Origin of the sequence: Roseivirga sp. E12, from assembly GCF_017592825.1 — a bacterium.
In the GTDB taxonomy this organism is placed as follows: Bacteria; Bacteroidota; Bacteroidia; order Cytophagales; family Cyclobacteriaceae; genus Roseivirga.
Map to the genome: position 1 here is coordinate 1 of NZ_JAGFMD010000011.1, position 111,478 is coordinate 111,478.

At 40.5% G+C, this 111,478-nt stretch carries 92 protein-coding genes; 33 read left to right on the top strand and 59 right to left on the bottom strand.

What is annotated here, in order from left to right; translation table 11 throughout:
• Nucleotides 1–885: T9SS type A sorting domain-containing protein (locus tag J4E76_RS19150; RefSeq protein ID WP_208506411.1), on the top strand; the 885-nt coding region annotated here is incomplete at its 5' end.
• 5 nt (nucleotides 886–890) lie between these two features.
• Nucleotides 891–1,319, top strand: coding sequence for a hypothetical protein (locus tag J4E76_RS19155; RefSeq protein WP_208506412.1), 429 nt, complete (start codon nucleotides 891–893; stop codon nucleotides 1,317–1,319).
• A gap of 33 nt (nucleotides 1,320–1,352) precedes the next feature.
• Here the strand turns inward: J4E76_RS19155 and J4E76_RS19160 are convergent, their stop codons facing one another.
• Nucleotides 1,353–2,897, bottom strand: coding sequence for a hypothetical protein (locus J4E76_RS19160; RefSeq protein ID WP_208506413.1), 1,545 nt, complete (start codon nucleotides 2,895–2,897; stop codon nucleotides 1,353–1,355).
• A 313-nt stretch (nucleotides 2,898–3,210) separates the two neighbouring features.
• On the opposite strand from J4E76_RS19160, the gene J4E76_RS19165 reads away from it, so the two are divergent.
• Both J4E76_RS19165 and J4E76_RS19170 read left to right on the top strand, forming a co-directional pair.
• Entirely contained in the window at nucleotides 3,211–3,798 is a 588-nt protein-coding gene (locus J4E76_RS19165; protein ID WP_208506414.1) for a hypothetical protein, read from the top strand.
• A gap of 276 nt (nucleotides 3,799–4,074) precedes the next feature.
• On the top strand, nucleotides 4,075–4,473 hold the full coding sequence (locus J4E76_RS19170) for a hypothetical protein (protein WP_208506415.1): 399 nt from the start codon (nucleotides 4,075–4,077) through the stop codon (nucleotides 4,471–4,473).
• 373 nt (nucleotides 4,474–4,846) lie between these two features.
• Here J4E76_RS19170 and J4E76_RS19175 read toward each other — a convergent pair whose 3' ends face one another.
• The 8 genes from J4E76_RS19175 to J4E76_RS19210 all read right to left on the bottom strand — a co-directional run bounded on the left by J4E76_RS19175 (nucleotide 4,847) and on the right by J4E76_RS19210 (nucleotide 11,447).
• A complete protein-coding gene (locus J4E76_RS19175; protein WP_208506416.1) occupies nucleotides 4,847–5,263 on the bottom strand; it encodes a BrxA/BrxB family bacilliredoxin in 417 nt (138 codons plus the stop codon).
• A gap of 24 nt (nucleotides 5,264–5,287) precedes the next feature.
• Nucleotides 5,288–5,608, bottom strand: a complete 321-nt coding sequence (locus J4E76_RS19180; protein WP_208506417.1) for an SUF system Fe-S cluster assembly protein — start codon at nucleotides 5,606–5,608, stop codon at nucleotides 5,288–5,290.
• 1 nt (nucleotide 5,609) lies between these two features.
• A complete protein-coding gene (locus J4E76_RS19185; RefSeq protein WP_208506418.1) occupies nucleotides 5,610–6,047 on the bottom strand; it encodes a SufE family protein in 438 nt (145 codons plus the stop codon).
• Nucleotides 6,047–7,288 carry an aminotransferase class V-fold PLP-dependent enzyme gene (locus J4E76_RS19190; RefSeq protein ID WP_370592825.1) on the bottom strand — a complete coding sequence of 414 codons (1,242 nt, stop codon included), beginning with the start codon at nucleotides 7,286–7,288 and terminating at the stop codon, nucleotides 6,047–6,049. Before J4E76_RS19190 ends, J4E76_RS19185 begins: the two co-directional genes overlap by 1 nt.
• A 2-nt stretch (nucleotides 7,289–7,290) precedes the next feature.
• On the bottom strand, nucleotides 7,291–8,616 hold the full coding sequence (sufD, locus tag J4E76_RS19195) for a Fe-S cluster assembly protein SufD (RefSeq protein WP_208506419.1): 1,326 nt from the start codon (nucleotides 8,614–8,616) through the stop codon (nucleotides 7,291–7,293).
• Between the two features lie 3 nt (nucleotides 8,617–8,619).
• Nucleotides 8,620–9,378, bottom strand: a complete 759-nt coding sequence (sufC, locus tag J4E76_RS19200; protein WP_208506420.1) for a Fe-S cluster assembly ATPase SufC — start codon at nucleotides 9,376–9,378, stop codon at nucleotides 8,620–8,622.
• Nucleotides 9,379–9,413: 35 nt separating this feature from the next.
• On the bottom strand, nucleotides 9,414–10,859 hold the full coding sequence (gene sufB, locus J4E76_RS19205; protein ID WP_208506421.1) for a Fe-S cluster assembly protein SufB: 1,446 nt from the start codon (nucleotides 10,857–10,859) through the stop codon (nucleotides 9,414–9,416).
• A gap of 120 nt (nucleotides 10,860–10,979) precedes the next feature.
• Nucleotides 10,980–11,447 carry an Lrp/AsnC ligand binding domain-containing protein gene (locus J4E76_RS19210; RefSeq protein ID WP_208506422.1) on the bottom strand — a complete coding sequence of 156 codons (468 nt, stop codon included), beginning with the start codon at nucleotides 11,445–11,447 and terminating at the stop codon, nucleotides 10,980–10,982.
• A 692-nt stretch (nucleotides 11,448–12,139) separates the two neighbouring features.
• Here J4E76_RS19210 and J4E76_RS19215 point away from each other — a divergent pair.
• Nucleotides 12,140–13,819, top strand: a complete 1,680-nt coding sequence (locus tag J4E76_RS19215; protein WP_208506423.1) for an AMP-binding protein — start codon at nucleotides 12,140–12,142, stop codon at nucleotides 13,817–13,819.
• 47 nt (nucleotides 13,820–13,866) lie between these two features.
• Here J4E76_RS19215 and J4E76_RS19220 read toward each other — a convergent pair whose 3' ends face one another.
• The 3 genes from J4E76_RS19220 to J4E76_RS19230 all read right to left on the bottom strand — a co-directional run bounded on the left by J4E76_RS19220 (nucleotide 13,867) and on the right by J4E76_RS19230 (nucleotide 15,961).
• Nucleotides 13,867–14,388, bottom strand: coding sequence for an energy transducer TonB (locus J4E76_RS19220; protein ID WP_208506424.1), 522 nt, complete (start codon nucleotides 14,386–14,388; stop codon nucleotides 13,867–13,869).
• Between the two features lie 92 nt (nucleotides 14,389–14,480).
• Entirely contained in the window at nucleotides 14,481–14,687 is a 207-nt protein-coding gene (locus J4E76_RS19225; protein ID WP_208506425.1) for a DUF2892 domain-containing protein, read from the bottom strand.
• Nucleotides 14,688–14,881: 194 nt separating this feature from the next.
• On the bottom strand, nucleotides 14,882–15,961 hold the full coding sequence (locus J4E76_RS19230; RefSeq protein WP_208506426.1) for a serine hydrolase: 1,080 nt from the start codon (nucleotides 15,959–15,961) through the stop codon (nucleotides 14,882–14,884).
• An 85-nt stretch (nucleotides 15,962–16,046) separates the two neighbouring features.
• Between J4E76_RS19230 and J4E76_RS19235 the strand changes: the two genes are divergently transcribed.
• On the top strand, nucleotides 16,047–16,466 hold the full coding sequence (locus J4E76_RS19235) for a hypothetical protein (protein ID WP_208506427.1): 420 nt from the start codon (nucleotides 16,047–16,049) through the stop codon (nucleotides 16,464–16,466).
• Here J4E76_RS19235 and J4E76_RS19240 read toward each other — a convergent pair whose 3' ends face one another.
• The 4 genes from J4E76_RS19240 to J4E76_RS19255 form a co-directional block, all read right to left on the bottom strand.
• On the bottom strand, nucleotides 16,467–18,047 hold the full coding sequence (locus tag J4E76_RS19240) for an amidohydrolase family protein (RefSeq protein WP_236017555.1): 1,581 nt from the start codon (nucleotides 18,045–18,047) through the stop codon (nucleotides 16,467–16,469). It abuts the gene before it with no gap.
• Nucleotides 18,048–18,087: 40 nt separating this feature from the next.
• Nucleotides 18,088–19,665: an FMN-binding glutamate synthase family protein gene (locus J4E76_RS19245; RefSeq protein WP_208506428.1), complete on the bottom strand. Its 1,578-nt coding sequence runs from the start codon at nucleotides 19,663–19,665 to the stop codon at nucleotides 18,088–18,090.
• A gap of 137 nt (nucleotides 19,666–19,802) precedes the next feature.
• The gene (locus tag J4E76_RS19250) at nucleotides 19,803–20,321 is read right to left on the bottom strand and encodes a paraquat-inducible protein A (RefSeq protein WP_208506429.1); all 519 of its coding nucleotides are present in this window, start codon (nucleotides 20,319–20,321) and stop codon (nucleotides 19,803–19,805) included.
• Nucleotides 20,322–20,533: 212 nt separating this feature from the next.
• A complete protein-coding gene (locus J4E76_RS19255) occupies nucleotides 20,534–22,972 on the bottom strand; it encodes a zinc-dependent metalloprotease (RefSeq protein WP_208506430.1) in 2,439 nt (812 codons plus the stop codon).
• A gap of 105 nt (nucleotides 22,973–23,077) precedes the next feature.
• Here J4E76_RS19255 and J4E76_RS19260 point away from each other — a divergent pair, with 105 nt between their 5' ends.
• The 4 genes from J4E76_RS19260 (at nucleotide 23,078) to J4E76_RS19275 (ending at nucleotide 29,946) form a co-directional block, all read left to right on the top strand.
• Nucleotides 23,078–26,056, top strand: coding sequence for a prolyl oligopeptidase family serine peptidase (locus J4E76_RS19260; protein ID WP_208506431.1), 2,979 nt, complete (start codon nucleotides 23,078–23,080; stop codon nucleotides 26,054–26,056).
• 377 nt (nucleotides 26,057–26,433) lie between these two features.
• Entirely contained in the window at nucleotides 26,434–26,730 is a 297-nt protein-coding gene (locus J4E76_RS19265) for an ATP-binding cassette domain-containing protein (protein ID WP_208506432.1), read from the top strand.
• 52 nt (nucleotides 26,731–26,782) lie between these two features.
• Nucleotides 26,783–28,987, top strand: a complete 2,205-nt coding sequence (locus J4E76_RS19270) for a DUF5916 domain-containing protein (protein WP_208506433.1) — start codon at nucleotides 26,783–26,785, stop codon at nucleotides 28,985–28,987.
• Between the two features lie 221 nt (nucleotides 28,988–29,208).
• Nucleotides 29,209–29,946 (top strand): DUF6503 family protein, encoded by a 738-nt coding sequence (locus J4E76_RS19275; protein ID WP_208506434.1) that lies wholly within the window; start codon nucleotides 29,209–29,211, stop codon nucleotides 29,944–29,946.
• Here the strand turns inward: J4E76_RS19275 and J4E76_RS19280 are convergent.
• The 18 genes from J4E76_RS19280 to J4E76_RS19365 all read right to left on the bottom strand — a co-directional run bounded on the left by J4E76_RS19280 (nucleotide 29,943) and on the right by J4E76_RS19365 (nucleotide 43,739).
• Nucleotides 29,943–30,182, bottom strand: coding sequence for a hypothetical protein (locus J4E76_RS19280; protein ID WP_208506435.1), 240 nt, complete (start codon nucleotides 30,180–30,182; stop codon nucleotides 29,943–29,945). The genes J4E76_RS19275 and J4E76_RS19280 overlap by 4 nt on opposite strands.
• Complete coding sequence (locus tag J4E76_RS19285; RefSeq protein WP_208506436.1) at nucleotides 30,179–30,649, bottom strand: nucleoside deaminase; 471 nt, start codon at nucleotides 30,647–30,649, stop codon at nucleotides 30,179–30,181. Before J4E76_RS19285 ends, J4E76_RS19280 begins: the two co-directional genes overlap by 4 nt.
• Nucleotides 30,649–31,233 carry a pyridoxamine 5'-phosphate oxidase family protein gene (locus J4E76_RS19290; protein WP_208506437.1) on the bottom strand — a complete coding sequence of 195 codons (585 nt, stop codon included), beginning with the start codon at nucleotides 31,231–31,233 and terminating at the stop codon, nucleotides 30,649–30,651. Before J4E76_RS19290 ends, J4E76_RS19285 begins: the two co-directional genes overlap by 1 nt.
• A gap of 55 nt (nucleotides 31,234–31,288) precedes the next feature.
• Nucleotides 31,289–32,281, bottom strand: a complete 993-nt coding sequence (locus J4E76_RS19295) for an alpha/beta fold hydrolase (protein ID WP_208506438.1) — start codon at nucleotides 32,279–32,281, stop codon at nucleotides 31,289–31,291.
• 48 nt (nucleotides 32,282–32,329) lie between these two features.
• On the bottom strand, nucleotides 32,330–32,887 hold the full coding sequence (locus tag J4E76_RS19300; RefSeq protein ID WP_208506439.1) for a TetR/AcrR family transcriptional regulator: 558 nt from the start codon (nucleotides 32,885–32,887) through the stop codon (nucleotides 32,330–32,332).
• Nucleotides 32,888–32,948: 61 nt separating this feature from the next.
• Nucleotides 32,949–33,518, bottom strand: coding sequence for a pentapeptide repeat-containing protein (locus J4E76_RS19305; RefSeq protein ID WP_208506440.1), 570 nt, complete (start codon nucleotides 33,516–33,518; stop codon nucleotides 32,949–32,951).
• A complete protein-coding gene (locus tag J4E76_RS19310) occupies nucleotides 33,515–34,399 on the bottom strand; it encodes a GyrI-like domain-containing protein (RefSeq protein WP_208506441.1) in 885 nt (294 codons plus the stop codon). The genes J4E76_RS19305 and J4E76_RS19310 overlap by 4 nt, the downstream gene beginning before the upstream one ends.
• Before the next feature lie 78 nt (nucleotides 34,400–34,477).
• Nucleotides 34,478–34,651, bottom strand: a complete 174-nt coding sequence (locus J4E76_RS19315; RefSeq protein ID WP_208506442.1) for a hypothetical protein — start codon at nucleotides 34,649–34,651, stop codon at nucleotides 34,478–34,480.
• 10 nt (nucleotides 34,652–34,661) lie between these two features.
• On the bottom strand, nucleotides 34,662–35,543 hold the full coding sequence (locus J4E76_RS19320) for a TolB family protein (RefSeq protein WP_208506443.1): 882 nt from the start codon (nucleotides 35,541–35,543) through the stop codon (nucleotides 34,662–34,664).
• Between the two features lie 210 nt (nucleotides 35,544–35,753).
• Entirely contained in the window at nucleotides 35,754–36,281 is a 528-nt protein-coding gene (locus tag J4E76_RS19325; protein WP_208506444.1) for a hypothetical protein, read from the bottom strand.
• Between the two features lie 247 nt (nucleotides 36,282–36,528).
• Nucleotides 36,529–37,050: a hypothetical protein gene (locus J4E76_RS19330; protein ID WP_208506445.1), complete on the bottom strand. Its 522-nt coding sequence runs from the start codon at nucleotides 37,048–37,050 to the stop codon at nucleotides 36,529–36,531.
• 101 nt (nucleotides 37,051–37,151) lie between these two features.
• The gene (locus J4E76_RS19335) at nucleotides 37,152–39,323 is read right to left on the bottom strand and encodes a M56 family metallopeptidase (RefSeq protein WP_208506446.1); all 2,172 of its coding nucleotides are present in this window, start codon (nucleotides 39,321–39,323) and stop codon (nucleotides 37,152–37,154) included.
• Nucleotides 39,320–39,691 carry a BlaI/MecI/CopY family transcriptional regulator gene (locus J4E76_RS19340; protein WP_208506447.1) on the bottom strand — a complete coding sequence of 124 codons (372 nt, stop codon included), beginning with the start codon at nucleotides 39,689–39,691 and terminating at the stop codon, nucleotides 39,320–39,322. The genes J4E76_RS19335 and J4E76_RS19340 overlap by 4 nt, the downstream gene beginning before the upstream one ends.
• Nucleotides 39,692–39,832: 141 nt before the next feature.
• Nucleotides 39,833–40,315 (bottom strand): heme-binding domain-containing protein, encoded by a 483-nt coding sequence (locus J4E76_RS19345; RefSeq protein ID WP_208506448.1) that lies wholly within the window; start codon nucleotides 40,313–40,315, stop codon nucleotides 39,833–39,835.
• 88 nt (nucleotides 40,316–40,403) lie between these two features.
• Nucleotides 40,404–41,735 carry a hypothetical protein gene (locus J4E76_RS19350; RefSeq protein WP_208506449.1) on the bottom strand — a complete coding sequence of 444 codons (1,332 nt, stop codon included), beginning with the start codon at nucleotides 41,733–41,735 and terminating at the stop codon, nucleotides 40,404–40,406.
• 18 nt (nucleotides 41,736–41,753) lie between these two features.
• Complete coding sequence (locus J4E76_RS19355) at nucleotides 41,754–42,350, bottom strand: hypothetical protein (RefSeq protein WP_208506450.1); 597 nt, start codon at nucleotides 42,348–42,350, stop codon at nucleotides 41,754–41,756.
• A 2-nt stretch (nucleotides 42,351–42,352) separates the two neighbouring features.
• The gene (locus J4E76_RS19360) at nucleotides 42,353–43,129 is read right to left on the bottom strand and encodes an anti-sigma factor (RefSeq protein WP_208506451.1); all 777 of its coding nucleotides are present in this window, start codon (nucleotides 43,127–43,129) and stop codon (nucleotides 42,353–42,355) included.
• Complete coding sequence (locus J4E76_RS19365) at nucleotides 43,119–43,739, bottom strand: RNA polymerase sigma factor (protein ID WP_236017556.1); 621 nt, start codon at nucleotides 43,737–43,739, stop codon at nucleotides 43,119–43,121. The genes J4E76_RS19360 and J4E76_RS19365 overlap by 11 nt, the downstream gene beginning before the upstream one ends.
• A gap of 196 nt (nucleotides 43,740–43,935) precedes the next feature.
• Here J4E76_RS19365 and J4E76_RS19370 point away from each other — a divergent pair, with 196 nt between their 5' ends.
• Nucleotides 43,936–45,333, top strand: a complete 1,398-nt coding sequence (locus J4E76_RS19370; protein WP_208506452.1) for a serine hydrolase — start codon at nucleotides 43,936–43,938, stop codon at nucleotides 45,331–45,333.
• Between the two features lie 2 nt (nucleotides 45,334–45,335).
• On the opposite strand, the gene J4E76_RS19375 is transcribed toward J4E76_RS19370, so the two are convergent.
• The 3 genes from J4E76_RS19375 to smc are packed head-to-tail and all read right to left on the bottom strand — an operon-like array spanning nucleotide 45,336 to nucleotide 50,409.
• Nucleotides 45,336–46,187 carry a cyanophycinase gene (locus tag J4E76_RS19375; RefSeq protein WP_208506453.1) on the bottom strand — a complete coding sequence of 284 codons (852 nt, stop codon included), beginning with the start codon at nucleotides 46,185–46,187 and terminating at the stop codon, nucleotides 45,336–45,338.
• Nucleotides 46,184–46,852 (bottom strand): SGNH/GDSL hydrolase family protein, encoded by a 669-nt coding sequence (locus J4E76_RS19380; protein WP_236017557.1) that lies wholly within the window; start codon nucleotides 46,850–46,852, stop codon nucleotides 46,184–46,186. Before J4E76_RS19380 ends, J4E76_RS19375 begins: the two co-directional genes overlap by 4 nt.
• A 23-nt stretch (nucleotides 46,853–46,875) precedes the next feature.
• Complete coding sequence (smc, locus tag J4E76_RS19385; RefSeq protein WP_208506454.1) at nucleotides 46,876–50,409, bottom strand: chromosome segregation protein SMC; 3,534 nt, start codon at nucleotides 50,407–50,409, stop codon at nucleotides 46,876–46,878.
• Nucleotides 50,410–50,477: 68 nt separating this feature from the next.
• Between smc and J4E76_RS19390 the strand changes: the two genes are divergently transcribed.
• A complete protein-coding gene (locus tag J4E76_RS19390; RefSeq protein ID WP_208506455.1) occupies nucleotides 50,478–50,924 on the top strand; it encodes a hypothetical protein in 447 nt (148 codons plus the stop codon).
• On the opposite strand, the gene J4E76_RS19395 is transcribed toward J4E76_RS19390, so the two are convergent.
• From J4E76_RS19395 to J4E76_RS19405, 3 genes are all read right to left on the bottom strand, one after another.
• Nucleotides 50,921–52,222, bottom strand: a complete 1,302-nt coding sequence (locus J4E76_RS19395) for a M56 family metallopeptidase (RefSeq protein ID WP_208506456.1) — start codon at nucleotides 52,220–52,222, stop codon at nucleotides 50,921–50,923. The genes J4E76_RS19390 and J4E76_RS19395 overlap by 4 nt on opposite strands.
• A 6-nt stretch (nucleotides 52,223–52,228) precedes the next feature.
• Nucleotides 52,229–52,603, bottom strand: a complete 375-nt coding sequence (locus J4E76_RS19400; RefSeq protein ID WP_208506457.1) for a BlaI/MecI/CopY family transcriptional regulator — start codon at nucleotides 52,601–52,603, stop codon at nucleotides 52,229–52,231.
• An 88-nt stretch (nucleotides 52,604–52,691) separates the two neighbouring features.
• Nucleotides 52,692–53,354 (bottom strand): DUF4159 domain-containing protein, encoded by a 663-nt coding sequence (locus tag J4E76_RS19405; RefSeq protein ID WP_208506458.1) that lies wholly within the window; start codon nucleotides 53,352–53,354, stop codon nucleotides 52,692–52,694.
• Nucleotides 53,355–53,446: 92 nt separating this feature from the next.
• Here J4E76_RS19405 and J4E76_RS19410 point away from each other — a divergent pair, with 92 nt between their 5' ends.
• Complete coding sequence (locus tag J4E76_RS19410) at nucleotides 53,447–54,088, top strand: CoA pyrophosphatase (RefSeq protein ID WP_208506459.1); 642 nt, start codon at nucleotides 53,447–53,449, stop codon at nucleotides 54,086–54,088.
• Here the strand turns inward: J4E76_RS19410 and J4E76_RS19415 are convergent.
• From J4E76_RS19415 to J4E76_RS19425, 3 genes are all read right to left on the bottom strand, one after another.
• Nucleotides 54,082–54,471 (bottom strand): RidA family protein, encoded by a 390-nt coding sequence (locus tag J4E76_RS19415; protein ID WP_208506460.1) that lies wholly within the window; start codon nucleotides 54,469–54,471, stop codon nucleotides 54,082–54,084. The two genes, J4E76_RS19410 and J4E76_RS19415, sit on opposite strands and share 7 nt — an antisense overlap.
• Nucleotides 54,464–56,935 (bottom strand): hybrid sensor histidine kinase/response regulator, encoded by a 2,472-nt coding sequence (locus tag J4E76_RS19420; RefSeq protein WP_208506461.1) that lies wholly within the window; start codon nucleotides 56,933–56,935, stop codon nucleotides 54,464–54,466. Before J4E76_RS19420 ends, J4E76_RS19415 begins: the two co-directional genes overlap by 8 nt.
• 91 nt (nucleotides 56,936–57,026) lie before the next feature.
• Complete coding sequence (locus tag J4E76_RS19425) at nucleotides 57,027–57,614, bottom strand: TIGR00730 family Rossman fold protein (protein ID WP_208506462.1); 588 nt, start codon at nucleotides 57,612–57,614, stop codon at nucleotides 57,027–57,029.
• A gap of 283 nt (nucleotides 57,615–57,897) precedes the next feature.
• On the opposite strand from J4E76_RS19425, the gene J4E76_RS19430 reads away from it, so the two are divergent.
• Nucleotides 57,898–61,800, top strand: a complete 3,903-nt coding sequence (locus J4E76_RS19430) for a response regulator (RefSeq protein ID WP_208506463.1) — start codon at nucleotides 57,898–57,900, stop codon at nucleotides 61,798–61,800.
• 575 nt (nucleotides 61,801–62,375) lie between these two features.
• Nucleotides 62,376–62,819 (top strand): hypothetical protein, encoded by a 444-nt coding sequence (locus J4E76_RS19435; RefSeq protein WP_208506464.1) that lies wholly within the window; start codon nucleotides 62,376–62,378, stop codon nucleotides 62,817–62,819.
• Here the strand turns inward: J4E76_RS19435 and J4E76_RS19440 are convergent.
• From J4E76_RS19440 to J4E76_RS19465, 6 genes are all read right to left on the bottom strand, one after another.
• Nucleotides 62,816–63,460: an SCO family protein gene (locus tag J4E76_RS19440; protein WP_208506465.1), complete on the bottom strand. Its 645-nt coding sequence runs from the start codon at nucleotides 63,458–63,460 to the stop codon at nucleotides 62,816–62,818. The genes J4E76_RS19435 and J4E76_RS19440 overlap by 4 nt on opposite strands.
• Nucleotides 63,426–64,025, bottom strand: a complete 600-nt coding sequence (locus J4E76_RS19445) for a toxin-antitoxin system YwqK family antitoxin (RefSeq protein ID WP_208506466.1) — start codon at nucleotides 64,023–64,025, stop codon at nucleotides 63,426–63,428. The genes J4E76_RS19440 and J4E76_RS19445 overlap by 35 nt, the downstream gene beginning before the upstream one ends.
• 1 nt (nucleotide 64,026) lies before the next feature.
• Entirely contained in the window at nucleotides 64,027–64,773 is a 747-nt protein-coding gene (locus tag J4E76_RS19450) for a YHYH protein (RefSeq protein WP_208506467.1), read from the bottom strand.
• 62 nt (nucleotides 64,774–64,835) lie between these two features.
• A complete protein-coding gene (locus J4E76_RS19455; RefSeq protein WP_208506468.1) occupies nucleotides 64,836–66,074 on the bottom strand; it encodes a sodium:proton antiporter in 1,239 nt (412 codons plus the stop codon).
• 63 nt (nucleotides 66,075–66,137) lie between these two features.
• Nucleotides 66,138–67,490, bottom strand: coding sequence for a PAS domain-containing sensor histidine kinase (locus J4E76_RS19460; protein ID WP_208506469.1), 1,353 nt, complete (start codon nucleotides 67,488–67,490; stop codon nucleotides 66,138–66,140).
• 14 nt (nucleotides 67,491–67,504) lie between these two features.
• A complete protein-coding gene (locus J4E76_RS19465; protein WP_208506470.1) occupies nucleotides 67,505–68,878 on the bottom strand; it encodes a sigma-54 dependent transcriptional regulator in 1,374 nt (457 codons plus the stop codon).
• A 152-nt stretch (nucleotides 68,879–69,030) separates the two neighbouring features.
• On the opposite strand from J4E76_RS19465, the gene J4E76_RS19470 reads away from it, so the two are divergent.
• The 8 genes from J4E76_RS19470 to J4E76_RS19505 all read left to right on the top strand — a co-directional run bounded on the left by J4E76_RS19470 (nucleotide 69,031) and on the right by J4E76_RS19505 (nucleotide 88,492).
• Nucleotides 69,031–71,466, top strand: a complete 2,436-nt coding sequence (locus J4E76_RS19470) for an ABC transporter permease (protein ID WP_208506471.1) — start codon at nucleotides 69,031–69,033, stop codon at nucleotides 71,464–71,466.
• A gap of 14 nt (nucleotides 71,467–71,480) precedes the next feature.
• A complete protein-coding gene (locus J4E76_RS19475) occupies nucleotides 71,481–73,904 on the top strand; it encodes an FtsX-like permease family protein (RefSeq protein WP_208506472.1) in 2,424 nt (807 codons plus the stop codon).
• Between the two features lies 1 nt (nucleotide 73,905).
• The gene (locus tag J4E76_RS19480; protein ID WP_208506473.1) at nucleotides 73,906–76,284 is read left to right on the top strand and encodes an ABC transporter permease; all 2,379 of its coding nucleotides are present in this window, start codon (nucleotides 73,906–73,908) and stop codon (nucleotides 76,282–76,284) included.
• 10 nt (nucleotides 76,285–76,294) lie between these two features.
• Entirely contained in the window at nucleotides 76,295–78,697 is a 2,403-nt protein-coding gene (locus J4E76_RS19485) for an ABC transporter permease (RefSeq protein ID WP_208506474.1), read from the top strand.
• A gap of 172 nt (nucleotides 78,698–78,869) precedes the next feature.
• Nucleotides 78,870–81,263: an ABC transporter permease gene (locus J4E76_RS19490; protein WP_208506475.1), complete on the top strand. Its 2,394-nt coding sequence runs from the start codon at nucleotides 78,870–78,872 to the stop codon at nucleotides 81,261–81,263.
• Nucleotides 81,264–81,266: 3 nt separating this feature from the next.
• Entirely contained in the window at nucleotides 81,267–83,666 is a 2,400-nt protein-coding gene (locus J4E76_RS19495) for an ABC transporter permease (protein WP_208506476.1), read from the top strand.
• On the top strand, nucleotides 83,659–86,109 hold the full coding sequence (locus J4E76_RS19500) for an ABC transporter permease (protein ID WP_208506477.1): 2,451 nt from the start codon (nucleotides 83,659–83,661) through the stop codon (nucleotides 86,107–86,109). The genes J4E76_RS19495 and J4E76_RS19500 overlap by 8 nt, the downstream gene beginning before the upstream one ends.
• 1 nt (nucleotide 86,110) lies before the next feature.
• A complete protein-coding gene (locus J4E76_RS19505; protein ID WP_208506478.1) occupies nucleotides 86,111–88,492 on the top strand; it encodes an ABC transporter permease in 2,382 nt (793 codons plus the stop codon).
• A gap of 2 nt (nucleotides 88,493–88,494) precedes the next feature.
• On the opposite strand, the gene J4E76_RS19510 is transcribed toward J4E76_RS19505, so the two are convergent.
• The 6 genes from J4E76_RS19510 to ade all read right to left on the bottom strand — a co-directional run bounded on the left by J4E76_RS19510 (nucleotide 88,495) and on the right by ade (nucleotide 94,814).
• Nucleotides 88,495–89,385, bottom strand: a complete 891-nt coding sequence (locus J4E76_RS19510; protein ID WP_208506479.1) for a lipopolysaccharide assembly protein LapB — start codon at nucleotides 89,383–89,385, stop codon at nucleotides 88,495–88,497.
• 99 nt (nucleotides 89,386–89,484) lie between these two features.
• Nucleotides 89,485–89,943: a hypothetical protein gene (locus J4E76_RS19515; protein ID WP_208506480.1), complete on the bottom strand. Its 459-nt coding sequence runs from the start codon at nucleotides 89,941–89,943 to the stop codon at nucleotides 89,485–89,487.
• Between the two features lie 86 nt (nucleotides 89,944–90,029).
• Nucleotides 90,030–90,308: a hypothetical protein gene (locus J4E76_RS19520; protein ID WP_208506481.1), complete on the bottom strand. Its 279-nt coding sequence runs from the start codon at nucleotides 90,306–90,308 to the stop codon at nucleotides 90,030–90,032.
• On the bottom strand, nucleotides 90,308–91,624 hold the full coding sequence (locus J4E76_RS19525; RefSeq protein WP_208506482.1) for a hypothetical protein: 1,317 nt from the start codon (nucleotides 91,622–91,624) through the stop codon (nucleotides 90,308–90,310). Before J4E76_RS19525 ends, J4E76_RS19520 begins: the two co-directional genes overlap by 1 nt.
• 197 nt (nucleotides 91,625–91,821) lie before the next feature.
• Complete coding sequence (locus J4E76_RS19530; protein ID WP_208506483.1) at nucleotides 91,822–93,111, bottom strand: hypothetical protein; 1,290 nt, start codon at nucleotides 93,109–93,111, stop codon at nucleotides 91,822–91,824.
• A gap of 71 nt (nucleotides 93,112–93,182) precedes the next feature.
• Entirely contained in the window at nucleotides 93,183–94,814 is a 1,632-nt protein-coding gene (gene ade, locus J4E76_RS19535; protein WP_208506484.1) for an adenine deaminase, read from the bottom strand.
• A gap of 82 nt (nucleotides 94,815–94,896) precedes the next feature.
• On the opposite strand from ade, the gene cmk reads away from it, so the two are divergent.
• The 8 genes from cmk to J4E76_RS19575 all read left to right on the top strand — a co-directional run bounded on the left by cmk (nucleotide 94,897) and on the right by J4E76_RS19575 (nucleotide 102,730).
• On the top strand, nucleotides 94,897–95,583 hold the full coding sequence (gene cmk / locus J4E76_RS19540) for a (d)CMP kinase (RefSeq protein WP_208506485.1): 687 nt from the start codon (nucleotides 94,897–94,899) through the stop codon (nucleotides 95,581–95,583).
• A gap of 9 nt (nucleotides 95,584–95,592) precedes the next feature.
• Nucleotides 95,593–96,486, top strand: coding sequence for a 4-hydroxy-3-methylbut-2-enyl diphosphate reductase (locus J4E76_RS19545; protein WP_208506486.1), 894 nt, complete (start codon nucleotides 95,593–95,595; stop codon nucleotides 96,484–96,486).
• A gap of 143 nt (nucleotides 96,487–96,629) precedes the next feature.
• Nucleotides 96,630–97,997, top strand: coding sequence for a Na(+)-translocating NADH-quinone reductase subunit A (locus tag J4E76_RS19550; RefSeq protein ID WP_208506487.1), 1,368 nt, complete (start codon nucleotides 96,630–96,632; stop codon nucleotides 97,995–97,997).
• 5 nt (nucleotides 97,998–98,002) lie between these two features.
• Complete coding sequence (locus J4E76_RS19555; RefSeq protein WP_208506488.1) at nucleotides 98,003–99,220, top strand: NADH:ubiquinone reductase (Na(+)-transporting) subunit B; 1,218 nt, start codon at nucleotides 98,003–98,005, stop codon at nucleotides 99,218–99,220.
• Nucleotides 99,210–99,974 carry an NADH:ubiquinone reductase (Na(+)-transporting) subunit C gene (gene nqrC, locus J4E76_RS19560; protein WP_208506489.1) on the top strand — a complete coding sequence of 255 codons (765 nt, stop codon included), beginning with the start codon at nucleotides 99,210–99,212 and terminating at the stop codon, nucleotides 99,972–99,974. Before J4E76_RS19555 ends, nqrC begins: the two co-directional genes overlap by 11 nt.
• A gap of 4 nt (nucleotides 99,975–99,978) precedes the next feature.
• Nucleotides 99,979–100,644: an NADH:ubiquinone reductase (Na(+)-transporting) subunit D gene (locus J4E76_RS19565; protein ID WP_208506490.1), complete on the top strand. Its 666-nt coding sequence runs from the start codon at nucleotides 99,979–99,981 to the stop codon at nucleotides 100,642–100,644.
• A 12-nt stretch (nucleotides 100,645–100,656) separates the two neighbouring features.
• A complete protein-coding gene (gene nqrE / locus J4E76_RS19570; protein ID WP_208506491.1) occupies nucleotides 100,657–101,268 on the top strand; it encodes an NADH:ubiquinone reductase (Na(+)-transporting) subunit E in 612 nt (203 codons plus the stop codon).
• A gap of 94 nt (nucleotides 101,269–101,362) precedes the next feature.
• Nucleotides 101,363–102,730, top strand: coding sequence for a S41 family peptidase (locus J4E76_RS19575; RefSeq protein ID WP_208506492.1), 1,368 nt, complete (start codon nucleotides 101,363–101,365; stop codon nucleotides 102,728–102,730).
• Between the two features lie 3 nt (nucleotides 102,731–102,733).
• Here the strand turns inward: J4E76_RS19575 and J4E76_RS19580 are convergent, their stop codons facing one another.
• The 3 genes from J4E76_RS19580 to J4E76_RS19590 all read right to left on the bottom strand — a co-directional run bounded on the left by J4E76_RS19580 (nucleotide 102,734) and on the right by J4E76_RS19590 (nucleotide 106,992).
• Nucleotides 102,734–105,580: a pitrilysin family protein gene (locus J4E76_RS19580; protein ID WP_208506493.1), complete on the bottom strand. Its 2,847-nt coding sequence runs from the start codon at nucleotides 105,578–105,580 to the stop codon at nucleotides 102,734–102,736.
• 97 nt (nucleotides 105,581–105,677) lie between these two features.
• Nucleotides 105,678–106,295, bottom strand: coding sequence for a hypothetical protein (locus J4E76_RS19585; RefSeq protein WP_208506494.1), 618 nt, complete (start codon nucleotides 106,293–106,295; stop codon nucleotides 105,678–105,680).
• A gap of 154 nt (nucleotides 106,296–106,449) precedes the next feature.
• Nucleotides 106,450–106,992, bottom strand: a complete 543-nt coding sequence (locus J4E76_RS19590; protein ID WP_208506495.1) for a pyridoxamine 5'-phosphate oxidase family protein — start codon at nucleotides 106,990–106,992, stop codon at nucleotides 106,450–106,452.
• A gap of 146 nt (nucleotides 106,993–107,138) precedes the next feature.
• Here J4E76_RS19590 and J4E76_RS19595 point away from each other — a divergent pair, with 146 nt between their 5' ends.
• Nucleotides 107,139–109,379: a Tex family protein gene (locus J4E76_RS19595; RefSeq protein ID WP_208506496.1), complete on the top strand. Its 2,241-nt coding sequence runs from the start codon at nucleotides 107,139–107,141 to the stop codon at nucleotides 109,377–109,379.
• A gap of 80 nt (nucleotides 109,380–109,459) precedes the next feature.
• On the top strand, nucleotides 109,460–110,794 hold the full coding sequence (locus tag J4E76_RS19600) for a Xaa-Pro peptidase family protein (RefSeq protein ID WP_208506497.1): 1,335 nt from the start codon (nucleotides 109,460–109,462) through the stop codon (nucleotides 110,792–110,794).
• An 8-nt stretch (nucleotides 110,795–110,802) separates the two neighbouring features.
• Here the strand turns inward: J4E76_RS19600 and J4E76_RS19605 are convergent, their stop codons facing one another.
• On the bottom strand, nucleotides 110,803–111,153 hold the full coding sequence (locus J4E76_RS19605) for a hypothetical protein (RefSeq protein WP_208506498.1): 351 nt from the start codon (nucleotides 111,151–111,153) through the stop codon (nucleotides 110,803–110,805).
• Nucleotides 111,154–111,478 lie beyond the last annotated feature (325 nt).

Sequence of the window (111,478 nt, forward strand, 5' to 3'; positions counted from 1 at the left end):
ACCGTAACAGATGTTGATGACACTGATCCAGTCTTTACTTCGGCCACTACAGCCAGCTTTGTAGAGAATGGAACGGGTACGGCCTACACTGCTGTAGCTACAGATGCTAATGCGATTACTTATAGTCTTGGTACCAGTAATGACGAAAGCTTATTCGATATTGATGGATCTACAGGAGCAGTGACCTTCAAAAGTTCACCAGACTTTGAGAGTCCAGCTGATGCTGATGCCGATAATGCCTATGTGCTAGAAGTCAAAGCAAACGATGGTATCAATACAGCCTCTCAAACAGTGACTATAACTGTTACCAATGATCCTGAGGCATTATTAAGAGTGACTGGAGATCTTACCGTACCAAACACCGCTCTAGGTCTCGAATCGACTTTTGATGTCACTATTCATAACGATGGTGACGCTGAGTTATCAATAACCTCTATCAGTTTTCCGACAGCATTTATTGGAAGTAACCTGCTTACTGTAGCTGCAATGAGCAGTGAAACATTGACTATTACTTTTTCACCAACAGAAGCTATTGTCTATAGTGGAGATATTGTTATAACCACTAACGGAGGAGTAGCGACACTGTCTGTGACTGCTGCTGGGGAGATAATTACTTCTATCGCTGATGACAAGCTAGATGAAAAATCAATCGTTTTATATCCTAATCCAGCAAGTGATGTACTCTATGTTGATTTGAGCGAAGTGTTGCTACCTATTAAGACTGTAGAACTGGTTAACTCAAGTGGACTTAAATCGCACTTGATTACTAATCCAACTGAAAAGATTATCCGGATTGATATAAGGCCGTTCACCAGTGGGGTTTATCTACTAAGAGTCTCTGATGGTAATTCAGTAGTGATAAAGAAAGTGATTATTAAAAGATAGAATGAATGAATTTTTTAAAGCGTTTTAAATCCTCTTTACTGGGTTTAATAATTACCGTTTCAATTGTTGGCTGTGGGTCTGGAACAACTGACCCAAGTTTGCAAGACTTGGCTTTTGAAAAGTTGGCTGGTAGTTGGTCCATGCCGGCTAATGGTGGTGTCTTGCTGGATGGTCAAGATGTAAGCCTAAACTATCCAGGTTTCTCACTATCCTTTACCGATGGAGGATATCAAACCACAAATGGGGGCGATCTGTTTAGAGCAAGTGGTACATGGACATGGACGAATGAAAATGCCCAAACGCTGACACTTGACACAGGGGAAGAGGTTACTATACAGAATCTAACCGAGACGCAGTTTCGCTTCACTTTCTTCCATCAGGGGAGTGTAGCTGCAGGTATTAGGGGCAACTACACTATTAATGTAAATAAGTAACGGTCAAATGATTTAGGAGGAGGGGTAAATGAATCAATTCGACCTCCATAAATCTGTAAGAATACCGTTGTTGTTACTTCCGCCACTTACCCATAGATTACTGTTGAACAGGAATGTTGCCATGTTGTCCCGCACATCAAAGATGGGTGAGGAGTTATGCTGGGTCCAGGAAAGCCCATCGGGTGAAGTCCATACATCATTGAACCTGTTACCTCCTGTATCCTCTCCACCAATTACCCAAAGCAAGTCGTTATAGGCTTCTGCCGAGTGAATCCAGCGTGCAGAGAATGTACTTCCTGAAAGAGTTATTTGAGACCAACTGATTCCATCAGAACTTGTCCAAATATCATTGTGAGGACTTAATTGTGAACCATCCAATGAGGCTCCACCTATTAGCACCATATTCCCATTGAAGCTAGTTACAGTATGTCCTTGCCTAGCAGAGAAGATAGTTCCTGTGGTATTGACCTGAGTCCAGTTGATGCCATCAGTACTATTCCAAACTTCATTTTTAAATGTTCCGTCACTTCCACCAATCACCCAGACTTTACTATCGAAAACCAAGGCGGCATGATCTGCCCGTATTCCAAAAATCCCTTGTGTATTTTCTTGTGCCCAGGTCGATCCATCTGTGCTTGACCAAATTTCATTGGTTCTACCATTGTCAGTGAACCCACCAATTACCCAGATTTTATTGTTAAACACTACTGCCTGGTGTGCGTTTCTTGGGGTAAAGATATTTCCAGTTGGTGTTACCTGTGTCCAGGTTATTCCATCTGCACTTGACCAAACTTCATTGATTCTATCCGTTCCTCTAATACCTCCAATGGACCACATCTTACCATTAAAGTCTACGATTTGATGATCGTAAACACCTCCAAAGGCTACGCTGGCACTCACCTGTGTCCAGGAGACCTCGAAAATATCATTGAGGTTTACTGTGATGATTGACGTTTGCTCGAGAGGACTGTTGCTTACGTTGACCGTTGCTGTGAGAGTAGGATTAGTTTCAAAATCAAATATTGAAGCGTCTGCCACAGTCAGGGCTCCGGTTGATGCATCTATCGCAAATGCTCCTGAGACACTCTCGTTGACAATAGCGAATGACGCTGTACCCAAATCGGTAGTGGCACTGACCGTAACGACAGCATCTCCATTGGTTGGATTCTCATCCATACCTACAGTTTCATCCTGAGTAGTCAAAGTCTCTAAAAGGTTGTTAAGCGATACGGCTATCGTTGCATTATCATTGATATCTCCAATTGTTGCGGTAGCTACCATGTTCATTGTTGGGTTTACCTCAAAATCAAAAAGAGAAGCATTGGCTACTGTGATTTGACCAGTAGAAGCATTGATTTCAAAAGCTCCGCTAGGTGTTTGCGATGTGATAGAAAATACCGGATTGCCTCCAGTGGCAGTTGGGTCTAAGCTGGCAACAGTTTGTCCAGCACTTGGGTTTTCATCGATTGAGATGTTTATATCCGCTATCGAGATAGTAGGATCTGGATCCTTATTGTCACAGCTGACGAGTACGATTGACAATATGAATAGGAGAAAAACTGCCTTTAATAGTTTCATCTTCAGAATAGATTAAAAAGTTTGAACCTATAATTTAAATAAGAATATATATAGAATACAACTATTATAGTTTGATAACTACTTCACCTTGAGGTGAATGAACTTCATGTTGTGTTGTCTATTGGCCATTGGCTGTGCTCGTTTGAAGCTTGATATTACAACTTAAGATGCCTTTGTGACATCTTGTGACATTCGTTTACCCTTCCATGACAAACCCTTGTTAAAACCCCCGTTCATTTGAATAAGAATTCGCACAAAGGTTATCGCGAAGACTTATGAAGATCAAAACAACAAAAACTCAAAAACAACGAAAATGAAAAAGCAAATCACAAAAGCAGTAGCAGCCATAGTTTTATTGGCTAGTGGATTCTTGGTTTCAGCTAACGAATCAGAAAGAGAGATCTCATTGTCAACTGAAAATCAAAAAGCAGTTGTCCTTAAAATGAACAATATCAAAGCTGGTACCCAAATCTCTTTAAGAGACGAAAATGGTAAGCTGTTGTTTGAAGACAAAGCAGATGCCAATCAGTACGGTAAAGTTTTCAACTTGTCACTTTTAGAAAAAGGCCAATTGCAGTTGGAAATTGAAAACGAAGAGACGCTTGAGATCATGGCAATTGAAGTTACCGAGAGCTCAGCTTCAATAATGGCTGGTAGCGAGAAAGTATTTCAAAAGCCAATTGTAAAGCATAATGGCGAGTCTATGAAAATTTATTTCGGAGAAGGAGAGTCTGGCATGAAAATTACTGTCTTAGACCAATACGGAGATGTTGCCTTCAAGGACAAGGTAGAGGCAGGTAGTGCCTTGAAACGATACGATGTGTCTAAGCTATCAGGAAAATATAATATTCAGTTTACTGCAGACGGCAGAAGCTTTTATCATACAATCACTCTAGATTAAAAGTGCAATTTTAAAATGGAGGAGCCCCGACTGAAGAGTCGGGGTTTTTTTATGCTCTGACGACAATGTGTGAAAAAAGTTACACTGTATCATATTGGAGAATAAGGTGTACGTTTTTGTACAACTAAGGAGTCATTAGAGGTTAGGTAATTTATGTAACTATTTGTAAATCAATTAATTAAATATTTTGGCACAGCCATTGAATAAAGAAAGGCAGATCTGTTGCTTTGGTCGGCAACACTAAAAGATCAAAACTCAAAATTTAACAACAAGGTCATGAACTCAATAGCATTAAACAACTTAAGCACTTTGAAGAGACGATTCGTTTTGGCGATCGGAATCTTAGTGGGAATAAGCACAATGGTACTTGCGAATCCAATTGAGGAGAAAGCAAGGTTGACAAGAGAAGAGGCTAACGAATTAATTTCCGTTATAAAAGAAGAATTAGAAATCGCTACCTACGAACCAGCATTGGTTTTCGATGAAGAAGGTATGTTCGAGGAGGTTCAGCCACTTCAGATAATCAAAGTATACGATAACAACGATGAGCTTCTTTTGGAAGCCCCAATCAGAAAGTTACAACAGTCCAAGAATAAGCATTTGAGAAAGCTTTTGAATGCAAGTGATTTCTTGACAGAGTATGAGAATACTAAATATTACAGATTGGATTTATAAGGTTAATAACTCCATAAAAAAACGGGCACTCATTGAGTGTCCGTTTTTGTTTAAAGAGACATGTGACAGTCTTACAAAAAAGAGGGCCACCAAATTAATGGAGACCCTCTTTCGAATTTTACTGAGTGTTTGAATAATCTCAGATGTTTAGGGTAATACAATTATAGTATAGGTTTAGGAACCTACCAAATTGCAAAAGTGTCTCTAAAGGCTCCATTCAATGTTTTTGTAGATAAATGACTTTCAATTGAGTGTGAACGACAGGATAGTATATGTACAAACATTAGATTTTTTTGCATTAGAAATCCCTCACAAGCTTAAAACAAAAAAGGCCATCATTATTGATGACCTTTGTTACTGAATATCTTATGACTTAGCAATGCTCTTCGAACACATCTGCTAAATGATTACCAATAACCTCGGCAGATCTACCTTCAATATGGTGTCTCTCTACGAAGTGAACTAGTTCACCATCTTTAAATAGGGCCACAGAAGGAGAAGAAGGAGGGAACGGTAAATGGAACTCTCTTACCTTCTCTGTTGCTTCAATATCACCACCAGCGAAAACAGTCGTCAAATTATCAGGCGCTTTGTCAGCTAACTTCAGGGCCATTTTCACACCTGGTCTCGCAGTTCCTGCTGCACAACCACATACAGAGTTGATTACAACTAATGAAGTGCCTTTGTGATCTCCTAGATGCGCTTCAACAGCATCTGCAGTTTTTAGCTCGGTAAAGCCCGCTTCGGTTAATTCTTCTCTGAAAGGGACTAATAAATGTTCTGGATACATATCTCTAATTTTTAATTTCTGTTCTTACATGAAGCCTAGCTCTAATTGAGCTTCTTCTGACATCATTTCTTGAGTATAAGGTGGGTCGAATGTCAATTCAATTTCGACATCACTCACCCCCTCAATTTTCTGAATAGCTTGTTTCGTTTCTTCCGGTATTACTTCTGCCGCTGGGCAAGAAGGAGAGGTAAGTGTCATTAGTACATAAACGTTGTTGACCGGAAACACATTTATCTCATAAATCAACCCTAACTCGTAAATGTCAACAGGTATTTCAGGATCATAAACTGTCTTGATCGCTGCAACAACTTCGTCTCTCAAGTTTTCTTTTATTCCTTCAGCCATTTTAAGCGTTTTGCGTTTTGGTAGAAAAAGCCAATCCGTAGATTTTCATTTGTTTCATCATTGCGCCAAAGCCATTGGACCTTTGGGTTCCAATAAATCTGTTTAAGCCGATTTTATCGATGAAGTAAAGGTCGGCATCTATGATGTCCTGAGGGCTCTTATCAGAGAGTATTCTTACTAATAAGCTCACAAGACCTTTGGTGATCGCAGTATTACTATCGGCCTCAAACTTTACTTTACCCTCGTCCAAGCCGGCCTTTAGCCAAACCTTGGACTGACAGCCTTTCACAATGTTGTCTTCAGTTTTGTTGTCTTCACCCATTTCAGGAAGTCGCTCACCAAGTTCCATAATATAGCTTATGGTCATTTCCATATCGCCATCAAGCATAGAAAACTCATCTATGATCTCGTCCTGTATGTCTTGAATCGATTCGCTCATTACTTGAATTTGGTAATAATGTCTTTCAAAGCCACGATGAAAGTGTCTATCTCAGCTTTGGTATTGTAAACCGAAAATGAAGCCCTTGCAGTTCCTTCAATGCAGAAGTGATCCATCAGAGGCTGGGTACAATGATGCCCTGTCCTCACAGCAATACCCTTTGCATCTAACCACATTCCTAGGTCAAAATGGTGGATGCCTTCTACTTCAAAAGAGATAACACTAACCTTTTGCTGAGCGGTACCAATTATTCGAACGCCATCAATCTGCGATAGCTTTTCTGTACCATATTCAAGCAACTCATGTTCGTATGCTGCAATATTATCTTTGCCAAGTTCTTGTATAAAGTCAATGGCCTCCTTAAACGCGATAACATTAGCGATGTCAGGTGTGCCTGCCTCGAACTTATAGGGTATGTCGTTGTAAGTAGTTCCTTTGAATGAGACGTCTTTGATCATTTCACCACCGCCTTGATAAGGAGGGGTTTTCTCAAGGACACTTCTCTTTCCATAAAGGACACCAAGGCCAGTAGGGCCGTACATTTTGTGTGCTGAAAAGGCGAAGAAGTCAACATTCAAATCTTCAACGTCAACCTCTAAATGAGAAGTAGACTGGGCACCATCAATAAGCACTTTAGCACCAACGGCATGCGCCATTGCAGTAATTTCTTTGACCGGATTGACAGTGCCGAGCGTATTAGACGCGTGGTTAAAGGCAACCATCTTAGTCTTGTCTGTGATGAGCTTTTCGACCTCTGAGAGAATGAGCTCTCCAGCCTCATTAATAGGCATTACTTTAAGAATTGCACCCTTTTCCTCACAGATCATTTGCCAAGGAACTATATTGGAATGGTGCTCCATTGCAGAGATCAATACTTCATCACCTTCGCTTAGGAATTTCCTTCCCCATGAGCTAGCCACGAGGTTGATGCTTTCAGAAGTACCTTTTGTGAAGATTATTTCTTCGGCCTCATTTGCACCAATGAACGATTGAGCTGCCTTACGCGTCTCTTCAAATTTAGCTGTGGATCTTTCTGCTAGTGTATGAATACCACGGTGGATATTTGCATTATCATTTTGATAATGGTGAACTAAGGCATCAATAACTCGTTGAGGTTTTTGATTTGTAGCGGCATTATCAAAATAAATAAGAGGCTTTCCATTTACTTCTTGATGAAGTACCTGGAATTGGCTCCTTATATGTTCAATATCAATATGTTGACTAGTCAGTGTATTTGACACGATTACTTTTCCAATCTAGCTGTGATAATCTCTTCAACGTAATCTTGAATTGCCTTAATCTCAAGGTTTTCAATTATATCACTTGCGAAAGCATGTAGCAAAATAGCTCTAGCACGTTCTTTTGTAATACCTCTGGCTTGTAGATAGAACAAAGCATCTTTATCTAGCTGCCCAGTAGTACATCCATGAGAGCACTTGACATCGTCAGCCCAAATCTCTAACTGTGGCTTAGTGTTCACAGTAGCATCATTGGTCATAAGAATGTTTTTGTTGGACTGGAAGGCATTGGTTTTTTGCGCATCCTTTCTTACAAAGATTTTACCGTTGAATACTCCTTTAGACTTATCGTCCATGATGCCTTTATAAAGCTCATTAGAATATGCATTTGGCATTGTATGGTCTACAGTAGTGTGGTTGTCCACATGAGTTTTACCTCCAAGTACGTATAGCCCATTCATATGTGCTTCACATCCTTCACCGTTGAGTTTAATGTCTAAATTATTCCTAACCATTGCGCCATTTAGAGCGATGGTATTGGCAGTAAAATGACTATTTCTTTCCTGAGCCACATTCACATTAGAAATGTGATAGGTAGCATCCGCATCATTCTCAATCTTGAAATACTTGGCATGAGCATTCTCAGCCACAAATATTTCATTAACAGCATTGGTAAATGACTTAGCACTACCCAATGTGTCGAACTTTTCGAGTACCGTAACCTGAGCAGATTTACCCACAACCATGATGTTGCGCGTGTTGTAGATGGGCTGGTTTTCTGAAGCATCACTGATAAAGTATAGAGCAATTGGCTTTTCTATAACCGCATTGTCTTTTACATTAATAACCGCTCCATTTTGGCTAAAAGCTGTATTGAGAGCGATAAATGCATCTTTTTCGTAATTAGCTTGCTTGCCGAAATAGCTAGCTACATTGTCGGCATCCTTTTTAGAAGCTTGCTCAAAAGAGTTAAGCGCTAAACCTTGAACATTAATATCATCAGAGTACTCTGCAGAGAATTCTCCATTGATAAATACAATGTTGTGAGCATCTAGACTTGGAATCTTAACGCTTGCTACCTGATCTGCAGAAAGTGATGGGGTAGAAGAGGTAGACCTAAAGTCAATATTCTTCTCTAGCGCCTTAGTAAGATTTGTGAATTTATATTCCTCGTCTTTCGGAGCCGGAAACCCATTCTCTTTCAATGTCTGAAAGGCATGTTTCCTAACTTGATGGATTGCTGACTTACTTTGCCCGTTTAAGCTTTTTTCGAAAGTCTCGAATCTATCAGTTATTGCATCTAAAATAGACTGTCCTGATAATTTGTCCATTGCTTAAACTGTTGCGTCAGCCTCTTCTTTAATCCAATCGTATCCTTTAGCCTCTAATTCTAAAGCCAATTCTTTTGTTCCTGATTTAACAATACGGCCTTTGTACAGCACGTGCACATAGTCTGGTACTATATAATCAAGTAGTCTTTGATAGTGAGTAACAACGATTGTTGCGTTGTCCTTTGACTTGAGTGTGTTAACACCATTAGCCACCACCTTAAGTGCATCAATATCAAGTCCAGAATCAGTTTCATCAAGAATTGCCAGCTTCGGCTCAAGCATAGCCATTTGGAAAATCTCGTTTCTTTTCTTCTCACCTCCAGAAAATCCTTCATTGAGTGATCTGCTTAATAGAGACTGGTCAATTTCTACAAGCTTCATTTTCTCTTTCATCAATTTCAAGAAAGAAACAGCGTCCAAAGGTTTTTCGCCATGATGCTCTCTTACCTGGTTGATGGCTGTTTTCATGAAGTTGGTTGTGCTCACGCCCGGAATTTCAACAGGGTACTGAAAAGCTAGGAAGATACCTTCTCGGGCTCTTTCATCTGCATCCATTTCTAGGAGGTCTTTACCTTGGAAATCTACATCTCCACCCGTTACTTCATAGTCTTCTCTACCGGCTAGTACTGAAGCCAATGTGCTTTTTCCTGAACCGTTTGGTCCCATGATAGCGTGGATTTCTCCTGGTTTTACTTCTAAGTTGATGCCTCTGAGAATCTCTTTCTCTTCAATCCTGGCCTCTAAATTCTTTATAGATAACATTTTACTCTTTTGTCTTTTTGAAAATAGGAGAGTGCTTAGCCAACTGAACCTTCTAAGGTCAGTGCTAATAGTTTTTGAGCCTCAACGGCAAACTCCATTGGTAATTGATTCAATACTTCTTTGGCGTAACCATTAACAATTAATGCTACAGCTGATTCTTCGTCTATGCCACGTTGCTGGCAATAGAAAATTTGGTCTTCTCCGATTTTCGATGTAGTCGCTTCATGCTCTACATGAGCTGTAGAATTTTCAATATCAATGTAGGGGAATGTGTGTGCTCCACACTTATCACCCATTAATAGAGAATCGCACTGTGAGAAGTTTCTTGCATTTTCAGCACGCTTCATCACTTGCACTTGTCCACGGTAACTATTCTGAGAATAGCCTGCGGATATACCTTTTGAAACGATTCGTGATTTGGTGTTTTTACCAATGTGAATCATCTTAGTTCCAGTGTCGGCTTGCTGGTAATTGTTAGTTACCGCCACTGAGTAGAACTCACCTTGTGAATTGTCTCCCTTGAGAATACATGAAGGGTACTTCCAGGTAACAGCAGAACCTGTCTCAACTTGTGTCCAGGAAATTTTAGAGTTATCACCTTCGCAAATACCTCTTTTGGTTACAAAGTTGTAAATACCACCTTTACCATTCTTATCACCAGGGTACCAGTTTTGAACGGTTGAGTATTTAACCTCAGCATCCTTAGCCGCTTTGATTTCTACCACGGCAGCATGCAACTGGTTCTCATCTCTTTGAGGAGCAGTACAGCCTTCAAGGTAGCTTACATAAGATCCTTCGTCAGCAATAATCAATGTTCTTTCGAATTGTCCCGTGTTGGCTGCATTGATTCTGAAATAAGTAGATAATTCCATTGGGCATCTAACCCCTTTTGGAATGTAGGCGAAAGAGCCATCTGAAAATACTGCAGAGTTTAATGCTGCAAAATAGTTGTCACTAGTAGGTACTACTGTACCCATATGTTTTTTCACTAGTTCTGGGTGCTCCTTAACGGCCTCAGAAAATGAGCAGAAAATAATACCTAGTTTACCTAGTGTGTCTTTGAAGGTTGTAGCGACAGAAACAGAGTCAATCACTGCATCGACAGCGACACCTGTGAGTCTTTTTTGTTCGGTAAGTGAGATGCCAAGCTTTTCGAAAGTTGCCAACAATTCTGGATCAACTTCATCAAGTGACTTCGGCTTTACTTTTTGCTTCGGTGCAGAGTAGTAAATAAGGTCTTGATAATCGACTTTTGGGTAGTCAACATTTGGCCACTCTGGCTCCTTCATTTTTAACCATGCTCTGTAGGCATCAAGCCGCCATTCAAGTAACCACTCTGGCTCTTCTTTTTTAGCAGAAATAAAGCGCACAATTTCTTCGCTCAATCCTTTCGGAGCTTCATCTGCTTCTAAGTCTACAGTCCAGCCGAACTCATACTCTTTCGAGGTGAATTCTTCTAAAATCTGGTCGTCATTGCTCATCAAAACTTATTTAGAATGATTTCAAATACAAAGGTACAACCTAAAACTTTAACGAAAGGTTTCAGGCCTTCTTTTTTATAAATGGGATATAGAATCTATTAATTAAAAAATGTCCTTTGACTAGGCTGATAACTCGATACTTCTGCTTAATGTTTCCTCTAAAATCACGAAAGTTTCGGTACGTTCAATTCCATCTACTTTCTGAATTTTATCATGAAGAATATCCTTCAAGTGATCGGTGCTCTTGGCATAAATTCTAACGAACATACTGTAATTACCCGTGGTATAGTGGATGGAGGTTATCTCCGGTATTTTCTTTAATTGCTCTGCCACTTTTTCATAGAGTGAACTCTTAGATAAGAACACTCCAAGGAAGGAACCCACGCTATAGCCGAGGGCATTCAGGTTTAAATCTAAAGAAGCACCTTTAACCACACCCATCTTTTCTAGCTTATTCATTCTGACGTGAACAGTACCACTTGATACAAAGGCTTGCTTGGCTACTTCAGTATAGGGTTTTTTTGCATTGTGCTGCAAGAGCGAAAGAATCTTGAGGTCAACGTTATCAATTTCGTAATTATCCGGCATGATTTCTATTCTAAATTATTGAATTCATATCAAAAGTATTGATTAATTAATTAATCTGTAAATAATAAGTTCAATCATTAACGATATTATGTGTATAACATTCATTCTATTACCTTTGAAACAGTTTCAAACGTGAAACAAAAGCCATTGACACACTGTAGGATGACGAAATAGGCAGCCGTGCCCTCCTTTCCCGGGGGTGGAGAATAAGAGATAAATTAAACTACCTAAGTAAAGCTAATCTCTCCGTGAAGGTTCGAGTCCTTCTCCTACAGCCAAATGTTTTAGTATGATTAGTAATTGTCAATGATGAGTGCCTCAGCAATCAGGCGCTCATTATTAAATACACTGTAGGGTGACGAAACAGGCAGCCGTGCCCTCCTTTCTCGAGGGTGGAGGTTCTGAGATAAAGCCAATCGGCCTAATCACTCCGTGGAGGTTCGAATCCTTCTCCTACAGCATTTCAAAAAGGAAACCATTTCGGTTTCCTTTTTTTGTATACTTTCTCTGGATGAGAACCTCGGTTCGATCCCGAATTCTCGGGACACGAGGGACAGTGCGGCATGCCTTGCGTGTATGGTAATCCTTCTCCTACAGCTTAGCCCAACCTTGCCAAGGTTGGGGTTTTTAATTGTAGCTAAACCTTCCATTGGTCATTTCTCTTATATTTGGTGTTAGCCAAATTTTAATGAATGAGTACTCACCCATGGATTGCCAAATACCCAGCGGGTATCGCGACAGAAATTTCAGAAGATAGGCCTGAAAACTTACTAGAACTTTTTAACCAAGCCTTTAAAAGCTTCGGAAGTCGTGAGGCTTTTGAGAATATGGGTAAGGTGCTTACTTATCAGGAGATCAACCTGCAATCGGATTTCTTTGCAGCCTATCTCCAAAATGAAGTTAAAGTCCAGAAAGGCGATCGTATAGCTATTCAAATGCCTAATTGTCTTCAATATCCAATCGTATTGATTGGCGCCCTAAAGGCAGGTTGTATTGTAGTAAACACTAACCCCTTGTATACACCGCGCGAAATGGAGCATCAGTTTAATGATGCCGAAGTAAAAGCTATAGTGATCATTGCCAACTTTGCGCATAGCCTTCAAGAGATTCTGCATAAGACTAAAATTGAGCATGTCATTGTCACTGAGTTGGGCGATTTACTAGGAGGTCTTAAAGGTAAGCTAGTGAACTTTGTGGTGAAGAAGGTGAAGAAAATGGTTCCCGCTTATTCTTTACCTACGGCTAAGAAATTCAATGACGTCATGAAAAAAGGCGCTCGAATGAAATATACCAAGCCTGATGTACAGTCTGGTGATACTGCTTTTCTGCAGTATACTGGTGGAACCACAGGTGTGTCTAAGGGTGCCACACTTTCGCACAGCAATGTGGTGGCACATACATTCGCTATCAATAATTGGTTTAAACCATTGCTGAAAGAGGGGCAAACGGAATTAATGATAACAGCTATCCCTTTGTATCATATTTTCGCTCTTAATGTCAATTGCACCTTCATGATGCATATTGGCGCTAAGAATGTTCTGATCACCAATCCTAGGGATATGCCTGGATTTATTAAAGAACTTAAAAAGCATCCATTTACATTGTTCACTGGCGTGAATACTCTCTTCAATGGCTTGCTTAACCAACCTAATTTTAATGAGGTAGACTGGGGTCATCTTAAGGGAGCTATTGGAGGTGGCATGGCTGTCCAAGACTTTGTGGCCAAAAAATGGGAAGAGCAAACTAGCTCTCCTTTGGTAGAAGGTTACGGACTTTCAGAAACGTCTCCGGTTGCCAGTTGTAATCCTTTGGATGGGACTCACAGAATGGGAACCATAGGACTTCCGATTTCCTCAACACAATTATCTATTTGTGATGATGAAGGAAATCACCTGGCTCAGGGAGAAGTGGGGGAGATTTGTATCAAAGGTCCTCAAGTAATGAGTGGTTATTGGAATAAAGACAATTCAGGTGTTTTCTTCGAAGACGGCTGGTTCCGCACTGGAGATATTGGCCAAATGGATGCCGATGGGTTTTTCAAGATTGTTGATCGTAAGAAGGACATGATTAACGTATCTGGTTTTAACGTTTTCCCAAATGAGGTAGAGAATGTCATTGCTGACCATGAGAAAGTGTTGGAAGTAGCGGTGATCGGTATTCCGGATAAGAAGTCTTCTGAATGTGTTAAAGCCTTTGTAGTCAAAAGCGATCCTTCTTTAACAGAAGACGAGCTTAGAGACTTCTGTGAAGAGGAGCTCACGGGATATAAAAAGCCAAAGTATATCGAGTTTGTGGATGAACTACCAAAGTCAAATGTTGGGAAAATTCTCAGACGTGAGTTGAAAGAAAGAGAAGCAGCAAAGAATAGCTAATAAAAAAAGCCTCATTTGAGGCTTTTTTTATGTCATGACCTTTGGACTCAATTGTTTACTTCTGTTTCGAATATTAATACTTCTTCCTCTTTAGGCTCTTCCATTGTTATTGACCTCATATTTTCATCGTCAAGCCTAAATGCGACTCTGGCCGTCATTCTTGTTTTTACTACTTGATTCTTCTGCATCCCAGGTACCCAATTTGGTCCGTCCATGTATACGCGAAGTGCTTCTTCGCCAAGTCCACCTCCAGGATTTCTAAGCAATTCAAAGTCGCTCAAAGAACCGTCTGTGCCAACAACAAAGGTGATATAGACATTACCTTCAATGCCTTTTTGTTTCGCTTCCTGAGGATAGTTTAAGTTTTCGCCAAGGAATTTACTGTAAGCCTTCATACCTCCAGGAAAGGTGGGGTCTTGTTCAACAACAAGAAAGACTTTGTCATCTGAAGGCTTTTCATGAATTACAGAACCGACTTCATAATCGCTTCCTTCGGGTTCTACAAACATTTCAGCATCCCCACACGAAACGGCAAACGCTATGAGTACGAGTATTGAGAGTTTTTTCATAGTCGAGATAGTTTAACTAAGTAATTAAATATAGAACTAATATATTAGTTATTTTACTCAAAAAAAAGCCATACCTAGATATGGCTCAATTATCAGGAAGATACTCTACACGTTTTTACGCCTATCATGGCATAAATAGGGCAGAAGCCTGTTAAACTTGTTAGCGTAAAAATTCCTGCGGCAACAAGTGCAATTGTACCCCAGAGACTTGTTACGGTGCCGGTGGCATAGAGTGCCACTAATGCAGCTACTACCACTAGTCTTATGATTCGATCAATGGATCCCATATTCTTTTTCATAGCATTTTACTTTAAGGTTTCTATCAAAACTGAAATACCGAAAATGATGCCTGCACAAATCAGGCACACCATCAAGAACTTGATGACTTTACTTTTCATGGAATGAATTTCACCAATATGGCCAAGTTCTTATGTGACTTAAGTCACATAAGCAGGTCATTTTGATCAGGTTATTGTGAGAGGTGTCTGCTGGCTTACTTCACAAAGAGCTCCATCAACTCGTACTGAAGTCCGCCATAGTTCAATGGGTCCATGTTTCCTACTATTGCCAGCACGGTTTCTGTTTCTGGATGGATCATGAAAAATGTAATTCCCCCTACTGATCCACCGCTATGCCCATAGAATGTGTTACCACTGGGTCTATTGAATGTTCGCCAGCCAATGCCATAATTGGTTTCCATACCTGCAGTGGTTTTCTGCGATTGCATCCATTCATCTAGGGTTGACTGTTTCAAATACCCTGCCTTCATATGCGCTTGACCAAACTTGCAAAGGTCTTCAGTAGTGCCCACGAAGCCACCACCAGCCCATTTATAACTATTGTCTACATAAGGAGCGATTATAGCCTCACCATTTCGTTTCTGATAGAATTGTGTTCTGTTTGTAATGTTTTGGTCTGCATGGTCGGGCACCGTATTACGCATACCTAAAGCATCGAAAACCTCTTGTTGCATAATATTTAGAAAGTTTTTGCTAGTGAGAAAACTTGCCTGCGGTGCTGCTGCATTTTCCATGGCAGCCGAGATCAGGTTCCAGCCATAGGAAGAGTAGGAGTATTCTGTGCCTGGTTTATTGATTAAAGGATCATTAATAAATATTACAAGCCCATCAACTACATCTTCATACTTGGTACGGCTCATAAACTCAGCACCTCTATAGTGCCTGATCCCTGCTAAATGTCCTGCAAGCAGTCTCAAGGTTATGGTCTCACCCTTGTCTGGCCAAACGGGTACATATTTTTGAATCGGTTCATCCAAATCAATTTTCCCCTCTTCGTAAAGTTTGGCAAGGCCTGCCGCTGTTAAAGTTTTGGACACACTTCCTATTCTGAACTTAGATTTGGAGGGGTCTACTGGGATCTTTTTTTCACGATCGGCATAACCAAAGCCTTTGGAGTAAACGAGTTCTCCTTTTTGAGAAATAGATATACTCAGCCCGGGAACCTTGGTTTTTTCGACAAAGGCCTGCAGCTTTTCATCTGCAATCTCAGCTTTGGTTTGAGCAAGAGTTACTACAGGTAATAAGGCAAATAGGAGTATAAACAGTCTTTTCATGATGTCTTGAGTCGATGGCGGTTTCTTCAATTTACAACCATTTTAGCATTTATGCTGTCAAATGGGCGAAGGCCATTTCAAAAACATGAGCGTTATAAAGAATATCTTACTCATTCTAATTATCGCGTGCGGATCATTTTCATGTGAAAACGAAAGTGAGATATCGATTGAATCGATAAATGAATCAGACCTGGTAGGTTGTTGGACACATTCTTATGAGGAAGGTGATGGTGCCTATCGTGCTTGCGATGCTCAGTCTTTTCCGGTAAGTCGGTTTAGGCAGGTCTTTGAATTCAGTGCTGATTTTACCTCCAACTATCTTGTACTGGCAAGTAATGATGGGCACTATATGAAGGAGGGTAGGTGGAGCTTCAATAAGGACAGTCGAGAAGTTAAGGTCCTCGACCTTGAAGGCAATACCCTGTTGAGCTTTATTATAACTACGACAAATACGGAGTTTATGATTATTGAGATTTCTTCTCAGAATTCTTTCATAGGTGGATGATTATTCACCTCCTTTTCTAAGCACTTTGCCTCCAAATTGAAGTTCCCCCAAGTCATCCTGGTAAGTTATTTTACCATTTACAAGCACCATGCTAATTCCTGTCGGATAGTGGTGCGGGTCTTCAAACGTACCCACTTCTCGGATCGATTCTGGGCGAAAGACAGTGATATCGGCATTCATGCCTTCTTTTATCCACCCTCTGTCTTTAAATCCTAGTCTTTCAGCCGGTAAAGAGGTCATTTTTCTTAAGGCAAGCTCTAAACTGATTATTCCCTTTTCTCTTACATAATAGCCCAATACTCTAGGAAAGGTGCCATAGCTTCTTGGGTGGGGGTGCCCTCTTCCAGGTTCCACTAAGCCTCCATCCGAAGCCACCATGGCCAAAGGATGCTGCATAATCCGCTGAACATCTTCCTCACCAATGGCATGAAAGATACACTGAGCTCCGCCATTTAGTTGGCCTTCTATGACTAAATCAGCACCATTGCTAAAAGTTGGTTTAAGTCCTTTTTCCAATGCCCAATCCTTTAATGTTTTACCATTCAAATCTGGTTTCCAGCTAACATTCGCAAACTGTACCACATCCAAATCCGCTCCGCCACGATCGTTCTCAATGTTGAACATGATCTCTGAATGAATTCGTTTTCTTGTAGCGGGATCATTAACTCTTTTCTTGAATTCGTCTTGTCCACCAGCCATCGCCCATGTAGGAATCAATACGGAAAGGCCTGTTGAACTGGCTGTATAAGGATACTGATCCATCATAACATCAATACCAAGACTTCTCGCAGAATCAACCATTGCCAAAGTCTTTACACTTGCACCCCACATTGGCTTTCCAATGGCTTTGTGATGTGTGAGTACGATTGGAATATTAGCTTCTCGACCGATTGTTATTGCCTCTTTTACACCTTCTAGTAGCCCAAGTCCTTCTTCTCTTAAATGAGAAGTGTATATGCCTCCTTTTGCAGCGGCCACTTTGGATAATTCTATAACCTCTTCGATAGTCGAGAATGAACCTGGTACATATTTGAGACCAGTAGAAATTCCGTAAGCCCCATTGTCCATGGCTTCTTTGACTAAGTCTTTCATGGCTTCCATCTCATCACTTGTTGGTGCCCGATTCTCAGTACCCATGACTTTCCGTCTAATTGTATTATGACCGACAAGCCATGCAGTGTTGATGCCGAGTTCGTAGGTTTCTAGGCTATCTAGGTATTCACCCATAGGAGAGGGGCCTCGTCCATCAGGTCCTCCCAAAACTGTGGTTACTCCTTGCCTTATAAAGCTTTCCGCACCAGGCATACGCATGATTCGCTCAATATGGGCATGAACATCAATGAAGCCTGGGCTGATAATTTCAGTGCCGTTAAGCATTATGGTATGAGCAGCAGTCTGGCCTTCTAAATCGCCAATCGCGATTATTTTACCGTCCTTAATACCAACATCCAACGGTTGCTCGGAAATGGTCTCTCCATCAAATACTAATCCGTTAAGGAACAGTGTGTCATATTTATCATAAAACATGAAGCAACTGTTGGTAATCAGTAGGAGGGCAATAATTGGGATGGACTTCTTCATGTAAATTGGTTTGACTCCCACCAATTTACACAATAATCGATCAGCCTGAGTGAGTGGCCATCAGTTGGGCCTCTTCAACTGGTTGACCTCCCAAATGTCTGTCTTCTTGCAGGGTCATCATGCTAGAAAATGGTACTGGGACCTTTTCGTACTTATAAACTTCCTGTAAGGCATTAGTATAGTTGTTGTCACCCATACTAAGATCCACGTCCTTCATCGTCATTTGACAGGGGTGTTCATATCCGCTAGCATGCGTGATTTCTAGTATTTCCTTTCTCAGGGTTTTCAAATAATTAAAGAAGCGGTGGGACTTTAATGTCGGATCGACACCACCCTGAAGCCACTTGTTTTGAGTGGCGATTCCTGCTGGACATTTGTTGGTATGGCAAACCTGGGCTTGAATACAGCCAATAGACATCATGGCTTCTCTTGCTACGTGTATCAAGTCGACTCCCATGGCGAATGCCATGAGCGCATTTGATGGGAAGCCTAGTTTACCCGAACCAATGAATACTACCCGATCGCAGAGATTCTTACGTGTGAAAATCTGATAGACCTGCGCAAAGCCAAAGACGAACGGCAGCGATACGTGGTTGGCAAATGCTGGAGGTGCTGCCCCAGTACCTCCTTCGCCACCATCGATGGTAATGAAATCAGGCCCCTTGCCGGTTGCCAACATTAGATCTGTGAGCTCTTCCCACATATCGAGCTTGCCAACGGCAGATTTAATGCCAACGGGTAGTCCCGTGGCCTCTGCAATTTGCTCTATAAATGTCATGAGTTCTGGGATGTTGGAAAATGCCTTGTGGTAGGCAGGAGAGATGACATCTTTATTCAATGGGATACCTCTTATTTCGGCAATCTCAGGTGTGATTTTGGAGGCCGGCAGCACGCCACCTTTTCCAGGTTTGGCGCCTTGTGATAGTTTGATTTCAATGGTTCTTATTTGTGGATACTTCTCAACCATGTTAACCATCTTTTCTAATGAGAAGCCTCCATCATCTGATCTTACACCGAAGTAGGCGGTTCCGAAGTGAAACATTACATCGGCTCCATGCTTATGATGGTTTGAGAGTGACCCTTCTCCAGTATTGTGATAGCAGCCTGCTTGAAAGGCTCCTTTATTCAAAGATTCCACTGCCTTTGCGGAAAGCGATCCATAGCTCATAGCTGAAATATTGACAATGGATTTTGGTCTATAAGGCCTTCTTCTATTGTTATAGGCACCCATGACTTTAGCACATGGTATAAAATCCACTTCTTTTCGATTAATGTGATTTTCGCTTAAGGCAAAAGGAATCATGTTTGGCTTAATGAAAACATGGCCTGGAGCATATTGATCTTGGTCGGTGCCAAAGCCTTGGTAGTTGTTTTGACCTTTGGAAGAGGCATAAATCCATGATCTTTGGCTTCGGTTAAATGGCAACTCTTCTCTGTTGTTTGCGACTATATATTGCCTCAACTCAGGTCCAATTTTTTCCAGCATGTACCGAAGATTTCCAACAATAGGGAAGTTATGCCTTATGGTTCTGCGCTTTTGAGCTATATCACGAATTGCGATGAAAAGTAGGGCTGCCAGTACCCAAGCCCACCAAGGTATCATTGCTAGAGTTTCCATTAATTCATTGGTTATGAGGTTCGAAGAAATACTCTCAAAAAGTAATGAGTGAATATAGAGTATTCAATCACTAATACCCCTTTAGTGGCTTAATGGCTGCGCAAAAGATTGTTGTAAGGAGAAATAGCCCTTTGATCTTAGTTGTTATAAGGGCTCAAGGTTTTCTTGATTTCCCTTAAATCCATGATTTGAATACCAAGCATTGAAATGATACAGTAGGCGGTAAAATAGTAGAACCCAACGAATACTTCGGCTGAAATACTTTCTTCAGATGCGGTTGCGAGGTAGGCTAGAAACACACCAACTACAAAAACATCAGCCATGGACCATTTACCGATAGCAGAAACAAAACGATAGGTATGTCTTCTGAAACGCCATTTCTTTGCGCCTAAGACTATTAAGAGCAAAACAGCCTTTAATACAGGAATGACTACTGAAAAAATAAGGATTAAAGTTGCTACCAGGTTGTTGTCGAAATCATATAATGACCTTATCGCTTCAATTACACTTTGGGTACGTTCAAAGAGCTCAAAATCACCCAACAGAGGTATTTTGGCAGCAATTCTTATGCTGAGCATTGGTTCTGTCAAGCCAGGGTACAGGCAAAGGAGTGACGCAATGATTAAAACAAAAGCAATGATATTTCTAACGTTCATAAAGTCTAATTCAACAAGCTAATGACGTACCAACTCGATAAAAAGTAACGTGAAAATATAAAAAAGTCATTACCCTAAGGCTTCTCTACACGTCATTCCGAACTTGATTCGGAATCTATTCAGTTTGTCACCAATTTTCTGAAGACCCTGAAATGAACCCGCCTGACGTCTGGCAGGTTCAGGGTGACGTTTTTTCCTTAGGGTAATGATTATCAATGGTCAGTACCAAACGAACACCAATTCTGCAAATCTGTTCCTATTGGTGAACCAGCAGGAGGAGTCAAAGCACGTTGAACCTGAAGATCTCCCGGATCATCAAAGAATCTGGTAATCAGATTTGTGATATACATTTTATGCGCTTCATCGGCAGCACCGTTGTTGCTAGAAGGGTCCATGCGCTTGGCAATATTCTTAAGACTTAGCATTGCTTCAGCCCTTGCTTGTGAAGAGGCATTGTTGCTGTTATAAAGGTTCATTAGAGCACTTACAAGCTGCTTTTCAGTAGCTCGCTTTAATTCTAAATAGTAGTAATTGCTGTAAGTTCTACCAGATATTCCCTGTAAGAGCTTGTCGACCACATCTGTCAATCCCATCTGACTTTGATCCAAGGCTTTTTGCTGTACTAAGCGCGTAGCCCTTTGTGCGTTGAAAATGTAGCTCATAACGGCACCCGCTATAGTTTCTCCTGGAGCTACTGGGTCAAAATTGAGCCCTGTTCTCACGTTAAAAGTCTCTCTCGATCTACCATTTCCAGGAGGGCGAGGAGGGATCATTGCAATAATATGCTCAGGAAATGCCAGGTTTGATGGGGTGACCACATTGATCAAAGCATCTAAGGCAGCATCTTGCTCAGCTCTTGGTACTACACGCTGCTCAGGCTGAGAATCACCTCGAAGCTTATAGTTATAGTAGGTGCCACCGATCACTTTGACGGCTCCTTCTAACTGGTAGCGGTGAATCATATACATAGGAACAAGCACTTCTTCCAACTTGGCCATTGGAGCTCCTACCGGAATGTTCTTTTCCGAAAAGTTATCCAGCACCTTCTTTCTCACATTCATTAAGTGATTGAGCTGATCAACCGGGTTTTTCCCATTGTCCCAAAGGTGGGCTTCCGGATGGCCACTACCAATGGGTCTGGAGTCTGCATCCGTGATAAAGTAAAGTTGATTTTTGATTTGCTCTTCGATGAGTTTGTTAAGTGCCTCTTCTTCGTTTACTCTGTCGGGAAAGTCTTGATAACCCCAGGTCACGGCTGCTTTGTCCCACTCACCGATACCTACGTCATAGGCATTGTCCAACGAAATTTGGTTGTTTTTCAATTCGATTCTTGGGTGAGGGTAATCCATCACAGAAGCTCTGTCATTTACACTCGATGCATAGTTATGCATAAGTCCAATGGTATGGCCTACCTCATGAGCTGATAGCTGTCTAAGTCTAGCCAAAGCCATTTTTAGCAATTCTGGATCAGGAGTAGTACCATTTTCATAAGGCGTTAAAAGACCTTGCGCAATAAGAAAATCTTGACGAACTCTTAATGACCCTAAGCTCACATGCCCTTTGATAATTTCACCAGTTCTTGGATCGGTAACTGAAGATCCATAAGACCATCCACGAGTAGATCGGTGTACCCATTGGATCACATTGTAGCGAACATCCAATGGATCTGCGCCAACAGGCATTTCCTCAACAATAAATGCATTTCTGTAACCAGCTGCTTCATAAGCTTGATTCCACCAACGGGCTCCTTCGATCAATGCTGACTTGATGGGCTCTGGAGCACCTCGATCCACATAGTAACGGATTGGTTCAACAGGATCACTCATCCTGGCACCAGGATTCTTTTTCTCTAGTCTATGTCTTCTTGCAAATTGTTTGACAATGTTGTCTTGAATCGGAGTCGCGTAGTCCATGTATCGGATAGAACCATAACCGGAGCGAGGATCAGCCTTTCTCGTTTCATAGTTGCCATCAGGTAGCTCTATGAAGGAATGGTGCATTCTAACAGTAACTGCACTAGAAGTTGGTGTTACGCTTCTGATAAATCGACCCGTAGGCGTTCCTGAAAAGGTAATTGTTGCTTCAAACTCAGAGTTTTTTGGAAAGTTCTTAAGCATTGGAGGGTAGACTGCCGATCGATTGGCATCCATTCTGTAATTACCTTCTCTTCTTAATCTTCCAGCTACACCATGAGCATCGCTGAGCAGCATGGGAGTAATGTCTATAAGGATTTTACCGTCACTTTCTCCCGCTACTTTAAAGCCTTGAAGTACCGATTCAGCGAAGGCTTCCTTCACTGCTCTCACTTCATCGGCATTGTCAGAAACTGCTCGATAAGAATAATTAGGTTGAACAAGCATTACTTTCGGCCCAACGCGTCTGAATTCCACAATACGTGTACTTCCTAGTTGACCTCTATCCAGACCAATATCATTTGAACCGATTCCTGCGGAAAGGGAGTTGACATATAAGAATTCAGAATCGAGGTTCTCAATTTCGAGCCAGACCTTACCACCTTTTTCGTCCCAGTAGTAGTCAAAATAGCCTTCTTTTTTTGTCATGCCTTTGGTCAGTTCCGCGATCGTCTTCTGAGCGAAGGAAACTGTTGTAAAAAGGCAAAGCAGTATTACGATAAGTGATTTTTTCAGCATTTCTTTTTCAGGTTATAATTTATCCGATGCCATCAATATAAGAAGTCTTTGCAAACACAACCATACAATTATATTTGTGAGGTTACTAAATCAAAATTTAGACTTATGTTTTCGAGAAAATCCCTTTTGATGCTGAGCCTCATGTGTTTAGTGTCCTTGGCTTTTGCACAGAAAAAGCCACTTACACACGATGTTTATGATGATTGGAAAAGTCTGGCATCCGTCAGCATTAGCAATGATGGTGTTTGGGCTGGTTATCGCATCAATCCGCAAGTGGGTGATGCCGTATTAGAACTAAAAAACCTCAATACCAATGCGTCAATCACTGTTGACAGGGTTTCAAGGTATTCTTTTTCCTCCAATGGCCAGTACGTAGCTGCGGAGATCAAACCTGCATACTTGGAAACAAGGGAAATGAAACTGAAGAAAACGGCAGCTTCCAAAATGCCAAAAGACTCGCTTTATATTATCAACCTTAGCTCTGGAGATATCAAGAAAGTAGCGCGTGTAAAAAACTACCAGCTACCGAGCGATTCTGAAGAGTGGATGGCTTGGATTCATGAAAAACCTCTAAAAACGCCAAAGAAGAAAGTAGATAAAAAAGAAGATGATAAAGAAAAAGAAGAACCGGTAGTAGAAGGAAAGAAAAAGAAGAGAAGAAATAAGAAGAAGGAAGAGCCTAAAGAGGAAGAGGAGAAAGAACCAGAAGCGCCTAAGGATCCAAGGGCTAAATCAAAAGGGACGGAATTAGTACTCTATAACTTGAAAACGGGAGAGTCAAAGAGCATTACAGGTGTAATGGAGTACAAGTTGACTGACAAAGGTAACCACCTGTTCTTCGAATATGACAAAGTTGATTCGCTTAACCCAGCGGGGATTCATGCAATGAATACGGCAACGGGTGACCTAGTTACCCTAAGCGAAAGAATGACAGATTACAAAAAAATGTCTACTGATGAAGATGGTAATCAAATTGCCTTCTTTGCTTCAGCCAATGAGAAGGGTGACGATCATAAGTACTTTAGTTTAATGCACTGGAGTGCAGGAAATTCACGTGCAGTGATTGTTGCTGATACAACAACTGCAGGAATTCCTGAAAACTGGATGGTGAGTGACAATAGTACTATCAGATTTTCCGAGTCAGGTAAGCGTCTTTACTTCGGTACAGCACCAAGACCATTTGAATATGCTTACGAAGCGGACACTACTCTATTAAAGGATGACCGTCCAGATGTAGATGTTTGGTCTTATAATGATCCTTACATCCAGCCAATGCAGAAGCTTCAGGCTGGAAGAGAAAAGAATAGGTCATATAACGTTGTTCTAGATACACAGAGTGGAAAACTAGTTCAATTGGCTGGCCCGGATTTGGAGTCAGTTACTATTGACTATAGAAGCGATCGTGATTTTGTCTTGGCCATGAATGATCAGCCTTACAGAACACAAATGACTTGGGATACTCAAATGCCGAGAGATTTCTATAAGATAAGTACGGCAACTGGAGAAGCTGAATTACTTATTAAAGGAGCTAAAGGCTTTCCTTCGCTGTCGCCAGGAGGCAATTATTTGAGCTGGCATAATCAAGAGGATGGTCATTGGTATATGATGTCAGTGGCTTCTGGAGATATCAAGAATTTAACGGATGGAATGGGGATTTCATTTGCCAATGAGCTTCATGATTCACCATCATTAGCTGGTAGCTATGGTAGCCCGGGATGGTCTGACGATGATGAGTCACTATTTATCTACGATAGATATGACATTTGGAGGTTTGATCCAAAAGGAGGAAGCCCAGTCAATGTGACAAATGGCTATGGTCGTGAGAATAAAATTACCATGAGATATCAGCGTCTTGATAGAGAGGCTAGAACTATCTCAACGGATGGTCCAGCCACATTATCGGCATTCAATGAGTGGACAAAAGCTTCCGGCTTTGTGACGGCTGATATGAACGGTTCGGCAAATCCGAATGTAGTTGTGATGGAAGATATGAGCATCTATGGCCTAACAAAGGCCAAGAATGCAGATCGCGTATTGGTGAGAAAATCTACTTATGAAGCGTACGGTGAGTTATATGCTGCCAATGGTGTGGATATGTCCGGACTTAAGAAATTGAGTAATGTAGGCGTACAAGAAGATCCATACAATTGGGGCACTGCTGAGCTTATTGAATTTGACAATACTTTCGATGGTGAAACCATGCAAGCGATTCTCTACAAACCAGAGAACTTCGATCCTAATAAGAAGTATCCAATGATTGTCTATTTCTACGAAAGAAGATCGAATTCGCTTCATAGTCACCCAAGCCCAGCACCAAGTGCAAGTACAGTGAACATTCCATATTATGTGAGTAATGACTATTTACTACTAGTGCCAGACATTAAGTATGAGTTGGGTCACCCGGGTAGAAGTGCAATGAATCATGTGGTTCCTGCTACCAAAGCTGTAATGGCAATGGGTTTTGTGGATGAAGACAACATGGCCATCCAAGGACAAAGCTGGGGTGGATATCAAGTGGCACATATGGTAACGAGGACCAACCTCTACAAAGCCGCTGGTGCTGGTGCTCCAGTGGTAAACATGACATCAGCCTACGGTGGAGTGAGATGGGGTAGTGGTATGAGTCGTATGTTCCAGTATGAAAAGACACAGAGTAGATTGGGAGCGACCCTATGGGATAGAACGGATTTATACATTGAGAATTCGCCATTATTCAAGGTGCCAGACATTGAAACGCCCTTGTTTATAATGCACAACGATGCTGATGGTGCTGTGCCATGGTATCAGGGCATTGAGTTCTACATGTCTCTCAGAAGATTGCAGAAACCAGCTTGGATGGTATCTTACAATGATGAAGCTCATAACCTGAGAAGAAGAAAGAACCGTAAGGATCTTTCTGTTCGAATGGCACAATTCTTCAATCATTACCTAAAAGGAGAACCGATGCCAGAGTGGATGGCCTATGGTTTGCCTGCAAAACTCAAGGGTAGAACCCTTCGCTACGACTTGGTAGACGAGTCTAAAGAAAAAGTAGAAGAAGGAGAGAGCCTAAAGCTGGAGAAGGCCAAAGGTGGACGGAATTAGTGGTGCCTTCGAGATTTGATGCCAATTAGAAGACAAAAAGGAAAGCCCCGATACATCGGGGCTTTCCTTTTATATCAAGAGAATTGGTTTGGTCCATCGCTGCCAGAGTGAGGGTTAATGAAAGAGTGAATCAATTACACGTAGGATTCTGATTAGGTCTAGAAGGTTAGTCTTTTTAAGGTTAGTGTTGTCGATAGCTTGTGTCATCTACTACTTGGCATGCGCAGTACCTCTTAAAAAGACTGAAAGCAGTTAACTAGGGCATTGACACCTTAATATTACCGCTAGTCAAGTTCAGTAGTTTTATTTATGCATCATTGTTGCATAAGCCATATGGGTTTTCATACTTGCATCATTGTTGCATAAATAATAACGAAATGTTGCACGCTCAAAACCTTACCAAAGAGTATTCAGGCATACGCGCTCTTGACAGCCTCAGCCTTAGTATTGATGCAGGAGATATATACTGCCTGCTAGGTGCAAATGGGGCAGGTAAATCCACTACTATCGACCTGTTTCTGAATTTTATTCACCCTACTTCAGGTAAGGCCATAGTGGATAAAATGGATGTTCACGAAGAACCTCTTAAGACAAAGGAGGTTATCGCATACATACCTGAAAACTTGAATCTATATGCTGAGTTCTCAGAAGTTCTAGGGAGTCTAAGTGAGTAAAACATGGCTACACTAATGGAAAGGAAAAAACAACTGATACCATTCGCTTGATATGAGACGACTTTTTACACTGCTCTTTGTGTTTATATCTTGTGCCGTTACTCTTACGGCTCAAGATGATGGTAATTTCCCGCCTCCTGAGACTCCATTAGAGATAAGGGCTGTAAAGGCCACTTCAGGGATCAAAGTAGATGGACTACTGGATGAGGCAGATTGGCAACGAGCTGAACCAATCACTGATTTCTTTAAAATGGAGCCACGTCAGGGAGGGGACTATAAGTTTCAGACGACAGTACGCGTATTATTCGATGAGAAGAATCTGTATATAGGAGCGTTTTGCCAAGACTCACTAGGCCGAAAGGGTATTAGAGTACAGGACCTGAGAAGAGATTTTAGCTGGAATGAGAATGATATTTTCGCTGTTCAGCTAGACCCTCAAAATCTAAAGCAATTTGCTGTCTCCTTTCAAACAACGCCATACGGCAACCAAAGAGATCTACAAAACTTTAACGACCAAGTAACCGACAACGATTGGAACGCATTATGGACCGTTAGAACCAGTCAGACAGAAGATGGCTATTATGTAGAGTTCGCCATTCCTTTTAAGTCTTTGCGCTACGATGCCTTCAATGGGCAGGATGTAGCATGGGGTATTACTTTTAACCGTTTAGCTAGGAGAGAATACGAGCAAACTGTTTTTCCAGCCATACCACAGTCATTTTCTCCGTATAGGATGACGTATGCTGCCAAGCTTACAGGGTTGGAGTTGCCTGCGCCCAGCGCCAATGTTAGGGTCGAACCTTATACACTCTATCAATATGAGGAACAAAATGTGGGAGAAAATGGTCAGTCCGAAGGAGAGTTCAAGCTAGGAGGTGATGTCAAATGGGCTGTCAACCCAAACACGGTGGTGGACTTAACTTTCAATACTGATTTTGCCCAGGCGGATGTAGATAGGGCTGTGAATAACCTTGAACGTTTCAACATTTTCTTTCCGGAAAGGAGACAGTTTTTTCTGGAAAATTCAGGCATTTGGGCTGGGGGAAGACAAACTTCCATCAGACCATTTTTTAGTCGAAGGATTGGGCTACAAGGCAACTTTAATTCAGCCACAGCACCAATCGATGCTGGAATGAGATTTACGCTTAGAGATGAAAATAAGGCCATCGCTGGTTTATATATGCATCAAGCAGAGACGAATAGTTCGGCAGCAGCCAACTTTGCTGTGGCACGCTATTTAAAGAATTATGGGAGAGAGAATAACATTGGTGTGATGTTTACTCATCGACTGGATGAGCCTTCCAATACACTCAATCTCAGTAGACAAAACAATAGCACCATAACAGTAGATGGCTTGATTAGGCCCTCAAGTATTTGGTCAATAAACTACTTAGCTAGTGCCTCTATTGACTATGAGACCAATAAAGCCGGTTTTGCCGGACGTTTCTTTGCTGGACGATCATCCAATAACTCTTATTGGGGTTGGGTGACAGAGACAACAACTCAAAATTATAACCCAGCAATGGGCTTTGTGAGACAGAAAAATGTTATCCGTCATAACCCAGGTGGTTATATGATTATAAGGCCTAAGAAACTGCCTTGGATTAGAAGGTGGGATCCAGGCCTGTTTGTTAATTACTATCATGACGCAAGTGATCCTGGAAGTTTTCAGCAAGCTAATCTGTGGTTATTTCCGGTTTGGATTTTCTTCACCGATGGCAGCTTTCTATCGTATTCAATTTTCCCTACGTGGCAGAATATAAACTTCAACTTTGCTCCTCTAGGTATTCAAATTGGTCAAGATGATTACTTCTATACGCGTCACGAAGTTCGCTTCAATTCTGATCAGTCAAAGAAGTGGTCAATAAGCGGAGGTTATGAATGGGGTGATTTCTATAATGGAAAGAGACAAACAGTAAATTCAGGAGTGAGGATCGCTCCGGACCCTCATATAGCCTTTACTTTTGATTATGAATATAACAGGCTGCGAAACCTTGGCGAGGCGGGCGAAAACCTTGAGACTCATCTAAGCACCATTGGGGCTAGGTTTGCGGCTAATCCGCGACTACAGTTATCGACATTTTATCAGTACAACACCTTCGATGAGCAGGGGAGGTGGAATGTTAGGTTAAGTTGGGAATATCAGCCCCTGTCCTTCGTCTACTTGGTGTTTAACAATACGCAAATAAGTGGTTTAGAAAATCCTTTTGAAGAACAGCAGTTTATAGCAAAGTTGACATTTCTCAAACAGTTTTGATATGGGTGTAATGGAGTAAGAATCATTGGTTGGGGCCAAACTTGTAGTTATGAATTACTTGGGAGGCTAAAAAGTGTACTTAACATTTGCATCCAAAGCGCCAGACCTCATTGAGGTCTGGCGTTTGTCATTAGCATGACCTCGGGTCAAGTAAGCTGACGCCCAATTGAATCTTATGTATATGGTGCGCGTTGTGGTGACGACAACTGAAAAACAAAATCATGATCAAAACTATTTTTTTGACTCTTTTTTTACTTTTTACTCTCCACCAGGCGAATGCCCAATCCGATGATAAAGCACAAAAAATAGTTGATAAGGCTATTGAGGTGAGTGGGGGTGAACTCTTCAAAACCACCAAAGTATCATTCACCTTTAGAGGGAAGAGTCATTTTGTGGATCAGAATGATAATAAGCTCTATTACAGCAGAACTTTTGTCGAAGATGGTGACACCATTAAGGATGAATTAGATAATAGCATTTTTAAGAGATACATCAACGGTGCAGACTCAGGTAAGTCTCAAAGACAATTGAGCCGAGCTTTCGAAGATGTCAATGCAGTTTCATATTTCGCCATGCTACCCTATAAGCTAAATGACCAAGCCGTTGTGAAACAACATATTGGTGAGGTAGTGATTAAAAGTGCGACTTATGACAAAGTGAAAGTGACTTTTAAGGGAGAAGGGTCAGGAGATAGTCCAGATAATGTGTTCTACTATTGGTTTAATCGCAAAACTGGCTTTATGGAATTCTTGGCTTACAATAAAGGAGGAAATAGGTTTCGCACTGCCTACAATCAACGTTTTGTTGATGGAATTCGCTTTGCCGACTACATAAACTTCTCTGGCGGAGATTACAGCAATAGGGACATCAGCGAATACGATAAACTATATAATGAGGGTAAGCTGAAAGAGTTGTCCCGTATTATCCTTGAAGATGTGAAAGTAGAAAAGAAGAACTAATCCTCATCAAAAAACCACATATCACACCTGTCCTGGTTCCAGCCCTTTAAGTCTTTTTCATATTGATCGAGGAAGTTATCTATTGCCTCTGCACCACTAATCGCATTGGTATTTTCCTTTAATCTTGAAGAAGCATCAGAAGATTCAAAGATAAGGTGGGGGACGGTCATGCCTTCTAACCTTTCCTTCCACCTGGATGCATGAGCTGAATTCTTGGGGTGGTTAATAATGATCATTTTTTTGACTTTAATTGCTTGTACTCATTATTCAAGTCACTGCAATCTGTTTTCATAAACCCTCCAATTATCTCGGGAGTGGGTCCCCAGTGAGCTACTGTTGTGGTTTGTAAAACATCAAATCCGGAAGTATGGCCACCAACGTCTTGTACAGGAAGACCATATACTACCTTTTCAATTTGATAATGCCTGATGGCATAAGAACACATTAAACATGGCTCGTGGGTGGTATAAAGTGTAGTGCCTGGAAGTTTATTGGTGTCTAATTTTGCCAAAGCATCTCGAATTGCCTCTATCTCGGCATGGAAAGTAATATCGTTTTTGGTTTTACCAAGTTCAAGTCCTTCACCAATAACCTGACCGTATTGAGAGATCACTGAGCCAACGGGAGAATTGCCCAACTTCATAGCATCGTGTCCAAGTTCGATTGCTCGTTTCATAAATTGAGCTTCTGTATTCTCAGGCATTAGACTTTGCTTAGTTCTTCTAACAAATCAGGGTGTTGTTTTACCAAGTCTTTCATCTGGTCTATCGTGAACTTGGGAGTAATATGCTGTGGACAGTTCCAATCAAAGCCCTTGATGTGAAAGACAATGATTCGCTCAGCCTTGGCCTTGTAGCTCGGGTCAGATACAATTTCTAACAAGTCTGGATTTTCATCTGGGTCAAGAATTTCTGTCTCTGCCCAAATTTTAAGCCTGGTGCGTGTTGAGTAATCAAGAAGAATAAGTGCTACTTTCTTAGTGGATTTTAAATTTCCAGTACTGATGTACTGCATGTTGCCACTAAAGTCTGCATAGGCAAGGGCCTGTGAATCTATCGTCTTCAAGAATCCAGTTGGCCCACCTCTGAACTGAACATAAGGCCATCCATTTTCCCCTACAGTAGACATGTAAAAGCCATGCTGTTGATCAATAAAATTAGTTTCTCTCAGGGAAAGCTTGAATTGATCTTTTTCCTCCATCCGAGCATAAGATATTCTGGATCCTCGAACCTCTTGCTCAGCTTTTACACTATCAGTGAACGCAAAATTTGTAAAGTTCTTTGCCATATTAGTTTATTATGATCCCTGGTTGATATGACAACCGGGGATCTGTTTCAATGATTCATTTAAACTTGTTCTTTCTCATAAACTTTCTAATGTGTTTGGCGATGGCCACACCTTCTTCCTCTAGGGCGAAGTGCCCCGTATTAAGCAAGTGGAAGTCTACGTTCTTCAAGTCGTTCTTATAGGGGTGCGCGCCTGATGCTGGAAAGATCTGGTCATTTTGACCCCAGACTATGAGTACTGGAGGCTGATAGTGTTTAAGGTATTGTTGCCATTTAGGGTATAGCTTTACGTTGGTTCTGTAGTCATAGAATAAGGCCAACTGAATTTCATTGTTTTCTGGTTTAGAGAGGTGCTGCATATCAATTAACCAGTTGTCGGGGCTAATTGTGCTGCTGTCCTGAACACCATGAGTATACTGCCATTTCAGGCCATCAATTGAATGAAACGCTTCTAACGGTTTGCTATTTTCAGTTGTGTAATTGTTCCAATAGTTTCTTAAAGGGTTCCAGAAATCGGCTAGGCCATCCTCATATGCATTACCGTTCTGTATGATCAAACCTTGTACTCTTTCAGGATGCTTGGTTGCAATTCTATAACCAACAGGAGCTCCGTAATCCATTAAGTAAATGCTATACCTATCTATTTTTAATGCAGTTAGGAACGCATCTACAACCTGTGCCAGATTGTCGAAAGTATAATCAAAGTCACGCATAAGAGGTTGGTCGCTTTTACCATAGCCCGGGTAATCGGGGGCAACTAAGTGATAGTCGTCAGACAAATCTCTGATCAGGTTTCTAAACATGTAAGAGGAGGTAGGGTAGCCATGTAGAAGTATTATCGTAGGCTTATCTTTGGAACCTGCCTCTCTATAAAAGATATTGATACCATTCACTTCAATGGTTTTATGAAGTACAGGCTCGGTTTTAGTCACTGATGCCTGTGTATTTACTACTGAACCAATCAATAGCAATAATGTGAGTAATTGGACTTTTATGCTGTGATGGCTCCAAACCTTGTTTGCATTCCATCTTGTTGTTTTTGTTTTCATGATATTGTTAATTACCGAACGTTCGGTAAAATATTATTGTAAATTTTTTTAACGATACATTTTGAGGATTTGATTAAGACTCTGTTGAAAAGGAGAGGTGTCATTCATGCCCTTCGATAAGATTAGGGCACCTTGTACTCGAATGATAACTTCCTGAGCTAACTGACTTGCTTTTGCACTATCGAATCCTCTGTCTAACCCTAGTGCTTTGAAACCATCGATCCAAAATCGAAAGTTCTCCTCAATTTGAGAACCGAATGTGGGTAAGCTTGCTTCTGTGGTCATTGCTTTAAGAATACATGTAGAATTGCCGTTATCATATAGGGCGTTGATGTTCTCTATTACCAAAGCGATTCTTTCTTGCGGAGTGAGGTCTTTATTGATAAGTACGTTGTATATATGGTCCTCATTCCAAACCTTAACATAATCGAGCACTGCTTCTGCTATTTCCTGCTTACCTCTTGGAAACCGATGATACAGACTTGCCTTTTTAAGGCCTGTGGCTTCGGATAGGTCCATCAAACTGGAACCCTCAAATCCCTTTGCTCTTAGAACAGACATAAGGCCTTCCATTAAATGTTGATGGTCTACTTTTTTAGGTCGCATGGTGGTTCAACCAACGAGCAACTGAAATAGTTTCCGAACGTTCGGTAAATTTTAAATTTCCTTAAGAAATCTGTATGTCGTACTTAGATAGAAGCCCCGGGAGTTCTGATGAGGAAACCATCATTTTCTTAATTTGGTTGGTCTCAGGATCAATAGTGTAGCCCGTAGAAGATCGCAGATCAGTTTTGATTAGGACAGTGTTCTCGAAAACTGCTCCAGTGAGGTCACAATTCTTAAATACAGCTTCTGTTAAGTCGGTTTCAACAAAGTCCACTTCCTTAAGACTGCAGTCCTCGAATTGAATTTTCTTTAAGACGAGTTTATAGAAGGAGGAAAGGTCCAATTGGCATCCAATGAAGCTCATTTCCAACAAAAACGCATTGCATCTATCGAAATGTAATCCCAGCAATTTGCAAGTGTTGAAACTTACGGTTTTAAAGCTTGTGGACAAGAGTTTCGCTGATGTTAGATCGCAATCCTTAAAGTTGCATTCTAAGAAACTGATATTGGACAGGTCTACATTTGAAAAGCTGCATCCAATAAATTCACAGTATTCATAGTCTGCAAGCTGAAATTTCTCCGATGAGAAATCTACATTCCTGAACTCCCTGTCCTCTATAATCTCTTTCATTCTGTGGCTTTAGTGAGTTTGATTGGCAGAAAGATAAACAACTCTGATTCTGGGTTCTCTGGACCGAGATAAACTTTTGGGTAGTGTTCGAAATGGTCACGGTTGTCTATTTCATACTTTGTATTTGGGAGCCAAGTACTGTAGATGTATTCAAAACTCATTTGCACATTTTTCTTGCCGCCCTTATGCATGAATCTGGCATAAAGTCCACCGGAAAGGTTATAAACAACCATTTCTTCGGGAATCTCTTCTTGTGAGGAAACTTCAACAGTCGCCCATTTACCAATCATTGCGCTAGGCGTAAACTGGCTGACTTTGAGGTTTTTATAATCACTGACTCCAAAGCGTCCATTGTTTATGGTATTCTTGATTTCATGTTGCCTTCTGCGGAATACAGTCCAGAGCATAGGGATATTATTTTGTACCATGGATGTCTTACAGTGAAGTCCGACAAGATTCCTTGCTGGCTCAATAACAATCTCTGGCTCCAGAGATATCTTGTTTTGAAGATGTTCAATTCTATCCAAAGTGAGCGGACTTCTGCTATGGGCCAGGATGTTGACACCGTTTTTTCGATACTCATTAGGAGTCATTCCATAAACACCTTTGAAGGACCGTGTAAACGCCTCTTGAGAGTCGAATCGGTGATTTATGGCTATTTGTAGAATGCTTTCCTGAGAAGAAATGAGTTTGGCTGCCGATAGCGTGATTCTTCTTCGTCTGATGTAATCAGCCACTCTATCTCCTGTATGTTTTTTAAATACCCTAGAGAAATGATATTTGGATAGGCACGCTACTTCTGAGATAAGGTCTAGAGATAGACCATCCTGAAGATGGGCTTCTATGAAGGCAATGGATCTTTCTATACTCGCTCTACTCATATGTCCTTTTTACGAAGCAATGATAGTTCGAATCGCTGAATCCGCTTTGATAGAAGTTGCTGAATTTGAGATTATGGATTATTCTTTTGAATGGGAATGCTTGTTGAGCTCAAAGTACCCAAAGACGAGGCTTGCTCCACATATCAGTCCTAAAAGGTACTCACTTGGGCCTTTTGCTGTTACAATTGCATAGACACCTGCCGCAAGCCCCAGAATACCGATTACTAGAAGAATGTATTTTGTGTTTTTCATAAGTTATTGATTAACGGAACTGGTTAAGCACTTTCGTGCTCACCCAATAAATATCATTATAACTAGTAAAAAATAGGTACTTGCCATCTTTCGTCACGAAAGGGCAATAGTCAGGGCCTCTGGAGTTTATAGGCCTACCGAGGTTCTTGGCAGGAAGCCAATTATCGCCATCATCTTTGAAGCTGATATACAAATCAATGCTTCCGTTACTATCATTTCTACCTCTGGATGTGAAGATGATGTATGATTCATCAGGTGCCACAAAGGCATCCGCTTCGTAAGCACTTGTATTAATGGCATCACTGAGTCTTACCGGCTCTTCCCATCCGTTTGCGGTTGACTGAGCTCTATATATGTCAAAGTCACTATCTGAGTTGGTGTGCTTATTAGTAGAAAAATACATGCTGCCATCGTCTGAGAAGGAAATGTAGTATTCATTTTTGTCTGAGTTGATTTGGGGTCCGGCATTGATTGGGTCGGACCAACCATCACCCTCTTTTTCAACATACCAAATGTCATGGTTAGGAGGGATGTCACGGTCGTCTTTGGGCTTTCTAGAGATAAAATATAGTCTCTGCTCATCATTAGATAAAAAGGGGTCGTTAAATCCGTAATCAGGATGTTTTATTAGAAGATTGAAGGGAGACCATTGTCCTTCCTTATACTCACTGTATCGAATCTCATGCCTACCAGATGGGCCAGTTGCGTAGTAAAAAGACAAACCATCTTGTGAGAACACAGATCCAAATTCAATTGTATCTCTTTTCGATAGGGTACCTGACATAAACATCAGAGGGATGTTGCCAGGAGGTGTTTGTCCTAAATACTGATTGACATCTGCTTTACAGCCACATAGAATCAGTGCCAATATGAGGATTTTAGATTTATTCATTTCTAGAGTCTTGATCATGGAAGGTGAAAGATAACCGCTTGTATGATCAATAAAAATAAGTCTAAAACCTTAAACCTTAGGATCTAAGGTTCAATAAATCCTTTCAAATTACCGGCCCTATTTAATTGCTAGTTTTTTTTGAACAAAAAGGGAGAGCTCAAGCTCCCCCTTTTACTTTTCGTAATACTCACAGGTTCTATAATATCTTTTTTATAGCTCTACACAGCCGCCTGGATACGTAGTGGATGATATCGAGTATGTAATTGTTATGGTCAACACTCCATCTTCATAGGCAGCTGAAGTACAAGTCGTCTCAGTAACAATATTATGCGTTAGAGGTAAAATTGTTCCTCTTGGACCCATAACACCATTCAGCCAACACGTAGATTCAGAATAACAATCTTCACCAGCTAGGCCGGGCACTTCTGATTTGACTGGAGAAGGAGTGTTGCCATTCTCTTGGACATCTACCTTCGTACTCCAATTACCATTGTCTGATTTAATTAATGATTGATTATCTATTTCTACTGCGATAACTTCTTTATCAATCACATTACCCTCTTGATATGTGATTTCATAAGTGACGGACTTTTCCACCTCCTTACCATTAATTTGAATAATAGACTTTTCATTAACTACTTCGACTAAATCCTGAGGAGATTCTTCATCAGAACAGGCTGATGCCATAATGATTAATAATAAGGTGAGTGAAATGGTTTTTGCTGTTAAGAACTTCATGTGCTTTTATTTTGGTTTATACTGAGATTATAACTCCAAAATCAATTTTTGGAACATATTACTGACCTCATTCTCATTTAGAAATTTCACCAGACATGAACATCTCAGGGAACTTCCCTGAAAGTGTTTGTCTAAAGTACCGATCCGTATCAGTTTCACAGCCACATAGGATTAGTACAAAATGAGCAAGTCCAAGCCCCATTCAACTCTGAAGTGGATCTATTTAGCTATATGATTGCTTAATCAATTATGGGCATCTTCCATCGAAGATACTTACGTTAGAAGAGTAGGTGATAGTTATAACTAGGACACCATCTTCATAGCCGGCTGATGTGCAAGTCGTTTCAGTAAGCACTGAGTAGCGAAGAGGAAGGATTACCCTGCCCGGTCCGTATTTGGAAAGGTTTTGACAATTCACTTCTGTTTCGCAATCCTCTCCAGCAAGACCTGGAAGTTCTGACCGAACAGGATTAGGAATATTCTCATTGTCTCTTACACTGATGTCGGTAGTCCAATTACCCTCGGTAGACTTTTTGAGCGACTGTCCATCAATTGTAACAGAAATTATTTCTTTCGATATGACCTCGCCTTCACGATATGTTATTTGATATGAGACTGATTTTTCCATGTCTCTTCCATTGAGATGAATTATCGATTTCTCACTAATTATATCCACAACATCTTCAGGTGATGTTTCATCAGAACAGGCTGATGTCATAATGATTAATAATAAGGTGAGTGAAATGGTTTTTGCTGTTAAGAATTTCATGTATGTTATTTTAAGTTATTAATAAGACTGTAACGAGGGATTTTATTTTCGCAACATATTCGAGACCTCAAAATCCCTGATCAGAATCTAATTATGAAGAACTATTCTTCTGCTTTTTTAAACCTTATCCTGGATATCCATGCACTTTCATCGTTCAAGAAAGTATAGTGAGAAGTTATACTTATCATATTCTCATTTAGTTTCCAATCATAGACTTCGAAGTAGTCTAAGTCGGCCAGTGCAGTTGGTGAAGCTAATTCACCGTCAATCCAAAATTTCAGTTCCTTTTTGTTCTTTAATTCAAGAAGCTGGCTCAGCGTTATTTTAGTAAGCGATTGTGGTGGATTGAAAACCTGTCCATTGTTTTTCGGGTTAACCCACATTGAGTATTCGCTGTCATTCATATCTCCATAGGTTTTGATTACTGATTCCCCAGACTTGGAAATGTATTTTAGGTGAGCCGAAGAAGTAGGAGCTAAGAAATATTCAACCTTTTCTAAATCTATACCTGGGCTGTGGAGCTGAGGGTTAAATTGTCCCTTTTTGAGTTGTAAGTCCTGTGATTCACCCTTTTTCTGATCCTTAGCCTTGATTTCTTTTACTTTCGGAGTCTCCTTCTTCTCTTTGGCTGGTTTGACCTTTTCTGGTTTCGCTTTGACTTTAAAAACTATTGGAATGTTCGCCACTTCGGGGACCTCCACAACTTCTTCAGACTCGCTCATTTGAGGTATTTCTTCGACTTCAGCAACTTCTTCTAAGGCCTCGTTTTTCTCTTGAAATTGTTCTTGTACCTTTTTCTTAATGCGTGTTGGGTATATGTACTCGAGCCATGTACCATTAGCCTCGGGCCGTGTCTTATAATACTCGCGAGTAACAATGTTTAGTTGATATTCGTGCTTGCCATAGTTTGCTGCATTCTTGTATAGTCTGGATTTAAAGTAGTGGTGTATATCCATTACCTTTAAGGACTTAATTGCTTCATTATCAACTCGTTTATTATTTAACCATACACCATATTTCTTAGTGTTTTGAAAATCCTCCAGCATTTCTTCATCAATGTAGGATGGAGGTGGAGGGGGCATGTAGAATTCTGGATCTGAGGTGCTGTCCCGGAAGCGTTCTTTTTCGCTTTGGCTCAATTCAGAATACCTTTTCTCAATAGTTCTACCATTTGAGTCTTTAAAACGCACCTTATCCAATTTAATCGGTGGAGGAGGAAGTAGTTCTTGCGTTGGCTTTTTCTTCTTCTTTAGAGTGTCTTGAATATCCAATTCTATATTTGGATTAAGATCCATAGAGACATCAGTAGTTAAGTTTCTATCAAGGTCTATTTCTACACTCAGGTCTTTGTTGGGACTTAAATCTACCTCTTGGGCTATAAGACGTGTTGCTCCACCGAACCAAAATGTGCATGCTATAATACCAGCAGCTGCAATCTGCTTGATCATTGACTTGAATCTGTTTGTGTTTTTAGTCATCATATTTAATCTTTTTTTGGTAAAACCGTAATTGAGATTACTGGCAAGAACGGGTGTCAGCACCTGCTGCTTGCGCGTAATGTTTAATAATATTTTTTGGTATTCATAAGCTGAGCTCTGACTCTTCAAGACATGCTGATCCGCCAAAAACTCATGGTTAAGTTTGATTGCTTTTTTAATAAAGTAGATAAAGGGATTGAACCAGAGTAAGCATTGGACAAACTCTATGTAGATAATGTCATAGCTATGTCTTTGGGTAATGTGATGCCTTTCATGTTCAATGATCTCTTCAGGTAAGTTCCCCTGTTCGAAACGAGTCTTGTTGGTATACATAAGGTTCAGAAAACTGAATGACGCTCTTATATCTTCTCTCAAGACTATTTTTATCCCTTTGTCACTAATAACATGAGCCCGGTCTTTAAGTCTGACAATGGCGTTGAGGTTACGAAAGAATCTGATGAGGAGGACAGCTGTGATCAAGGCGTATGTGCTCCAAAGCACTGATGGCCAGGGTATGTTAAAGGTGGCCTCTGGCTGTTGCGTGGCTTGTGATAGGGGTAATGCATAATTCAATTCATCTGTGGTAACTGACTTAGCATAGTTATGAACCTCTTGGACAGCTGGCGCCTCAATGATTTTCGTTTTAACCACTGTCAGAGGCACAATAAGTGCGATTACCACTATAGCTAGCAAGAAAAAACGGTTAAAACGAAAGAGTCTCTCGTTTTGTAAAACGCCATAATAGAAAAGTAACAGCAGACCTGAGCAGCCTATGAACTTGAGTAGGTAGATCATTTTTTTCTCTGGTTTATCTGTGCTTCAACTATTTTTTGGAGTTCATCTAATTGAGCATCTGTAAGGTTCTTGTCAGAGGCAAAAAAGGAGGCAAACTGGGATACCGAATCATTGAAGAAATTCTTAATCACTCCATTGAAATGCTTAGAGAAATACTCTTCTTTTTTTAGAATGGGGTGGTACTCGCGAACATTTCCATATTTCTTAAATCCTATTGCTCCTTTGTCTTGAAGACGTTTTAGGAGGGTAGCGATGGTAGTTGATGCAGGTTTTGGATCAGGGTAGGCATCTATAAGGTCCTTCATAAATGATGGGCCTGTCTGCCATAGGTATTGCATCAGTTGTTCTTCAGATTTCGGTAAACTCATTCTACTTTTGTCAATTGTATTCTACAAATGTAGAAGCATTGATCAAAACTACAAGCTTAGTTTCGATTTTTCTGAAATTATTTCACCTGAAAGGGCTAAGAGAGTCTTATGGAATGATTTTGTCTTAGAGCGTATAAAACCCTAATTGTTCGCTTCTGTGGATTCTGAGGCTATGTTTTCTCGTTCAGTATTTACCCAGGCTTTGAGAGATTCAATCTGCTCATCACTGAGTTTTGCTTCACCATGCATTCTCACATAGTTAGGAAGAGGCATGTGTCCTTCTTCCACTTCTTCGATCATTTCTTCGAGCTTGTGATCTCTTCTTCTTGCTGAGTAGGTGCCCCACTTTGAAAAATTCAACTCATCTCTGCCATGTTCTATATGCTCTGCTATTCTCCAACTTACAGGAGCAATGCTCGCATACCAAGGGTAGCGGGGTTGGTCTGAATGGCAGTCATAGCAAGCTGACTTAAGCATGTTGGCCATTGGTCCGTCTATCTCAAGAACTTGAATAATGTCATTATCAGTGACAGGCTCATTGACTCGTTCTGGTCTGTTGATAAACTGGATTACAATTGCCGTGACAATGAGTGCTCCAAGGACATACTTAAGTGCTTTTTTCATCTTGCTCAATTTATCGACAATTTATGTAAATTGGTATAAACGAAAAAAGCTCGGTGACCAGCCGAGCTTTTATGTTTCTTGAGTAGTCTTAGTTAGACTTTTTTCCTGTAGGTCGTGTATGCCCGACTATCTCCAGTGGGTGGTCATCATGTTCGGGAGCTGTTTCGTAAATGACTGCTTCTGGGAAATCTGAGTGAGAGAAGTTGCTGGTACTAGCCCTTAAATTTGTGATATCAATCTCCTTTTTCAGTTGCTCTATAGACTTTTGACCTTTAGAATAGGCCTCGATTTGGCTCTTTGTTACTTGAAGTCTCAATGCTCTAGGAAGCTTCGTTTTTCTAAAGGATGAACCAAAATTCAAGTTCAGGATTACGACTTCGTCACTCTTCACACTTCTTAGGGTACGACCATAAGTAACCAAGCTCTCTTTGACCAATTCGATGAGGTCATCAAAACTTTCTTCAATTTTCTTATTGTCTTCTTCTAGCTTCTTGTTGGTATTGTCATTTTCAGGTGCTCTTCTGCCAGTAACAGTTACGGCATCTGCCGATAGAAACCTTACTCCACTGCGAGCGCCAGTCAAATTCAAGTCAAACATTAAGCCAAAGCCTTCAAAATAGGTCCAGTTGGTTTTACCACTTCTTCGGTAAATTCCATCGAAGTTTGATTGGAACAAGTCGTCTAAGATTCCAGCCATAATTTTGGCATCCGGGACAGTACTTGTAGTGCTTTCAATGATATTTTGAGATACTGCAGAACTTGCCGATTGCAAACTTGTCTTACCATTCAGGTAGCTAGTGATCGTAGAGAAATCAATAGACGAGACCAGTCTCTTTTTCTCTGTTCTACTTCCGCCACGATAAATGACATTGGCACCTCCTTGAATCGTTAAACCATTTTGACTGGACTTAGTAGGTTCCCTTAAGGCAGAATAGTTTACATTCAACATTACTTTCTCGCCCGGTTTCAGATCGCTAAGTATACTCCCATAGTTAACCAAGAAGTCTTTTGATACTGATTTGATTTTATCTTCCCTTTCCTTATTTTTTTCTTCAGTGGTCTGCTCGGTTTTTTCTTCTCTCTCTACATTTTGTATTGCAACTTGTTCAGCAAAAATCACGTCATAGCTGCTTCTACTTGAGGAGCCCATATTGAAGATGACTCCTTTTCCAGGAACGTAAATTCCCTTAGCTCCTCTGCTAGATGAATAGAACCTGTTGCCTTCGTTAAATAAGTCGTTCAGGACGTTTTGCAAAATGATGATGTCCCTCTCCATTTTGGGAAGCTTAGAGATATCTTGAGTGCTTTGTCCGGCAACCCCCGCTACGGTGTATGCATCCTGAGCTAGTGAGCCCAAGTTTAAAGTGAGTAGCGCCACTGTCGCTAAAGCCCATTTTCCTATTGTTGTTTTATTTTTCATAATTCTGATATTTCGATTTTAATCTTTTTCTACTGTAATTTTTTTAGCAAACAGGTCAGCCTCAAGCTTTCCCTCTTTGAGATCTTTTAAATCTTTCATGTTCCACTTAGCGGTGATCACGTAGGCTCTTTCGCTGGCTTTAGGAGAAGGAGGTAAGACCTTGCCATTCTTTTTTACTTCTGAGTCCTTTACTTCGAAAACAACCTTAAGATCTTCGTTGCCATCTAAGTGTGGTATGTAGCTATTGAAATCCGTAATGAATTTGATGATCGCATCAATCAAGCGTTCTTGCTGGAGAGAAATGATCTCTTGAGTATAGAAGGTATCCATCATGCCTTGATCTCCGCTTCTGAAAATCCCACCCTGAGTATTCATGAGAATATCTGCATTGGGAGCATCTACTTTAAAAGTTACACCTTGGCCCTTTTTGTACTCTGCTTCAGTGTTAGTGATTTTATTGAGCAGCGGGTCACCATCCCATTTTTTGAGAAAATTCTCTAAAGTCACCCTTGTTATTTCCATGTCGCGATTGACCGCACTAAAGGATTGAGCTTTTGCGCTGAGCACGCCCAGGAGCAAAGCAAGGGTGAGTATATATTTTGAGTTTTTGACCATTATTATTTGTTGTTTGAATTATTGGCAATTACTGTGTTCACCTTTTCTTCTAAATCGACCAAGGCGTTTTCAAACTGAAACTGCTTGTTGATGGTAGCATCTTCCAATTCAGTAAATGCCGCTTGAATGCCTCTTAAATCTTCGATGCGTTGGGATTCGATATTGTTTGAAAAGTTGACTACGATTTGTCTTAAAATATCTCTATAGTCCCCACTCAGTTTGTCGTTAAGACCCACCATTTGGTTAATGAGTGCATCTTTTTCTCTTTCGAAGATCTGATTAATGATTTCCTCATTAGCGTTGTTGGCTTGTAATGCATTAATCTTGAGGTTAAGGCTGTCCTGACCAAGCTTCATGTTGTCTTGAAGGTAGGCAGCCATAGACGCATTGTTTTCAAAGATCATATCTGATATTTCTTCTTCTGACAGGCCTCTTTCAATCTCTCCGTATCCTAGATAGAGACCTTCTGCATCGTAATTGACTTTGAAGCCAGTAAGCCATCCAAAAGTCAAGAGCAATAGGAGTGTCGCTGCAATAGCAACATACTTTCTCCAATAGAGCCATTCCTCATTTTTAGCGGGCTCAATAAAGGCTAACTGACCAGGAAGTTCTTCGTCTTCCAGTTCATTGAAGATCATTCTTGTATCGCTAAGCGCCTTCAGCTTTTGCTTTTCTTCAGGATTAGCTTCCAAGTAAACCTCTACAAGTTCGGCCTGTTCGGAGTCAAGCTCACCATATAGGTAGGCTACTAATGTCTCTTCGGTTGGTTTATATTTCATAATGCACCGTTTCTCTGTTGATATTCCACTGATCAAGTAGCTTCTTAAGACTACCTAATGCGTAGTAAAGCCTAGACTTTACAGTGTTCTCTGAGATATCGACAATCTCAGCTATTTCTCGAATCTTCAATCCTTCATACTCCTTCATAATCACCACGATTCGCTGTTCTTCTGGTAGCGTAGCTAAAGCTCTTTTTAAAAGTGTCTTTAACTCTTCATTGCCATAGACTTGTTCAGGGTTTTCGTTTCTAGTAGCACTGACCGAGTTTTCGATCTGTGCATTCTCCTGATTGTTCTGAACTTTCATGAAAGGGAAAACCCAACGTTTTTGTTGCTTTCTTACTTCTTCATGACAGTAGTTGGCCGCAATTCTATAAATCCATGATTTAAATCGACCTTCCTCTTTCAGTGTCTTCAAATTCTTATTCATCGAAATGAAAGTTTTTTGAGTCACCTCCATCGCTAAATCATAGTCGTTGAAGTATTTATAAGCAAAGTTGTAGATCCGCTTTTGCCACTGTTTTACCAGCTGATTCATGGCAATTACATCACCCGACTTGGCTGCTGTTACTAAGAAGTTGGTTTGTGGCATCAGGTCGATTTCCTTCATGGGTTTTCGTTCCGCCTTTATGATGACAGTGGATTTAAAAAAGTTTGAAGGAATTTAGAAAAGTTTCCTCACTTCGTCATAAGTGTCCTTTGATGGGCTTAAAGGATGATGGAGAACAATATAACATCATTATGTGATGCTGCTTCTTGTTCCATAGGATGAGATTTGGTGTTAGTCAATCAAACATCGGCTTAAAATGAAGAAGCTATTCGCATTCCTTACCATAACTCTGGGACTTTTGTCCTGCTCAGAAAGTAGTAGTCCAGAATACAGAATTGAATTGGTCAGTCAGGGAAATGTTTTAGGATTTCAAGGAGCAACTCTGCCTCAACCGATTATCGCTAAAGTGGTCAGTGAAAGTGGGGAAGCTCAATCGGGTATTGATGTAATTCCATTTGTAAAGAATGGAGGCGGGTTCATAGAATCAGCTTCTACAACCTCTGATGCCAATGGGCTAGTCACTGTCAATTGGCAATTAGGAGAGGCACTTTCTCAAGGCTTGCAGATTAGCCTCAAGGATAATTCAAAGGTCTTTGTTACGGTGACTGCCAGAGCTAAGTATTCTTACAAGCAGCCTGCAACTGAGCAAGATGGTTGGATAATAGGTGATGTTGAGGAGTTGAGCGATGAGCAAAGAAGTCTGATTTTTAATGGTATAGATAGGCTTCGTAATGATGAGTTCCCTGAGGTTCATAGTGTCGTTGTAATGCACAAGAGAAAGCTGGTGTTAGAGGAGTATTATGACGGAACGGACTCAAATGGGAACTTCATTGAATGGGATCGTTTCACCAAACACGAGATTCAATCTGCCAGCAAGTCTTTTAGATCAATGCTAGTAGGTATAGCGATTGAAAAAGGTTTTGTTGAAGGCGTGGACGTGCCTTTTTATTCTTTTTTCCCAGCATTTGACAACCTTAAAGACGAAGAACAAAAGGGTGAGATCACATTGGATCATGTCTTAACCATGTCTGCCGGTTTCGACTGGGACGAGTGGAGTTTTCCCTTTGGTCATGCAAGTAATAACCTAAGTACTATGTATGCCATGCCTTCAAGTCAATGGGTGCCTTATGTTCTAGGTCTACCAATGAAGTACGTACCTGGAAGCACTTTTGCTTACAGTACTGGTACATCTTTAATGCTGGCAAATGTGATTTCGAATTCCATCGATACTGATTTAAGAAGTTTTACCCGTGAGTACTACAGTGATTTGGTCGAGGGCACACCAGTGAACGATCCAAATGGTAATCGAATGACGCCTAGAGAAATGGCTAAAATGGGCTATCTATACTTGTACGATGGTAAATGGAAAGACAATCAAGTCGTTTCAACAGATTGGATTGAAAAGAGTATCACCCCAAGGTTTGAAAATATTAATACCTCAGGAGGGTATGGGTACCAGTGGTGGCTGAAAACATTTAGCACTTCAAAAAAGGGTTATGATTGCTACTACGCCAGTGGCAATGGAGGTCAATTTGTTGTTGTGAATAAAGAGCTAGATCTAGTCGTGGTGTTTACTGGAGGGAATTTTGGCTCTGCACAAATGTTCGATATTCTAAATTGGATGGAAGACCATATATTTTCGGCTTACGAATAAACTTATCGTTGTTGGGTGATGATTTTTCTTTCACCCATATCATATTTTCTGCCTTTTCGCAGCATATGAAAGCGTTCTTGACCTGGCTGATTTTTAACAAACTGATTTTTGGTTTGATCCCAATGCGTTCCGTCATAAACAAGAACATAACTTTGCCCGATAACTTCAAACTGGTTTCCAGTTACTAGAATCGCTGTATTTTCATCAATTGAAATACCGAGTAAGTCAGGGTATACCTTCAACACCTCGAACATGTCGAATTGACGATTTCGGGCCATCGTATGCTGATCGATCGCTATATTCTTTACAAAGCCGAAACCTTCTTCATGATCGCCTACCATAATGGTGTTGGTCCGACTATCACCTCTGGCCAAATAAGAGCCTTGTATTGTTGCACCAGCAGAACTTCCTGCAATGACACCACCGCGATCTAGCAAATCGAATAAGTATTCTTGGACCTTTGTATCCAGATAGGAGTCCGCAAAACGCCATTGTCTTCCACCAGGAAGATAAACACCTGTTGCTTCCTTTAGCACCCCCGCAAATGCCTCAGTATCTGCTTCCTTAGGGTCTGTGGTATGAAGCACTGTTACCTCTGCCGCTCCTCTAGCTTTCCATGACTTAACCAGGCCTGCTATTCTCTGTTCGGTTACTTCGTAGCCACCAGCGGTCGGAATAACCACAATATGAGATTGCTCTCCTCCGGCTAGTTCCATGAATTTGGCATAAACATCGGCATCACGAAGTGCTCCACCTGCAATAATCAGATGTCCTTTCTCAGGTCCGGTAGTTTGTGTTTGGGCGCTTAGTCCAAAACAAATGAAAAGGGCGATTACACTTAGAAATAGTCTCATTGCTTTATGATTTTGGCCACGTCATCGGCAAATAGTGCTACCCACTCTGAGTACATTTTACCTGAAGGGTGTAATTTGTCTTTAGCCACTAACTCGGGCCGTTCTTTTGCCTGGCGAGATATAGGCGTAATATTGAAAAAGGGGATGCCATATGAAATGGCAATGTGCTTAGCGATGCTATTGTACTCGTCCAGCTCTTTGGCTATCTGGTTTTCCTTAGCAGCACCGAAAGGAGTTTTTCCATAGTCAGGAATAGAGACTACAAATACTTTTTTCGGGTTATTGCCAGCAAACTTAATGGCAGTGTTGATCAATTCTTCAAATTCTTTCTTGTACTGCTCAATTGACTTGCCCTGATACTGATTGTTCACACCAATTAATAGAGACACGAGATCATAACCTGACAATAGTGCTTTGTCTTCCTTAATGCCATTTTGAAGATCATCGGTTCGCCAACCTGTGGTGGCAATAATCTTAGGGTCTGCCATCGCAATACCCTGCTCGTTTAAGGTCTTGACGAGTTGTACTGGCCACCTTTCTGATACTGCTACACTTTCACCGATGGTATAGGAATCACCTAGAGCGAGATAAGTCTTTTGGGCCATAATAGTTGTGGTTGAAAATGATAGGACAATTACGAAAAGCAGTTTGAGCTTTCTGAACATAGGAAATCGGTCTTTGACTAAATTTAGTCAGCTAACTCTCTTAAGTCAACTGGTACTACTCTGGAAACACCTTGTTCTATCATGGTGATTCCGTAGATAATGTCTGTTGAGGCCATTGTGCGCTTATTATGCGTCACAATAATGAATTGTGACTCCCCAGAGAATTTTTTAATGATGTTGTTGAACTTGTCAATATTGGCATCATCTAGCGGAGCATCTACTTCATCAAAAATACAGAATGGTGCAGGCTTGAGCAGGTAGATTGCAAAAAGGAGGGAAGTGGCCGTCAGTGTTTTCTCTCCACCAGAGAGCTGGTTGATAGTCAACGGACGTTTACCTTTTGGCTTAGCCATGATCTCAATAGCCGATTCCAATGGATTGTCCGGATCAACAAGCTTTAAATCACAATCATCTTCATCCGTGAACAATGATCGAAACACTTTAATGAAATTTCCTTTAATGTTGTCGAAAGCTTCGAGGAAAGTCTCTTTGGCTACGGTATCAATTTCACTGATAGTTTCAAGTAGAGAGTCTTTGGCAGCAACCAAGTCATCGCGCTGCTCAGTAATGAATGTGTGTCGCTCTTTGATCTCGTCATAAGCTTCCATGGCCATTGGGTTGATTGGCCCCATATTTTCAAGACGCTCGCGTAGTTTAAGCACGTTTCTTTCTAGTTCTTCAAGAGGTTTCTCCTGAGGAACCTCTTCTTCACTTAGAAGCAATTGATCAAGGTCTACATTGAACTCTACTGAAAGTCGTTCCTTAACAGAGCTCAATTCTAACTTTGTTTCGTTGAGTCTATTTTGAAGCTCCATCATGAGCGTATCAGAATGCTCGCGCTTGCGTTGAAGTTCGCGAAGAGTTTTGTCAGAGACATCTATGTCACCTCGCTGAGCATAATAGTCTTTTTCCGCCTCGTTTACTCCTTTTTCGATAGACTCCTTCTCATCATACATTTCGATGAGTTCATCTTCATTTGATTCGGTATTGGCAATTAGACGTTTGATCTCAGCTTCATTGTTGCCGAGTTCGAGTTGGTTTTTTTCTATGCGCTGTTTGCTTCCTTCAAAGGCGGTCTGCTTAAAGCCAATTTCTTGGTTGACAGAGCTAACTCGATTTTGCTTTTGGTGGAAAAGTATATTTCTCTCATTGAAAACCTGAGACTTTTCTGCAAGCTTCTGTGACTCAGTCTTTGCCTTCTCTTCTAGGGATCCAATAATGCCTTGAACTTCAGTAAAGGCCGTTTCTTCCTCTAACACAGTTGGCTTAAGCTGATCGAGTGAGGCACTGATTTTATCAATATTGGCAACAATGTCCTCTTTGCGATTGGCTCTGCTGGAAAGCATTTGCCCCAGTTGCTCTTTCTTGGTCTTAATAGAGATCAACTCTTCATTGACACGATTGAAATCCGTCTGCAGTTGATCGATTTCAGACTTAAAGGTGTCTGATTTTAATCGAGCTAATTCTTGTTGGCGATGCTCAAGCTTTTCCTTAATGTCGACAGACTTGGTCTCCAGGGACTTAATGCCCTTTTCGAGCTTTTCAAGGTTTTTCGCACGTCCTATACGCTTACCTTCAAATAAACCAACTGATCCGCCTGATACACTGAATTTACGTTTGGTGTATTGCCCACTTTCAGTAATAAATATTGCTGAGTCATCTACCGGGATGTCCCCGGGGCCGCCATTGACGATAAATACATTCTCCAAAATGAAGCCGATCAGTTTCTTGTACTTAGGCTCGTATTCAACTATTTCAGTAGCATGAATAGCATTTTCAAATAGCTTCGACTCTTTGGCTTCATAATGATCGAAGGCATCCAGTACAAAGAAGTTTGCCTTTCCTTTTGAAGCATCACTCAGGATATTCACTGCTTCGAATGCCTGGCGTTCAGTATCAACTATATAATAGTTCATATATGTCTCGAGATAGTTCTCGATAGTGACACGATACTTTTCGTCACAAGTAATGATATCGGAAAGGAGCGGAGCAGATTTATTCCAGTTGGCCTTCTTTTTCAAGAACTTGATGGCTTCCGGAAATCCTTCCAAGTTCTCAACAAGAGATTTTGTAAGGTTGTATTCGTTCTTTTTTGAGTCCAGACTTCTACTAACGGTGGTCAGTTCCTCTCTTATGAGGTCGATAGTCTCAGAGGTCTGTTGAACTGCTTTTGAGTGTTTTTCCTCAGCAGTTTTTCTGTCATCTAGAAGTTTCTTTTTTTCATCGAAATCCTTCTGGAGGCTTGAAAGCTTTTCGTCAAACTGTGCAAGTGTCTCAGATTGCTCAGAAGTGTCTGACTCAGTTTTGGCAAACTCTGCCTTTAGCGTATCAAGCTGAATCTCCTTTATCTCAATATCCTTTTTGAGATTATAAAGGCGTTCTCGTTTATCAGCAAAAGTCCTTCTTTTCTCTTCGTACTCATCTTGAGAACCTTGAGAAATAGCCTTTTGCTCCTGAAATATTTTTTCTAATGAACCAACCTCATTTGTAATGTTCTTAAGGTCTTTCTCTGCCTCATCTAGTTCTTTCCTTAAGCTTTCGAGGCTAAAAGCTGCCCTTTCATTGCTCTTACGATCGGATTCTATTTGTTCCCTAAGGTTGTCACTTTTATCCTCTAAAAAAGTAAGACGTTCATTCTTGATCTTTCTATCACTTTCGAACTGCCTGATTTTATTAACGTGTTCGTTAAGTGTTCTTTGGCGAGAGGCGAGTAACTTTTCCTTAGTGATAAGGCCTGTTTTTCCTTTTTCAATATTTGCCTCTTGATTAGCAACCATTTGACCGATCTCAATCTTACGGTCGCTTTCTTGCTTTATCTCAGCTTCTAGTTTCTTGAAGCTGTCTGTTTTTTCTGAAACGGCTCTTCTAGCAAGTTGAATACTGTCTACCTTGTATTCTTCCTTGAGTTTGTAATATCTCTCGGCCTGACGAGCCTGTTTTTCGAGCGACTTAAGGTTCTTCTCTATTTCGAAGAGCAAATCTTCGACCCGATCGAGGTCGTCATCGGTGTCTTTTAGTTTTCTAAGGGTTTCTTTCTTCCGCTTCTTGAACTTGGAAATACCTGCAGCTTCTTCAAATAAGTCACGTCTGGAATCATCTTTATCATTGAGAAGGTTGTCCACCATTTTCAACTCTATGATGGCATAGCTATTAGAGGCTATACCGGTATCCATAAAGAGATTGTTGATGTCCTTGAGTCTACAACTTACCCCATTCAATAAGTACTCACTTTCACCCGAGCGATAGTACCTTCTTGTAATAGTGACTTCAGTGTACTCTGTGGGTAATAGGTTTTTTGTGTTTTTGAACGAAAGAGAAACTTCGGCTAGTTGAGTGGGCTTTCTTTTCTTGGTACCATTGAAGATGATATTCTCCATCTTTTCAGAACGGAGCATCCTAGTTTTTTGCTCGCCAAGTACCCAACGAATGGAGTCGACCACATTGGATTTCCCACATCCATTTGGTCCTACAATGCCCGTAATACCCTCATCGAAATTGATAACAACTTTGTCTCCGAAGCTCTTAAATCCCTTTATTTCAAGTTTGGTAAGTTGCATTAACTAGAATCCGTAAAAAGTAGGTATAGCTAGCAAAATTAGAATTAATTCTTAGATTTGCTAGTGTCATGGACTTCGACTTTAGCACTGCTCTTTATCTCATTCTTGGAATTATATATTTTATTTTTTCAGGTGTTAAAAAGAAAAACCAACGAGACAAAAATCAGCCACAAAGAGGGAGAACCTCAAACCCCGAAACTGTCGGTCCACCACCAGTATCAAGAAAGCCTTCATTTGAGGAATTATTAGAAGAGTTCACTGGTCAAAAGACGGTACAACCGGAACCTCAGCCAGAACCAATTGCTCCAATAGTAACTCCACCGACTAATGTATATGAGAATCCTAAACCTGTGACTGAGGTTTTGACAAAGAAGGAGAACCAACCATTGGTATCATTTAAAGAGTACGAACTTGACAGCGTGGAAGATCAAGAAGATTATAGAGAAATGTTTTCTAGCCTTGATGATGCGAAAAGAGCCTTTGTTGCCTCAGAAGTATTCAGTAGAAAGTATTAAGATCTTTTCAATTGAATCGGAAGTACAATGTCAGTATCCTGTGCTTCTCCATTCTTAATTCCAGGACTCCACTTGCCACCTCGTGCTAGGGCATTAATGACTTGGCGTTCATAATCTGTCCCAAGTCCCTCAGTAAAGCGAAGGTTTTCAATCAACCCTTTTCTATTCACCGTGAAGCGCACTTCAACTTCTCCATCATGTTGGGTAGCAACTGTGCTACCCGGATGCGTAATGTTGTCTTCAATAAACTCTTCCCAGTCTTTTGCACCTTTCAATGGGGCAGGTACTACATCTGATGCGCCAAAAGTGTTGTTTTCTATTTGGTAACCATTAATGGTCAATCCTTCTGGTATGGCCGCTTCAAATGAGAATATAAAGAACAATAGAGCAATAAGTGGTAATGGAATAAGAAGCCTTAAGAAATTGACCTTCTTGTTCTTGGCCAACATTTGAACACGTTTTACAGTCTGGTTTTTCCCAAAGTAGCTACCATATTCAAGTCCCATTTTTCGGAATACAGTTTTAACTAAGAGTCTACTGTAAACGTCTTTTCCAGTTTGTAAGGCTACTTTTCTATCTGCCAAGTACTCGTGACTTTCTTCTAACAATAGTTTGTACAAGTACATAAAAGGATTAAACCAGAAGAGTACTTTTAATAACTCGATGAACATGATGTCATAAGAATGCTTCTCCTTGATGTGCACCATTTCATGATCCATTACTTGTTGTTTTTCTTCATTGGTCAATGCGATAGTATTATCCCAAAACAAGTATTTGAAGAATGAGAAGGTTGGCATAGAACCATCAGTCTTTACGAGGAAATAATCTCCCTTGACTTTGTACCGAGTTCTATGTCTTTTAAACCAGATGATTTCTTTGAAAGATCTGATTTGTAAAAGTAATTTTGCCAGACCGATTGTTACACCCCCCACATAAAGTACTAGAAGTGCTTCCCACCAGAGTAAGAATGGTCGTTCAGACTGTGCTGTAATTGTATATGAGTAAGCTTTATCGGCTTCAATGATAGGTTCACTACCCACCTCATTACCTACTTGATGTATTGAATTTAGAACTGCCGGGGTATTTGCTGGATTGTAGTCAATTTCCAATAGGGGAAAGGTGACTGAGAAAAGTATTGCAGCCAATAAATAGAATCTGTTGTACTGAAAGCTCTTTTCTCTTCTTAACAGAAAGTAATAAGCTAAGTACAAAATAGCTAAGCATGTAGCCGATTCAAGTGCATAAATGAGTGCGTCATTTAGCCCTTCTAATAATTCTATGGTTGGATGCTTTCCCATTAGTCCTTATTCATCCTTGTCTTTCAAGTTATCTTCAACATGCTGCATTAATGATTCGAAATCATTAATGTCCATATCGTTTTCTTTGGCAAAAAATGAAACCAGTTTTTGGAATGATCCTCCAAAATATCCACCGATGAAATTCTTAAGGTAAAAATTGCTATAGGTGGTCTTGTCAATAATAGGGAAGTACTCATGCGTCTTTCCATAGGCTTTATATCCGACAAACCCCTTTTTCTCAAGAATTCTGATGATTGTAGATACGGTATTGTATGCTGGCTTTGGTTCAGACATTTTTGCTAAAACGTCTTTGACAAACCCTTTTTCGATTTGCCATAGAATTTGCATTACCTGTTCCTCTGCCTTTGTCAATTCCTTCATAACTATTCTTTTGATACTATCGATCAATTATACAACTATCCAACTAGTTTTCAAACTAACCTGTTAGTTTTTATTATCTTTGGTTAGTCTAGTATTGGGTCAGTGCGAATGAAATAATATTCGCTCCCATACGCAATGCTTTTAGTCTTACTTCTTCAGGGTCGTTGTGTATTCTCCTGTCTTCCCAACCATTTCCAAGGTCTGACTCATAAGAATAAAAACATACAAGTCTCCCTTCATAAATCAGGCCAAAACCTTGCGGAGGCTTGTTATCATGTTCATGAATTTTTGGAAGCCCTTTTTCGAACTTGAATTTCTGGTTATAAATGGGGTGATCGAAGGGTAGTTGGACGAATTCCAGCTCAGGGAAAATTTTCTTCACTTCCAACCTTACATAAGGATCAAGCCCGTAGTTATCATCTATGTGTAAAAAACCACCAGCGATTAGGTAATTACGAATGTTTTCAGCCTCACTGCTGCTAAAAACAACATTGCCATGGCCTGTCATATAGATATAGGCATACTCGAATATTTCAGGACTCCCGGCCTCAACAATAGCGTCCTGGGTGTCAAATGATGTTCTGAGGTTCTCATTGCAGAATTTCGCCAAGTTAGGTAAGGCGGTTTTGTTGGCATACCAATCACCACCACCACTATACTTGAGTTTAGCCATTTTCAACTGCTCCTTTTGTGCAAAAAGCGTTAGTGATAGACAGAGCATTAACAATGAGAGTACAAACTTCTTTGACATTGATTTTCGGTTATGAAACTTAATAGTTGGAACGATTATTCGTCTTTGAAGTTTATAATTTAATTCTCAGTAATAAAACACATTTTTGTCAAGTGATACTCAATTCGTTTGATCAGTTTGTAGATAGTCTTGCAAAAAGGCTGACTGAACCTCTCCCAGGCAGGAGTGCTCAGGAAACTATGGCCCCCAGGCCAATCAGTGAAAGGCGATTCCAAGAAGATCCGAATAATCCTGCTAGGCCAGGTGGTGTTATGGTTTTACTTTACCCAAAGAATGGAGATATCTATATTCCTTTAACAAAAAGACCTGTTTACACCGGAGCCCATAGTGGACAGGTCAGCTTACCCGGTGGTAAAGTTGAGCAGACGGATCGTGATATTGTCCATACAGCATTGCGTGAAACTCAGGAAGAGATAGGGGTTGCGAATGAGTCGATAGAGGTTATAGGTCAGCTTTCGGAACTCTTTATTATTGCAAGTAATTTCAAGGTTTTTCCGACCGTAGGAGTCCTTCGGTCACCACCCAACTTAATTCCTGATGCACGTGAGGTAACGAGGGTGTTAACACCTTCTATTAGAGAGCTCAGAGATTTAAGCAGGCGAAGTACCAAGACCATGCATTTCCCACCATATACTATCGAGTCACCCTATTTCGATGTAGAAGGAGAGGTGGTTTGGGGTGCAACCGCAATGATTTTAAGCGAGCTGGTTCACGTGATTGAAGAATTTTATTGATTGATAATAGCCGTAGCTTCAATCTCTACAAGATACTTATCATCAATTAGCCTGGATACTTCCACCATTGTGGTACAAGGTTTTATTTCGCCAAACACTTCTTGGTGAGCTTTCCCAATGGCCTCCCAATCGTCTATGTTGGTGACAAACATTCTTGTTCTTACTACATCTTCTATGGACGCTCCGGCACTTTCAAGAGTCGCCTTGATTTTGTCCAGAGAATATTTTGTCTGGAGATATGGGTCATTACCGCCTAACAATTGACCTTCATGATCGGCAACCGTACCTGTTACCTCAATAGTATTACCGACTTTAACGGCTCTCGAATAACCCACAATGTCTTCCCATGGGCTGCCTGATGAATAGTTCGTTCGATTACTCATTTTTATTTGTATAAAGACTTAGTTTTTGGAAAAGGTCTTCGGGGTCAAAGGGTTTGTGTACGAAGTCAACAAAGCCGAATTGTTTCAATTCAATTTCAAACTCAGAAGCATTGTGTGCGCTCATGGCAACCACTGTAGGAGAACCATCAGGTCGCATTTTGCGGAGTTGATTCGTTGTATCAAATCCATTGATTGGCTTCATTTCAATGTCCATGAGAACTACATCGTATTCAGTTTCCTGAATTTTATCGAGTGCGTCATATCCATTATCTGCTTCGTCAAAAGAAGCATTCCAAATCTGAAAGAGACGCTTAAGTACGAGTCTGTTCATGTCATTGTCATCAACAACAAGAATTTTCTTCTGATTCAAATCCTTATCTCGGTCTTGCTGTTGCAAGTCGACCATATCAAATTCTGGATCGATTTTGAAGTCTATTTCAAATGAGAAGGTGGTACCTCTGTCTTCTACACTCTTTAATTTGATTTTACTACCCATTAAGTTGAGCAGTTTCTGCACAATAGAAAGACCAAGCCCTGTGCCTCCATATTCCCTTGTCGTCTCCTCACTGGCTTGTTCGTACTCTTCAAAGATAGCTTGTAGCTTGTCTTCAGGAATTCCAATGCCTGTATCAGAAACGCTGAAGGCCACTTTGGCAGTTTCATCCTTAATGCCTGCTAAGACTGCTTTAATGTGAATGTGTCCTTCATGGGTGAATTTAATGGCATTGCTAATAAGGTTGTTGAGTATTTGAGTTAGCCTGGTTGGATCACCTGACAGACGATCGGGGAGGTGCTCTCCGATTTCTATTCTCATCTCAATTCCCTTGTTGTTCGCTTTATATTTAAAACTTTCTGCAAGGTTTCTCAGCAAATCAATAAGTGAAAATTCTGTTGATTCAAGCCTTAGCTTACCCGCTTCAATCTTATTGTAATCTAATATGTCATTGATCAATGAATGAAGGCCTTCAGCAGAGAACTTCAGCGCATCTATGTATTCCTTCATCTCTTTGTCCTTGTTATCTATCTCCATGATGTGAGACAAACTGATGATGGCATTGAGTGGTGTTCTGATTTCGTGACTCATAACCGCTAGGAAATCAGATTTATCCTTTGTAGCCTTTTCAGCTTCTTGACGAGCTTCTTTGAGTGCTTGGTTTTGTTTCTTAATCTGTTGAGTTCTATCAGCAACGATCTCTTCAAGTTCCTGATTGATGTCTAGTTGAAGTCTCTCGTTTTTTCTGAGTTGTAAGATTAGCGACCTCTGTGTAATGTCATGATCTTCAAATTGACGCTTGAGTTTATGGCTAATGCCCAGACTAAAGACTACGATTTCAACTATGATACCCGCCTGTACGAGGGTAGGTAAATCATTTGAAGGTTCCAATAGTTGACCCAATACCACTATTAGTACGCTAGCTATGAAGAACATTGAGCCATAGGCAAAATACTTCGCAATAATATTGTTAGTCCGAGCAGCATGGACGATTAGCACTAAAGCAAAGCCAACAAGTACCAACACAGTGAGATGCATGGCCGCCATACCTAAGTACATGTTGCCTGTCAAAAAGAGATAAGTGGACAAGCCAAGAAACATGATCAAAGAAAAGTAAGACAAAACGATTAGTGTTTTATCCCACTTTGGCTGGTCAATGTGAGTTTCTAAAAAATATCGGGAAAAAGTGAAATAAGCAGCTGCGCTCAAAAGTGGTAGCGCCCACAGAGATGGTATCGGGTCAATAAGGTTTGTTAACACATAGAGTTCGATAATCCCATGCATATGGAGGAAATAGACCAGATTTGATAGTGCGTAAAAAGCAAAAAATAGGAAGACGCGCTCTCGTGTAAATCCATAGATGAAGAATGCTAGTATAATGACTACGAAAAGGATCCCTGAAAATATTCCCTCAAACAAGTTCATGTTTTCAAGCCTGTTCGTCCAAATGTCACCAAGCACAAGTGAAGCCTTTATGTCTATAGGGTTGCCGTCCGTACTTTCAATTTTGGCATAAACATGAATTGTTTCACTTGCTGGAAGTGACAGGTTGATACGGGTTTGATATCCTTGTCGTATGTTCCTCTCATTTGTAGGGAAATGATATCCAGTTTTCCTGACAGTAGTTTCTTCGCCTTCAACCAAGTAATAAGTCTCTTTGCCATTTCTTCCTCCATGAAGAACGAACTCAAAGTCCTGACCTGTTCGGTTGTTAAGCTGAAAGTAGATCCAATAAGTGGCTTCTTCACTGAAAATGGAAATGTCCTCTAGGCGTAGAAAGTCATTCCTTTGTAGTTGACGTATGTCATCGATGATTAATCTATTGTCGTCATCTCGATACACGAAAATTTCATCTGTTTCAATGATATCTTCCTCGGCAGAATAGACAGAATGAGCATTCGGAAAAGTATTCCTTTGTGCATAGCTATTAAGGCTGAGTAGTATGAAAAGTAAGAGACTAATCTTGTGCATTAGGGCACTATTCAAAATGGAATTTCAGCATTTTTAAGCTTTAAGCAAACCATTGCAGCGAATTGATTTGAACGGTGTTGCAGAACTCCAATCAAACTTGTGCAAATTTAATTGCATCCTTTGACCAAGGTGCGCTCTGTTGAATGGCTTCAAGGACTTTGCCAGGATCAGTAAATACGGTCCATATAGGTCTGTGATTTTCACTTAAGAATCCTTCTTCAATAGCATTGTCCAACATATTTAAGAGTGGGTCATAGTAACCGTCAAGGTTGAGTATAATGATTGGTTTTGTGAATATGCCGAGTCTTTTTAGTGTAATGGCTTCCATCAGTTCCTCAAAGGTGCCACAGCCACCCGGTAGTGTGATTAAGGCATCTACACCCACCATAAACTGTTTTTTCCTTTCGTGCATATCAGCGGTGAAAATGAATTCATTGACATCTTTATGGTGGAACTCCACCTCCTTCATGAAATGAGGCATAATTCCAATTATTCTGCCTTTCTCCTCTATGACCGTATCAGCAAGTGTACCCATCAGCCCTCTGGCTCCACCTCCATATACAACGGTGGTATTGTTCTTGACTAAGGCTCTGGCAAGTTCTCTAGTAGCTTCGAAGTATTTCTCATCGATTTTATCGCTAGAAGCGCAGTAGATACAAACTTTCTTGATTTTTTGCATTTAGGAAGGGTCCAAGACCTTGGTTTCTTAAATCAAGCTAAGCAAAAAAAGAATACTTTTTGGAAAGGACTATTTAAAAAAAGCGGTATCGATTGAATTAGCTTTCGTTGGGTGAATATTGAGTCAGATACCAATGATAAGATGTCTATGAAGTCTTTTTATTAGAATCCTCACAAAAAATATATGTCGGAACTCATTTTTTGTACTCCTACTTATACGAACTATCTTGTTAACCGAATAGCTGGTTTCTAAACCCTATTGATACACCAAAATGCGTGATTTGATGTTAAAAATCAGCGGAGCAGTCGCACCGGCTGTACTTATGTTCCTGTCTATTGTTTTTAATCTCAGAGCACAGGAGACTCCCTTGGTGATTAAAGAGATTGGTACTCCCTTTGTAAAAAATTATTTACCTACCGAATATGGGGCACATGAACAGAACTATAAGATTGTCCAATCAAAAGAAGGGTTCCTATATATAGCAAATGTTACTGGAGTTATTGAGTTTGATGGAAAGTCATGGTCAGTTGACGGTCGGGTAACGGATGATGCATTTAAGGGAGTGGCCATCGGAAGTGACAATCTAGTCTATGGATCGGCAAAGAGCATTATGGGTCGTTATGTCCCTGATTCTGTAGGGCAGCTTCAATTCGAATCACTTGAGCCAAAAATATCAAAAGATTTTACTGGTTTTGGGGACATTCGTTCAGTGGATGCCTTGGGCGATGAGCTAATCTTTAGGGCAAAAGAACAGTTGCTGATATATGATATCATAACCGATACCACAAGGGTGGTTTCCGCAAGTGGCAGTTTTGGAAGAGGGGATGTTGTTGACAACCAATACTACATTGTAGATTATGATAGGGGCCTTTTACGACTTGATGGTGACGATTTTACACTGCTTCCCGGTACAGAATTCTTGAAACAAAACATAGTTGAAGAGATTCTGAGATTTTCCAAGGACGAACTTCTTTTGATTTCTAGGTCTAGTGGTTTGTGGAAATATGATTTCAAGAAAATGCAGTCATGGGACACTGAAGTATCGGGTTTTTTGAATCAGCATAAAGGATTTGCCGCAACCAATATCCAAGACCAATACTTTGCCTTGGGTACAACCACAGGTGGAACAGTAATTATAGATTCAACAGGTCAATTGGTTCAGAAGCTCGATAAAGAGATGGGAGTGGGGAGCAATGGAGTCGTTCAAGATCTGTTCTTTGACAAAGACCAGAATCTTTGGATTGCTCAAGATGGTTCAATCAGTCAGGTGATATTAAACTCTCCATTTACTACTATAGATGATAGGCATGGGGTAAATGGCTATGTGCTTTATTTTCAAAATTGGAACAATAAGACATATGTGTCCACCGCCACAGGAGTGGTGATTAAGAGTGAATCTGACCCATGGCAAAGCACAAGACCTAAATACAAACCATTCAAACCTATTTCAGAAAATAGAGAAAGAGTTTGGATGACTGTGAAGCAGGGTGGGGACTTCTTTTCTGCAGGAAATAACGGCTTCATTCAAATAACTGAAAATGGTCTAAGAACTCTTCTTGATAACGGTGAGAGAATGTGGGCAGCGGTTGCAATGCAAGGTGGGGATGAAATGATTATTGGTAGTATAGAGGGGTATCTCCATAGGTTTATTAAAAAGGAAGGTAGATGGAGTTATGATTCAAGAATCAAAGGTTTCAATAAACAAATGGACTTTCTTGAACAGACAGAGGATGGCGATATATGGATGACCGATTCAGGTACTGGTGTTTTCAAAATAAAGCTTAATGAGAGAAGAGATAGTGCTGTTTCGGTGAAAGTTTATGGTCCGAATGAGGGATTGCCAGAACTCGCAAGAAATAGAGTGTTTAGACATGAACAAGGGCTCTTGTTTGCCACTGGAGCCGGGGTGTACAAGTACAATATAGTAGCTGATAGGTTTGAGCCTGTAGAGAAGTTTAACAAACATCTTTCTGAAGATTATGTCTTTCGGTTGATTGAAATGAAGAATGGAGATGTCTATGGCGCACTTAACCCTAGAGGTAAATCTTTACTTAGGAAGGTAGGTGATGATTATGAGTTGACTATGGTGCCATTTCAAAGGATTGCCGGACACAATTCAGAATATGTTTCGGGCTTAGGAGGTAGTGATGTTTGGATTGCTGGTACGGGAATTAAACACTATAAGTCAGGCTATGAACATCGGCCACCTGCTTTTAAAGCCTATGTTCGATCGGTTCGAGTTTCGAACAAAAATGATTCATTAATCTATGCAGGAGGAAATATAGATCAGTCGATAGAATTGAGACCCAAGGAGAACGCGATTTACTTCGATTACTCTGCAACTTATTATGACAAGTCAGAAGAAATAGAATTCCAAAGCTACCTCGAAGGTTCAGAAGATACTTGGGCGCCTTGGAGTGACCAGGCGGCAAGAAATTACACGAATTTATCTCATGGTACTTACACATTTAAGGTAAGGGCAAAGAACTTATATGGCGATGTGAGTGACATTGGAGAATACACCTTCTCAATTCACACACCTTGGTATCTGACCATATGGGCCTACATTCTCTATGCCATATTAGTTGCACTTTCAGTCTGGCTTATTGTTAAACTCAATACAAGGAGGTTAGAGAATGAAAAGAAACTATTGGAAGAGGCAATATTGGCAAGAACTCAAGAGATACGTACACAGAAAGAAAAAGCAGAAGCAGACAAGACTTTAATCCAGCAGCAAGCCGATAGACTCAGAGAGCTCGATAAGGTAAAGTCTCGGTTCTTCGCTAATATATCTCATGAATTGAGAACCCCTTTGACGCTCATCAATGCGCCACTGGAATCTCTGATTGAAAGTGGTAAAATCTCTGACGAGGAGATTAGAACAACTCTAAAAGTGGCGAAGCGCAATGGAGTGAGTCTACTTTCACTAGTAGAAGAAATATTGGACCTTGCCAAGCTCGAAGCTGGGAAACTCAAACTGGTTGAAAACCCAGTTCAATTGAAAGAATTTCTTTCTGACATTCTATCAAACTATACTTCCGCTTTACAAGAAAAGGGGATTCAATTAAAGCTTGACTATTGGCCTGAAGAAAATCTGACCATCCTTCTTGATGAAAATAAATACGGGAAGATAGTTAGGAACTTGATATCAAATGCACTGAAGTTCACCAAAGATGAAATTGCAATTCAAGTGCAGTATAGTTCGGACAGCAAGGAACAGATTCAACTGATTATTACTGATAATGGAGTTGGGATCGATGCTGTTGATCTACAGTATATTTTTGACCGTTACTATCAATCTGAAAAACCTGAAAACAAAGCTGAAGGAGGAACTGGCATTGGGTTGGCACTGGCCAAAGAACTTACGGAGCTGATGTCGGGAAGCCTTAAGGTATCGAGCCAACTAAATATTGGAAGCGTTTTTACTATAGAAGTCCCTTTGAAAGAGGTTAAAGAAGAGACCATAGTCCCTTTGACAAAAGCGGATAATGAGGTATTAGATATTGCGCTAAGAGAGACAATTGCAAACTACTCTGTCAAGTTTTCAATAGACAAACCAGTGCTGCTCATCACTGAGGATCATCCCGAAATGAGAGCATTTATTGCAAAGACTTTGACGCCATACTTCAGTGTGTTGCAAGCTCAAAATGGGATAGAGGCATTGGAGATTCTAAAGGTGCAATCCGTAGATATTATTATTTCTGATGTGATGATGCCCCTAATGGATGGTTTTGAATTGTTAGAGGCTATAAAGAAAGACGAAAAACTCCATCAAATATCTATAGTAATGCTTACCGCCAGAGCAGATCAAGAAGATCGCTTATATGCATTGACACTTGGTATTGATGATTACCTTACCAAACCATTCAGCGCGGCTGTATTCCTAGCTCGAATCAAGAATATTCTTGAAAATCGAATTAAAGTGATCAGAGAATTTAAGATGATGGTGGAGTCAACATCTCTCGTTGACAACAAGAATGTTTCTAAGCTAATCGATGCTTACCATTTGTCTGAAAGAGAAGTTGAAGTTATGAGACTGTTGGCTAAGAGACTGACAAATGCCGAGATAGCTGAAAAGCTGTTTGTCTCAACCAACACGGTGAAATATCACGTTAAAAATCTCTACTCAAAATTGGGAGTAGCCAGCCGATCGCAAGTTGTTGATAGACTCGAAGCGATTAAGTAGTCAAAGGCAATTTATTGCTATTCACATTCATTTTCTTACTATTTAAATACGGTTTTTGATTAAAACTACCCGCTATGGGTAGGGCGCTGTCTACCTTTTTTCTACAAATTGTGGCCAATCCAAATCTTGCTTTAGGGTAGAGAGAAGGATTAACCAAAACACATAGAATACCAGGTGCTTTAAAGTCAACGAATTGTTGATGATTTAGTGGGATATGCGATGTAATATCTCAATCGCACTAGCACCCAAGTTAGTAGTCAGAAAGTGGTTGAGTCAGTAGTCAGTCAAGAAACTGCTTTCTAAAATAAGGGCCCCGATTAATCGGGGCCTTTTTAGCCAAAGACACCAATTATGGATATTGAACAAGTATTAATAACTGACAAGCGAAAGAAAGTAGCTAGATTTTTGAAAGTGGTTTTTTGGTTTATCCTAATTGGTACACTTATTAATGCCTTTTTTATTTAATACTATACTTCTATCAATGATTGAGACGCAGTCAATGACGGTGCGCAGGTATATAACCCCGATATTCTAAACTCTTAGAAGTTGGGGTTTTATGTTATCTTAGGAATGGAATGGAACTGGCAATTACAGTGATTGCTGCATTTTTTGCTCTGGGCTGGTCGAAGAATGCAAAGAAAAGAACGACCAAGATCGCAACGATTCTGATCGCATTGAGTTCACTTATTCAGTACGATCCTTATTTCGGTCTTGGACCTTATTCAATTTATTTCTTGATCTTTTTCTCTTTTTATGCTGCAATTGAGTCATTGAACTCGTTGCGATTGACAAGGGCTCATCATGTTTTCTTTTTGGGTTGTGCCAGTGTGATAGCCTTCTTTCAGGTTTTATATCTAGTAGAGTTTCCTTTTTATATCCCCAAGTACCCTTTTTCTTTGGTCTACCTGATTTGCTTTACCTTTTTCTGGTTTTTTACAAAACGAAAAATTCTCACGAGACTTGGCGTATTGGTCGTTTGGTTAGGGGTAGCGCTGAAGTGGTTATTTGTTGCTCTTTAGCCCAATGCAAGTAGAGTTTCAATATCTCTCTGTAATCTTGTCATTTCAATTGGGAGCGTACCATTATAGACACCCCGTATTCTTCCTTTTTGGTCAACTAGGACAAAGTTTTCAGTATGCAGGAATTCGTCAGTAGACTTATTTAGACCAATTTCTTTTTCTGCGAAAAATGACCTTCTAGCCAATTCGTAAATCTGTTCAGTTTCTCCGGTTAATAAATGCCATTGCTTGGAGTCAATACCCTTTACCCTTGCATAGTTTTTAAGTACAGAAACCGAATCAGCCCAAGGCATAATACTAAAAGAAGTGATCTTCACTTGTTCCTCACTGAATGCCTCTTGAATTCTAGCCAGGTTGGAAGTCATCTTTGGGCAAATGCTCGGGCAAATAGTAAAGAAAAAGTCCGCTACGTAAATACTACCCTCAAGACTAGAATTGTCAACCAATTGGCCCTCTTGATTTTTCAAACTAAAGGGACTTATTGAGTGTATTCGAGTGTAGTTAGGGTCTGATTTTTCGATCCATTTGGGAGTAAACTCTGCCGAATTGTAAAACGGAAGTGGTGTAAGTGATGCTCTTTTACCGCATGAGTAAGCAGTGAGCAGACTAATAAACGATAGCAGTGTAAATACCTTCTTCATCAGTTACAGATTTACAATTTTTAAGACCAATTAGTCCATAGCGATGGCCATCTTTCACAACATAGTTCGCTCTGATTTTTCCATCCTCCATCCACATTTTTTGACTGCCATCTTCTTTTCCTTTTTGATAGTTAAAAAAGCGATAGGGCTGTCCAGAGGCATACCATTCCTTCAATTCACCGATATGTAAGTCTCTTTCAAAGTAATATTCGAACTTTTGTTGACCACTAGGCCAGAAGCCAATGTGCTTTCCAGTTTTTCTGTTTTCTGAATAGAACCTCTGTTCACGTAATTGTTTATTGGCATAATATTGAATGGATTCACCTTCGAGCTTTCCATTTAAATACCCAGTTTTGGATTGTATAGAACCATCTTCATGGTAACTGGTTAAATAGCCGGAATACAGCCTGTCATCAAAATAGACAACAGCGGCCTTCTTGGTCAAATCAGGGTGCTTTAAACTTACTTCTTGGTTAGGAACCATGATCACTATTGCATCATCATTTAATGGAGAGGAATCACAGGCCATGATAGCAATGAGTATGATATAGGGCAGTTTCTTCAATTTAATTACTTACAGTGCCTGCTACACCATAGAACCCATTGCCATTGATGTATGGATCGGCATCTGTGATGTGATAATGATATATACCATTAGGGTATTCTGTGGTTACGTGGGCATGACCGTGATAGTCATCAAGGTCACTGTTGTTGACTCTAGTACCGTCCTCAACAGGTCCATAAACTGGGAAGCCATCGAGTAACCAACCCAATAATGCGTTGGATCCTAAAGTGGAGGTCAGGTAAGTTGGCTCTTGATGATAATGATAAACACCAGTTTGTTGAGGGTGACCCAAGTATTGGTCAAATGAGTCAATTTCAGAAGTCAGAGGCTGGTTATTTGGCCCAGCATATTGATTAAAGAAAACTACACCATTTAACGAAACACCCATTGCACCCAATGATGTTGCCTCTTTGTTAGCTGCCTCGGAAGGATTGATCGGAATTCTGAAAGTGATGGTCTGACTAGAAATTCTATTTGGGTTTAAGTTGAAATTGGCATTATTACCATTGTAAGCTTCGTGTAAGGGATTTCCAGTATCGAAATATGGGCTTGGATGATCAGGAACATCATCAGTTACAATAACAATAAAATCCCCATCTACAGAAACACTAACATTATCACTGAACCTCTGGAAGAGCTCAGGCACTTCAGTGGTAATGTCATCATCATTATCGTCTACAGTGGTATCATCGTTTCCGCATGAAAAGATTAAAAATGGTAGGGCAAAAAAGAGGACTTTATTCTTCATGACTAATTAGTTTGCCTTATTAGATGTGAACAGTCAGAATAACTTGCGCCTCGAGAATAAAATTATTTCCCTAATACTTTTCTCACTAATGGACCAATGGTCAAGCCTTGGCAAATAATTGAGAACACGACAATAACGTAGGTGACCGTTAGGAAAAGTTCTCTCTCCATTTCAGGTTGAAGGGATAGTGCTAGGGCAATGCTGATTCCTCCGCGGATCCCTCCCCAAGTCATAATAAGATCCGTTTTCGGGATAAAATCCAGTTTTTTCCGAAAGATGAAAATAGGGCCGGCCAAGGCAATGTATCTAGCTAATAGAGTCACTGGGATAGCCAAAAGCCCGAGCATTATATACTCTCCGTTAATGGTAATAATCAGAAGTTCAAACCCAATTAGAACAAAGAGGATGGCGTTCAGGAGTACGTCTAGGAGCTCCCAAAATTTGTCCACATAAGCGTGTGTTGTTTTTGACCATGCGATCTGTGGTGATTTATTGCCAATGAATATACCAGCTACCACCACGGCTAAAGGGCCAGAGAAGTGAATAGAATGAGCGATAGCATAGATACCCATTACCAATGCGAGAGTGATCATTACCTCAGTTTCATAATGATCAATGGACTTCATCAACTGAAATCCAATCCACCCCATAGCTAAACCGAGTGCAATGCCTCCAAACACTTCTTCAAAGAACAGAAAGCCAACTTCCTCTGCTTCTACGGAGGCGATACCTTTCTCAGCTATAGCCAAAATCACTAGGAATATTACTACGCCAACACCATCATTGAAAAGCGACTCGCCAACAATTTTTATCTCTAGTTTCTTTGGTGCTTTGGCGTCTTTTAAAATTCCTAGGACTGCAATCGGGTCGGTAGGGGAAATTAACGCTCCAAAGAGTAAACAATAGATAAATTGTATCTCGTGACCTATGGCCTGAGCAATGAAGTAGAAAATACCACCTACAATAAAGGTAGACATGAGCACACCTATTGTAGCAAACATCATGATAGGAGCCTTCTGCTTGGCAAGTTCATCTAGTTTAGTATGCAGGGCACCAGCAAAAAGGAGAAAACTAAGCATCACCTCTAAGAGCACCGTTTTAAAGTCTATGGATTCAATCAATAGCTTTGCTTCTTCTAATATCCAGTGTTCGAAGTAACCGAGCACTATTATCACTAGCGTAAAGCATATAGCAATGATCATCAGTCCAATGGTAAATGGGAGCTTCAAGAACCGTGTATTGATGTAGGCAAATAGTGCTGAGAGCACTATTAGAATGGTTATTATGGTAAAGATGTCCATTGCTTAGATTAAGAATTTTATGTATCGAAAATATCTACTCAAAGTGATAAGTGAAAGTCAGTGTTAATATTTGAAGATAAGATAGAAAGTTGAGCCTTCACCTAGGCTTGATCTTACACTTAAGTCCCCTTTATGTTTTTTCATTATCTGCTTGGAAAGGCTTAGCCCAATACCAGAACCTTGCTCTTTAGTGGAGTAAAAGGGGATGAATATTTGCTCCATCTTTGCGGTATCAATACCCATGCCGTTGTCTTTAACCTCAATAACCTTATGGTTTTGGTCAGAATAAGCATTTATCTGGATTACCCCTTGCTCGTTCCCTTCTAGCGCGTGCCGTGCATTGGTAATTAGATTGATTAAGACTTGTTCGATTAGTTTTCTATCCATTGCTATGGATAAATACTCTGGTGCGTTTACTTTGAGTTGGATGCTTTCTTTTTGGGCATCAGCTTTAAGTAGCATCTCCATTTCATCGAGCATACCTTTTACCTTAACCTCCTCAAGTTCCAACGCTTTGATACGCGTAAGTCTTCGGTAGTCATCAACAAAATGTAATAGTCCTTCACTTCTCTTTTGAATCGTCTTCATGGAAAAGCGAAGATCTTCCAAGGTCTCTTCAGATAATTCTTCCAGCAATAATGGTTTCCCATTCTCTTCCAAAAGCATCAACATGGTTTCTGTCAGAGAAGTAACGGGTGTAACAGAATTCATAATTTCATGGGTCAAGATTCTGATCAACTTGTGCCATGCCTCAATTTCCTTTTGTTCAATTTCTGACTTGATGTCCTGAAAGGTGATAATTGTATAGCGATAGTTTAGAATTTTTAGCCTGTTGACTTGGGTTGAAATCTGGAGTTTTTCCCCTTTTATGTTTAGCTCAAGAAGCCGCTTGTCGCGGTCTTCCATATCCGTGATCTCTTGTGTGAAGTGAGGAAGAAGCTGTTGTAACTGTTTCCAATAGTTTGGTGTACTGGTTTTTAATAAACTCTGTGCTTCTGAGTTCATCAGTTCGATGGAATAGTCTTCTTTAATGGCCAATACGCCAACCTTAAGGTTATCTACAATTACTTGTAGAAATTTGAATTGAGCTTCTTTTTCTACACTTACTTTTTTGAACGCCTCTATGATTTCGACAAACGCCTCCTGAAGTTCCTTGAATGACTTGCCTTTCTTACTTCCCTTAAATGATATAGAAAAGTCAGAATAACGAATAGCAAGAAGTAGCTTGGCTAACTCGCGATTGGTGTGAGTTACAAAGCGTATCAGTTCTGAAACTTGTAGAATGATTACTCCAAGCAATATTATCTGATTGAAGAATAACTCTGTTCTGGCGAAAATGAATGCTAATGCTGTCAAGGTAAGCATCAGTAATACTATTCTTAAAATAACGAGAAAGGCGAAACGCTTAGATACCATGTTCTGTTCGTCTTTTAAAGTCCATATTTCTGAAGCCTTCTATAAAGGGCTAAGCGATCTAAACCTAACTCTTTTGCAGCCCGAGTGACATTGCCATTATTCTTGTCTAAGGCCTTTAGAATTAGTCTTTTCTCCATCTCACTCAAATTGAGAGTGTCACTATCCTGGTTAGGTGTTGTGGAGGTAGTTTGTAGGAGGAAGTCATTAGTCGATAATTTGTTCTCATCGGAAAGTATAATGGCTCTTTCTATAGCATGCTGAAGTTCACGAATGTTACCTGGCCAATTATAGCGCTTGAGCTTGTTGAGAGTGGCAGCATCTATGCGCATGTTTGGTTTCTTATACTTCTTGCCGTATACATCCATGAAGTGTTTAACTAATAGCTCCATATCATCTTTTCTCTCAGTAAGAGATGGCATTCTCAACTCAACGGTGTTGATACGATATAGCAAATCCTGCCTGAAAGTACCTTCCTTGACCATATCGTACAATGGCATATTGGTGGCACAAACTAGTCGAATGTCAATCGACATTTCTTTGTTAGAACCAACACGTTTTACTTTTCGCTGTTGTAGGACTGTCAAGAGCTTGGCCTGTAATGGAAGAGAGAGGTTGCCGATTTCATCTAGAAAGAGTGTTCCGTCAGAGGCAAGCTCAAAACGGCCAGATTTATCTTCTTTAGCATCTGTAAAAGCACCTTTGACATGGCCGAACAACTCACTTTCGAAGAGTGTCTCGCTTACCGAACCCAAGTCTACACTAATAAAGACCTTATCCGACCGCAGGGATTGTCTATGCAAGGCCCTAGCCGCCAGTTCTTTTCCGGTTCCGTTTTCTCCCAGTATCAACACATTTGCGTCAGTAGGACCTACCTTGTCAATCAGAGAGAATACTCGTTGCATAGGTTCACACTCGCCTAGGAAGTTCTCGAATTTCTGATCTATGTCATTAGATATTGTTTTCTGAGTATTTCTCAACTTGTCTACCTCCAGCTTACTTTTTCTTAACTGTAAGGCGGATGTGATGGTCCCAAATAACTTTTCGTTTTTCCATGGCTTGGTGATGAAGTCAGTAGCGCCAGCTTTAATCGCTTTTACAGCCAAGTCAAATTCACCATATGCTGTGATAAGAATGACGATGGCATTTGGGTCGATGTTCAGAATTTTGTTGAGCCAATTGAGTCCATCAGAGCCATCATTTTCTCCCTTACGAAAGTTCATGTCGAGCAAGACTAAATCAAACGACTCTCGTTCGAAGTGAAGCGGAATGTTAGTAGGATCATTTTCTATTTGAACCAGTGTGAACTGCTGTTTCAAATACATTCTGGCGGTATTGAGTATATCGATATCATCATCGACAACTAGTATTTTGGCTTCTGTTTTGGGCATCTTAAAACTGTATCAAAAACAAACACTTAAATGTATTGAAAACAAACGAATATATTACTTAGTGTTTTATGATTATATCATAAGTATTTGTAATACAGTGTGTTATGTGTTTGGCATAAGATTAGTATAGCAATTGTAAAAAGAAGCTCGCTATGTTCAAGAATTATATCAAAACAGCAGTTAGAAACCTTTCCAGAAACCGGGTCTTTGCAACGATCAATATTCTGGGTTTGGTTTTGGGGATTTCCGGAGCGATTATCATCTATCGAATCACTCAATTTGAACATAGCTTTGAAAGCCATCATCAAAGTGCAGATCAGGTTTACCGAATTAACCTAGTTCAGAATAATGATGGGGATGAACAAAAGTCGGCTTCTGTAATGCATCCATTAGGACCAGCAATTCAGTTGGATTACCCAGATTGGGCGGTATCACGAATTCACTGGTATTGGAATGGTGTTTTCAAATACGACAATGATCAAGGGGTTCAAAAGAAAATAAAACAAGACGATAACATGGCCTTCGTGGAGTCCGATTTCTTCGAAATATTTGATTTTGAAATTATCGCTGGCAATCCCAATAACCTATTAGGAGAGCCTAATACTATGGCACTGTCGGTTAAGGGCGCTGAGAAATTATTTGGGCTCAATGGCTCGAACTATCAGTCAATCATTGGCAAGAGAGTGGTTTTTGAAAATCAACTTGACTTGGTGATTTCAGCTGTCTATAGCGATCCACCAAAGAATACCGATTATGGAATTGACTATTTAATGTTCTATGAGGGTGCTAAAATCTATCCATACTCAAGTGGATTGATTTCTTGGGGCACTAGAAATGGCGCGACAAGGACTTTCATAAAGATACCTGCCAGTCAAGACCTCACACAAGCCGAAGTTTCTCTTAAAAACTCTTCTATTAAGTATTTGAAGAACCTTGGCATAGACGCTGAAGAAGCTGGAGTATACTTTGGTTTACAGCCGCTGAAGTCCATCCACCTGGATCCCGAACTGGGTGCGGGGGGCTATGTGGATCAAAGCACATTAGATAGCATGCGGATCATTGGCTTTATTCTAATAATTATAGCTGCTATCAATTTTATAAACTTGGCAACAGCTCAATCAGTGAAGCGGGCCAAAGAGGTTGGTATTAGAAAAGTACTTGGTAGTAGAAAGGGGCAGATTGTGTCTCAGTTTTTAGGTGAAGTGGCCATTATTACCATGATCGCAATATTGCTATCTCTGGCGTTGAGCGAAGCTGCTTTGATGAGGTTGGAGCCAATATTGGGTTATAGTTTAGGCTTGAATTTGTTTTCAGAGCCTTCGACCATCATTTTTCTTATTGTCTTGCTGGTTACTGTAACCTTCCTGTCAGGGTTTTATCCTTCGGTTGTACTCTCCAATTACAGTCCTGTGCATGCTATTAAGAACAGTAGTTTAACGACTAAATCAAGCGGCAGGAGTTTTTCGATAAGAAGGGGTTTGGTTGTATTCCAGTTCCTAATTTCTCAGACATTGATCATTGGAACATTAGTTGTTCTTTTTCAAATGGATTTTATGAGGAATCAGCCTTTAGGATTCAAATCAGAAGGTGTACTCACTTTTCCTGTACCTGAACGTACCGAAGAGAATATGGATGTTCTAAAATCTAGATTAACCTCCATTGCAGGGGTGGATGATATCAGTTTCTTCATCGCTACACCTGGGGCCTCAAATACAAACAATATAGATACCATTGAAGATCCAAGGGGAGGTGATAATGACGGTATTCGAAGCAATCGAAAGAATGTAGATCATAATTATGGTGACCTATTTAACTTAGAATTGGCCGCTGGAAACTTCTTTGGTAAAGATGCACCTGACGACCATAGTGTAATCAATGAAAAACTTGCATTGACTTTGGGCTTCGAAAATGCACAAGCGGCAATAGGTCAAAGATATAAGACTACTTACGATCGTTCATTTTATATCGCAGGAGTGGTTAAAGATTTTCATAACAACTCATTTCACTCAGGTATCGATCCTGTTTTTATGATGAAGGGCGCCTCTCAGTATTTCGAAGGTGGTATTTCACTCACGGGTGTGGGTAACTATCAAACGATTGTCGACCAGGTAGAAGCAGTTTGGAGCGAAGTATTTTCTGGAGACGTTTTTACATATGATTTTATTGAAGATCGAATTAGTGGTCAATACGATAGTGAGCAGAAGATAGTCAGCCTTTTCCAGGTGTTTGCTGGTATGGCGATTTTCATATGCTGTCTTGGACTTTATGGACTTGTGTCCTTTATGGCCAATCAGAAGGTTAAGGAAATTGGCGTACGCAAGATACTAGGGGCAAGCATCAATAGCATTTTGGGTATCTTCTCTAGAGAAGTCCTTAAGCTAGTAGGGATAGCCTTTTTGCTTGCCTGTCCATTAGCTTACTTCATTATGAATGGCTGGTTAGACGGCTATGTTTACCATATTAAATTGGGAGCAGGGGTGTTTGTCCTTGGCGTTATGGCGACTCTAATCATCGGTAGTTTTACTATTGGGCTTAAAGTGTTCAGATCAGCTAGTTCCAATCCAATTAACTCATTAAGAGACGAATAATTGACTAAAGACATATGATTAAGAATTACTTCATAACGGCCATAAGGAACCTTGTCAGAAATAAGAGTTTCACTATCATCAATGTATTCGGTCTTGCGCTTGGAATCAGTGCTGCTTTGGTGCTTTTCAAGATTGTATTATTCGAAAAGAGCTTCGATCAGCATTACAGCAATTATGATAGACTCTACCGCTTTGTTAAGAAGGTAGAAAGCCCAAACCTTATTGAGTTTGAAGCGGGTATTCAAAATCCATTTGCCCAGGCCTTTAAGACAGATTATCCAGATTTAGGACTCCCAGTAAGGACTTTCTACATAGGCGAAAACCAATTAAGTGTGGAGAATGCTAATGGTGATTGGACTCATTATGAGCAGAGAGACGGAATAGCATTTACTGACCCAGAGTTCTTCGAGCTATTCGATTATGAATGGAAAATCGGAGACCCATCGACAGCTTTAAACAAACCAGGTTCGGCAGTAATCACTGTTTCATTAGCAGAAAAGCTGTTTGGGGTTACTGATGGGGGATACGATCGAGTGGTTGGCAAGGAAGTAAAACTGAATAGCAAACTGGTAACTTTTATTACTGGCGTTGTTGAGGACACGAAGCAGAATTCATCTCTGCCATTCAAGATCATGGTAGAGTATGAATCAGTTGAAGCTATTTTTGATTTTTTCCAAAAGGAGTCTTGGACATCAACCTCTTCTAACGCTCAAGTTTATTTCTTAATCAATGAAAATGTTAAGCCAGAACAAGTAAATCAGGTACTGCCTGAAATGGTCGACAAATACATCCCTAAAACGGAAAATGCTTCGTCATTCAAACTTCAGGCCATGTCAGATATCCATTTTGACAGGACTTATAACACCTATGGCGATTTGGCCATATCGTCAGAAGCTAATGTATTTAGGATTGCAATTGCATTGTTCTTAATACTTACTGCCTGCATCAACTTTGTAAACTTATCAACCGCATTGGCCATTAAAAGGTCTAAGGAAGTAGGCATTCGAAAAGTATTAGGTGGTCACAAAGGTCAGTTGATGTTTCAGTTTTTAGGTGAGACCTTCTTGATTACATTGCTCTCAGTGGTCCTATCAATGGGGATTGCCGAGCTGATAATGACTAATCTAAATGACCTTATCGGCTACGAATTGTCCTTGGATTTAGCAAATGACATGGTGTTACTAGGTCTGGTTTTATCTGTAATTCTAGGAGTTACGCTTCTGGCTGGTCTCTATCCTTCATTGATTTTGTCAAAGTTAAAGCCTGTGTCTGTTTTAAGAGGAAAAGGTCAATCTGCATTATCTGGTAATATAAATACCAGAAGAGGCCTTGTGATTTTCCAATTCTTTATTTCTCAAGTATTGGTGATTTGCACCTTGGTGGTCATCTCTCAAATGAAATACTTTGAGAGTCGAGATTTGGGTTTTAGGCAGTCATCAATTATCACCTTTCCATTGCCAAGTAATGAAGGAGAGAAGCTGAATACTATGCGCAATGAGATTTTCAAGTTTCCAGGTGTTGAAGAAGTGAGTTATGCATTCGCAAGCCCACTGAGTGAATCTAATATCGGTTCGAACTTCGCTTACGAGCCACTTCAAATGGATGCCACTTTCGATGTAGCTTTTAAGGTGATCGATGATAACTATATAGATCTCTATGGCATAGAGCTACTGGCTGGTAGGGACATCAGCAAGCTGGACACACTAACCGAGGCCCTTGTATCTACTGAGATATTAAAGCTTATGGAGATTGAAAACCCAGAGGATGCTATTGGACTGGATGTTCAAACTGGTTTTTCTGGAGACAAGAAGATTGTTGGTGTATTCAAAGCCTTCCACAACAAGGATCTAAAGGAGAAAATTGATCCTATGATAATGGTACGTTTCCATGGTTATTTCTACGAAGGTGCTGTTCGATTTGAGGGATCAGATCAACAATTCAGTGAATTGATGGCTTCTGTAGAGCGAGCTTGGTCTGCTCAATACCCAGACATTCTATTCGATTATAATGTGCTTTCGGATGAGATATTGACCAACTACGAGGAGGAGGCAAATATGCTAACTCTGTTTCAGGTATTCTCGGGCATAGCCATTCTTATTGGCTGTTTGGGCTTATATGGTTTGGTATCCTTTATGGCAAATCAAAAGATGAAAGAGATTGGTATCAGGAAGGTACTTGGTGCTACAATACCTCAGATTTTAAAACTGTTTTCAAAAGAGCTACTCATCTTGATCGCGATCGCCTTTTTAGTGGCAACTCCAGTGAGTTATTACTTCATGAAGGATTGGTTGGCTGATTTTGAATACAGCATTAATATGAATGCGTGGGTCTTTGTTATAGCTATTGGATTCACAATGCTCATTGGCATGGTCACCACGGGAGTGAAGTCATTCAGTGCAGCAACATCCAATCCCGTAGACTCACTTAGAAGCGAGTAATATGTTTCGAAACCATTTTATATCCATTGTTAGAAGTCTTAAGAGAAACAAGGTCTATGCCGCTATTAATATTAGCGGTCTAGCCATAGGTTTTGCTTCGGCCTTACTCATCGGTATCTATGTCAATCATGAGTTTACCTATGATAAGCATTACTCAGATCACGAACGTATTTATCGCTTGAGTGCTCGAAATTTCGCTTTTTCTTCTGTTGCACACTTGAATCTTTTGAGTGAGAAAGTTGCAGGAATAGAGGCCACTGTCATGGTTCAACCACTGAGTAGTGCAACACTGAAGTTTGAGGATAAGAGCTTTATAGAAGATTCCTTCTTTTTGGCTACAGGTGGTTACCTCAAAGTGTTTGACCAGCAATTTATTTATGGAAACCCAGAGACAGCTTTTGATGCGCCTAATGCAATGGTCCTTACTGCCTCTATCTCTGAGAAGGTTTTCGGAACTAAGAACCCGATAGGAGAGACGGTGGCTTTGTCTACTTCCGAAGAGCCTGACAGTTATGTTGTGACAGGAGTCATTGAAGACTTACCTGTTAACTCGAGTCTCAGATTCACGGGGATTGCAAGAGCTTCTGAAGCATTTATAGAGGCCAATCGAGATAACTTCAATATGACTATTGGTTACTCCTATTTTAAGACTGAGACACCAATTGCCAGTGAAATAATGCAAAATCGGTCTGACAAGGTATTTGCAAGAAGACGGTTTGAACAAGGTGTGAAGGAAACTGATTTTGAAAAGTTCGCGGAAGCCAATAAAAAGAATCAACCGTTGGTATTAAAACTAGCGGATGTCCATTTGAAGTCTAACCTCCCATTTGAAGCATCTAGCCCAGGTAATCGTCAATACCTGTTTATTTTCATCGGGATTGCTGTTTTTATCATCGTGCTGGCTGCAATTAACTATGTGAATTTAGCTACGGCTGAGGCTTCTAAGAGAGCAAAGGAGGTTGGGGTTAGAAAGGTGCTAGGTACAGTGAGGAGAGAGTTAATAGGCAGGTTTTTGGGGGAGTCTTTTCTTCTCACCCTGAGTGCATCATTAATTGCCCTTGGGTTGGCAGAAGGCGCCTTACAACTCATATCAGGTATGGGTTTCGTAAGTTTTGATGTCAATGTCTTTGACTTCCCTACACTCATTGTGTTAATTGTTCTTGTGGCTTCGCTTACGGGATTACTCGCAGGCATTTACCCTGCTTTCTATCTTACTTCATTCAATCCTTCAGCAGTTTTAAAGGGAGATTATGGGATAGGAGCCAAAAGCAAAACATTTAGAAGTGCACTCGTTGTATTTCAGTTTGTAGTATCACTTTCCCTCGCCATTTTCTCCGTTTTTGCTTATCAACAATTAAACTATGGGCTGAACAAGGATCTGGGCTTTACAAAAGAAGGTGTAATAGTGGTTGACAATAGCAAATCACAACTTGGTGATAGGATTGAGGCGTTTAGGAATGAAATACTTCAATTACCTGCGGTAGAAAACATTTCCTTCAATCGGTTTAGTATGATTGACAACCTATCGTTGCTGGGTATGTCAGAGATTGGCGGTGAGGGTACTTTCCACAGGATTCAGTATAAGTTGGTTGACGCTGCTTTTGTACCTACAATGGGTATGAGTATAGCTGATGGTCGAAATTTTGATGAAGCGATAGATGCAAACAATGCTGCAATACTCGTTAATGAGACTTTTGCAAAAGCACTAGGAGATGAGCTTTACGAAAAGCGATTTAACGCTGGCTTCAGGGGTGAGAATGCGAAAATAGTTGGTGTGGTTAAGGATTTTCATTCGGCAAACTTCAACGAGGCAATTGGACCAACAGTTTTTTTCAACAGCGAGGTGGAGCGACAGTTTAACATCAAACTGCAGAATATCAATGACCCTAGTGCACTTCGTCAAATTGAGGAGGTTTATGGCAAGTTCACTGATGAGCCCCTAGACTATTACTTCTTCGATCAAAAGTTCAATCAGTTGTTTAATGCTGAGAAGCGCATGAGCCAGATTGTAACCACATTTACGGGACTCAGTTTGTTCGTGGCCTTGTTGGGTCTAATAGGATTGATCAGCTATAAATTGGATCAACGAATTAAGGAAATAGGCATTCGAAAAGTGCTTGGTGCTTCTGTCTCTCAAATACTCTCATTATTGAGTAGGGAAGTGATTGTATTAGTTGCAGTGGCTCTCCTTATAACCATTCCTATCAGTTACTATGCGGTTTCTGGTTGGATGAACGATTTTGCTTATCACATAGAGTTGTCAGTCTTGCCCTTTGCTGGTGTAGCAGTGATAGCCATAGTCAGCATACTAGCCATAGTTACGATCCGATCTTATCGGACAGCAACTGCAAACCCTATCAATGCATTAAGAAACCAATAACCTTGAGGCTATGATTAGAAACCATTTAATTCTTGCATTAAGAAGACTTAAAAAAGACAAGTTTTTCTCCTTTCTAAATATTACTGGTTTAACTGTAGGAGTTGCCTCATTTATCCTTTTGATGCTTTATGCTCAATTTGAATTGAGTTTTGATAAGTTTCATGAGAAGGCAGATGAGATTTATGTTCTAGCGGACGAGTACCATACGCGTAATGGGAAGGAACGATCAGAACGCTATAGAACAACATATGCAGCCTTGCTGAAGCAGAATATACCCGAACTCGGTAAGATGGCCATGGTCGGGGGCGCAGGAGCAAATTATTTGGTCAAGATAGGTGGAAGTAGCTTCTATGAAGATCAGGTCTTAATGACCAATGATGAGTTTTTTGAAGTCTTTGACTTTGACTTGGTGATTGGTGATAACGACCTAAATACACCTAAGAAAGCAGTGATTTCTCAAAGTATTGCCAAGAAATACTTTGGTGAAGAAAATCCGATTGGTGCTGTTTTGGAACTGTTTAAGACGGAATTGGTGGGACAATTTCAGATTACTGGAGTAGTGGCCGACCCTCCGAAAAACTCACATATTCAATTTAGCATCCTCTTATCGAATGTTGATGATATCACAGACGCCCTCGGGCGACTAGGAGAAAATGGCGGTAGCGTAACAGCAAATTATGTCTTAATTCCCAAGGGCAGTGACTTTAAGGAGATTGACAAGAAAGTTGAGACTTTCATATTGGAGAATTGGCCTGAAGAACAGATAAGAAAAAATGATGAAGGTGAACTGATGGGGAAACCATTTTTATTTCCATATACAGATATTCATTTGAAATCTGACTTTGGATGGGCCCTGTTTCCGGTCAGCGATATTACCTACGTCTATCTATTCTCTATAATAGCGATATTGATTTTAGCCATAGCTTGCTTTAATTATATCAATTTGGTAACCGCGAGGTCTGTCAAAAAACTTAAAGAAATTGGTGTTCGCAAGGTGCTAGGTGCTCAAAAGCGTCAGATCATCAGACAGAATATGGTGGAGTCTTTTTTATTCACTTTTATTTCTGTTTTTCTAGCTTTTGCGATTGCAGAGCGTGTCATTCCTTTTTATAATCAACTGATTGAAAGAGAGTTAAGTTTGTCCTATTGGAGTTTGGAATTTTTCGCCTTTGTATTTGGTCTTAGTTTGCTTGTTAGTTTCGCGGCAGGATATTATCCAGCATTTAAACTGAGTAGATTCAAGGCTATTTCTGCTTTGGCAGGTGGCAAAAATGCTAAAGGCAAATCAGGCTTTAGAAGAGGGCTGGTTTTCTTTCAATTCTTAATTGCCCAGCTGCTTATTGTGGCGACCTTAATTATTCAATCACAACTTAGCTACATTCAGAACAAAAACTTGGGTTATGATAGAGAGCAGCTTGTTTATATCAATACTTATGGTGAGTTGAGAAACAATGTTGACGTTTTTAAATCGAAACTGGAGCAAATTCCTAACATCAGGGCACTATCGGTTTCTGATGGTATTTTCAATAAAAATGGAATCACCTTTTTTAGTTCACAGGAAATATATGGCCCTGAGACAGATAAGAAGGGTTACGTAGTAGTCGATATCCTAAATGTTGATAGTGCTTTCATGTCGACAACGGGTATGGAGATGCTACTAGGTGATCCCTTTCATAGGCTAGGTGCCCAAGGCCCAACGACTGCAATGGTTATTAATGAGGCATGTCAAAAGAAGTTCGGATGGGAGAACCCACTAGGACAGCAAATGGAAGTCTGGGGTGCTCAAAGAACAGTTGTTGGCGTAGTAAAAGATTTTCACAATGAGTCCTTAAAAGCTAATGTTAAGCCTGCAATGCTCGTTTTGGATGACGATGTTCACTCCTTTGTGAGCCTTAAACTTGTTGGAGTAGATGTTTCGAATACCATGAAGCAAATTGAATCTACATGGAACTCAATGGTAGAAGACAGGCCTTTGACCTTTCAGTTTTATGATGACTACTATGACTCACAGTACCGTAAAGAGATGCGACTCGGTCAAATCTTCAATGTCTTTTCAAGTATTGCGATTTTTATTTCGATTCTTGGCTTAATCGGCCTTACAGCTTATTCTGCAGAGCAACGACTTAAAGAATTTGGTATTCGAAAAGTGTTGGGTGCTAAGGTGAAACAAGTGATGTTTTTGCTGTCCAAGGAGTTTGTGATACTGATTGCTTTGGCCTTTCTTGTGGCCAGCCCAATTGTGTATTACGGTATCAATAGTTGGCTTGAGCAATTTGCCTATAGGATAGACCTTGGACCTGAGATTTTTGCCTTTGGCCTATTGGCTACCTTATCTATTTCACTATTGGCGGTGGCAAATCAGGCATTGAAAGTATCAAAAGTCAACCCTACCGAGATACTCAGAAACGAATAAATTAGTGTATCAAAAACAAACACTTTACTGTTATAAAAACAAACGATTCTATTCATTATAGAATCGTTTTTGTTTTGTAATCATCTGTTTATTAGGTAGTTGTAATGTTTGGCATTCAAATTGAAAAGAAAGAGTAATATCGGCCCAAAGTCTGATTCAAAACAACAACACTATGCTTCGAAATTATCTAAAGATTTTACTAAGAAACTTCGCTCGTAACAGAGCATTTACATTGATCAATATCTCTGGTCTTACGCTAGGGATAACTTGTAGCTTGATCATGTTTATGATTGTGAAAGAAGAGTTGAGTTTCAATCAATATCACTCCAAGCTGGATCGAATTTATCGTGTAGGTCATATCGACTATATCGATGGGAATGAATATCCAGGTGGAGGAGTGCCACTACCAATGCGTGCCGCTGTTGCCGAGGATATCGTTGGCCTTACAAACTCGACATTGATTTCTCATGAATCTTACGGTTTGATTTCCGTAACTGGCAATGATGGAGATGTCCAGTACTATGAAGAGTCTCCTGAGCTCGTATATGTACAACCCAGTTTCTTTGAGATGTTTGATTGGAAGGTTCTTGAAGGTGCAGTAGCCGAAGCTTTCAAAGAGCCTAACAAAGCAGCTCTTAGTGAGACTATGGCAAAGAAGTACTTTCCAGATGAATCAGCCATAGGTAAGACTATTAGACTTAATAAGAATAAAGACCTTCTAATTACAGCGGTCTTAGAAGACGCCAGAAAAGATTCAGACTTTCCTTTTGGCATTTTCATGTCCATGGAAACTAAGGGAGCAGAGAGTAGTTTTACCCGTTGGGGAAGTATAAGTAGTAATGATGTTTTATTTGTAGAGCTTGATGAGGCTACCACTGCAGTTGATGTTGATAATCAGTTTCCTGATTTTGTTGAAAAATATTGGAGCAAAGAGGAGAGAGAAGAAAGGTCATTCTTACTAGCTCCTTTTTCTGAATATCACTTTGATGATCGTTTTGGGACTTTCAGTAGAAGCTCTTCCAAGCAAATGCTTTGGACTTATGCTGCTATCGGAATATTCTTGATTGTAACCGCCTGTTTTAACTTCATTAATATGTCCACTGCTATGGCTGTAAAAAGGGCCAAAGAAGTTGGTATGCGAAAAGTTCTAGGCAGTAGCCGCAAGCAACTGGTAATGCGCTTTCTTGGTGAGACCTTCGCCATTACATTTCTTTCTCTATTGGTGTCAATTGCTCTTACTGAAAGGTTGATTCCACTAGTGATTAATGAGTTCTTCGATTTAGAAATCAACTTTTCATTACTCAGTGATTTGTCATTGATTTTATACTTGGTAGGAGTGTTGGTGCTTGTATCCTTGTTGGCAGGGCTATATCCGGCATTTGTGTTATCGGGAGCAAAACCTATTTATGCATTGAAAGGTGCATTGGATAATAAAGGTAGCAACATGACGCTCAGACGAGTCCTTGTTGTCTTCCAGTTTTTCTTATGTCAACTGTTGATTTTCGGAACTATTGTGGCCGTTAAGCAAATGAACTACTTCAGTAATGTTGACATGGGGTATGAAAAAGAGAACATCATGTTCTTCCGAATGGCTGAAAACGACCTAGAGAAGCAAAAGCTATGGAAGTCAAGGATTGCAGATATACCTGGGGTCAAAGTTTCCTCAGTCGCATCTCACCCTCCTTTCTCTGGTTCGGTAATGGGCACAAATGCCTATTACTATACTGATGATACAACAAGACAAGAGATTGATATTCAGTTTAAAAGAGTAGATGAGGCATACCAGGAAACTTACGGATTAAGGATGCTTGCTGGTGATTGGGTGGTGAAAAGTGATACTATGAGCCAGTTTGTGGTTAACCAGTCCTTTCTGATCAAGGCAGGTGTTAAAGATCCAGTATCGGCCATTGGAGAAACGGTGAACGTGTGGGGAAGAAAGTTTCCAATTGTAGGCGTAGTGGAGGATTACCATGCCACCACGCTTTCAGATGCCATTGAGCCGATGGTCATGTTTTCCGATGCAGGCGAGAACTATACGGTAGGCTTGAAGATTAATGCCGAAAGAACTGAAGAGATAGTAAGCGCCTTGGAAGAAATCTGGTTGAATTTCCATGAAGAGTATGAGTTTGACTACAGGTTTGTGGACGAAGAAATTGCAGCATTCTATGAGAATGAGAAAAAGATGTCTCAGTTGTTGACATCCTTTGCTGGTATTTCGATTTTCATCGGATGTCTTGGACTTTATGGTTTGGTAGCTTTTATGGCGAATCAAAAGTCTAAAGAGATCGGTATTAGAAAAGTGCTGGGAGCAACTGTACCAAGCTTAGTGGGTAATTTCAGTGGTGAGTTTGCCAAGCTTGTTGGTCTGGCCTTTTTAGTGGCAGCTCCACTCGGTTATTTGGGCATGAACACTTGGCTTCAAGAATATGAGTACAGCATATCAATTGGTCCTCTGATTTTCATTAGTACCATTATTGCATCAATGCTGATCGCCATGTTTACAACTGGTTATCGATCACTCAGGGCAGCTACAGCCAATCCAGTAAATTCATTAAGAGACGAGTAGGCCATGTTTAGAAGCTACCTTAAATCTACTTTCAGAAAACTAGTTAAGGACAGAGAGTATACAATCATTAACCTTGTGGGACTATCCACAGGGTTAATGCTGTTTCTGATTATATCAATTTATATTCAGAGAGAGTCATCTGTAGATAGGCATCTTGCCGACTGGAATTCTACTTTTAGAGTCAATACAGTACTTACGGGGAGTGAGGGACTGACTGAGGAGTATGCGGTGAGTTACGAACCCTTAGCTGATGCAATAAAAGACGAAATAGCCAATGTATCGGCAGCCACAAGTTTCTATTCTCCAGCTGCTCAATTTTCATTTAGAGCAGGGGATGAGAATCTGTCAATAGCAAACGATAAGATTTACTTTACCAATGAAAATTTCTTGGAGGTCTTTAGTCACGATTGGGAAATTGAACTCGGTGATTTAAGTGAACCAAATACGGTGATTATTTCTGACCGATTGGCTCAGAGATTTTTTGGAGTTTCTGCTGATGCTGTCGGGGAGACTCTTACTTATCAAGACCCTCAAAGATCTTTATCCTTAATCGTATCGGGTGTTTTTAAGTCTTCAGGTGCACCGAGTCATTTATCGTATGACATGCTCATTCACGATGAGTCTGCAGTTAATTTTTGGAATAGTGGACTCAATGGAAACTGGAATTACCTATACGTTTACACCTACTTTAAGGCTTTGCCAGGCACTGCCAAGTCCAAGCTTGATGAGTCTTTGCTAGATATACAAAAGAAGTATCAGGTTGATAGAGATAACATTCAATATTCTGTTCAGGCTCTTGATGATGTTTACTTTGATGCAAAACTGAACGAGCCAGGTATTAATGGAAATATGACCTACCTCTATGTTTTCGGTTCATTCGGGCTAGTCGTTCTTATTCTGGCAGCCGTTAATTTTATCAATTTAATGACTGCCCGATCCATAAGACGAATCAAAGAGGTTGCGATAAGAAAAGTGGTCGGAGCTTCTCGAGGTGGGCTCATTCTTCAGTTTTTACTAGAAGCCATAGTACTTGCCTTCTTGGCCATGATAATTGCAGGGGTATCAGTGGAAAGATTGATTCCAATGATCAATTCAAACTTTGATCTAGCCTTAAATTTTAATGTTTTTCAGAATGGATCGCTTCTGATGACTATTCTAATTACTCCATTGGTTATTGGCTTAGCTTCAGGGTTTTACCCAGCACTCATCATATCAAGGTTTCAGACAAAAAATCTACTTAAAGGTAAAATCCCGCTGAGCATTTCAGGTAGTTCTGTGAGGAATAGTCTTTTGGCCTTCCAGTTCTTTATATCTGTATTGGTGATTTCAGGAGTAGCTATCATTAATAGCCAGCTTTCATATGTAAAAGCGAATGGATTGGGATTCAATGAAAACCCAATTATAGTTTTGCCTAGAATTTCGAGCAAATCGAATTTGCTTATACGCGAAAAAGTGGCCAATAATGCTAATATCAAGGCCATAGCTTCCCTTACGGCTATCCCGGGTTATAGAAATCCTCTTACTAGAAATATTAAGCCAAGTAATACTTCAGGTGAGGGTATAAGGACTAATGGCGTATGGGTTTCAGAACAGTACTCAGAAATACTGAAGCTAGAGTTTCTGGCTGGTCGAAATTTTGAGGATAGGGACAACCAAAATACTCTAATTCTAAACCGTAGGGCTGTTGAATCTTTAGGCTGGAGTCCTTCAGAGGCCTTGTCTCAAAAGCTCGTTATGACCGGCAGGTCTGGCTTTGAAGAGACCATCTACAATGTCGTTGGAGTTATCGAGGACTATAATTATGGCTCTCTGTATGAGCCTATTGAGTCACTTTTCCTTCAGAATGACTCGAAAAACACGGTCGGTGGTAATTCTAATATAGTTCAGATTTCAAAAGATGGCTTCAATGAGACAATCACTTACCTGTCAGAAGTATGGAGTGAAGTTGAGCAGAATAATGCTTTTGACTTCTATTTTTTAGACGATGCAATGAGCCAGATTTATGAGAATGAGATTAAGCTTTCAAAGACTACGCAGTATGCATCAATGATTTCGATTCTCATCTGCTTTTTGGGACTATATGGTATTTCAAATTTGACCCTTGCTTCGAGAAAAAGAGAAATTAGCTTAAGGAAGGTTTTAGGAGCCACAGGAAAGAGCCTAGCCCGACTTTTATCGACTAGTTATTTCAAAATTATCGGTGTGGGGGTGGTTTTAGGCTTGCCTGTTTCATACCTGTTGGTGAATAATTGGCTCGAAAACTTTGCATACCATGTTGAGTATTCCTTTGGTACTTATACGGCCATTGCTATAAGTCTAATGGTCATTTCAATAGCCTTAGTAAGCTTTCAAACGCTGAGGGCTTCGAATGTTAACCCCCTTGATTCACTAAGAGATGAATAATGCTCTAGGTACATATATAAAGACTGCAGTCAGAAGTTTGAATAAACATAGGCTGTCTGCAGTCATTAATATTGCCGGTCTGTCAATTGGTTTTGCATCTTGTTTGTTGATCACTTTTTATATTCAGCAAGAGACGAGTTATGATAAATTTTATAAGGACTCCTCTCATATTTATCGGCTGAATACCAACTGGGGACAAGAGGGAGCTGATGAGAAATTTGCCACTACACCACCACCATTGGCGCCTCACTTGGCGGAAATATCCCCTGGAGTCCAAGCGATTACCAGAGTGTATAAAGGAGGTGACTTCACGATGCGAGCAGATCACGATTTTGAAAGTCCTTTTCGTGAAACAAACGCCTGGATGGTCGAAGACGGCTTCCTTGATGTACTTGATCACGGGGTTTTAGCTGGAAATAGAGAAACAATGTTTTCCCAACCTAGGTCAGTTGTAATGCCTAAGTCCACAGCCATAAGGTATTTTGGTAAAGAAGCTTTTGAGACTGGAAACATCGTGGGGAGAAGCCTCGGAGGAGGAGGAGATGGAGGGACCAAATGGCTGGTAACAGGAGTCCTGCCAGATCAACCAGAGAACTCTCACTTTCAGTTTGATATGCTATTGACGCCTGAAAACGATGTTGTTCTGAATCAACCCAATTGGGGGTGGTTGGCATTCTATACTTACATAAGACTCAAAGACAATACAGCAGAGTCTTTGAAGAATTTGGATGGTCAACTCGAAAGTATCGTGGGTGATCATGCTGTAAAACACTTTGATGTAGACTTGGAGGAACTCCGGAGTCAGGGTCTGGATATGAGTTATTCTTGGCAATCAATAGAGTCCATTCACCTAAAGTCATCTCTACTGCGAGAAATGAGGCCAAATGGTAACATTACTTATGTACAAGCCATGATTGCGATAGCGGTCTTTATTATAATCTTAGCCTGCGTTAACTTTATTAACCTGACAACAGCTAGGTCTGCTGTCAGAGCTAAGGAGATAGGGGTAAGAAAGGTATTGGGCTCTCAGCGAGGTCAATTAATTTGTCAATTTTTGACCGAGTCACTATTAATGAGCTTTATAGCATTATTGGTGGCATTTGGCTTGATTGAATTTCTATCCGAGACCCTGGCACCTCAATTCGGCTGGATTATCAAAACAAGTTTTATTAGACAGGCTGATGTTTTGATAGCCATTATTAGTCTTACCATAGCACTCGGCCTTATAGCAGGCCTTTATCCAGCACTATACCTTACACGTTTCAAACCCTCTCAGGTACTTAAGGGTAATGTTTCAAGCGGCCCTGGGGAAAAACGAATAAGAAATGGCCTGGTGACCTTCCAGTTTGTTGTGTCTATGACATTAATTGTTTCCACGGCTATAATTAATAGACAGGTGGACTATATCCAAAGGAAGGATTTGGGTTTTGACAAGGAGAATGTCATTGTTATTCAGAATGACCGAGAAATTGACGAGAGGAGGAATGAATTTAAAAATGCTTTGAAATTAAAGCCCGGCCTACTAAGTGCCAGCTTCACTACAGGAATCCCCGGTCTAGCACAATATATGAGGCGTGACTTCACCTTAGAAGGCTCTAGCTTGAGTACCGGTCTGACTTGGTTCGAGGTGGATGAATCGTTTTTGCAAACTATGGAAGTAGAGTTGTTAGAAGGTCGGGGGTTTGATCCGCTAATTGCTTCTGATAGTATGGCCTTAATATTAAATCAAACCGCAGCCAAAGAATTGAGATTGGAGGAACCAATTGGAAAGTTTATTACCATCAACCAAGGTGCCAATGACGAAAGAAGAGTGCAAGTAATTGGTGTAATAAAGGACCTAAACCTACAGTCTTTCGACAGAGCTGTGAGTGGACTGGCACTAGAGTATCTCGATAACTTTGACTTCAAAGACTACATTACTATTAGAATAGCTCCCGGTGATTTGGAACAGCACATTGAGGCTCTAGCAACATCCTGGTCTGAGTTTGAGCCAAATGTACCAATGGTTTATAGTTTCTTAGATAGTGATTTTGACAAACTATTCAAGTCTGAGTTAAGGTTGAGCAAAGTTTTTAACGGATTTACTGCGCTTGCTATTGTCATAGCATGCCTAGGGTTGTTTGGGTTGGCGTCTTTCACAAGCAATCAAAGAATCAAGGAAATAAGTATCCGTAAAGTATTAGGCGCCACTACCTCTTCTTTGTTGTCTCTTTTGTTCAAGGGCTATTTTAGGTTAATCATAGTTGCCTTCATTTTTGCTAGTGTAATTGCCTACGGTCTAATGAATAATTGGCTGTCCAATTTTGCTTATAGAACAGATTTAGGCCTGCAGCCGTTTGGACTTGCCTTTTTAGGTACAATACTCATAGCAGCATTAACCGTTATTTACCACTCGTTGAAGACAGTTTCTTCGAATCCTATTGAAAACCTTAAAGACGAATAGCATGATAGTCAATTACCTTAAAACCTTTATTAGATCATTTAGAAGGCATCCTTTGCTTTCAACTTTGAATGTATTAGGACTTAGTATTGGAATTGGTTGTTTCCTGGTTATTTCTCTCTACCTCTTTCAAGAGAACACTTATGAGAAGGGCTTCTCGAGTAGTGAAAATATTTATCGCATAGAAGAGGACTTTATGAACATGGGGATGGTGGCTACTACCTCATCCAATTTAGAGTTTCGACTTGGTGACTTTCCTCAGGTTGACGCCCATACGCGGGTGAGTAATCTTGGTAGTGGAACCCCAGTTATTGTAGAAGAGAATAGGTATAAGGTTGGGAAGATTTTCTCTGCAGATAGCAACTATTTTAAGCTCTTCGATTATGAATTTTTGGTGGGCGAAAGAGCAACGGCACTAAATGGAAGAAGCAAAGTAGTATTAAGCGAGAAGGCAGCAATAACCCTATTTGGAACCATTGACGTCCTAGGTAAAACAATAACGCATCCTGATTTCGGCCCCTTCAATGTTTCTGGGGTAGTTAAGAAAAGTGTCTTCAAGTCTCATCTTGACTTCGATGTATTGTTCACAAGCTTTTTCCCCGTCAAGTATGACCTATATAGCTGGTATGGTATTAACGCCTATTCCTATGTCAAGCTAAAGAGGAATGTTACAGCTGAACAATTAAAGACACAGCTAGATGAACTGAGCCGAGCGGAAATCTATCCGTTAATGCACCCCACAAAAGAACTATCTTTTGAAGAATGGGGAAAAGGGCAAAATAAGGTTGTCTTCTTTGCCAAACCTCTTGGGGATATCTACCTAGAATCAAATGTACTGTTTGAGATCTATCAAAATGGTGACAAGCAAACGCGCATAACACTATTGATCATTGCCATATTCATCCTCTTTGTGGCATCCGTGAATTTCATGAATTTGACTACTGCAAAATCATCTCAGCGTACCAAGGAAATAGGTGTAAGAAAGGTGTTAGGGGCTAGTAGAGGACGGTTAACAACTTATTTTCTGACGGAGAGTCTATTCATTACTTTTCTTTCAACAGTATTAGGAGCAGGGCTTTCTGAGCTATTTATTAGATTAATCAACATTTATTGGAATGGAGATATAATGGTATCCCTATTGACCTACCCAGTGCTGTTGGTTTACCTATTGATTTTTGTGTTTTGCTTGGGAATAATGTCAGGTATGTATCCAGCACTATACCTTTCTTCGGCAAAGATGATTCCACTATTAAAAGGACTGAAGTTAGGTAGGGTGTTGAACCTTGCTTCTGCGAAGACACTCCGAAATAGTCTTGTGGTTTTGCAGTTTGCTATATCCACTACACTGATCATTGGCAGCATCTTTATTAGTAATCAGCTTAAGCACCTGAAAGAATTGGACTTAGGGTTCAATAAGGACCAAGTTATGGTTATAAAAAATATGCCTGTGCTTAAGAACTCGCGCCTTGCATTTAAGGATGAATTAATGCGCAATGCTGGTGTATCGCAAGCTAGTTTTACACATAGATTGCCAGCTGATGGCTCTTCGGCAAACACCTCAATAGCTTTGGATGCGGAGAATTCAATAACCTTGGATCATTTCTATGCAGATGAGTATTTCGAGGAAGTTCTTGACTTAGATCTGATAACTGGAGAATGGTTTGACCCTGATAAACAGCAATACGATTCATTGATTGTAATTAACAAAACAGCCGCTATGTCGCTTGGATATGATGATGCAATTGGTCAGGTGATTGGTGGGTACTGGACAGTGATAGGTGTTGTAGATGACTTCTACTATGGAGGACTGAGAGACAAAATTGGTCCTGCTATGTTTATATATACACCAGAGGCTCAAAAAAATATCCTAGCGGCCCAAATAGATCCGAAAACTATTTCTCCGAGAGATGTCGAACGCGTCTGGTCTCAGTTTACGGGAGAACCATTTGAGTATTATTACTTAAATGAAAACTACGAAGGACAAATTCAAGCTGAACAAGATAATGCTAGTGCGGTGTTAGTATTTACTGTTTTCGCTATACTCATTTCATGCTTAGGTCTGTTTGGTCTTGCTGCATTCACCGCAGATCAACGAATGCATGAATTTGGAGTTAGAAAGGTATTAGGAGCTAATGTGTCGGATATTGTGAGGCACTTTGGAGGAGGCTTCTTAAAGCTTATTCTATTAGCGTTTGTTGTTGCAGTACCCGTTGCTTTTTACGGCATAAATCTATGGCTCGAAGGCTTCGCAAATAGGATAGTATTGAGTATTTGGCCCTTCATTGCAGCAGGTGGTTTGGCAGTGATTATTGGTATTGGAACCGTATGCTTTCAATCCTTTAAAACGGCTATGGTGAACCCTGCTACAACTTTGAGAAACGAGTAGTCCTAATTACTCTTCTTCATGTACAAACCATCAAAGCCTGCTGTCCAGGTTTTTCCATCATCTGTTGACCCTTCAAAGAGTTGACGCACTGTGCCGTCTTGATTCAAGGTAAATGTTAGTCTTGATAGGGATATGTTGCCTGTAGGCCCCATGACTTTACTTTGAAACTGTAATAGCCCCGGTTCCCTTTTGGTTTCAAGGTAATTATAGACATCTCCACCGCTTCCGACCCAGTGTTGGTGCCACTTCTTGTCAATTGGGTCATAGAAGTTTATACTTTGCCCAGCATAGTTTCCTGCAGTTTTATAATTCTCATGAATGGCACATCCGCCTTTTGCCATAGTAATAGAATTGTCTCCAACTTTTGTTCCGTTGACCATTACATCCCATTCGCCAATCCAGAAATCAAAATGCCGGTAATTTGCTTTGCCAAGGCATGGGTAAGCATTCTGTTCTACTTTTTTCAAAACTTCAATAAAAGGAGCTGAAGATCTATATTCTTCAAATGCAGGATCATTTTGAAGTAAATTGATAGCATTGAGTCCATTGTTAGCGGCAGCACTAAGAACCTCGATCATTTTGGTTTCATCTTTGAGTGCAGCATAAGATTTACTCATGCCAAAGGATATAAAGACAGGAGGGAAGTTGCGTTTTTTTGCTTCATTGAAATATTCAATCGCCTTTTCGTGCTTGCTCAATCGAGAATGGCTTAAAGCCAGATTATACCAGTCCAACGAGTCACCATCATTACTTTTTAGATACTTCAGGTAGTTGGCAGAGGCATCTTCCCATTCTTGATTTGTAAAATGTTTGAGAGCGGTCTCTTTCAAGTCCTGTGCTAAAACCTGACTTGTTAAGAAGAGTAGGAGAATAAGTGAATTGATTTTTTTCATAGTATCTATTTTTGATACCTGAAACTATTGCCTTTACCTGACGATTTGGGAAAATCCGATCAAGTTTTACCTCATTTGGGTAATTTGAGGTGCGCTTTTCTAAAAACTCTTCTTCAGTGTTTGAATCTCTCCATCATAAATAGAGGTGTATTTTATAGCTACGTCAATGCCAAAGGGCTTCGGGTTTCGTGGATCACCTTTTAATTCGATAAAGACAATCTCTTTGTCAATTCTGAATGGCGAATTATTACTGATGTTGGTAGAGTTGACACGGTCCTTTCTAAGTCCAGCCGCATCTAGCACAGCATCCCAGTGACTATAGGTTTTGCCATTATAAGTTAGTTCGGTGGACTTAATGATAGCGGGTCCAATGCCTTCATTCATAAGATTTAATCGCCAAGTGCTGTCGGTTTGCCAACTAGAGAAAACATTCAAATAGGGCATGACACTCACTCGGTTATGCTGTTGAGATATTCTCACTTGCCACACAGATACTACTACCGCGCAGACGGCAATAACAACTACACCTGCTTGTGTGATTTTTTCTGATCTGCTCATTGCCATACTCGAAGATATGTGGATCGCATGAATAAAAAAAGCCCTAACCAGTTGGCTAGGGCTTGCAAAACCTTTTATAAGGCCTTCTATAATTCTTCGGCACCTGGTCCTTTTCGAAATAACTTCTTAAAGGCTTGTTCGATTTCATCAGCAGCTGATCTTAGGTGATGCTTGGCTTCTTCGATCTTAGGCTCATTTTTCAGCTTAAAGTCTTCTAACTTTTCTTCAAGCTTGTCGCGTTGAACTTTGAGAGCTTCTATGGTTTCTTCCATCTCTTCTCTTACCTCATCGCTAGCATCTCTTGCCTTATCTATAAGCTCATCAATCTTTTCTCTAAGCTCCTGAAGGATTTTGTCACTGTTCATCAATTACTTGGTCTAGTTTTAATAGTGGTGGTTACGCCAATCCAGCATCCCACTCTGATAGATTCTCCTTCTTTTTTGTTGGCAGTAAATACATCAGAAACGGTAGGGAATTGCTTTTTTGCTTCTGCCATTCCAGCACTATTTCCAGCTCTTTGATAAAGGTCATATGCTGCCATAAAAATGGACCTATCGTCTATTTGACTTTGCTTTTTTGAGCAATCATCAAAGCTGTTCATATACATGTTAGCAATGTAGGTATACGCCTCATTAGCCTTTGATGGATCTAACTTTGCTGCTTCTAACGCGGCTGCCCGTGCTTCTGCTTTTTTGCCTTGCGCTATATTCAACTGTGCAATATTCATTTGAAGGTCGGCCTTTTTTTCATCGTCAGTAGAAAGACTCAATGCCTCCATATAAAAAGTAGAAGCATTTTCGTAATCTTTATCACCAAAAGCACGCTGTGCCAATACCTTGGCAATGCCTTCGGTAGGCTCTTGTTTCTGAATGATCTTGGCAGCAATTTCTATATATTTATTATCTCCACACCCTCTTTCTAGCAACAGACCAAATACTTTTTTGGCTAGCGTAAGGTCATCTCCTTGGTCTAGTGGAGGAGCGAGGTTTTTTTCAATAAAGTCACAATTTAGATCATCACCCATCACTTGTGTCAACAGGCCATTTACTGCAGCTTTGTATCTGGTTAGTTTGGCAGCATCTTCTCCATCTGCGGCTTTCTTTTCAATGACATTCATCACCTTACTATAAACATCAATTACTTCTTCATTTGAGAAGTCATTTCCGTAGGCTCTATACCTTCTGACCATATCCATATAGGACACAATGTTGTTGTTGATGACACTGTTCGGTTGCTCATAAACTACTTTATAGGCCTCCATACCAGCGCCAATTCTTGATTTATCGGATTTCCAGTATTTATAATAACGATAAGCTTTGTTGTTTTTCTCTCTGTCAGACAAGCCATAGATTTCATCTTTTTTGTCAAATGAAAGCATCATCGAATCAAGAAACATCTGCTTCTGTGCTTCATCCGAAGCTGTTTTGGAAAGCTCTTCATAAGCCTTATATGAGTTGATGTACATGCCATCATACAACTCAGGGACATTAGTCATTAACCAATGAAGTGCGTTTGCAGCATCTCTATATTCCTTTATTGAGATAGCATCCACCGATAAGGCGAATCGTCTTGACGCCTCAGATGCCAATTCGGTATCTGCTGGCATATTGAGCTTCTGGGCATGAAGCTGAACTGATTGGATAAGAATTAACCCAAGAATTATGCGTTTCAAATATTTCATATTTAGAGTATTTACCTTTTAGAACACGTAATAGTGTATCCGTCAAAATAATTGGCGACAAAAATACAAGGATTCTAAAAACCGCTTTCGTTTGACCTGTTAATTAATTGTTGCTTTTATATCGAAAAGCAAACGCGTAAGTTCAGGTTAAGGTTTTCTAAAGGTTGAGTATACTAAGCTAAGGAAACTTTACACAATTAATTGCTCGATCGGGTCCTTACCTTAGTCTCTAAATTTATCCAGCAGCCAACAGTAATTAAGTCTCCTGCTACTATATCATAGTTGAAAGCTACTGATTTAGTTGGGAATTGCTTTCTAGCTTCTTCCATTTCAGCCAAGTCCTTAGCCTTCTCGAACATTTCATAGGCAACAAAGAATACTGCCCTATCTTCTACTGGGTTGTTCCCCTGAGCACACTCATTATAGCTTTGCATGTAAAGCTGTCCTATTAAAGAGTATGCTTTCGCAGACCTATCAACGTCAAGCTTAATAGAAGCCATCGCATGGTCTCTAGCAGATACCTTATCCATATTGATTTGATGGAGCTGAGCTATATCATAGTGAATGCTTGCTTTTTTAGACTTGCCCACCTCTAGGTCCAATGCTCTTTTATATAAGTCAATTGCATCGAGGTATTTCCCATCTGCTACATCATACTGAGCCAATACTTTGAATAGACCAGGGTTAGGTTCATTGCGAGCCAGCAATTCCATTGCCTGTTGATAAACCTCAGAACGACCGCATTTAGACTCCAAAGTCAAACTCATAAGCCGCTTAGATACTTTTACACTATCGCTTCGGTTTAAACCACCCGCGAGTCGGATCATAGCATCACAAGAGATGTCATTTCCAAGCAACCTTATATAAATGTTATCAACGTTAGACATGTACTTATCTAACCTCGAAGCATCACCGCCATTGGCTTTTCTTGCTGCTACTTGACCTTGAATCTTATCATAGATCTTATTCTTCTGATCGATCGATAGAGTTTTGTAGGCATCGTCATATTGCTTCGCCATATAGATGTATGGTACCAAGTTGTTGTTGATTACTGTTTCAGTTTTTTTGAATACATCCGCAAAGGCTTCATAAGCCGCCTCATATTTCTCAGGGCTGTTTCTGAAATACTTATAGTATCGAAATGCGAGTTTATTCTTTGCCAAATCGCTTAAGCCGAAGTATTCTCTCTTAGATTCGAAAGCAATTAACATAGAGTCTAAAAGAACTAACCTCTGTTGTTTGTCCTCAGTCTGATTTGCCAATATTTCAAAAGCTTCAATCGCATCGTCCTGAATGCTCTGTGAAAAGGATGGTGCGTTTTTTAGTAACCAATGAAGGTCAGGTATAGCTTTGCTATAATTCTTGAAACCCATGTCATCGCTTGCGCTGGCATAGTGGTTCTTGATTTCCTGTTTTGAAACATCCTGTGCAATCGCACTTATGTATGATATAGCCAGGATGAATAGAAAGATATACTTAACTCTCATGGCATTTTAATTTAAGGTTCACATAGAAGTTAGCCAAAAATATGCCAAAAATCAACTATGGTATTAGTTGATTAGTTAAAAAGCGCCTTGAATTCAAAGTTTTTGCCATCGAATAAACCAAGGTCACTAAGCTTCAGATTAGGTATAACTAACAGGGCCATAAAGGAGAGTGTCATAAATGGAGAAACTAGCGTACTACCCATTTCTTTGGTCATTTGATCGATTTTCGTGTATGATTCAGCGATCTCATAACCATCGCCCGCAGACATAATTCCTGCTACCGGAAGCGGCAGTATTTGCTCTTTATTTTTAGACACTGCACTCACTCCACCTTTTGCTTCAATAATTAAATTAATAGCCGCGACTATTGATTCATCATCAACACCAACTGCGATGATATTATGGGAATCGTGTCCCACGGAAGATGCTAGGGCACCCTCTTTTAAATTGAAGTTCTTGATGAAAGCTATGGCTGGGTCGGCATTGTTATACCTATTAACAACAACCATTTTTAGCATGTCCTGATTAACATCGGAAACCGCAAAACCATTTTCATCTTTAAGAGTATCTAATTCCAAGCAGTTAGTGATCAGTTGACCGTCTAGTGCCTCAATTACATTAACCTTATCAGAACTTGCTTTTACTTGAATAGCGCTGGTCGTTATTGGATCACAATTGAACTGATTGATAACAGTGTTATTGACTCTCGGAATATTGCTCTTACCGTTTTCGGCAACCAACTCTCCATTGATATAGGTTGACTGAACATTGAAGTCGTCAAGGTTGCCTACTGTTATGAAGTCTGCAAAGTCTCCTGCTTGAAGTGCTCCAACATCTAGCTTATAATGATCGATAGGGGTGATGCATGCTGCTTGTAATACATCGAACAGCTGGTAACCTTTTGCTAGGGTTCTTTTCACCAAATCATCAATATGACTTTCAACGAGGTTATCCGGATGTTTATCGTCAGAGCAGAACATGAGCATTTCAGGTGTTTCGCCAAAGAGTTCAACCAATGCCTCAAAGTTCTTAGCTGCTGAGCCTTCGCGAATAGCAATCTTCATCCCATGCTTTAGCTTATCTCTTGCTTCGTCTACTGTAAAGCACTCATGATCTGTAGAAATACCTGCCTTAATGTATTGCTCTGCTTGTTCGCCTCTTAAACCTGGTGCGTGTCCATCGATCGGTTTGCCTAGCCTTTTGGCAATGTTTAGTTTTTCGTAGACGGTTTGGTCATTGAAAAGAACACCCGGCCAGTTCATCATTTCTGCCAAATATTTTATCTCAGGTTTCTTGAGTAAATACTCAACTTCTTCTGGAGTGATTTCAGCACCAGCGGTCTCAAAAGTAGTAGCAGGTACGCAGGAGGGAGCACCAAAGTTGAACTTGAAATTTACTTGCTTGCCATTTTCAATCATATATTCAACACCTTCTACACCCATTACATTGCCAATTTCATGAGGGTCTGAAACCGTTGCTACTGTACCGTGAACCACTGCCAAGCGAGCAAATTCCGAAGGCACGAGCATCGAACTTTCTACATGGACATGCGAGTCAATAAAACCGGGCAAAATATACTGATCGGCAACATCTTCTTTCTCTTCAATCGAGACAATCCTATTTCCAGAAACATGTATCTCTCCTTTATATATTCTTCTATTTCTAACGTCTACGATTTGCCCTGAAATTTTCATATCACTCATATGCCTTAATGAAGGTCCTAAGTTCTGTCTTAAGATTTAAAACTTAAAGCTTTGATCTATTACATTTGCCCAAAGATTTAGAATGTCCAAAATAAACATTGCAATAGACGGTCTTTCCGGCTGTGGAAAAAGTAGTACAGCAAAGGCAGTAGCAAAGTCGCTTTACTATAAATTTATTGACACTGGTGCAATGTATAGGGCTGTTACGCTCTACTTCATTCAGCATAAGATTGACCTTTCCAACCATGAGGAAGTGGTGGAGGCTCTTTCTAATATCCAGATTGATTTTGAGTTCAATCAAGAATCTCAGAAAAACGAAACCATTTTGAATCAACAAAATGTTGAGCAGGAGATACGTAAAATGTACGTTTCTGAAATGGTGAGCCCAGTCTCTGCCATTAAGGAAGTTAGGGTGGCTATGGTTGCTCAACAGCAGGAAATGGGTCGCCACAAGGGCGTTGTAATGGACGGACGTGATATTGGCTCGGTGGTCTTTCCTGATGCAGAACTGAAAGTTTTCATGACTGCAAGTACTGCAGTGAGAGCGAAAAGGAGACAAGAAGAACTTGCTGAGAAAGGAGAAACCGTGGCTTTGGATGACATCATAGAGAACCTGGAATCGCGCGATCATCAGGACTCTACCAGAGCAGAGAGTCCGTTAATTAAAGTAGAAGATGCAATTGAAATTGATACTTCGGATTTGAGGTTCGATGATCAAGTTCAAAAAGTGTTAAATTTGGCTGAAAGTCGCATTGAGAAGGTAGAATAAAGAAGTGGGATGCAAGTAACGATAGATCAAAATTCGGGATATTGTTTTGGAGTTGAGTTCGCTATTCAAATGGCAGAAGATGAAATGGTCGATGGTGACCTTTACTGTCTTGGCGACATAGTTCACAATAGCATGGAGGTTCAGCGCCTCAAAAACCAAGGCCTTCAAATAATAGATAGGGAAGAGCTAAAGGGAATTAGGGATTCCAAAGTCTTGATCAGAGCACATGGCGAACCGCCAGAAACCTACCAGCTCGCCTTAGAAAATAATATTGAGTTGATAGACGCCTCCTGCCCTGTAGTACTGAAACTTCAGAATAGGGTAAAGGTCGCTTATGATAAAATTAACAAGGTAGATGGCCAAATAGTCATTTATGGAAAAACGGGTCATGCCGAAGTGATTGGCCTTACGGGGCAAACGAATAATAATGCCATCATTGTGATGGAAGATGCAGATCTGGAAAAGATAGATTTTAATAGGCCAGTTACGCTATTTTCTCAAACAACTAAGAGCACTAAGGGTTTCTACAGGATACGATCTATGATCGAGGAGAGAATCCGAGAGGCGAAGGGAAATTTTGAAGAGATTGACTTTACTGCGAATGATAGTATTTGTCGCCAGGTTTCAAACCGCGAACCTCAGCTTCAGAAGTTTGCCAACGAAGTGAACGTGATCATCTTTGTAAGTGGCAAAAAGAGCTCAAATGGTAAAGCATTGTATGGAGTATGCAAAAAGGAGAATGAACGCAGTTACTTCGTAGAGAATGAAAATGAGGTAGATTTAGACTGGTTTGAAGCTAGTGATAAAGTAGGCGTGTGTGGTGCTACTTCTACACCAATGTGGTTAATGCAAAACGTTGCAGATCACATTAAAAAATCATTCTCAGAAACTGTCTCGGTATAAGTTTATACCCTGGTAATTGAGTATAAGAAATTGTGGGGTTTGATAGTCCTTTAAAAAGGTCAGATTAACCCTTTTATATGAGTGCAAATGTATTATTTTTGCCTCGATTTTGATCAACCTTAGTGATTCGCAACTAAAAGAGTATGTCCAAAACTGTAAAGCTGAAAAAAGGCTTTGACATTAACCTAGCCGGAAAGGCTGAAAAGACAATCGCGAGTACCCCTCCTTCGGAAACGTTTGCTATAAAGCCGACTGATTTTATCGGTATGAAAAGACCTAAGCTCTTTGTAGCTGAGGGCGACACCGTGAAGGCTGGTACACCTGTACTTTATGATAAGATGCAGGAAAATGTGATGGTTTGCTCTCCTGTAAGTGGAGAGATTGTCGAAGTGAAGAGGGGAGCCAAGAGAAAATTGTTAGAGATTAAAATCTTGGCTGACAAAGAAATTGAGTACGAAACATTCCAAACTTATAGTGATTCTGACTTGCGCAGCCTTTCGAGAGAAGATGCACAAGCGCAAATGACTAAAGGCGGTGTTTGGTCCAACTTGATTCAAAGGCCATATGGTGTAGTAGCCAATGAAGCCGATACCCCAAAAGCCATATTTATTTCTTCTTTTGATACCCACCCATTGTCTGCGGATATTGCTTTTACCCTCAAGGGTGAAGAGGAGGCATTCAAGGCTGGTGTTGAAGTGTTGAAGAAATTCACATCAGGCAAGGTTCACTTGAATCATGATCTAAACGGAGAAGTGTCAACTGTATTCGCAAATATCGAAGGCGTTGAAAACAATAAAATCAGTGGTCCACACCCGGCAGGTAATGTTGGTGTTCAAATCCATCACCTAGATCCTATTGGGAAAGGTGAAGTTGTTTGGACCATTACTCCTTATGGTGTGGCTCAGGTTGGTAAACTCTTCCTGAAAGGTGTTTACGATGCTTCAAGGCTCGTGGCAGTTGCAGGTTCTGAGGTAAGCAAACCGCAGTACTTCAAAACTTACACAGGGTCGGGAGTCAATAAGCTGACTGAAGGAAATCTGAAAAATGATCATGTTAGATTCATTTCAGGAAACGTCCTTACAGGCGAAAGAATTGAAAAAGATGGTTACATAGGTTTCTATGATAACTTACTCTCAGTTATTCCTGAAGGTGACCACGCTGATTTCCTAGGTTGGATTATGCCGAGGAAAGAAGTATTAAGTTTCCATAGAGCATGGGGACTATTCTCTTTCCTTAATGGAAAGAATAAGGAGTATGTTCTAGATACGAATACCAACGGTGAACCTCGTGCCTTTGTGCAAACAGGCACTTTCGAAAAGGTTACGCCAATGGATATCTATCCTACTTATCTGGTTAAAGCCATTATGGCCGAGGACTTTGATAACATGGAAGCTCTAGGGATTTACGAAATCATCGAAGAAGACTTAGCACTTTGCGAGTATGTTGATGTTTCTAAGCATGACATCCAGCAGATAGTTAGAGAAGGCCTTGAATTGATGCAAAACGGATAATTAGGATGAAGTTTTTACATAAGATTTTAGAGAAACAGAAGCCTATGTTCGAAAAGGGCGGTAAGCTAGAAAAGCTATACTACCTTTTTGAAGCAGGTGAAACGTTTATGTTTTCGCCAGCAAGTACGGCAAACAATAAAGGTGTTCAGGTAAGAGATGCCATCGACTTGAAACGAATGATGATGACTGTGGTAATCGCAATGATTCCATGTCTAATCTGGGGTATATTCAATGTCGGTTACCAGCATCACGTAGCGATTGGAGAGGCGACATCCTTCTTCTCAATTGACAATTTACTCTTCGGTTCAAGGTGGGTACTACCTATCGTTTTAGTGTCTTACGCTGCAGGTGGATTGATTGAGGCAGTTTTTGCAGTAATCAGAAAACACCCAATTAACGAAGGCTTCCTTGTAACAGGGATGTTAATTCCATTGATCGTTCCTCCAACTATTCCATTATGGCAGGTAGCTTTAGCTACAATCTTTGGTGTTGTAGTAGGTAAGGAGATTTTTGGAGGTACTGGTATGAACGTTCTTAACGTTGCCATGACCTCAAGAGCATTCTTGTATTTTGCCTACCCGTTGCAGATTTCAGGAGATGTATGGACGCAACTAGGTGGAGATACTGCGGTTAATGGTTTTTCAGGAGCTACAGCGCTTGCAGTAGCCAATAACGTGTCGATTGAAGGAAGTCAATCTGTTGTTGAAGGCTTGAATCAAGCAAACAATATGTTGGCGTCACCATTTGGTGGTGACTTCTTCAGTTTCCAAAATATGCTAATAGGGGGTATCCCTGGTTCTATTGGGGAGACTTCGACATTAATGGCCCTCATTGGAGGTCTTATACTTATCGCTACCGGAGTTGGTAGTTGGAAAATTATTGTAAGTGTTTTCGCAGGAGCTTTCGCAATGGGTACAATCTTTAACCTAGCGGGTGCTAATGAGTTTATGCTTTTACCTGCTCACTATCACTTGGTATTGGGTGGTCTTGCATTCGGTGCTGTCTTTATGGCGACAGATCCTGTGTCTGCTGCACAAACAGAGACAGGGAAATGGATATATGGAGTGTTAATAGGTATGTTAACTGTGGTAATCAGGGTATTGAACCCAGCTTATCCGGAAGGAATCATGCTAGCTGTTCTATTTATGAATGTATTCGCTCCACTGATTGACTTTTATGTAGTTCAAGCAAATAAGAAAAGGAGGATAGCTCGTGCAGTCTAATAGATACATTATCATATTCTCACTAGTACTCACAGCAGTATTAGGAGGCTTGCTTTCTGGAGTATCTCAGGTTTTAGGACCAACTCAGAAGAAAGCGCAGGATTTGGATACTAAGAAGCAAATTCTCGGTGCCATTCCATCTGAGAAAGAAGCCCTTGCAGATATGGAGCCAGAACAAATTCTTGCTCGCTATGCTGAAGTAATCAATAGTGTTGTGACAGATTACCAAGGTAATCTTGTTGATACTAATGAGAAGGGTGGACCAATGGTTGCCGAAGAGGTGAACGTTGAGAAAAACTACAAGAAATCTGTAGAAGATAGAATGTACCCTGTTTTTAAATACAGCGCGAATGGAGAGGAGGCATACATCCTTCCAGTATTCGGAGCTGGACTATGGGATGCCATTTGGGGCTTTGTTGCAATTAACCCTGACCTGAAAACGGTTAGAGGTGTTAGTTTCGATCATAAAGGTGAAACACCAGGTCTTGGTGCAAGAATTACCTCAGACGAAATTCAGGAGCGCTACCAAAAGAAGAGTCTTTATGACGCAAACGGTGAGTTTGTGGCCATTACCATGGTTAAAGGAGAAAAGACTCCTGAAGACAGGTTAGGACCAACTAGAGTTGATGGTATGGCAGGAGCCACTTTAACTGCTAACGGAGTAAATGATATGCTGCTGAATTATATCAGCTACTATCAGAAGTATTTTGATAAACATGTGAAAGGTGGCGCAATGTCATTGAATAACCAATAGAGATATGAGTACTGAAACTATAGAAGCACCGGTAGCTAAAGAATCAGAAGCTTTACTATCAAAAAGAAGGAAGAAGTTTATCACGGATCCTTTGAATGACGACAACCCAGTTACCGTTCAGGTATTGGGTATATGTTCGGCACTCGCGGTTACTACTCAGATGAAGCCTACAATGGTTATGGCCATGTCGGTAATCTTTGTATTGATCTTCTCAAACCTAATTATCTCTTTAATGAGAAATGCCATTCCTGGTAGGGTTAGGATTATTGTACAGCTAGCAGTAGTAGCAACCTTGGTTACACTTGTAAACGAAGTTTTGAAAGCATACGCTTTCGATATCTATAAGCAACTTTCGGTATTCATTGGACTAATCATTACAAACTGTATTGTAATGGGCCGTCTTGAAGCATTTGCTTTGGGTAACAAGCCTTACGATTCTGTTCTTGATGGACTTGGATCAGGTTTAGGTTACTCTTGGATTATCCTTGCTGTAGCCTTTTTTAGAGAGCTATGGGGATCGGGTAAAGTATTTGGATATGACCTTATGGGAGCAATCGGTTTTGAAAACTTTTCAGCCAATGGCCTAATGGTTTCTCCAGTAGGAGCATTTATTGTACTTGGATTCATCATCTGGGTACAGAGAGCGAAAACAGGATACGTAGAACATTAAGGAGATAGAATCATGGATTTATTGAATTTAGGTATTAAATCAATTTTTATAGAGAACATGGTATTCTCCTACTTCCTAGGAATGTGTTCTTTTCTTGCTGTATCTAAGAAGGTTTCAACGGCCTTTGGTCTTGGACTGGCAGTTGTATTCGTTTTAGGTATTACGGTTCCAATGAACTGGTTATTGAACGAATATGTGCTGAATGAAGGAGCACTGTCTTGGTTAGGTTCAAACTTTGCTGAGATCGATCTTTCTTTCCTAAGGTTCATCATGTTCATTGCCATTATTGCTGCAATGGTACAATTGGTGGAAATGACGATTGAGAAGTTCTCTCCATCACTTTATGGCTCTCTAGGTATCTTCTTACCATTGATCGCTGTAAACTGTGCTATCCTAGGTTCTTCTCTTTTCATGGCGCAAAGAGACTACACTATAGGTGAGGCTACTGTTTTCGGATTTGGTTCTGGAACTGGTTTCTTCTTAGCGATTATTGCACTTGCGGCAATTAGAGAAAAACTGAGATACTCAAACGTTCCTGATGGATTGAAAGGATTGGGTATTACAATGTTCATTACCGGATTAATGGGTATTGCATTTATGAGCTTTATGGGGATTTCTATCTAAGGAATCTATAAAACAATATTGAAGGGCTTCTTAGGAAGCCTTTTTTTATGCCCTTTTCGGAATCTTTGAGGAGGTAGTATTCGTAAATGCTTACATGCTTTTGAAAAACGCAGTGGTCTACGTCCTTCTCACATTGATCACCCTTACAGCCCAGGCCCGACAAATATCCAAGTCAGAGGCTTTAGCCGATATCAACCAACTAGAAAACGCATTCAGGACATACCATTCTGGTCTGACTAGGTATACACCATCAGACTCCATTAAGTACTATTTCAATAAGGTCAGGAGTGAATTGGGTGACATGGAAGAGGCAGAGTTTTTCGGTAAGGTGACTTATTTGTTGAACAAGATACGTTGCGGCCACACGCGATCATCGATGCCGCAAGGTGTAAATGAGTCTTTTAAAACTTCACGGAAGTTTATGCCCATATCAGTTAAGTTTCTGGGAGACCAACTGTACGTGATGGATGTAGTAGGTGAGGTAGAGGTGCTTAAAGGAGATCGGGTCTTAAGTATCAATGGTCTTGATATTGCTGAAATCAAAAGCATAATCTTTGAGCACCATTCTTCTGATGGTTTTATCAACACCAGCAAGCATCGACTAACTGAACGATACTTTAAATATTACTATCAACTCTATATCGATCCGGATGCCGAAGTATACAATATGAATATCCAGAGAGGTGATGAAGTTCTTATGGTCAGCATTGACGGAGAGAATTGGGGTAGCCTGTCGGGATTAGATACACCATTACCAGAACAGACAGTACTGACCCTCAATCATAAGGATGAATATAGCTATATGCGAATAGGGACTTTCGTGAGTTATTATATGGAGCAGAAGAATCTTGATTATGAGGCATTCTTAGAAAAGAGTTTCCAGGATTTAAAGGAAAGAGGAGCTAAAAACTTGATTTTGGACCTGAGAGGAAATGGTGGTGGAGATGACAATTATGGAGCTTTGCTCGTGTCTTATTTTGCAAAGAAGGATTTCAGATATTTCGAGAGAATAGAAGTTACGGATGCCTATGAGGGCTATGGTAAGGTGTCAATTAAGGATGGTATGAACTTGATGACTTCCCACAAAGGACTATCAGTTTGGAAACCTCAAGAAAATCGTTTCACAGGTCAGCTATACGTACTAACTGATGGCTGGAGTTTTTCTACCTGTGCAGATGTGGCCACGGTGCTACATCACAACCAATGGGCTACATTTATTGGCGAAGAAACAGGAGGGGGCTATGATGGCAATACTAGTGGGAACTCCAGAACCTTATCACTGTCCAACTCTGGTATTAGGGTGAACCTGCCTATGTGGAAGTATACAACCGCCAACATTGGTCATGCTTTTCCTGGTCGGGGAGTTATTCCAGGTTATCCTATTGTACAGTCCTTGAACGAGTTCCTTTCTGGGGAGGATGCAGCGCTCAACAAGGCCATTGACCTTATTGAGCACCGGTAGTCATTACTTCTTTTCTGGAGATACCATTTCATTGATAAGCACCGGCTTACCATATCCTAATTGCTCAAGGCGCTTCATTTGCGTTTTGGCATCACCAACTACTAACCAGAACATTTTATCTGGATTGAGATACTCGCCTGAGAGGCCTTGAATCTTTTCGACTGTCATATCTCTCACAACTGCTTCACGATCTTTTACATAATCATCATCCCATCCATAACGGCTGATATTCTGTAACATACCTAGTTTAGAACCTGCTGTTTCAAATGCTCTTGCGTTACTTTTAATCAGGAAGCTCTGAGTTGTTTCAAGATCCTTTTCAGAGAAGTCCTTAGCATAATCTGTAAGTATTTCCTTCACCAACTGGCTAGACTCTAATGTTACATTTGTTCTAACTCCACTAGATATAGTAAATGCTCCTGCTTCATTCGTTCCGGAGAATCCAGATCTGATACCGTAGGTATATCCTTTTCCTTCTCTTAGCTGCTGCGTCAGTCTTGAAGCGAAACCACCGCCACCTAGGATGTAGTTCATGACTACTGCTGGGTAATAGTTGTCATCCGTTGCAGCTAGGGCAGGGTAGCCTATACGGAGCACCGATTGCTTGGCATTCGGTACATCGTAAAAGAATACTTTTGACTTATCGGGACTATCAGGGGTTTCGTAATCAGGGATTTCAACAGTTTTTGCTGCCCACTTGCTTTCCAAGTCACTCAGAGAGTTCATTACCTCTTGCTGACTGATATCTCCAACAACATGCATGGTGGCAACAGAAGGAGAAATATTGTTTTCATAGAAAGCCTTCAAGTCATCTACATTAATTGCACTCACTGAAGATTCAGACCCGAGAATGTTTTTTGATCTAATGTTATCCTGACCATAGATAAGAATGTTATAAGCATTTGCGGCAATGGCATTTGGGTTGGCCTCCTGCTGTTTGATTGAACTAATAACACTCTGTTTTCTTAAAGCAAACTCCTGCTCATCCCAACGTGGTTCTAGCAGCATCTCCTCAACCAAATCCATGGTTTTTTGATAGTTTCTTTTAAGTGTGTTTCCGGTTACCGTGATGCGCTCCGTTCCGGCTGAGATATTGATCGAAGCTCCCAATTGGGCGATTGCTTCTTCCAACTCTTTTGGGGTTCTGTTTTTGGTGCCTTGGGTCATGAGCCTTGCCGTAAGGTTAGCAACTCCTACTTTGTTGATTTTATCTAAGAGCAACCCACCTTCAATTGATATGTTGAATTGGACAAGAGGAACTTCATCGTTTTCAATGCCTAGCACTTTCATTCCATTGCCTAATTCAGCTTTCCATACTTCAGGGATCACTACTTCAGGTGCTGCTCCATACGCTGGCTCTTGCGTTCTATCAAAAGAAGATGGTGTACGTTCGTATTCTGCTTGAATGGTAGCATCGAAAGTCTCCTCGGCACCTTGTACAATCTTTTCTTCTACAACATTAGCCTTGGCAGAGCCTACCAAAGCTTGGGCAGCTCTACCTTTAGGTACCATACTGGTAGCAATGAAGTTCTTCCCTTTGATGTACTTATTGTAAGCGGCCATTACATCCTCTGCAGTTACTTCGAGGATATTCTGAACATCCTGTTTTACAAATCCGGGGTCATTAGCGAAAATGTTGTATTGAGCCAGCTGAAAGCCCTTCCCAAGAACACTGCTTAGGCCATTATAGAAGCCAGTTTCTTGACCAGCTTTAATTCGATCTAGATCTTTTTGAGGGATTCCCTCATTCTCAAACTTTGTAAATGCTTCTTGAACTGCATCTGCAACATCATCTAGGTTTTTGTCGGAGAACGCACGAACCGATAACTGGAATTGGCCGGCTAATTCTGAGCTTCTACTGCCCATTCTTACACCAGAGCTGAGCTTTTTGTCTTCTACCAATACTTGATAGAATGGAGCCTGCTTGCCTCTGGATAGGTATTGGCCAAGGACATTTAGTGCATAAGAATCTGGATGGTATAACTCAACTGTAGGCCAAACCATCGTAAGTTCAGGAAGTCTGGCAAAGTTATCCTCATGGTAAAGTTTCACGGTTTCATTAACAGTTCCAGCTCTCTTTTCAAGAGGGGAGATATCTTCTCCGCGAGGAATCTCATCGAAGTACTTCTTTACCCATGCCTTCGCTTGGCCTGGTTCAAAATCACCGGCGATTACAAGTGTTGTGTTATTAGGAACATACCATCTTCTAAAAAACTGTTTGACATCATCGAGTGTAGCCGCTTGAAGATCATCGAGTGACCCGATAACCTGCCAGTTGTATGGATGGTCATTAGGATATAGCTGCTTGTCAATAATGTAGGAGGTATGTCCGTAAGGTCTGTTGTCAACGCTTTGACGCTTTTCGTTCTTCACCACTTGCTTTTCCTTGGCAAGCACTGGGTCTGTTACCGTATTAATAAACCAACCTAGCTTATCGGCTTCGGCCCAAATCATCTTTTCTAATGCATCTTTCGGAACGGTTTGGAAGTAATTAGTTCGGTCTCTACTTGTCGATCCGTTAGCACCAGAACCTCCAATACGTGCACTCATTTTGTCCAAACCACCTTTACCAAGGTTTTCAGATTCTAGAAAGAGTAGGTGTTCAAATAGATGTGCAAAGCCTGTTCTTCCTTCGATTTCTCTGGCAGAGCCTACATGAGCCGTCAATGCCACGGCTACCACCGGATCGGATTTGTCGATATGCATAATGACTTCGAGGCCATTATCTAATGTGAATTTCTCATAGTCAACCTTAAAGTTTGGTTGATCAGAAGGACCTGATGATTGACAAGACCATAGAATGAGAGATAGCGTAAGCGCAATAAGTGTGTTGAGTCTGAACCTTTTCATAAGCTAATTTTGAATCAGACGATTATAGGCAATTAATCACCGAGTCGCAATCAACTTTAGATAAGGATTGTTAACAGGAAATAAAAAAGTGGATTTCTTAGTCTCGTGTAGCGATAGTAGAGATATTAATCCCTTGAATATCGGTACCGTTGGCATCGATGGTCAGACCTACCCAACCTTCTATTAGAGCTGACTTAAAAGGCAAGTATGCAATGTCGTTCCATATGAGAAGACTGGTTGCCGTTAGTACACCGTTTCTGAACTGACTTACAAATAAATCTTCGTCAGTGGCATCAATTATAATCGAACCGTTGATGATTGTACCATCAGGGAAAAGCTTTAGGCCTTCGAAAGAACGTTCTGTTCCGAAAATCTCATAATCTGAATCGTCTCCAGAAACAGAAAACCCATTTACAGGTTTTACTGTTAAGAGGATGTTGTCAGTCCAAGTCACTAGTTGAAATAGTAGGTCAGCAGAAAGGTTTCCATCTAAATCTAAGTTGGCTTGATAGAAGGTAGAATCTCCCACTTGTTGCGACTGAGCAAAGCTAATTTCAGAGATATCTGAGCTATAAACTACATCTTCTTGGTTGGTGTTGCCTACTTGTAGAAAATCAACTGCACCAGAACCACCACCACCTAAGCCATCATCAGGACCATTTGAACATCCAAAAGTGGCAACTACTAGTAAGGAAACAAGGAAAGACTTTTTCATAATAATACTTTGAGTATCGGAACGACAAATTTATATAAAAACGTATCAGTACAGGTATAACGACTGGATAATAAATTGATACATGTCATCAATTAAACAATTCAACAGATACTTTCACCTAACAGCATTGCCTTAAATTTGTTCATGCTCTTGGTCAGTCGAAAATACCAGTAGGATAGCCATCGATACTTTCTACATTTTTATTGGTCCAATAGTCTTTCAATTCGGCTTCAGATTTTTTTACCACCCAATCGTTTAATATTTCTCGATCCTCTTTATAGTCCATATAGGGCACCGCAAAGCCACATGAGGTTTGAACTGACTCAATTTCAACTATGAAGATATTCCTTGCACCCGGCAGCGAATCAAATTGATCAATGTACTCACCCCATTCTGTATCTTGTTGGTGTATCGTTTTAGCAGAACCATATACTCTCAAGATTAGAGGTTTCCCTTCGAAGGCACAAAACATTAAAGTTATACGGTTAGCTAGTTTTAAGTGGGCTGCAGTTTCATTCCCACTGCCTGTTAAGTTTAGCCAGGCAATTTTGTTTGGTGACAAAACCCGTAGAGAGTCACTTCCTTTAGGCGAAACATTCACCCTTCCATCTTGGGCAGCAGTTCCTGTAAAGAACATTTTTTGTGCTTCGATAAATTCAATCAACTGAGGTTCAAGGTGATCATAAAATTTCGCCATAGGATAATAGTTATATCATTGAAATTAAGCATAAAACATAGTTCAACAATACTGGAAGCTGCTTTTGGGTTTAAAAAATCAAAAAGGATTTTGAGCTGATAACACTTTAATTACTTTTGAACTCCCCAAAAAATTAAGAGCAATCTATGACTCAACATTTTCAAACCATCGCTTCTGAACTCAGTATCTCAGTACAGCAAGTTAGTGCCACAGTGAAGCTCTTAGATGATGGTGGTACTGTACCTTTTATCTCAAGGTATAGAAAAGAAGTAACTGGAAGTTTAGATGAAGTTGTTGTTGCCAATATCAGGGATAGGGCACAACAATTGAAAGACCTTGATAAACGAAGAGAGGCTATTCTGAAGTCACTCAAAGAGCAAGAAAAACTGACTCCAGAACTGGAAGATAAAGTGAATGCTGCCGAAACACTGACAAGACTTGAGGACATTTATTTGCCTTATAAGCCCAAGCGTAAGACTAAAGCCAGTATGGCAAGAGAGAAAAGTTTGGAGCCTTTGGCTAACAAACTTTTTCAGCAAGGTTCCTTTGACCTTATTGATGAGGCTAACAAATACATCAATCAGGAAAAGGGAGTAGAGAACGCTGAGGATGCCTTGCAAGGAGCACGAGATATAATTGCGGAAACCATCAATGAAAATGCTGAGTTGCGTGATAGGATGAGAAGGTTATTCACCAGAACCGCGACTATCAAATCCAGAGTTATGTCTGGCAAGGAGGAGGAAGCCCAGAAATACAAGGACTACTTCGATTGGGAAGAAAACTTGGCTAAATCGCCTTCACATAGAGTATTGGCGATGAGACGAGGAGAAGCAGAGATGGTCCTGATGTTGGATATTCTTCCTAAGGAGGATGAGGCTATCGCCTTAATTGATAAGCAGTTTCTAAAGAGTTCGGGAGCTGTGGCAGAGCAGATTAAACTTGCGATTAGAGATTGCTATAAGCGATTGCTGAGTCCTTCAATGGAAACAGAAACCCGAATGACTTCTAAGAAGAAGGCAGATATAGAGGCGATTGAAGTATTTGCAAAGAACCTAAAAGAATTGCTAATGGCCGCCCCATTAGGTGGGAAGCGTGTATTGGCCATAGACCCGGGTTTTAGAACGGGATGTAAAGTCGTTTGCCTAGATAAACAAGGAAAACTACTTCACTTTGAAGCAATTTTCCCGAACGAACCACAGAAGCAAACTGCAAAATCTGGAGCGCTCATCTCTAGCTTAGTGAGCAAGTTCAATATTGAAGCCATAGCTATTGGTAATGGTACAGCAAGCCGTGAGACAGAATCATTTGTAAATGGTATTGGACTACCAAATGAAATCTTGGTGGTGATGGTAAACGAGAGTGGCGCATCGATCTACTCAGCATCAGAAATCGCCAGAAAAGAGTTTCCTAATGAAGATGTGACTGTCAGAGGGTCTGTTTCCATAGGTCGCAGACTCATGGATCCATTAGCTGAATTAGTCAAACTTGACCCTAAGTCAATAGGCGTGGGTCAGTATCAACATGACGTGGATCAAACCGCTTTGAAAAACTCGCTGGATGATGTGGTGATGAGTTGTGTAAACGCAGTGGGAGTAGAAGTCAATACTGCTTCAGAGCAGTTACTGACCTACGTTTCTGGTTTAGGACCTCAATTGGCTAAGAATATTGTAGAGTATCGTGATGCCAACGGCCCCTTTAAGGATAGAAAGGCCATCAAGAATGTCACGCGTCTTGGAGATAAGGCATTTGAGCAAGCTGCTGGTTTTTTAAGGATCAGAAATGCTTCAAATCCACTTGACCAAAGTGCTGTTCATCCTGAGTCCTATGGTCTGGTAAATCAAATGGCAAAAGACTTAAAGTGTACGGTTGCCGATCTCATCAAGAATGAAGCACTCCGCAAACAAATCGATCTAAAGAAGTACGTCACTGATCAGGTAGGATTACCAACGCTAACGGATATCATTGAAGAATTAGCCAAACCAGGGAGAGATCCCAGAGAGCAGTTTGAAGCTTTTAGTTTTGCCGATGATGTGCATAGTATGGAAGATCTCAAAACGGGGATGAAACTTCCCGGCATCGTTACAAACGTCACGAATTTCGGGGCCTTTGTAGACATTGGGGTGCATCAAGATGGTTTGGTACACATTTCTGAAATGTCAGACACTTTTGTGAGTAACCCTGCTGAGATTCTTTCTGTTCAGCAACAGGTAGAAGTAACCGTGACGGGTGTGGATATTGCAAGAAAGCGAATCTCTTTATCCATGAAAACAGGAGATAAGCCTAAACCAAAAAGGAAAGAAAGACCAAAACCGCAGCGAAGGGAAAAGGCACCTGAGACTGATATGGCTACTAAGTTGGCTGCCTTGAAAGGGAAGTTTGGCGGGTAGTTTCTTTTACATTAGGTCGACCTAAATGCACTTGTAATTCATTAGGTTGTGACTAGTTTAGGGGATCTAAAGATAGAACCATGTTAAGGAATACTTTCTCAAAGACAATCGCCCTGATTTCTCTATTTCTCTTTATTACGTCCTGCTCTTATCAAGTAGATATGGATGATTCTATTGATCCTGATGCCTACTGGGGAGAGAGCCCGTGGCCAGAAATTAGAAAGAAGAGAATTAATCAATTGCTACCAAGGGCAATGGAAGCCGCTGGAGTAGATTGTTGGTTGGTGGTTTGTCGAGAAAATAACAACGATCCAATAGCTGACCATGTCGGAGGAGAGAACGCAGGGGGTACAGCTGCCTTTATGTTTTTCATCGATGAGGATGGATTTCACTCAAGGGTTTATTCCCCATCGGGAGAAGCCACTGCACTAGACGAACTCGATATTCATGATGAGGTGGTTAGCGCTAGGGGAGGTTCCGTGTCTATGGCTGTAGATTTCATTAAAGAAAGTGGATTTAAGCAAATAGCCATCAACTCATCTGCATCAAATTCAATGGCCGATGGCCTTTCTTATACGCAACGTCAGACCATAGAAAGATTGATGGGCAAGGAGAGCGATAAGTTAGTTTCGTCTACGGAACTGATTTACGAGTGGCTTTCGATTAAACTTCCAGAAGAGGTTGAAATATTGCAAAAGGCAGCCCAGTTAACATCTGATTGGCAAATTGAAGCCTATGAACAAATAGTACCTGGAGTATCGACAGATGCTGACATAGCCAAGTACTTAAAGCAGAAAATGGCGGAATATGGAGTCACAGACGGTTGGGCGGCTGATCAAAACCCTAATGTAAACTCAGGGCCAGATCGAGGACATTCCCATGCAACAGATAAGGTCATTATGCCCGGAAATGTTATCCAGATTGATTTTGGTATCAAGCTATACGATCGCTGGGTAAGTGATATTCAACGTTTTGCCTATGTTTTAAAAGAAGGCGAGACTGCAGCACCCGAGGACATCCAGTTTTATTGGGAAAGTAGTAAGGCAGGGAACAGGGCGGCTTTAAATGCTATGAGACCAGGGGTTACAGGAGCAAGTGTTGACAAAGCACAAAGGTTGTTAATGCAAGCCGCCAAGTCTGAAAGTGTACCATGGAGCACAGGGCATCCTGTGGGTTATGTGGCTCATGATGTAGGGCCTAATTTGGGTGGTGGTATGTCTACCAGAGTAAGACCATCTTCCGCCAAGAAGTTGAAAGAAGGAATGACATTTGCCTTTGATGGTTTTCATGCCTGGAAACGAGCTGATGGGACAGAAAAGACTATCTCTGTAGAAGAGATGGCGGTTGTTACTGCTGACGGTGCTGAATACCTGATAGAGCCACAAGAGAAACTCATCTTGATCGCATTCAAATAGTTCTGCGCTTATTTCTTCTTAGTAGGTTTAGGGGCTAATGTCTTGGCGTAGGCATGAGTCATTTCCATATAGTGCTTTAAGGTATCGGTGTCTTCGAAAAGTTCTTGTGGTATTGGAACGTATTCCCTCATTATAGCACCATAGGATTTGAGATCTCCTACCTTATACTTTTCTCTGAAAGCCAAATAGTCATCTTTGCCGAGCCTGATTCCAAGGGTGCCCTCTTTGCCCATATAGGTATACATATTTCCATTCATGGAAGTATACCACATGTTTTTCCCTTTAAGCTCCATTTCAGGAACCAAGGAAACTGCCAATTGAAACTGCTTTAGGTTTTCTTCAGGTGGGGGAGTTGCCATGGTTTAAATTAAGAATTAAGAATTAAGAATTAAGAATTAAGAATTTCTTTATTCTAAATGCTCATTACTCATTACTCATTACTCATTACTCATTACTCATTACTCATTACGTTCCTTTCTAGAAGCTAGAAGCTAGAAGCTAGAAGCTAGAAGCTAGAAGCTAGAAGCTCTTTGGAATGTTTAATGAAGAATTCATAATGAATAGTTGGAAGTGTTTTTCAAAAATTGAACTTCACCTAATCACCTAATCACCTAATCACCTAATCACCTAATCACCTAATCACCTAATCACCTAATCACCTAATCACCTAATCACCTAATCACC

Bases quoted from the DNA above. Each gene is read 5' to 3' on its own strand.
- J4E76_RS19550 (WP_208506487.1), top strand. From the start codon at position 96,630: ATGTCCAAAACTGTAAAGCTGAAAAAAGGCTTTGACATTAACCTAGCC.
- J4E76_RS19475 (WP_208506472.1), top strand. From the start codon at position 71,481: ATGATTAAGAATTACTTCATAACGGCCATAAGGAACCTTGTCAGAAAT.
- J4E76_RS19375 (WP_208506453.1), bottom strand. From the start codon at position 46,187: ATGAGACTATTTCTAAGTGTAATCGCCCTTTTCATTTGTTTTGGACTA.
- J4E76_RS19420 (WP_208506461.1), bottom strand. From the start codon at position 56,935: ATGCACAAGATTAGTCTCTTACTTTTCATACTACTCAGCCTTAATAGC.
- J4E76_RS19180 (WP_208506417.1), bottom strand. From the start codon at position 5,608: ATGGCTGAAGGAATAAAAGAAAACTTGAGAGACGAAGTTGTTGCAGCG.
- J4E76_RS19260 (WP_208506431.1), top strand. From the start codon at position 23,078: ATGTTTTCGAGAAAATCCCTTTTGATGCTGAGCCTCATGTGTTTAGTG.
- J4E76_RS19265 (WP_208506432.1), top strand. From the start codon at position 26,434: ATGTTGCACGCTCAAAACCTTACCAAAGAGTATTCAGGCATACGCGCT.
- J4E76_RS19285 (WP_208506436.1), bottom strand. From the start codon at position 30,649: ATGCCTGAGAATACAGAAGCTCAATTTATGAAACGAGCAATCGAACTT.
- sufC (WP_208506420.1), bottom strand. From the start codon at position 9,378: ATGTTATCTATAAAGAATTTAGAGGCCAGGATTGAAGAGAAAGAGATT.
- J4E76_RS19565 (WP_208506490.1), top strand. From the start codon at position 99,979: ATGAGTACTGAAACTATAGAAGCACCGGTAGCTAAAGAATCAGAAGCT.
- J4E76_RS19465 (WP_208506470.1), bottom strand. From the start codon at position 68,878: ATGCCCAAAACAGAAGCCAAAATACTAGTTGTCGATGATGATATCGAT.
- J4E76_RS19310 (WP_208506441.1), bottom strand. From the start codon at position 34,399: ATGAGTAGAGCGAGTATAGAAAGATCCATTGCCTTCATAGAAGCCCAT.
- J4E76_RS19450 (WP_208506467.1), bottom strand. From the start codon at position 64,773: ATGAAGAATAAAGTCCTCTTTTTTGCCCTACCATTTTTAATCTTTTCA.
- J4E76_RS19250 (WP_208506429.1), bottom strand. From the start codon at position 20,321: ATGAACGTTAGAAATATCATTGCTTTTGTTTTAATCATTGCGTCACTC.
- J4E76_RS19605 (WP_208506498.1), bottom strand. From the start codon at position 111,153: ATGGCAACTCCCCCACCTGAAGAAAACCTAAAGCAGTTTCAATTGGCA.
- J4E76_RS19395 (WP_208506456.1), bottom strand. From the start codon at position 52,222: ATGGGAAAGCATCCAACCATAGAATTATTAGAAGGGCTAAATGACGCA.
- J4E76_RS19215 (WP_208506423.1), top strand. From the start codon at position 12,140: ATGAGTACTCACCCATGGATTGCCAAATACCCAGCGGGTATCGCGACA.
- J4E76_RS19520 (WP_208506481.1), bottom strand. From the start codon at position 90,308: ATGAACAGTGACAAAATCCTTCAGGAGCTTAGAGAAAAGATTGATGAG.
- J4E76_RS19345 (WP_208506448.1), bottom strand. From the start codon at position 40,315: ATGAAAAAAGCACTTAAGTATGTCCTTGGAGCACTCATTGTCACGGCA.
- J4E76_RS19525 (WP_208506482.1), bottom strand. From the start codon at position 91,624: ATGAAATATTTGAAACGCATAATTCTTGGGTTAATTCTTATCCAATCA.
- J4E76_RS19425 (WP_208506462.1), bottom strand. From the start codon at position 57,614: ATGCAAAAAATCAAGAAAGTTTGTATCTACTGCGCTTCTAGCGATAAA.
- J4E76_RS19350 (WP_208506449.1), bottom strand. From the start codon at position 41,735: ATGAAAAATAAAACAACAATAGGAAAATGGGCTTTAGCGACAGTGGCG.
- J4E76_RS19510 (WP_208506479.1), bottom strand. From the start codon at position 89,385: ATGAAAAAAATCAATTCACTTATTCTCCTACTCTTCTTAACAAGTCAG.
- J4E76_RS19555 (WP_208506488.1), top strand. From the start codon at position 98,003: ATGAAGTTTTTACATAAGATTTTAGAGAAACAGAAGCCTATGTTCGAA.
- J4E76_RS19505 (WP_208506478.1), top strand. From the start codon at position 86,111: ATGATAGTCAATTACCTTAAAACCTTTATTAGATCATTTAGAAGGCAT.
- J4E76_RS19575 (WP_208506492.1), top strand. From the start codon at position 101,363: ATGCTTTTGAAAAACGCAGTGGTCTACGTCCTTCTCACATTGATCACC.
- J4E76_RS19160 (WP_208506413.1), bottom strand. From the start codon at position 2,897: ATGAAACTATTAAAGGCAGTTTTTCTCCTATTCATATTGTCAATCGTA.
- J4E76_RS19485 (WP_208506474.1), top strand. From the start codon at position 76,295: ATGATTAGAAACCATTTAATTCTTGCATTAAGAAGACTTAAAAAAGAC.
- J4E76_RS19255 (WP_208506430.1), bottom strand. From the start codon at position 22,972: ATGCTGAAAAAATCACTTATCGTAATACTGCTTTGCCTTTTTACAACA.
- J4E76_RS19155 (WP_208506412.1), top strand. From the start codon at position 891: ATGAATTTTTTAAAGCGTTTTAAATCCTCTTTACTGGGTTTAATAATT.
- J4E76_RS19220 (WP_208506424.1), bottom strand. From the start codon at position 14,388: ATGAAAAAACTCTCAATACTCGTACTCATAGCGTTTGCCGTTTCGTGT.
- J4E76_RS19295 (WP_208506438.1), bottom strand. From the start codon at position 32,281: ATGAAAACAAAAACAACAAGATGGAATGCAAACAAGGTTTGGAGCCAT.
- J4E76_RS19480 (WP_208506473.1), top strand. From the start codon at position 73,906: ATGTTTCGAAACCATTTTATATCCATTGTTAGAAGTCTTAAGAGAAAC.
- J4E76_RS19270 (WP_208506433.1), top strand. From the start codon at position 26,783: ATGAGACGACTTTTTACACTGCTCTTTGTGTTTATATCTTGTGCCGTT.
- J4E76_RS19390 (WP_208506455.1), top strand. From the start codon at position 50,478: ATGGACTTCGACTTTAGCACTGCTCTTTATCTCATTCTTGGAATTATA.
- J4E76_RS19580 (WP_208506493.1), bottom strand. From the start codon at position 105,580: ATGAAAAGGTTCAGACTCAACACACTTATTGCGCTTACGCTATCTCTC.
- J4E76_RS19275 (WP_208506434.1), top strand. From the start codon at position 29,209: ATGATCAAAACTATTTTTTTGACTCTTTTTTTACTTTTTACTCTCCAC.
- J4E76_RS19235 (WP_208506427.1), top strand. From the start codon at position 16,047: ATGAGCGTTATAAAGAATATCTTACTCATTCTAATTATCGCGTGCGGA.
- J4E76_RS19325 (WP_208506444.1), bottom strand. From the start codon at position 36,281: ATGAAGTTCTTAACAGCAAAAACCATTTCACTCACCTTATTATTAATC.
- J4E76_RS19400 (WP_208506457.1), bottom strand. From the start codon at position 52,603: ATGAAGGAATTGACAAAGGCAGAGGAACAGGTAATGCAAATTCTATGG.
- J4E76_RS19515 (WP_208506480.1), bottom strand. From the start codon at position 89,943: ATGAGCAGATCAGAAAAAATCACACAAGCAGGTGTAGTTGTTATTGCC.
- J4E76_RS19225 (WP_208506425.1), bottom strand. From the start codon at position 14,687: ATGAAAAAGAATATGGGATCCATTGATCGAATCATAAGACTAGTGGTA.
- J4E76_RS19600 (WP_208506497.1), top strand. From the start codon at position 109,460: ATGTTAAGGAATACTTTCTCAAAGACAATCGCCCTGATTTCTCTATTT.
- nqrE (WP_208506491.1), top strand. From the start codon at position 100,657: ATGGATTTATTGAATTTAGGTATTAAATCAATTTTTATAGAGAACATG.
- J4E76_RS19430 (WP_208506463.1), top strand. From the start codon at position 57,898: ATGTTAAAAATCAGCGGAGCAGTCGCACCGGCTGTACTTATGTTCCTG.
- J4E76_RS19545 (WP_208506486.1), top strand. From the start codon at position 95,593: ATGCAAGTAACGATAGATCAAAATTCGGGATATTGTTTTGGAGTTGAG.
- J4E76_RS19435 (WP_208506464.1), top strand. From the start codon at position 62,376: ATGGAACTGGCAATTACAGTGATTGCTGCATTTTTTGCTCTGGGCTGG.
- J4E76_RS19530 (WP_208506483.1), bottom strand. From the start codon at position 93,111: ATGAGAGTTAAGTATATCTTTCTATTCATCCTGGCTATATCATACATA.
- J4E76_RS19365 (WP_236017556.1), bottom strand. From the start codon at position 43,739: ATGAAGGAAATCGACCTGATGCCACAAACCAACTTCTTAGTAACAGCA.
- J4E76_RS19370 (WP_208506452.1), top strand. From the start codon at position 43,936: ATGAAGAAGCTATTCGCATTCCTTACCATAACTCTGGGACTTTTGTCC.
- J4E76_RS19230 (WP_208506426.1), bottom strand. From the start codon at position 15,961: ATGAAAAGACTGTTTATACTCCTATTTGCCTTATTACCTGTAGTAACT.
- J4E76_RS19590 (WP_208506495.1), bottom strand. From the start codon at position 106,992: ATGGCGAAATTTTATGATCACCTTGAACCTCAGTTGATTGAATTTATC.
- J4E76_RS19280 (WP_208506435.1), bottom strand. From the start codon at position 30,182: ATGATCATTATTAACCACCCCAAGAATTCAGCTCATGCATCCAGGTGG.
- J4E76_RS19335 (WP_208506446.1), bottom strand. From the start codon at position 39,323: ATGATCTACCTACTCAAGTTCATAGGCTGCTCAGGTCTGCTGTTACTT.
- J4E76_RS19245 (WP_208506428.1), bottom strand. From the start codon at position 19,665: ATGGAAACTCTAGCAATGATACCTTGGTGGGCTTGGGTACTGGCAGCC.
- J4E76_RS19405 (WP_208506458.1), bottom strand. From the start codon at position 53,354: ATGTCAAAGAAGTTTGTACTCTCATTGTTAATGCTCTGTCTATCACTA.
- J4E76_RS19210 (WP_208506422.1), bottom strand. From the start codon at position 11,447: ATGCCGGATAATTACGAAATTGATAACGTTGACCTCAAGATTCTTTCG.
- J4E76_RS19330 (WP_208506445.1), bottom strand. From the start codon at position 37,050: ATGAAATTCTTAACAGCAAAAACCATTTCACTCACCTTATTATTAATC.
- smc (WP_208506454.1), bottom strand. From the start codon at position 50,409: ATGCAACTTACCAAACTTGAAATAAAGGGATTTAAGAGCTTCGGAGAC.
- J4E76_RS19315 (WP_208506442.1), bottom strand. From the start codon at position 34,651: ATGAAAAACACAAAATACATTCTTCTAGTAATCGGTATTCTGGGGCTT.
- J4E76_RS19165 (WP_208506414.1), top strand. From the start codon at position 3,211: ATGAAAAAGCAAATCACAAAAGCAGTAGCAGCCATAGTTTTATTGGCT.
- J4E76_RS19170 (WP_208506415.1), top strand. From the start codon at position 4,075: ATGAACTCAATAGCATTAAACAACTTAAGCACTTTGAAGAGACGATTC.
- J4E76_RS19460 (WP_208506469.1), bottom strand. From the start codon at position 67,490: ATGGTATCTAAGCGTTTCGCCTTTCTCGTTATTTTAAGAATAGTATTA.
- J4E76_RS19305 (WP_208506440.1), bottom strand. From the start codon at position 33,518: ATGAAAGAGATTATAGAGGACAGGGAGTTCAGGAATGTAGATTTCTCA.
- J4E76_RS19340 (WP_208506447.1), bottom strand. From the start codon at position 39,691: ATGAGTTTACCGAAATCTGAAGAACAACTGATGCAATACCTATGGCAG.
- J4E76_RS19355 (WP_208506450.1), bottom strand. From the start codon at position 42,350: ATGGTCAAAAACTCAAAATATATACTCACCCTTGCTTTGCTCCTGGGC.
- J4E76_RS19440 (WP_208506465.1), bottom strand. From the start codon at position 63,460: ATGAAGAAGGTATTTACACTGCTATCGTTTATTAGTCTGCTCACTGCT.
- J4E76_RS19320 (WP_208506443.1), bottom strand. From the start codon at position 35,543: ATGAATAAATCTAAAATCCTCATATTGGCACTGATTCTATGTGGCTGT.
- ade (WP_208506484.1), bottom strand. From the start codon at position 94,814: ATGAGTGATATGAAAATTTCAGGGCAAATCGTAGACGTTAGAAATAGA.
- J4E76_RS19585 (WP_208506494.1), bottom strand. From the start codon at position 106,295: ATGAAAAAGTCTTTCCTTGTTTCCTTACTAGTAGTTGCCACTTTTGGA.
- J4E76_RS19495 (WP_208506476.1), top strand. From the start codon at position 81,267: ATGTTTAGAAGCTACCTTAAATCTACTTTCAGAAAACTAGTTAAGGAC.
- J4E76_RS19175 (WP_208506416.1), bottom strand. From the start codon at position 5,263: ATGTATCCAGAACATTTATTAGTCCCTTTCAGAGAAGAATTAACCGAA.
- sufB (WP_208506421.1), bottom strand. From the start codon at position 10,859: ATGAGCAATGACGACCAGATTTTAGAAGAATTCACCTCGAAAGAGTAT.
- J4E76_RS19500 (WP_208506477.1), top strand. From the start codon at position 83,659: ATGAATAATGCTCTAGGTACATATATAAAGACTGCAGTCAGAAGTTTG.
- J4E76_RS19455 (WP_208506468.1), bottom strand. From the start codon at position 66,074: ATGGACATCTTTACCATAATAACCATTCTAATAGTGCTCTCAGCACTA.
- sufD (WP_208506419.1), bottom strand. From the start codon at position 8,616: ATGGACAAATTATCAGGACAGTCTATTTTAGATGCAATAACTGATAGA.
- J4E76_RS19300 (WP_208506439.1), bottom strand. From the start codon at position 32,887: ATGCGACCTAAAAAAGTAGACCATCAACATTTAATGGAAGGCCTTATG.
- J4E76_RS19415 (WP_208506460.1), bottom strand. From the start codon at position 54,471: ATGAGTAATCGAACGAACTATTCATCAGGCAGCCCATGGGAAGACATT.
- J4E76_RS19490 (WP_208506475.1), top strand. From the start codon at position 78,870: ATGCTTCGAAATTATCTAAAGATTTTACTAAGAAACTTCGCTCGTAAC.
- J4E76_RS19595 (WP_208506496.1), top strand. From the start codon at position 107,139: ATGACTCAACATTTTCAAACCATCGCTTCTGAACTCAGTATCTCAGTA.
- cmk (WP_208506485.1), top strand. From the start codon at position 94,897: ATGTCCAAAATAAACATTGCAATAGACGGTCTTTCCGGCTGTGGAAAA.
- J4E76_RS19290 (WP_208506437.1), bottom strand. From the start codon at position 31,233: ATGGCAAAGAACTTTACAAATTTTGCGTTCACTGATAGTGTAAAAGCT.
- J4E76_RS19360 (WP_208506451.1), bottom strand. From the start codon at position 43,129: ATGAAATATAAACCAACCGAAGAGACATTAGTAGCCTACCTATATGGT.
- J4E76_RS19380 (WP_236017557.1), bottom strand. From the start codon at position 46,852: ATGTTCAGAAAGCTCAAACTGCTTTTCGTAATTGTCCTATCATTTTCA.
- J4E76_RS19470 (WP_208506471.1), top strand. From the start codon at position 69,031: ATGTTCAAGAATTATATCAAAACAGCAGTTAGAAACCTTTCCAGAAAC.
- J4E76_RS19240 (WP_236017555.1), bottom strand. From the start codon at position 18,047: ATGAAGAAGTCCATCCCAATTATTGCCCTCCTACTGATTACCAACAGT.
- J4E76_RS19185 (WP_208506418.1), bottom strand. From the start codon at position 6,047: ATGAGCGAATCGATTCAAGACATACAGGACGAGATCATAGATGAGTTT.